The organism is Desulfovibrio sp. Fe33, assembly GCF_028532725.1.
Taxonomy (GTDB): Bacteria; Desulfobacterota; Desulfovibrionia; order Desulfovibrionales; family Desulfovibrionaceae; genus Pseudodesulfovibrio.
Genome location: NZ_JAQKGU010000007.1, coordinates 1 through 115343, shown reverse-complemented (window position 1 = coordinate 115343; position 115343 = coordinate 1). Strand labels below are relative to the sequence as shown.

The 115343-nt window shown below is 59.8% G+C and carries 105 protein-coding genes and 3 tRNA genes (1 of these 108 running past the window's edge); 34 read left to right on the top strand and 74 right to left on the bottom strand.

What is annotated here, in order from left to right; translation table 11 throughout:
* Positions 1 to 2277: the 3' portion of a TrlF family AAA-like ATPase gene (locus PSN43_RS10705; protein WP_272700715.1), read on the top strand. 351 nt of this gene lie to the left of the window's left edge; 2277 of the gene's 2628 nt are visible here — the last part of the coding sequence; its start codon lies beyond the left edge, outside the window; the stop codon is at positions 2275 to 2277.
* A 51-nt stretch (positions 2278 to 2328) separates the two neighbouring features.
* On the opposite strand, the gene PSN43_RS10700 is transcribed toward PSN43_RS10705, so the two are convergent.
* The 3 genes from PSN43_RS10700 to PSN43_RS10690 all read right to left on the bottom strand — a co-directional run bounded on the left by PSN43_RS10700 (position 2329) and on the right by PSN43_RS10690 (position 6641).
* Positions 2329 to 2697, bottom strand: coding sequence for a hypothetical protein (locus PSN43_RS10700; protein ID WP_272700714.1), 369 nt, complete (start codon positions 2695 to 2697; stop codon positions 2329 to 2331).
* Positions 2698 to 2789: 92 nt separating this feature from the next.
* On the bottom strand, positions 2790 to 4991 hold the full coding sequence (locus PSN43_RS10695) for a RelA/SpoT family protein (RefSeq protein WP_272700713.1): 2202 nt from the start codon (positions 4989 to 4991) through the stop codon (positions 2790 to 2792).
* 15 nt (positions 4992 to 5006) lie between these two features.
* Complete coding sequence (locus PSN43_RS10690; RefSeq protein ID WP_272700712.1) at positions 5007 to 6641, bottom strand: peptide-binding protein; 1635 nt, start codon at positions 6639 to 6641, stop codon at positions 5007 to 5009.
* A 198-nt stretch (positions 6642 to 6839) separates the two neighbouring features.
* Here PSN43_RS10690 and PSN43_RS10685 point away from each other — a divergent pair, with 198 nt between their 5' ends.
* The gene (locus tag PSN43_RS10685) at positions 6840 to 10049 is read left to right on the top strand and encodes a DEAD/DEAH box helicase (protein WP_272700711.1); all 3210 of its coding nucleotides are present in this window, start codon (positions 6840 to 6842) and stop codon (positions 10047 to 10049) included.
* Between the two features lie 103 nt (positions 10050 to 10152).
* On the top strand, positions 10153 to 11037 hold the full coding sequence (locus tag PSN43_RS10680) for a hypothetical protein (protein WP_272700710.1): 885 nt from the start codon (positions 10153 to 10155) through the stop codon (positions 11035 to 11037).
* Positions 11038 to 11057: 20 nt separating this feature from the next.
* Here the strand turns inward: PSN43_RS10680 and PSN43_RS10675 are convergent, their stop codons facing one another.
* From PSN43_RS10675 to PSN43_RS10625, 11 genes are all read right to left on the bottom strand, one after another.
* Positions 11058 to 11660, bottom strand: a complete 603-nt coding sequence (locus tag PSN43_RS10675) for a histidine phosphatase family protein (protein WP_272700709.1) — start codon at positions 11658 to 11660, stop codon at positions 11058 to 11060.
* Positions 11657 to 12781, bottom strand: a complete 1125-nt coding sequence (locus PSN43_RS10670; protein ID WP_272700777.1) for a DVU_1551 family NTP transferase — start codon at positions 12779 to 12781, stop codon at positions 11657 to 11659. Before PSN43_RS10670 ends, PSN43_RS10675 begins: the two co-directional genes overlap by 4 nt.
* Entirely contained in the window at positions 12781 to 13773 is a 993-nt protein-coding gene (locus PSN43_RS10665; protein ID WP_272700708.1) for an XdhC family protein, read from the bottom strand. The genes PSN43_RS10670 and PSN43_RS10665 overlap by 1 nt, the downstream gene beginning before the upstream one ends.
* Before the next feature lie 3 nt (positions 13774 to 13776).
* A complete protein-coding gene (locus tag PSN43_RS10660) occupies positions 13777 to 15066 on the bottom strand; it encodes a DVU_1553 family AMP-dependent CoA ligase (RefSeq protein WP_272700707.1) in 1290 nt (429 codons plus the stop codon).
* A complete protein-coding gene (gene trsS / locus PSN43_RS10655) occupies positions 15059 to 16432 on the bottom strand; it encodes a radical SAM (seleno)protein TrsS (protein ID WP_272700706.1) in 1374 nt (457 codons plus the stop codon). The genes PSN43_RS10660 and trsS overlap by 8 nt, the downstream gene beginning before the upstream one ends.
* Positions 16432 to 16884, bottom strand: coding sequence for a DVU_1555 family C-GCAxxG-C-C protein (locus tag PSN43_RS10650; protein WP_272700705.1), 453 nt, complete (start codon positions 16882 to 16884; stop codon positions 16432 to 16434). Before PSN43_RS10650 ends, trsS begins: the two co-directional genes overlap by 1 nt.
* A 2-nt stretch (positions 16885 to 16886) precedes the next feature.
* A complete protein-coding gene (gene trsM, locus PSN43_RS10645; RefSeq protein ID WP_272700704.1) occupies positions 16887 to 17537 on the bottom strand; it encodes a DVU_1556 family methyltransferase in 651 nt (216 codons plus the stop codon).
* Positions 17538 to 17539: 2 nt separating this feature from the next.
* Positions 17540 to 17755 carry a DVU_1557 family redox protein gene (locus PSN43_RS10640; RefSeq protein ID WP_272700703.1) on the bottom strand — a complete coding sequence of 72 codons (216 nt, stop codon included), beginning with the start codon at positions 17753 to 17755 and terminating at the stop codon, positions 17540 to 17542.
* A complete protein-coding gene (locus PSN43_RS10635; RefSeq protein ID WP_272700702.1) occupies positions 17752 to 19998 on the bottom strand; it encodes a pyridine nucleotide-disulfide oxidoreductase/dicluster-binding protein in 2247 nt (748 codons plus the stop codon). Before PSN43_RS10635 ends, PSN43_RS10640 begins: the two co-directional genes overlap by 4 nt.
* A gap of 69 nt (positions 19999 to 20067) precedes the next feature.
* Positions 20068 to 22785 carry a molybdopterin-dependent aldehyde oxidoreductase gene (locus tag PSN43_RS10630; RefSeq protein ID WP_272700701.1) on the bottom strand — a complete coding sequence of 906 codons (2718 nt, stop codon included), beginning with the start codon at positions 22783 to 22785 and terminating at the stop codon, positions 20068 to 20070.
* A gap of 67 nt (positions 22786 to 22852) precedes the next feature.
* Entirely contained in the window at positions 22853 to 23869 is a 1017-nt protein-coding gene (locus tag PSN43_RS10625) for a molybdopterin-binding protein (RefSeq protein ID WP_272700700.1), read from the bottom strand.
* Positions 23870 to 24389: 520 nt separating this feature from the next.
* Between PSN43_RS10625 and PSN43_RS10620 the strand changes: the two genes are divergently transcribed.
* A complete protein-coding gene (locus PSN43_RS10620; RefSeq protein ID WP_272700699.1) occupies positions 24390 to 24926 on the top strand; it encodes a helix-turn-helix domain-containing protein in 537 nt (178 codons plus the stop codon).
* 238 nt (positions 24927 to 25164) lie between these two features.
* Here the strand turns inward: PSN43_RS10620 and PSN43_RS10615 are convergent, their stop codons facing one another.
* The 8 genes from PSN43_RS10615 to PSN43_RS10580 all read right to left on the bottom strand — a co-directional run bounded on the left by PSN43_RS10615 (position 25165) and on the right by PSN43_RS10580 (position 32455).
* Entirely contained in the window at positions 25165 to 25701 is a 537-nt protein-coding gene (locus PSN43_RS10615; protein ID WP_272700698.1) for a single-stranded DNA-binding protein, read from the bottom strand.
* A gap of 44 nt (positions 25702 to 25745) precedes the next feature.
* Positions 25746 to 26087: a hypothetical protein gene (locus tag PSN43_RS10610; RefSeq protein WP_272700697.1), complete on the bottom strand. Its 342-nt coding sequence runs from the start codon at positions 26085 to 26087 to the stop codon at positions 25746 to 25748.
* A 27-nt stretch (positions 26088 to 26114) separates the two neighbouring features.
* A complete protein-coding gene (locus tag PSN43_RS10605; protein WP_272700696.1) occupies positions 26115 to 26765 on the bottom strand; it encodes a biotin attachment protein in 651 nt (216 codons plus the stop codon).
* Positions 26766 to 26838: 73 nt separating this feature from the next.
* Positions 26839 to 29106, bottom strand: coding sequence for an acetyl-CoA carboxylase carboxyl transferase subunit alpha/beta (locus PSN43_RS10600; protein WP_272700695.1), 2268 nt, complete (start codon positions 29104 to 29106; stop codon positions 26839 to 26841).
* A 2-nt stretch (positions 29107 to 29108) separates the two neighbouring features.
* Positions 29109 to 30536 carry an ATP-binding protein gene (locus PSN43_RS10595; RefSeq protein WP_272700694.1) on the bottom strand — a complete coding sequence of 476 codons (1428 nt, stop codon included), beginning with the start codon at positions 30534 to 30536 and terminating at the stop codon, positions 29109 to 29111.
* A gap of 2 nt (positions 30537 to 30538) precedes the next feature.
* On the bottom strand, positions 30539 to 30919 hold the full coding sequence (locus tag PSN43_RS10590) for a PilZ domain-containing protein (RefSeq protein WP_272700693.1): 381 nt from the start codon (positions 30917 to 30919) through the stop codon (positions 30539 to 30541).
* A 37-nt stretch (positions 30920 to 30956) separates the two neighbouring features.
* Positions 30957 to 31703, bottom strand: a complete 747-nt coding sequence (locus PSN43_RS10585; protein WP_272700692.1) for an OmpA/MotB family protein — start codon at positions 31701 to 31703, stop codon at positions 30957 to 30959.
* Positions 31700 to 32455 carry a motility protein A gene (locus PSN43_RS10580; protein ID WP_272700691.1) on the bottom strand — a complete coding sequence of 252 codons (756 nt, stop codon included), beginning with the start codon at positions 32453 to 32455 and terminating at the stop codon, positions 31700 to 31702. Before PSN43_RS10580 ends, PSN43_RS10585 begins: the two co-directional genes overlap by 4 nt.
* Positions 32456 to 32545: 90 nt before the next feature.
* On the opposite strand from PSN43_RS10580, the gene PSN43_RS10575 reads away from it, so the two are divergent.
* Both PSN43_RS10575 and PSN43_RS10570 read left to right on the top strand, forming a co-directional pair.
* On the top strand, positions 32546 to 33385 hold the full coding sequence (locus PSN43_RS10575) for a purine-nucleoside phosphorylase (protein WP_272700690.1): 840 nt from the start codon (positions 32546 to 32548) through the stop codon (positions 33383 to 33385).
* A gap of 62 nt (positions 33386 to 33447) precedes the next feature.
* Positions 33448 to 34119: a FlgO family outer membrane protein gene (locus PSN43_RS10570; RefSeq protein ID WP_272700689.1), complete on the top strand. Its 672-nt coding sequence runs from the start codon at positions 33448 to 33450 to the stop codon at positions 34117 to 34119.
* Between the two features lie 352 nt (positions 34120 to 34471).
* Here the strand turns inward: PSN43_RS10570 and PSN43_RS10565 are convergent, their stop codons facing one another.
* The 16 genes from PSN43_RS10565 to rfbC all read right to left on the bottom strand — a co-directional run bounded on the left by PSN43_RS10565 (position 34472) and on the right by rfbC (position 50228).
* Complete coding sequence (locus PSN43_RS10565) at positions 34472 to 35074, bottom strand: 2-oxoacid:acceptor oxidoreductase family protein (RefSeq protein ID WP_272700688.1); 603 nt, start codon at positions 35072 to 35074, stop codon at positions 34472 to 34474.
* Positions 35075 to 35929: a 2-oxoacid:ferredoxin oxidoreductase subunit beta gene (locus tag PSN43_RS10560; RefSeq protein WP_272700687.1), complete on the bottom strand. Its 855-nt coding sequence runs from the start codon at positions 35927 to 35929 to the stop codon at positions 35075 to 35077.
* 4 nt (positions 35930 to 35933) lie between these two features.
* Positions 35934 to 37079: a 2-oxoacid:acceptor oxidoreductase subunit alpha gene (locus PSN43_RS10555; protein ID WP_272700686.1), complete on the bottom strand. Its 1146-nt coding sequence runs from the start codon at positions 37077 to 37079 to the stop codon at positions 35934 to 35936.
* A gap of 5 nt (positions 37080 to 37084) precedes the next feature.
* Positions 37085 to 37372, bottom strand: coding sequence for a 4Fe-4S dicluster domain-containing protein (locus tag PSN43_RS10550; RefSeq protein WP_272700685.1), 288 nt, complete (start codon positions 37370 to 37372; stop codon positions 37085 to 37087).
* Between the two features lie 235 nt (positions 37373 to 37607).
* Positions 37608 to 38246, bottom strand: coding sequence for a precorrin-8X methylmutase (locus tag PSN43_RS10545; RefSeq protein ID WP_272700684.1), 639 nt, complete (start codon positions 38244 to 38246; stop codon positions 37608 to 37610).
* 146 nt (positions 38247 to 38392) lie between these two features.
* Positions 38393 to 39109, bottom strand: coding sequence for an amino acid ABC transporter permease (locus PSN43_RS10540; protein ID WP_272700683.1), 717 nt, complete (start codon positions 39107 to 39109; stop codon positions 38393 to 38395).
* Positions 39110 to 39119: 10 nt separating this feature from the next.
* Positions 39120 to 39887, bottom strand: coding sequence for an amino acid ABC transporter permease (locus tag PSN43_RS10535; protein WP_272700682.1), 768 nt, complete (start codon positions 39885 to 39887; stop codon positions 39120 to 39122).
* Positions 39888 to 39965: 78 nt separating this feature from the next.
* A complete protein-coding gene (locus PSN43_RS10530) occupies positions 39966 to 40772 on the bottom strand; it encodes an ABC transporter substrate-binding protein (protein WP_272700681.1) in 807 nt (268 codons plus the stop codon).
* A 41-nt stretch (positions 40773 to 40813) separates the two neighbouring features.
* A complete protein-coding gene (locus PSN43_RS10525; RefSeq protein ID WP_272700680.1) occupies positions 40814 to 41542 on the bottom strand; it encodes an amino acid ABC transporter ATP-binding protein in 729 nt (242 codons plus the stop codon).
* A gap of 296 nt (positions 41543 to 41838) precedes the next feature.
* A complete protein-coding gene (locus PSN43_RS10520; RefSeq protein WP_272700679.1) occupies positions 41839 to 42879 on the bottom strand; it encodes a TAXI family TRAP transporter solute-binding subunit in 1041 nt (346 codons plus the stop codon).
* A gap of 400 nt (positions 42880 to 43279) precedes the next feature.
* Complete coding sequence (gene qrcD, locus PSN43_RS10515; RefSeq protein ID WP_272700678.1) at positions 43280 to 44509, bottom strand: menaquinone reductase integral membrane subunit QrcD; 1230 nt, start codon at positions 44507 to 44509, stop codon at positions 43280 to 43282.
* A gap of 11 nt (positions 44510 to 44520) precedes the next feature.
* Positions 44521 to 45333: a menaquinone reductase iron-sulfur cluster-binding subunit QrcC gene (qrcC, locus tag PSN43_RS10510; RefSeq protein ID WP_272700677.1), complete on the bottom strand. Its 813-nt coding sequence runs from the start codon at positions 45331 to 45333 to the stop codon at positions 44521 to 44523.
* 11 nt (positions 45334 to 45344) lie between these two features.
* Complete coding sequence (qrcB, locus tag PSN43_RS10505) at positions 45345 to 47291, bottom strand: menaquinone reductase molybdopterin-binding-like subunit QrcB (protein WP_272700676.1); 1947 nt, start codon at positions 47289 to 47291, stop codon at positions 45345 to 45347.
* Positions 47292 to 47304: 13 nt separating this feature from the next.
* Positions 47305 to 48054, bottom strand: coding sequence for a cytochrome c3 family protein (locus tag PSN43_RS10500; protein ID WP_272700675.1), 750 nt, complete (start codon positions 48052 to 48054; stop codon positions 47305 to 47307).
* A gap of 169 nt (positions 48055 to 48223) precedes the next feature.
* Positions 48224 to 49654, bottom strand: coding sequence for a mannose-1-phosphate guanylyltransferase/mannose-6-phosphate isomerase (locus PSN43_RS10495; RefSeq protein ID WP_272700674.1), 1431 nt, complete (start codon positions 49652 to 49654; stop codon positions 48224 to 48226).
* 4 nt (positions 49655 to 49658) lie between these two features.
* Positions 49659 to 50228 (bottom strand): dTDP-4-dehydrorhamnose 3,5-epimerase, encoded by a 570-nt coding sequence (gene rfbC, locus PSN43_RS10490; RefSeq protein ID WP_272700673.1) that lies wholly within the window; start codon positions 50226 to 50228, stop codon positions 49659 to 49661.
* 190 nt (positions 50229 to 50418) lie between these two features.
* On the opposite strand from rfbC, the gene PSN43_RS10485 reads away from it, so the two are divergent.
* Both PSN43_RS10485 and mazG read left to right on the top strand, forming a co-directional pair.
* Positions 50419 to 50940 (top strand): CvpA family protein, encoded by a 522-nt coding sequence (locus tag PSN43_RS10485; RefSeq protein ID WP_272700672.1) that lies wholly within the window; start codon positions 50419 to 50421, stop codon positions 50938 to 50940.
* A 43-nt stretch (positions 50941 to 50983) separates the two neighbouring features.
* Positions 50984 to 51790 carry a nucleoside triphosphate pyrophosphohydrolase gene (gene mazG, locus PSN43_RS10480; protein WP_272700671.1) on the top strand — a complete coding sequence of 269 codons (807 nt, stop codon included), beginning with the start codon at positions 50984 to 50986 and terminating at the stop codon, positions 51788 to 51790.
* A gap of 179 nt (positions 51791 to 51969) precedes the next feature.
* Here the strand turns inward: mazG and PSN43_RS10475 are convergent, their stop codons facing one another.
* A complete protein-coding gene (locus tag PSN43_RS10475; protein WP_272700670.1) occupies positions 51970 to 52158 on the bottom strand; it encodes a hypothetical protein in 189 nt (62 codons plus the stop codon).
* 137 nt (positions 52159 to 52295) lie between these two features.
* On the opposite strand from PSN43_RS10475, the gene PSN43_RS10470 reads away from it, so the two are divergent.
* Positions 52296 to 52580, top strand: coding sequence for a hypothetical protein (locus PSN43_RS10470; RefSeq protein WP_272700669.1), 285 nt, complete (start codon positions 52296 to 52298; stop codon positions 52578 to 52580).
* Between the two features lie 148 nt (positions 52581 to 52728).
* On the opposite strand, the gene PSN43_RS10465 is transcribed toward PSN43_RS10470, so the two are convergent.
* Entirely contained in the window at positions 52729 to 53301 is a 573-nt protein-coding gene (locus tag PSN43_RS10465) for a TetR/AcrR family transcriptional regulator (protein WP_272700668.1), read from the bottom strand.
* A gap of 169 nt (positions 53302 to 53470) precedes the next feature.
* On the opposite strand from PSN43_RS10465, the gene PSN43_RS10460 reads away from it, so the two are divergent.
* From PSN43_RS10460 to PSN43_RS10450, 3 genes are all read left to right on the top strand, one after another.
* Positions 53471 to 54121, top strand: coding sequence for a peroxiredoxin-like family protein (locus PSN43_RS10460; RefSeq protein WP_272700667.1), 651 nt, complete (start codon positions 53471 to 53473; stop codon positions 54119 to 54121).
* 38 nt (positions 54122 to 54159) lie between these two features.
* Positions 54160 to 54501, top strand: coding sequence for a DsrE family protein (locus PSN43_RS10455; protein ID WP_272700666.1), 342 nt, complete (start codon positions 54160 to 54162; stop codon positions 54499 to 54501).
* 182 nt (positions 54502 to 54683) lie between these two features.
* Entirely contained in the window at positions 54684 to 55382 is a 699-nt protein-coding gene (locus PSN43_RS10450; RefSeq protein WP_272700665.1) for a molybdopterin-dependent oxidoreductase, read from the top strand.
* A gap of 114 nt (positions 55383 to 55496) precedes the next feature.
* Here PSN43_RS10450 and PSN43_RS10445 read toward each other — a convergent pair whose 3' ends face one another.
* The 3 genes from PSN43_RS10445 to PSN43_RS10435 all read right to left on the bottom strand — a co-directional run bounded on the left by PSN43_RS10445 (position 55497) and on the right by PSN43_RS10435 (position 59391).
* The gene (locus PSN43_RS10445) at positions 55497 to 56201 is read right to left on the bottom strand and encodes a tetratricopeptide repeat protein (RefSeq protein WP_272700664.1); all 705 of its coding nucleotides are present in this window, start codon (positions 56199 to 56201) and stop codon (positions 55497 to 55499) included.
* A 206-nt stretch (positions 56202 to 56407) separates the two neighbouring features.
* A complete protein-coding gene (locus tag PSN43_RS10440; RefSeq protein ID WP_272700663.1) occupies positions 56408 to 58582 on the bottom strand; it encodes a hypothetical protein in 2175 nt (724 codons plus the stop codon).
* Between the two features lie 188 nt (positions 58583 to 58770).
* Positions 58771 to 59391 (bottom strand): hypothetical protein, encoded by a 621-nt coding sequence (locus PSN43_RS10435; protein WP_272700662.1) that lies wholly within the window; start codon positions 59389 to 59391, stop codon positions 58771 to 58773.
* Between the two features lie 427 nt (positions 59392 to 59818).
* Between PSN43_RS10435 and PSN43_RS10430 the strand changes: the two genes are divergently transcribed.
* Positions 59819 to 61528, top strand: coding sequence for a SulP family inorganic anion transporter (locus PSN43_RS10430; protein ID WP_272700661.1), 1710 nt, complete (start codon positions 59819 to 59821; stop codon positions 61526 to 61528).
* A 144-nt stretch (positions 61529 to 61672) separates the two neighbouring features.
* On the opposite strand, the gene PSN43_RS10425 is transcribed toward PSN43_RS10430, so the two are convergent.
* Positions 61673 to 62731 carry an acyltransferase gene (locus PSN43_RS10425; RefSeq protein ID WP_272700660.1) on the bottom strand — a complete coding sequence of 353 codons (1059 nt, stop codon included), beginning with the start codon at positions 62729 to 62731 and terminating at the stop codon, positions 61673 to 61675.
* Positions 62732 to 63203: 472 nt separating this feature from the next.
* A tRNA-Ser gene (locus tag PSN43_RS10420) sits at positions 63204 to 63295 on the bottom strand.
* A gap of 197 nt (positions 63296 to 63492) precedes the next feature.
* Here PSN43_RS10420 and PSN43_RS10415 point away from each other — a divergent pair.
* Positions 63493 to 63924: a Fur family transcriptional regulator gene (locus tag PSN43_RS10415; RefSeq protein ID WP_272700659.1), complete on the top strand. Its 432-nt coding sequence runs from the start codon at positions 63493 to 63495 to the stop codon at positions 63922 to 63924.
* Here the strand turns inward: PSN43_RS10415 and PSN43_RS10410 are convergent, their stop codons facing one another.
* The 10 genes from PSN43_RS10410 to PSN43_RS10365 form a co-directional block, all read right to left on the bottom strand.
* Positions 63925 to 64911 (bottom strand): hypothetical protein, encoded by a 987-nt coding sequence (locus PSN43_RS10410; protein ID WP_272700658.1) that lies wholly within the window; start codon positions 64909 to 64911, stop codon positions 63925 to 63927.
* Positions 64912 to 65556: 645 nt separating this feature from the next.
* Positions 65557 to 65650, bottom strand: a tRNA-Ser gene (locus PSN43_RS10405).
* An 87-nt stretch (positions 65651 to 65737) separates the two neighbouring features.
* Positions 65738 to 67255: a ribosome biogenesis GTPase Der gene (gene der, locus PSN43_RS10400; RefSeq protein WP_272700657.1), complete on the bottom strand. Its 1518-nt coding sequence runs from the start codon at positions 67253 to 67255 to the stop codon at positions 65738 to 65740.
* Between the two features lie 119 nt (positions 67256 to 67374).
* The gene (locus PSN43_RS10395; protein ID WP_272700656.1) at positions 67375 to 69699 is read right to left on the bottom strand and encodes a methyl-accepting chemotaxis protein; all 2325 of its coding nucleotides are present in this window, start codon (positions 69697 to 69699) and stop codon (positions 67375 to 67377) included.
* A 153-nt stretch (positions 69700 to 69852) separates the two neighbouring features.
* Positions 69853 to 70893: an S-methyl-5-thioribose-1-phosphate isomerase gene (gene mtnA, locus PSN43_RS10390; RefSeq protein WP_272700655.1), complete on the bottom strand. Its 1041-nt coding sequence runs from the start codon at positions 70891 to 70893 to the stop codon at positions 69853 to 69855.
* Positions 70894 to 71187: 294 nt separating this feature from the next.
* A complete protein-coding gene (gatB, locus tag PSN43_RS10385) occupies positions 71188 to 72621 on the bottom strand; it encodes an Asp-tRNA(Asn)/Glu-tRNA(Gln) amidotransferase subunit GatB (protein WP_272700654.1) in 1434 nt (477 codons plus the stop codon).
* 9 nt (positions 72622 to 72630) lie between these two features.
* Positions 72631 to 73275 (bottom strand): DUF4254 domain-containing protein, encoded by a 645-nt coding sequence (locus PSN43_RS10380; protein ID WP_272700653.1) that lies wholly within the window; start codon positions 73273 to 73275, stop codon positions 72631 to 72633.
* Positions 73268 to 74713, bottom strand: a complete 1446-nt coding sequence (locus PSN43_RS10375) for an MltA domain-containing protein (protein ID WP_272700652.1) — start codon at positions 74711 to 74713, stop codon at positions 73268 to 73270. Before PSN43_RS10375 ends, PSN43_RS10380 begins: the two co-directional genes overlap by 8 nt.
* A 24-nt stretch (positions 74714 to 74737) precedes the next feature.
* Complete coding sequence (locus PSN43_RS10370) at positions 74738 to 76501, bottom strand: hypothetical protein (RefSeq protein ID WP_272700651.1); 1764 nt, start codon at positions 76499 to 76501, stop codon at positions 74738 to 74740.
* 2 nt (positions 76502 to 76503) lie between these two features.
* Complete coding sequence (locus PSN43_RS10365; protein WP_272700650.1) at positions 76504 to 77355, bottom strand: NAD(+)/NADH kinase; 852 nt, start codon at positions 77353 to 77355, stop codon at positions 76504 to 76506.
* 165 nt (positions 77356 to 77520) lie between these two features.
* Here PSN43_RS10365 and PSN43_RS10360 point away from each other — a divergent pair, with 165 nt between their 5' ends.
* Positions 77521 to 77931, top strand: a complete 411-nt coding sequence (locus PSN43_RS10360) for a DVU0524 family FlgM-associated protein (RefSeq protein ID WP_272700649.1) — start codon at positions 77521 to 77523, stop codon at positions 77929 to 77931.
* A 27-nt stretch (positions 77932 to 77958) separates the two neighbouring features.
* Positions 77959 to 78267, top strand: coding sequence for a flagellar biosynthesis anti-sigma factor FlgM (gene flgM / locus PSN43_RS10355; protein WP_272700648.1), 309 nt, complete (start codon positions 77959 to 77961; stop codon positions 78265 to 78267).
* Positions 78268 to 78291: 24 nt separating this feature from the next.
* Here flgM and fliW read toward each other — a convergent pair whose 3' ends face one another.
* The 11 genes from fliW to PSN43_RS10300 all read right to left on the bottom strand — a co-directional run bounded on the left by fliW (position 78292) and on the right by PSN43_RS10300 (position 88693).
* A complete protein-coding gene (fliW, locus tag PSN43_RS10350) occupies positions 78292 to 78711 on the bottom strand; it encodes a flagellar assembly protein FliW (RefSeq protein ID WP_272700647.1) in 420 nt (139 codons plus the stop codon).
* Positions 78711 to 78953 carry a carbon storage regulator CsrA gene (gene csrA / locus PSN43_RS10345; RefSeq protein ID WP_207262444.1) on the bottom strand — a complete coding sequence of 81 codons (243 nt, stop codon included), beginning with the start codon at positions 78951 to 78953 and terminating at the stop codon, positions 78711 to 78713. The genes fliW and csrA overlap by 1 nt, the downstream gene beginning before the upstream one ends.
* 100 nt (positions 78954 to 79053) lie before the next feature.
* Positions 79054 to 80715 (bottom strand): flagellar hook-associated protein FlgL, encoded by a 1662-nt coding sequence (flgL, locus tag PSN43_RS10340; RefSeq protein ID WP_272700646.1) that lies wholly within the window; start codon positions 80713 to 80715, stop codon positions 79054 to 79056.
* 14 nt (positions 80716 to 80729) lie between these two features.
* Positions 80730 to 82865, bottom strand: a complete 2136-nt coding sequence (flgK, locus tag PSN43_RS10335) for a flagellar hook-associated protein FlgK (RefSeq protein WP_272700645.1) — start codon at positions 82863 to 82865, stop codon at positions 80730 to 80732.
* The gene (flgN, locus tag PSN43_RS10330; RefSeq protein ID WP_272700644.1) at positions 82865 to 83344 is read right to left on the bottom strand and encodes a flagellar export chaperone FlgN; all 480 of its coding nucleotides are present in this window, start codon (positions 83342 to 83344) and stop codon (positions 82865 to 82867) included. The genes flgK and flgN overlap by 1 nt, the downstream gene beginning before the upstream one ends.
* Positions 83345 to 83422: 78 nt before the next feature.
* Positions 83423 to 84160, bottom strand: coding sequence for a rod-binding protein (locus tag PSN43_RS10325; protein ID WP_272700643.1), 738 nt, complete (start codon positions 84158 to 84160; stop codon positions 83423 to 83425).
* Position 84161: 1 nt separating this feature from the next.
* Positions 84162 to 85319: a flagellar basal body P-ring protein FlgI gene (locus PSN43_RS10320; protein ID WP_272700642.1), complete on the bottom strand. Its 1158-nt coding sequence runs from the start codon at positions 85317 to 85319 to the stop codon at positions 84162 to 84164.
* 46 nt (positions 85320 to 85365) lie between these two features.
* Positions 85366 to 86061, bottom strand: a complete 696-nt coding sequence (locus PSN43_RS10315; RefSeq protein WP_272700641.1) for a flagellar basal body L-ring protein FlgH — start codon at positions 86059 to 86061, stop codon at positions 85366 to 85368.
* Positions 86062 to 86076: 15 nt separating this feature from the next.
* Positions 86077 to 87075 carry a flagellar basal body P-ring formation chaperone FlgA gene (gene flgA, locus PSN43_RS10310; RefSeq protein WP_272700640.1) on the bottom strand — a complete coding sequence of 333 codons (999 nt, stop codon included), beginning with the start codon at positions 87073 to 87075 and terminating at the stop codon, positions 86077 to 86079.
* A 42-nt stretch (positions 87076 to 87117) separates the two neighbouring features.
* The gene (gene flgG, locus PSN43_RS10305; protein WP_272700639.1) at positions 87118 to 87900 is read right to left on the bottom strand and encodes a flagellar basal-body rod protein FlgG; all 783 of its coding nucleotides are present in this window, start codon (positions 87898 to 87900) and stop codon (positions 87118 to 87120) included.
* A 16-nt stretch (positions 87901 to 87916) separates the two neighbouring features.
* On the bottom strand, positions 87917 to 88693 hold the full coding sequence (locus tag PSN43_RS10300; protein ID WP_272700638.1) for a flagellar hook-basal body protein: 777 nt from the start codon (positions 88691 to 88693) through the stop codon (positions 87917 to 87919).
* A 139-nt stretch (positions 88694 to 88832) separates the two neighbouring features.
* Between PSN43_RS10300 and PSN43_RS10295 the strand changes: the two genes are divergently transcribed.
* The 12 genes from PSN43_RS10295 (at position 88833) to uxx1 (ending at position 99937) form a co-directional block, all read left to right on the top strand.
* A tRNA-Gly gene (locus PSN43_RS10295) sits at positions 88833 to 88908 on the top strand.
* Positions 88909 to 89023: 115 nt separating this feature from the next.
* Positions 89024 to 89482: a ribosome maturation factor RimP gene (rimP, locus tag PSN43_RS10290; protein WP_272700637.1), complete on the top strand. Its 459-nt coding sequence runs from the start codon at positions 89024 to 89026 to the stop codon at positions 89480 to 89482.
* A 52-nt stretch (positions 89483 to 89534) separates the two neighbouring features.
* Positions 89535 to 90908, top strand: coding sequence for a transcription termination factor NusA (gene nusA, locus PSN43_RS10285; RefSeq protein ID WP_272700636.1), 1374 nt, complete (start codon positions 89535 to 89537; stop codon positions 90906 to 90908).
* Positions 90909 to 90928: 20 nt separating this feature from the next.
* Positions 90929 to 91165, top strand: coding sequence for a YlxR family protein (locus PSN43_RS10280; RefSeq protein WP_272700635.1), 237 nt, complete (start codon positions 90929 to 90931; stop codon positions 91163 to 91165).
* Positions 91166 to 91169: 4 nt separating this feature from the next.
* Positions 91170 to 94130 carry a translation initiation factor IF-2 gene (gene infB / locus PSN43_RS10275; protein WP_272700634.1) on the top strand — a complete coding sequence of 987 codons (2961 nt, stop codon included), beginning with the start codon at positions 91170 to 91172 and terminating at the stop codon, positions 94128 to 94130.
* A gap of 74 nt (positions 94131 to 94204) precedes the next feature.
* A complete protein-coding gene (locus tag PSN43_RS10270; protein WP_272700633.1) occupies positions 94205 to 94498 on the top strand; it encodes a DUF503 domain-containing protein in 294 nt (97 codons plus the stop codon).
* 11 nt (positions 94499 to 94509) lie between these two features.
* Complete coding sequence (rbfA, locus tag PSN43_RS10265) at positions 94510 to 94851, top strand: 30S ribosome-binding factor RbfA (RefSeq protein ID WP_272700632.1); 342 nt, start codon at positions 94510 to 94512, stop codon at positions 94849 to 94851.
* Positions 94826 to 95794, top strand: coding sequence for a DHH family phosphoesterase (locus PSN43_RS10260; RefSeq protein WP_272700631.1), 969 nt, complete (start codon positions 94826 to 94828; stop codon positions 95792 to 95794). Before rbfA ends, PSN43_RS10260 begins: the two co-directional genes overlap by 26 nt.
* Positions 95795 to 96736 (top strand): tRNA pseudouridine(55) synthase TruB, encoded by a 942-nt coding sequence (gene truB, locus PSN43_RS10255; protein ID WP_272700630.1) that lies wholly within the window; start codon positions 95795 to 95797, stop codon positions 96734 to 96736. It begins immediately after the preceding gene.
* A 66-nt stretch (positions 96737 to 96802) separates the two neighbouring features.
* Positions 96803 to 97072: a 30S ribosomal protein S15 gene (gene rpsO / locus PSN43_RS10250; protein WP_272700629.1), complete on the top strand. Its 270-nt coding sequence runs from the start codon at positions 96803 to 96805 to the stop codon at positions 97070 to 97072.
* A 255-nt stretch (positions 97073 to 97327) separates the two neighbouring features.
* On the top strand, positions 97328 to 99565 hold the full coding sequence (gene pnp / locus PSN43_RS10245; RefSeq protein ID WP_272700628.1) for a polyribonucleotide nucleotidyltransferase: 2238 nt from the start codon (positions 97328 to 97330) through the stop codon (positions 99563 to 99565).
* A 168-nt stretch (positions 99566 to 99733) separates the two neighbouring features.
* The gene (uxx1, locus tag PSN43_RS10240; RefSeq protein ID WP_272700627.1) at positions 99734 to 99937 is read left to right on the top strand and encodes a UXX-star selenoprotein family 1; all 204 of its coding nucleotides are present in this window, start codon (positions 99734 to 99736) and stop codon (positions 99935 to 99937) included.
* A 181-nt stretch (positions 99938 to 100118) separates the two neighbouring features.
* Here the strand turns inward: uxx1 and amrB are convergent, their stop codons facing one another.
* The 3 genes from amrB to PSN43_RS10225 form a co-directional block, all read right to left on the bottom strand.
* Positions 100119 to 100928 (bottom strand): AmmeMemoRadiSam system protein B, encoded by an 810-nt coding sequence (amrB, locus tag PSN43_RS10235; RefSeq protein ID WP_272700626.1) that lies wholly within the window; start codon positions 100926 to 100928, stop codon positions 100119 to 100121.
* A 129-nt stretch (positions 100929 to 101057) separates the two neighbouring features.
* Complete coding sequence (locus tag PSN43_RS10230) at positions 101058 to 104036, bottom strand: tetratricopeptide repeat protein (RefSeq protein ID WP_272700625.1); 2979 nt, start codon at positions 104034 to 104036, stop codon at positions 101058 to 101060.
* A gap of 214 nt (positions 104037 to 104250) precedes the next feature.
* Positions 104251 to 105267 (bottom strand): sigma-54 interaction domain-containing protein, encoded by a 1017-nt coding sequence (locus PSN43_RS10225; protein WP_272700624.1) that lies wholly within the window; start codon positions 105265 to 105267, stop codon positions 104251 to 104253.
* Between the two features lie 95 nt (positions 105268 to 105362).
* Between PSN43_RS10225 and PSN43_RS10220 the strand changes: the two genes are divergently transcribed.
* Positions 105363 to 105689: a hypothetical protein gene (locus tag PSN43_RS10220; protein ID WP_272700623.1), complete on the top strand. Its 327-nt coding sequence runs from the start codon at positions 105363 to 105365 to the stop codon at positions 105687 to 105689.
* A gap of 85 nt (positions 105690 to 105774) precedes the next feature.
* Here PSN43_RS10220 and PSN43_RS10215 read toward each other — a convergent pair whose 3' ends face one another.
* From PSN43_RS10215 to PSN43_RS10195, 5 genes are all read right to left on the bottom strand, one after another.
* The gene (locus PSN43_RS10215; RefSeq protein WP_272700776.1) at positions 105775 to 107193 is read right to left on the bottom strand and encodes an NAD(P)/FAD-dependent oxidoreductase; all 1419 of its coding nucleotides are present in this window, start codon (positions 107191 to 107193) and stop codon (positions 105775 to 105777) included.
* A gap of 174 nt (positions 107194 to 107367) precedes the next feature.
* Positions 107368 to 107694, bottom strand: coding sequence for a flagellar basal body rod C-terminal domain-containing protein (locus PSN43_RS10210; RefSeq protein WP_272700622.1), 327 nt, complete (start codon positions 107692 to 107694; stop codon positions 107368 to 107370).
* Between the two features lie 97 nt (positions 107695 to 107791).
* Positions 107792 to 108562 carry a GTP cyclohydrolase FolE2 gene (gene folE2, locus PSN43_RS10205; protein ID WP_272700621.1) on the bottom strand — a complete coding sequence of 257 codons (771 nt, stop codon included), beginning with the start codon at positions 108560 to 108562 and terminating at the stop codon, positions 107792 to 107794.
* Positions 108563 to 108727: 165 nt separating this feature from the next.
* Entirely contained in the window at positions 108728 to 109147 is a 420-nt protein-coding gene (gene nikR, locus PSN43_RS10200) for a nickel-responsive transcriptional regulator NikR (RefSeq protein WP_269941813.1), read from the bottom strand.
* A 14-nt stretch (positions 109148 to 109161) separates the two neighbouring features.
* Entirely contained in the window at positions 109162 to 109857 is a 696-nt protein-coding gene (locus tag PSN43_RS10195) for a class I SAM-dependent methyltransferase (RefSeq protein WP_272700620.1), read from the bottom strand.
* 312 nt (positions 109858 to 110169) lie between these two features.
* Between PSN43_RS10195 and gcvH the strand changes: the two genes are divergently transcribed.
* From gcvH to PSN43_RS10170, 5 genes are all read left to right on the top strand, one after another.
* Positions 110170 to 110550 carry a glycine cleavage system protein GcvH gene (gene gcvH, locus PSN43_RS10190; RefSeq protein ID WP_272700619.1) on the top strand — a complete coding sequence of 127 codons (381 nt, stop codon included), beginning with the start codon at positions 110170 to 110172 and terminating at the stop codon, positions 110548 to 110550.
* 75 nt (positions 110551 to 110625) lie between these two features.
* On the top strand, positions 110626 to 111960 hold the full coding sequence (gene gcvPA / locus PSN43_RS10185; RefSeq protein ID WP_272700618.1) for an aminomethyl-transferring glycine dehydrogenase subunit GcvPA: 1335 nt from the start codon (positions 110626 to 110628) through the stop codon (positions 111958 to 111960).
* Positions 111957 to 113399, top strand: coding sequence for an aminomethyl-transferring glycine dehydrogenase subunit GcvPB (gene gcvPB, locus PSN43_RS10180; protein WP_272700617.1), 1443 nt, complete (start codon positions 111957 to 111959; stop codon positions 113397 to 113399). The genes gcvPA and gcvPB overlap by 4 nt, the downstream gene beginning before the upstream one ends.
* A complete protein-coding gene (locus PSN43_RS10175; RefSeq protein ID WP_272700616.1) occupies positions 113389 to 114753 on the top strand; it encodes a dihydrolipoyl dehydrogenase family protein in 1365 nt (454 codons plus the stop codon). The genes gcvPB and PSN43_RS10175 overlap by 11 nt, the downstream gene beginning before the upstream one ends.
* The gene (locus PSN43_RS10170) at positions 114750 to 115193 is read left to right on the top strand and encodes a YhcH/YjgK/YiaL family protein (protein WP_272700615.1); all 444 of its coding nucleotides are present in this window, start codon (positions 114750 to 114752) and stop codon (positions 115191 to 115193) included. Before PSN43_RS10175 ends, PSN43_RS10170 begins: the two co-directional genes overlap by 4 nt.
* Positions 115194 to 115343: the final 150 nt, after the last annotated feature.

Sequence of the window (115343 nt, the reverse complement as noted above, 5' to 3'; positions counted from 1 at the left end):
TTCTCGGGGAAGGCTAAGGAAGAATATCAACGCGAGAATGGCAGAAGCTCCCAAAGTCTCCTTCAGACCATCCAGAAACTTGAAGAATATAATCGAGATTTTTTCATAATATTCGCTCATGTAGAGCAAAAGAGTGGACTTTGGAATGAACTTGACGGTGGCCGTCTTCAGGAACTTGGAAAGCACGAAGCCTTCAGGCGAAGGGCCTTGGGGTTTCAGAAAGTCAGAACTCATAATGTCACTGACAAGAAGTGCCGTACCAAGGCACAAGACTGGCTTGGCGAAGCATATCCGGCTGAGGTTGAAGGATCTGACTGTAAAGGGTTGGATGGTGTTGGGAATGGGAAAAAGAGTTACCTTAAGGTCGGTGATTTCACATTTGAAGCGGTGAAATACGCGCTCTTGGACCATGAACATAGACTGGCCACCGAACCAGTTGGACACGAATGTTCTCACATCATTAGTGTAGGATTCGAAGGTGGGGCTCTTGACGGAAAGACTGTTTACTTCTCCCCAGAGCTGAACACCCTTATTGGAATTCGTGGCAGCGGTAAGTCGTCCATCATTGAAGCAATTCGATACACTCTTGATATCCCTCTCGGGCCTGATGCGATAGATAGGCCATACCGCGAAAAGCTTGTCGAACACATTTTGGGTAGCGGAGGGAGAGTCGTCATTACGGCCAAAGACCAACGTGGGCAGCTCTACCAAGTAGTCCGAATTCTCAAAGGGGCTCCAGATGTTTACGTTGACGGTAACGTACAGCGGGGCATCTCTATTCGAGAGACGGTTTTAAACAAGCCAATATACTTTGGACAAAAAGATCTTTCCAGTGCCGGTGAAGGCTTTGAGAAGGATCTGGTTGAGAAGCTTGTTGGCGAAAAGCTGGTTGATGTCAGGGCAAATATCAAACGACAGGAAATGGTGGTTGGGGCAGCTCTTGACAACCTACACCGCCTTTCGCAGGGAGCAGATGATAGGGAGACTATAGAGGCCAAAAAGCAAAATGCGATTTTCAAGCTGAAATTTTATAAAAAACACGGCGTTGAAGCCAAGATGAGTAAGCAGACCGAGTTTGACAAAGACTCTACCGCTTGCGCAGATCTCCAGAGGATTGCGAAACACTATCTTGATGAGTTGGAGAATTTCATTGATGTGTTCGACGACGAGCTCAAGGAAAAGTTGGGATATGAGTCTCAGGAGAACAAACAACTTTTCGAAAATATCCTAAGTAGTTATTCTAAATTGCTCACATCCTTTGCCCAAATCAAGAAGGAACTTGCTACCGGCAAGGAGGTCTTGGAGGAGCTTAAAACAAAAATCTCAGAGTTTGACCGGACAAAAGAATCCCTCAAGGAAGAGTTCGCAAAAATTGAGCGGTCTCTGGCTGAAGAATTGAAGCAGGATGGAGCGGTAGCCATCAGCCCAGATGAGTTCTTGACGCTAACCACTACCGTCACAGAAGCCGACAAAGCCCTGGCTGAGATCGGGAAGAAGGCGAAGAAAAAAGAGCAGCTTGAGGATGAGTTACATCAATCTCTAGCAGACCTGAACGAGCTTTGGCGTGAAGAATTCGTGATTATTCAAAGCGAGCTTGAAAAGGTTAACCAAAATCATACCGCCCTTCAGATTGACTCGGAATTCAAGGAAGACAAAAAGGCTTACCTGGAGGCCATGGTTGGATTTTTCAAAGGGAGTAAAATTAGGAAAACAACCCTTGAAGCCCTGGTGCAGGAATACCCTGATTTTGGGGCTATGCGGAGAAACTTGGCTGATGTTCTTGCCAAGCAAGGCACATCTGCCCAAACCTTTGAGGAATACTTCGCCCTACACTACAAGGAAATGCTCGTCTGGCAGGTGCCGAACCTCTTTAGGATAAAATATCGGGATAAGGAATTACGTCATCACTCTCTTGGACAAAGGGCGTCTGCGCTCATTCTGTTCGTGTTGAGCCAGCAAGAGAATGATGTGATAATTATTGATCAGCCAGAAGACGACCTGGATAACCAGACCATATATGAAGATGTCATCAAGCTGATAAGAAAACTGAAGCCGAGCACTCAATTCATTTTCGCGACACATAATGCGAATTTCCCGGTATTAGGCGATGCTGAGCAAATAATAGCCTGCAAATATTCAGACAACAAAATTTCCCTGTCTTCTGGTAGTATCGATTGCCCGACCCAGCAGCAGGATGTCGTGGATATTATGGAGGGTGGCGAAGAAGCATTCAATCAACGAAAACGCATCTACGAAATCTGGAGTCCAGAAAAATAGGATAGTCAACCGAGAAAGGGACGGCCCAAAAGACCGTCCCTTTCTCTTTGTCTACCAGCGCCGGTAGTGCTTGCTCAGCAGCTTGAACAAGTATTGGATGTCCTGATCCGTGAGCATACGCTTATGGGCGAAGCAAGCACGCATCTCTTCCCGAGCCTTTTCTTCCAGCTTCAGGCTGGTAGCTTTTGGCCAATCCGTGCCCCAACGGCCGCGATCCGACTCAACGTCGCCGGGTTCGTAGCAGTAGAACGGTTCCCAGAAATCGCGCATCTTGCCCCACTTCTTCTCGTGGCGCTTGAAACAACGCTCGCCATAGCCTTCGGCGAAGTGACGGTCGATGAGCAACTCGCAGATATGCATCAAGAGCAGGTCACGTTCAGCGCCTACGTAGTAAGGATCTTGGCGCAGCTCACGTTGCATGAGCACGAGCTTGTGCCGGATAACAGCGCCCTTAAATGAAAAAGGCCCGCTTTCAGGCGGGCCTTTTCTTTGCGGTCGTTGCAGCGCGGGCGTCAGGAAACGCGGATGGCTTCCTTGACGGCCTTGAGTTTCTTGACTTCGGCCAGGGCCGCATAGAGCTGGTCCAGGCTCTTGACCTCGACGGTGAAGTTGAGCATCGAGGTGCCGTCCACCTTGGATTCGAAATTGCCGGAATCGATGTTGACGTCCATATCCGCGAGCATGGTGCAGATGCGGCCAAGCATACCGGGCTTGTTCAGGCACTTGATCTTGACCTTTGCCGGATACGGCTTCTCCTCCACGCCCTCCCAACTGACCTGAAGCAGACGCTCGTCCTCGAAATTGCCGACGTTCGGACAGTCGATGCGGTGCACCGTCACGCCACGGCCCCGGGTGATGTAGCCGATGATGGGCTCGCCAGGCAGGGGGTTGCAGCAACTGGCGAAGCGCACGAGGACATTGTCCACACCGGAAATCTGCAATCCGTCGGCCTTGGGCTTCTTGCCGATTTCCACGCCGGAAGCGACGACCGGCTCTTCCTCGGGTTCCGGGGCAACCTTTTCCTTGAGCTTGCGCTCGTCCAGGGTCTCGCCATGCAGGGCCGCATATAGTCGTTTGATGACCTTGCGCGGGGTAAAACGCGAGAAGCCCACCTGGGTCAGCAACTCGTCCACGCTGCCGCAGTTGAACTCCCCGGCCAGCTTGATGAGCTCGCCGTCCTTGATGGCCTTCTGAATATTGATGCCGACCCGACGCCCTTCCTTCTCAAGCATCTCCTTGGCCAGGTTGATGGCGCGTTCCTTCTCGACGGTACGGATGTAATGCTTGATCCGGGTCCGCGCCTTGGCGGTCTTGACGAATTTCAGCCAGTCGCGGCTGGGCACGCGGTTCTTGTCGGTGATGATCTCCACCGAATCACCGTTCTGCAAACGGTACTGCAAGGGCACGATGCGGCCGTTGACCTTGGCTCCGGCACACTTGTCACCCACTTCGGAGTGAATGAAATAGGCGAAGTCGACGGGCGTGGCCCCATCGGGCAGTTCCTTGATGTCGCCGTTGGGCGTAAACACGTAGACCTCGTCCTGGAACATCTCCAGCCGCAACGAGGACATGAATTCGCGGGGATCGGAAAGCTCGCGCTGCCAATCCATGATCTGCTTGAGCCAGGTGTACCGCTCGGCGTCGCGCCGACCGGTGGTCTTGCCCTTTTTGACCCCTTTGCCCACTTCCTTATACTGCCAGTGGGCGGCCACGCCGTATTCGGCGATCTTATGCATCTCCTCGGTGCGGATCTGAATCTCGATACGCTCCCCGTCCGGCCCCATGACCGTGGAGTGGAGAGACTGGTACATGTTCGCCTTCGGGATGGAGATATAGTCCTTGAACCGTCCCGGCACGGGCCGCCAGGCCGCGTGGATCAGGCCCAGCACGGCGTAGCAGTCCTTCAAAGAGGTAACGATAACCCGGAAGGCGATAAGGTCGTAAATTTCGTCGAAGGTCAGCCCCTGCTGCTCCATCTTGATCTGGATGGAATGCAGGTGCTTGGTCCGGCCGAAGACCCGCCCCTGAATCTTGTTCTTCCGGAGCATGTCGTTGATAAGGTCGATAACCTTGTCGATATACGGCTCGCCCGCGGCCCGGTGCTCGTGCACGGCATCGGAAAGCTGGGCGTAGACGTCGGGGCGCAGATAGCGCAGACAAAGGTCCTCAAGCTCGGTCTTGACCCTGTGCAGGCCCAGCCGGTTGGCCAGCGGCGCATAGATGTCCTGGGTCTCCCGGGCGATGAGCCGCTGCTTGACCGGCTTCATGAACTCCAGGGTACGCATGTTGTGCAGCCTGTCGGCCAGCTTGACCATGAGCACGCGGATATCCTCGGCCATGGCCAGAATGAGCTTGCGGATGTTCTCGGCCTGCTGCACGGCCTTGGACTCGAATTCCATGCGGCTGATCTTGGTCACGCCGTCCACGATGTCGGCCACATCCGAGCCGAAAAGTTCCTCGATCTCATCGACCGTGGTGTCCGTGTCCTCCACTGTGTCGTGCAGGAGACCGGCGGCCACGGAAGCCTCATCGAGCTGCATGTCGGCCAGAAGATAGGCGACATTCATGGGATGGGAGATATACGGCTCGCCGGATCGCCGCACCACGCCGTCATGCGCTTGTGCGGAAAAAACGTAGGCCCGCTGGATCAAATCCAGATCGGGGTCCTTGATATATGAGGCCACCTTGTCGGTGATTTCGTTAATGCGAATCATGTATGTACGTCCGCCTTACGGCTGGTGTTGCAGACTGCGTGGTATCCACCACTTCTCGGAATTATAGGATATACCGGCCGGGGCCGCCTCGATATTCTGTATCCTGGCCTGGACTATGGGCAGGGACATGGGAACGTAGAGGAAACAATAGGGAACGTCGTCGTGCAGGATTTCCTGCACCCGGTCGTAGATGGGCTTGCGCTCCTCCTGCCGCACCAGATGCCGTCCGCGCTCGAGAAGCTCGTCCAGCTCCGGATTGATGTAGCGCGTGAAATTGAGCCCCCCGTCCACGGCCATCGAGGAATGCCACACGTTATAGATGTCGGGGTCCTGTAGAATATTCCATCCCAAAATAATAGCGTCGAAACGGCCCTTGTCAACGAACTCCTTGATGAACGCCGCCCACTCCACCGTGCGCAGGGAAACCTGGATGCCGACGTCCTTGAGCCGCTGCTGGAGAATGACCCCGGTCTTGATCCGCAGGGAATTGCCCTGGTTGGTGATGATGGAAAAGGCGAACCGCTTGCCGTCCTTGTCCAGCCAGCCGTCGCCGTCGGAATCCGTCCAACCTGCCTCGGCCAGCAGGGCCCTGGCCTTGTCCGGGTCGAAAGGACGAGGCCTGACGTTATCGTCGTACTGCCAGGTGCCGGGCTTGTACGGCCCGTTGGCCGCCTCGCCCATGCCGTAGAGCACTCCCTTGATGAGCTCCCGCCGGTCAATGGCGTAGTCGATGGCCCGCCGCACACGCACATCCTGGAAAAACGGGTGCTTGAAATTGAAGCCGAGGAACGTGTAGCCGAAGGAAAGGAAGCTGAACTTGCGGAAGCTGCCGTCCCAGCCAGGCCCCGATGTTTGATAGAGATATTGGAGAGAATCCAGCCCCATGGTGTCGAGATTGCCCGCCTTGAGTTCCAGGAACTGCGTGCCCATGTCCGGGATGACGCGATAGACGAGATAATCGATGTACGGCTTGCCTTCGAAGAAGGTCGGGTTGGCCTCAAGCACGATCTGGCTGCCCGCGGTCCACTCCTTGAGCATATACGGCCCCGCCCCGACGGGTTGGCGGCTGTACTTCGTGTCCAGCAGGTTCTCCCCTTCGAGGACATGCTTCGGCAGGATATCCGTGGCCCACGAGACCAACGCCTTGGCGAAAGGTTGCTCGTAGGTCGCCTCGAAGGAGAACTTCCCTGTCTTGCGGAACTCCTTGACCAACTTGAAATTGCCCGCATAGGCCGTAGGCGTCTTGGGATCGATGGTCAAGCGGTAGGTGAACTCCACGTCGTCGGCGGTCAGTTGGACCCCATCGGTCCAGTAAATGTCCTCGCGCAGCTTGAAGCGGAGACGCCTGCCGCCGTCAAGAACCTCATAAGACTCGGCCGCATAGGGCACCAGATTGATGTCCTTGTCGTATTTAAGCAGGCTGACATACACCTGCCCCGCGATTGTGTGCGAGGCGGAGTCCGTGGCCAGAATGGATATCAGGTTGCTCGGCTCGCCGAGCATGGGTTCCACCAACGTGCCGCCGCCCTCGGGCACGGAAGGAATCTCTGTGGGATTCACGGGAGGAACGGGCGTGGCAGGGCCTCCGTCGGAACACCCGACGGCGAATAACAAACAAAGAAGGGCGGCAATCAGTTTCGCGAGTCTCATTTTCCCTTGCAAAAGCACTTTGGTTGGCCCATACAATTATGCGAGCGTGGCTGATGTTTCCAGTATGGACCAACGTGTTCAAAAAGCCAAGAGTCCACATGGACATAGGGGGGAACAAATCCAGCTTGCCCATTAGCAGGGTTATATGTAAGAAGTCCTGTTCAAATTTATTCAGATGATGATTCCACGAGATTTTCGATGAGCAGCGGTGAAGAACAGATAGTCAAATCCATATTGCAGGATTTCATTGGCGACAGCGTACCCGATTATATTTTGGAGAGCGCCCATGGAATCGTGGCCGATAACGGCGTCGCCAAACTGGACCTCAAAAAACGGGAACAGTACTGGGACATTGATGGTCAGGTGCACGGGGACGATTTCCAGAACTATACGTCTGAAATCGGCTTGAACCTCTCCGACAGGACCATCAATTTCTATTGCAATTGTCCCGACTCCTTTTCCGGGGTCTGCCGTCACGTGGCGGCCACGGCGGTCAAATTGCTCAAATCCCTGGACACCGAATCCGGCGGAGAGATGCCCACGCCGCGCACGGACTGGCGACAGACCTTCCGTCCCTTTTTCGCCACCGAGCTCGAACCCGAAGCCGGGCGTCATTACCTTATATACCGCATCTATCCGGAACTCGGCCGCCTCCAGGTTGCCTTCTTCCGCGCCCGCCAGAACAAATCCGGCATCTCCCAGGTGCAAAACGAAGTCACTCTGGCCCAGATCGTAGAGAACTCCGACTGGTGCGACACTTCTCCCGCCCTCCCCGGCGTGGCCGAACAAATCGGCCACTACCTCGACTATTGGGGGCACAAGGTGGAAATTCCGGCGGGTCTGCACTCCTGGTTCTTCAGGGCGATCAAGAACGAGTATTATCTCTATCTGCGCGAAACCGATCAGCCGGTTACCATCGAATCCAAGACCATGCAGCTCAAGCTCTCCCCCACCCTGAGCGAGGACGGCCTGAACTTCGAGATTCTGCTCGCCCGCGAGGACAAGATGCCCTTCCCCATCACCGATGAGGAAGAAATATATTTTTACGGCCGCCTGCCGCTCTGGGTCTACTACAAGAATTCCTTCTATCCGGTGCAGACCGGGCTGGAGCCCAAGCTGGTCCAGGCCATGGTGGAGCAAAAGCCCATCGTGCCCCATGCAGACGTGTCCGAATTCCTCGACCGCGTCTGGACCCAGATTCCCGTCAGCGACCTCTACGGCCAGGAGGACTTCCTCGAACGCGTCGGCCCCATCTTCCAGGACGCCGACTACGATCCCAAGCTTTACCTGGACGAGGAAGGCTCCCTGCTCGTGCTCAAGATTCAGAACATCTACTCCAACGAGCACGGCGAATTCATCATGCCCGGCCCCAACCCGGACCTGCAAACCGGCTCCTACCACGAGGGAGGCAAGTCCTATCTCATCCGCCGTGCCCAGGACGAGGAAGCCCGTCTCTTGAGCGAGTTGCAGGACATGAATTTCCAACCCAGGAACAACCACATCTGGTTCATGGAACAGGAGGAAGCCATTAACTTCCTGCTCGACCACTATCCCCAGCTTGTGGAGGCCTACCGGGTTTACGGCGAACAGAACCTGACCCGCTACAAGGTCCGCACCACGCAACCGCAGGTCGTGGCCGAAGTGGAGAGCGACGAGGAAGACAAGTGGTTCAACCTCGAACTCGCCGTGCAGTACGATGAACAGCGCGTTCCCATCGAGGTTATTTGGGAGGCGTGGACCAAGGGCAAGCGGTACGTCCAGCTCAAGGACGGCTCCTACACCAGCCTGCCCGAGTCTTGGCTGAAGAAACTCGCCCACAAGCTCAAGGCGCTGGGCTATGACCCCGAGAAGGCCCCCAAACAGCAGTTCAACCAGTTCGAGGCCCCGGTGCTCGAAAAGATCCTGGAAGACCTGCCCCAGGCCCAGACCGACGAATTTTTCGTAAAGCTGCGTGAAAAGATCAATAATTTTGAACAAATAAGAATAATCCCGCAGCCCAAGGAATTGCAGGCCACCCTGCGTCCCTATCAGGTCCAGGGTCTCAGCTATCTGAACTTCCTGCGCGAATACGGCTTCGGCGGCATCCTGGCCGATGAAATGGGACTGGGCAAAACCATCCAGACCCTGTCCTACATCCAGTCCCTGGTGGACAACGGCGTGGATGGGCCGAACCTCATCATCGTTCCCACCTCGGTTTTGCCCAACTGGGAGCGCGAAGCGCAAAAGTTCGTGCCCGGCCTGAAACGGCTGACCATTTACGGCGCCAAGCGCGAAGGCCTCTTCCAGCACATCAAGGATTCCAACCTGGTCATCACCACCTACGCCCTGCTTAGGCGGGACCTGGACGAGTTGCTGAAATACGAATACGCCAGCGTCATTCTGGACGAAGCCCAGAACATCAAGAACCCGAACACCATCACCGCCCGTTCCGTGCGTAAGCTCGACGCGGGCCTGCGCGTCTGCCTGTCGGGCACGCCCATCGAAAACAACCTGTTCGAGCTCTGGTCCCTGTTCGAATTTCTCATGCCCGGTTTCCTCGGCTCCCAGCACTCCTTCCAGCGCGGCATCGTCAAGCCCATCAAGGACGGCGACGAGGAAACGCTGGAATACCTGCGCACCAGGGTCAAACCGTTCATCCTCCGCCGCACCAAGGCGGAGGTGGCCAAGGACCTGCCGCCCAAGATCGAGACCACCCACTATTGCGAATTGGTGGAGGAACAGCGCGAGCTCTACAACGCCCTGGCGAAAAAGCTCAAGGATCAGGTGCTCAAGGACGTGGACGAAAAGGGCATGGCCAAGAGCCAGATGTCCATTCTGGACGCCCTGCTCAAGCTCCGCCAGATATGCTGCCACCCGCGCCTGCTCAAGCTCGACATGCCCGGCGTGTCCACCAACCTGCCTTCCGGCAAGTTCGACGCCTTCAAGGACCTGGTGGTGGACATAATCGAAGGCGGCCACAAGGTGCTGGTCTTCTCCCAGTTCGTGCAGATGCTCCATGTCATCCGCAACTGGTTGCAAATCAGGGAAATTCCCTTCGCCTACCTGGACGGCTCCTCCAAGGACCGCTTCGAACAGGTGGACCGCTTCAACGAGGACCCGGACATCCCCATCTTCCTCATTTCGCTGAAGGCGGGCGGCACCGGCCTGAACCTGACCTCCGCGGACTACGTCATCCACTACGACCCGTGGTGGAACCCGGCCGTGGAAAACCAGGCCACGGACCGCACGCACCGTATCGGCCAGAAGCGTCAGGTCTTCGCCTACAAGATGATCTGCCAGAACACCGTGGAAGAGCGCATCCTCAAATTGCAGGAGCAGAAAAAGGACGTTGCGGAAGCCATTATTCCCGGCCAGTCGGCCCTGAAGAGCCTGACCCGCGATGATCTTGAGATGCTTTTTGAAATTTAAGTTAAATAGGAATGCATCCTGTTTACATCGGCTGCCGCTCCTGATAATTCAGCACCCGCGTCCCTGACGGCGCACGACTGACGGGTTCATCCGCGGAGGCGACATGCAGCATCCCATGCACAAGATATACGACTTGGCGACCTTCGCCTTCGATCCCCTGCACCATTACTGGGAGAAGGACTCCACCCAGAGGGCCGTAGCCGGATTTCTGGTGGTGGTCTTCATTCTCGCCCTGGGCGTCATAGAGATGAAGCGGCAGGGATGGATTCCCGGTCATTTCGGGGAGATCATTCCCACCAGCCACTACATGGCCATCAACCTGGCCTTCACCCTGGTCCTGATCCTGGAAGTCGTCAGCCTCATATTCACCCTGCCCTGCTCCATTTCCAAGGCCGTGGGCAAACAATTCGAAATCCTCGCGCTGATCCTGATGCGGAGCGCCTTCAAGGCGCTGGCAGACTTCCCGGAACCCATCACGGTCACCGGGCATGAACAGGAACTTTGGATCATCATCTCGGACGGCGGCGGAGCCGTGGTCATCTTCTGCCTGCTCGGAGTTTACTCGCTCCTGCGCGGCAACCTGGACGAAACCCTCAAGAAAGGGGAACCGCTGTTCAAATTCGTGGCCGCCAAGAAACTGGTGGCCCTGGTCATGCTGGGTATTTTCGTGGGTATGGGCATCCAGAACGGCCTGCGCGTGCTGAATGGCGAGCATCCCTTCCACTTCTTCAAGAATTTCTACACGGTGCTGATCTTCAGCGACATCATGCTGGTGCTCATCGCCCAACGTTTTCTGCCCGAATTCCGCGCTATCTTCCGCAACTCCGGTTTCGCGCTGGCCACCCTGCTGATCCGGCTCGCGCTGACCGCGCCCCCCTTCTACAACGTGGCCATAGGCATCGGCTCGGCGGTCTTCGCCTGCCTGTTGACCCTGGTCTATAATATCTTCTATTCCAGCACGTCGAAATTCGTCCAGAAACGGACATAGGCCACGGCCCGAAAGGCCGCTCAAAAAAAAGCACGTATAGCCCCGGCTTCCAGATCGGCCGCCGCAAGGCCAAAACCGTTTCCTTCCCGGCGCAGCACCGTGCACCGGGCGTGTCCAGGTTTGAACCGGAACAGGTCGTCCAAAGGATGATCCGTCACGCGGCAAAGCACAGTCCGGATCACGCCCGCGTGAGTCGCCACCAGCACGGGATGCTTCCCGTCGGCCAATCCCTCCAAGACGTTCATGGCCCGACGGGCCACGTCTTCGAAGCTCTCCCCGCCGGGCGCGCGAAAACTGCCGAATCGGCTACCCCGCACCGCGTATTCCTCCGGAAAACGTCTCCGGATATCATCGAAGGCCAAACCGTCCCACGCGCCCATGTCGATCTCGTCCATCTCGGGCAATATCTCCACGGGCAGCCCGAGCCTCTCCGCCAGCGGCCCGAGGGTGTCCCGCGCCCGAACAGCGGGGCTGGAATACAGCCGCGCGAACGGAACCGCGCCCAGCTCCTCGGCCAGCGCACGCGCCTGCGCCTCGCCTTCAGCGGAAAGTCGCAGAGGTGTCCTGCCGACACATACCCCATCGCCGCCCGCCGTTCGGCCGTGACGCAGGAGCACGATCACGACAGGGCCTCCAGGGCTATGCGCTCAGAGGAGTCATTCAACTCCCTGTCGAGACGGGCCATGACCGCCCGGGCGCGTTCAAGACGCCCCAATATGGCCTCTTCCGCGCCCGCTTCGTGACGGTACATTTCCACCTTCTCCAGGTACCGCTGATCTAGAGGGACCGGTCCGTGACACCGGACCAGCTTGTCGGCCAGGAAAACGACTTCCTTCTCGCTAACAGGCGCGTCCCAGGCGAGGGTCAGGTCGAAATGAGCGGCCACGATCTCGGCGGCGTCCGGAAACCCATGGGCGCGCAGCAATTCCGCGCCGGCGGCCTCATGCCGCTTGGTCCCCTTGCCGATATCATGAGTCAGAGCCGCTCCCAGGACAAGGCCCGGATCTAGCCGGGGAGTCCCCTGCCGATCGTTCAGCCGACAGCACAGAGCCACGGCCACCTTGGACACGGCCCGGCAGTGCCCGGCGATATGATCGGAGACCCCATGGAGCCGAAACAACTCGCGGCATTCGTCCTCAAGGGGATATCCGATTCCCGCCACGCCCAAGGCCAACGCGTAATCCTCGGGACGGTCCAGATCATGAACCACGCCGAAATCCGGCACATCAACATGACGGGCGTCCGCTTCGACGCCGTCGAGAACCGCCCGGAGTCCGCCGGAACCGTCATGAGCCAGAATGGCCGGAATGATATCAGCGGAAATGAGAGGAGGATGCCCCCGCTCCCCGGCAAACCGGGGATACAACACCGACGGCCGCAACCGCTCGAAGTCGTCGATGAGCCGTTTCACGGTCTCGGGCCTGACCAGGGGGATATCCGCCGGGAGCATGAAAAAGGCGCTCACGTCAGTTCCCAGAGCACGCACGCCGGTCAGAACAGAGGAATACATGCCCCGTTCATAAGACGGATTGAAAACCGCCTCGGCCCCGGCTTCCGCGGCGCAGGCCGCCACCTCGTCGGCCCGCTTGCCCGTGACCGTCACGATTCGTTCCACGCCACATTTCCTGAAAAGCGTCACGCAGCGCGAAAGAACGGTCCCGTTGGCAAGGGGAAGGAGCGGCTTGAAACGGCCCATGCGAGAGGACAGCCCCGCAGCGGGAATGATTGCAGCGAGACCGCCCATCATGCCTTTCCCGCCCGGACCTTGATGAGCTCGCCCACGATGCTGACCGCGATTTCCTCCGGCGTCTGCCCGCCGATGGGAAGCCCGATGGGACTGTGGCAACGATCGATATCCGCCTGGTCGAAACCGTCCGACAACAGGGACGCGTAAATCTTGTTACGCTTGGTGGAGCTGCCGATCATCCCCACATAGCGAGCCTGGGTCCGCAGGGCCTCGGCCAGGACATTGCGGTCATGCAGGTGTCCCCGGGTGACTATGACCACGAACGCCTCGGGGTCTTCCCTGAACACGTCGCAACATCCGGCAAAGGACCGCAATACAACCACCTCGTCGGCCTCGGGGAATCGTTCCCGGTTGGCGAAATCCTCACGATCGTCCAGCACAACGGTGCGAAAGCCCACCATGGCCGCCACGCGTGCGGTGAATCGGGAAACATGCCCCGCCCCGAAGATATAGAGCGGCGCGGGCGGAATGAACGGCTCGGCCAGGACCATGGGATCGCCGTCCCGGTTGAAGACAGGCGTCTCGCCTTCCGGCCTGCCGGAAACGATGTCATGCCCGATGACGAGCGGTGTTTCGCCGCCCTGGAAACGGGTCTCGAGCGTCGCGGCATCGCCCTTGCGCAACATATCGTCCAACTCGGCATACACGCGGGCGCACTCCCCGCCAGGCGACGCCATTTCGAGAAACATTGACAGACCGCCGCCGCAGATCATATCCGAGTCGGCGGCCAGCTCCTGGGTCATGTCCACGAACATCAGCCGCGCCCGGCCGTCTAAAACCCTTCCGGCCAGCATCTCCCTGGCCGACCGGCAAGCGCGGGCCTCGGCCAGGCCGCCGCCCACGGTGCCTATGATGGACCCGTCACGGCGCACGGCCATCTTCGCTCCGGAAGACCTCGGCGTGGACCCGGAACTCTCGACCACCGTGGCCAGGACAAAGGGCTCTCCGGCCCGCGCCAATCCGGCCACTTCTCGCACAAACGCTTTCATTGCTCAGCTCCCTATCGCTATGCGCCGCTTGTCTAGCCCTGGAACGGCGGGCGCGACGCCATTTTTGTTTTCAATATCCACCCGAAGCGTCCCGGCCGCAAGTCCATTGGCCACGGCAGGCAGGGTTCCGAGCGCCTGCGATACGGCCTCGCAGGAGGCGTTGCCGCACACCACGAGCCGCAAGGTGCCGCCATCCAACCAGGCCGCAAAATCCGCCACGCCCGGTGTGCCGTACACAACCTCATTCAGTTCCCAAAGGGACAAAATACCGGACGCGGACACCACGCCCCCGCGCCTGCGCCGGACCAGAGGGTCCAATCTGCGCAGCGGACTGCCGCAGCCGCAGTCTCCGGGCAGAATGCGCCCCACGTCGCCGGTGCGGTAACGAATGAGCGGCATCCCCATTTTCAGAGGCGTGGTCACGACCATATCGCCGAATTCGCCGTCCGGAAGCAGCCGCCCCGTATACGGGTCCACAATCTCGAGGAAGACGTCGGTTTCGCGCAGATGCATTCCCGAGCCGGGCGAGCACTCCACGGCGCCCCCCAGACCGGTCTCGATCATGCCCCAATGGCGAAAGACTCCGCAACCCAACCGCTCGGCCACGTTCAAGCAAACCGCCTCGGGAATCACATCCCAACAGAGCAGTGCGGACCGGATCACCCCGCGCGGAAGACCGCGCGCCGTCCAGGCGTGGGCGAACAGGTTCACATGGGCCGGAGATCCGACAATACAAGAGGCCTTCTCGGCAAGGCACTGGCTCACGGCCGCATCAGCGTCCGTCATTTCGCCATGGGATACGGCCCGCGAACCGTGGCGGGACAACGCCTCGTCGAGCAACCGCCCGACTCCGCCGGGCCGCGCGCCGGGCAAAAGGATAAGCGCGGCTTCTCCAGGCCCGACCATGTTGGACATGCCCCAACCGAAGAAATCCGTGGTGGCCTCAAGATCGTCGGCGGTATGAAAAATCCGCTTGGGCTCCCCCGTCGTGCCGGAACTGGACAGAGTGACGACCCTCTCTATGTCGTCGCGGGATACGCTCAACAACGCATCGGGATCGGAACGCAACTCCTTCGGGCCTATCTCGGGCAGCCGGGAAAAAGCTTCAAGGGAATCCAGGTCCGCGCCGCGAATTCCGTTCAGATGACGGGCGTAAAACGGACTGCCGATTTTGGCGTGATCCACCAAATCCCGAAGCCGCCGCAACTGCCAATCGCGCAACTCGCGTACCGACGGAATCGTGTCCCGCCCCATGCGGCCAGCCAGCCAGCGATCAAGATTGGCGCTATCCATGGCACTTCCCCCTGTAAAGCGTCTCGCCGTCCATGGACGTCAGATTGTAGGCGCAGAACGGGATAAGCCGCCCATCCGGCGACACTTCGTGAATACAGCATCCCTTGAGCCGTTCGAGGTCCAAGGTCCAACAGTCCTGGAAAGCCATGGCCGACACGGCCAGCGTATGGGTGGCCGCCCGCCGTATAAAGGCGTCCAGGGCGTCCGCAGGCTCGCCGTCCCCGGACGTTGTCCCGGCCTGCGCCCCGTCGAAAGCCATGGGGAGCCGCTTGTCCGGCGCGGCCCACTGCCGCTTGACGAACGCCTTGGCCGCATCCGCCCCTTCGGAAGCCGGACGCGGGGTGCAGCCGCACGACCCGCCCGAAGAAAGGCGAGTCAGGCCGCCCTCCTCAGTGACCACATAGTTGGCGTGGAAGGAACAGAAGGCATGTTCGCAACCGGGCGGGCTGAAGTCAGCCGCCTTGAGCATCCCGCCGGTCTGTATTTCGAGGCCGCGCATGATCTCCGGCAGTGTGATGCGCTCCGCATCGTCCGGCCGCTTGGGGTAGCGGCCGAAATAGCTGACCGGCTGGAAATGCACCCCGCGCACGGCCGGGGAACGCTCCACGGCCAGACGCAAAATGTCGCCCAAGTCGTCATCGTTGACTCCCGGCACCAACGTGGGCACCAGGATAACGCCCACCCCCGCAGCGGCCAGCGCGTCCAGGGCCTTGAGCTTGGTGTTGAACAAGGAGCGGCCCCGCAGGGTCTCGTAAATGTCATCCCGCGTGCCGTCGAATTGCAGAAAAACCGAATCCAGCCCGGCCTCGGCGAGGCGGTCGGCAAAGCCCGGTTCGTGCGCGAGCCTGAGACCGTTGGTATTCAGTTGGATGAACGGAAACCCCTTCTCCTTGCCCAACCGGATAATGTCGGTCAAGTCCTCGCGCACAGTCGGCTCGCCGCCGGAAAGCTGGATATTGCAATGCCCCGAGGCCAACTCGACCCGATCAAACAGGCGGCCAAGCTCGGCCAGGGACGGATCGGACGGGGCCTGCCTGCCGGATGAAGCGAAACAGACCGGGCAGCCCAGATCGCACCGCCAGGTGACTTCCAAAAGCGCGGTGCAGGTATGCTGACGATGAGCGTCACACAGCCCGCAGTCCAACGGACAGCCTCGCTCCACGGAGGTAAAGGGCGTCCGGGGGCTCGACGGGACCTTGGGCCGCGCCCACCCGGAAAAGGAAGGCTCGCCGCGCCAGACCACCACGCGGAACTCCCCGTGTTCGGGGCAGGACTTGACCAGGAACGTCTCGTCGCCGACGGTCTCATGCACGGCCGGGATGGGCCGCAGGCAAACCGGGCAAACGCTTCTCGGGCTTCGGCTCACTACAGCTCGCGCCCCTCGGCCGGGTCCAGCCCGTTCTCGACAAGAATCTCGCGCACTTTTGCGTTGGCCTCGGCCACCAAACCGCCGCAGCGAGTCGGATGAGGGCTGCCGCAGCCGCCCTCAAGAATCGCCCCGCAGGTGATTCCGCCGTATTCGCGCGTCCGCTCGATAAACCAGTCGCGCAGGGTTTCAAGCATCACCGGCAGCACGTCGACCGGCTCTTCCATGTCCGTCCCCTTGCCCGCATACAGGCCGAGCGCGAGAACCGCGCCGGTGAGCACGCCGCATGGCCCGGAGCAGTCCCCCAACCCGTTGCACAGCCCGCCTGCGGCCCGAACCAGGTCCGGGTCCTCTCGGTCCATCTCGTCCAAAGCCATGACGACCAGCATCTGGCTGCAACAATACCCCTTTCCCGCCAATTCCATGACCCGGAGTCCTGCGTCGTCAAGCATCGTTACACTCCTTGTTTTTTCGCGATCATAAGATAATAGCCCAAGTCCCGTCCGCAGCCGCAGGAGCCGCCTCCGTCAATCCAGGCAAGACGGGCGGCCAGGTCCCGCAGCCGGTCGGAGTGGTCCTCAAGCAACTCCACGGCGAAACCGCGGGCGCGAACAAGCCGGACGGTTTCCGCCAAAGGCTCGGCACGGTCCGCGCAGGACGCCCCGCCTTCCGATGCGGGACGGGACGAGCAGAGGTCGGACAGAACCAGGAACCCGCCAGGCTTGAGAACCCTGTGGAACTCAGCCAGACCGGCAGGCCTGTCGTCAAACAGGGAAAAGACGCACTCGCAGAACAGGGCGTCGAACCGCTCCCGCGCAAAGGGCAGCCGGTCGCCACTCGCCCGGACAAGCCCCGGCACGGCGCGGGCCTGGCCCAGTTGGGCCGACGACGGCTCCACGCCCCACGCCTTGACGCCGTATCGCGAACGCAGCCGGGACACGGTGGCCCCGAGCCCCGCCCCGACGTCCAGAACCCGCCATCCCGGGACCGCGCCGATGCGTTCCACAGCCCGATCGGTCAGTTCAAAGCCGCCGGGCCGAAGGGTCTCACCGGCCACGGCGCGCAATTCCTCGCGTTCCCAAAGCGGGCGCGGCGCAAGGGACACGGCTACTTATCCTCCAGCAATTGCTCCACCTGATGCATCTTCCCCAGCGCCAGCGCCTCCGGTATGAGCACATAGCCGCACTCGGGACATACGGGCAACTCCACGTTGAACAAGGAGTTAAGGTACGTCAGCTCAACCGGCTTCATGACCATTTCCCTGTCGCAATGGCCGCATTTCCAGCCGTCGGCCCCGGCTCCAGGCACCTTTATCACGCTCATGGCTGCGCTCCCTCGATATGCATTCGGTGACACCAGGCGTTGTGCACCAGATACCCGTCGCCATCGGATTCGTATTCAACCCAATACGTCACCACGGCCGGTCGGAACGAGGCCAGGAAGCGGCCGGTCCCGCCGTGAACCAGATGTTTGCCGGACCGCTCCGCCTGAAGCAGGACCTTCTGCACGTCGCTTTTCAGGATGCGCCTCGACTCCATGGCCGCAGCGCCCTCTTCGGTGCACGACACGCGGACCTTTTCGAAATCCTCGGCCGTAACGCCGTCCGCTTCGCTCCACAGCTCCCGAAGCAGCTTCTCGCGCAGGCGGACACGGTTTTCACGCCGCTCGGAATGCCCCAGCGTGGGCCGCGCACAAGGCTCCGCACCGCCGGGATACAGCAGGTCGTAAAGATGCATGGCCCGCTTGCCTGTCCGGGCGATCATTTCGCGGCACATGGCGCAATAGGTGACGTAATCCTCGTTCACGGCATCGGCACGCGCTTTCGCCGCGGTCGCGCCAAGGGCGGGGTCCACCGCGTTGAGCAAACCGCCGTAGCCGCAGCACTGGGTCAATTCGCCCGTGTAATACGGCTCGACCACGGAGACCCCCAGGGAGTCCAGCAGGCCGCGCACGTCACTGCGCATCGCCCCGTCCTCTCGGGCCGCGCACGGATCGTTCACGGCCAGGGTTCCTCCATCCCGACGGGCGTTCTCCGGCAGGCCGAGAGCGCTCAGAACGGACCAATGGGAAACGATCTCCGCCTCGGGCATGGCCTCGCGCAGCGTTTTGATACAGGAGGGACAGGCCGCAATGATGCGTGGGAAACCGAGCCCCTCCCAAGCCGCCTTGAGCTCGGCAAGAGATTCCCCGAACAGGGATTCGCGGCCCGACCAGCGGGCGGGAGCTCCGCAACAGCGAAGAATGAGCCCCACCCTTCCCAGCCGGTTGCGGAGATCGGCATAAGCCCGCTCCGCCCCGCCGGGATCGGTGGCGGTCAACTGACAGCCGGGGAAAAAGACATATTCGCTCGAATCCGCGCCCGGTGCATGTCGGGCCAGGGCGCATTTGCCGCCGTCGGCGAAGGCCATGTCGCGCAGGGCAAACTCATGGGCCGAAGGAGGCATGGTGCCCTTGCCGATCATGTTGCGCCGCGCCTCCAGGCAAACCTCGCCCATGGCGAAATCCTCGGGACAGACCGTTTCGCACAGCCCGCAGAGCATACAGGAGTTTATCATCCTGTTGGCCTGGCGCGTTCCCCGGACAATGGCCTCGTTGTTGTAGACCTGTCTGACGTAGACCTTGGGGTACTGCTTGTAATGCTTCAGATAGACGCACCCCTTGACGCATTCCATGCATTCGCACTTCAGGCAGCGGGCCGCCTCCTCCACGGCGCGGGACTCGTCATACCCGCCGCCGACGGGCACAGGGGCCACGGCATCCACCCCGGTCAGGTTGGTATACAGACGCGTATCGTAAGGCCCTTCCAGCTCGCGGCTCTTGACCATGGACACGCCCTGGCAGAAACGCATGATGGAATTGGCGGCGCGGCGTCCGGCCGCAGCCTGGAAGACAGGCGATTTTTCCCCGGAACGGCTGGCGAAAAGCCCCAGCCGATTGGTGCCGAGGGTCACTTCGTCCGGCTCGCCGAAATTGAGGACCGAAGCGGCCACGGCATCGCTGTCCACGAAAACCGCATCCATCTCTTCCAATTGGGCCTCCACCAATTCGGGCGAGGACTCGACGCCCCGCTCCAAAGTGACGCCCATGCGGTCCATGGCTTCAAGCTCCCCTTCGAGCGCGCCTTCCGGCAACGCCGCGCCGACATCCGGCGCAACGCAATACACGGTCACGGCGAATCCCTTGCGGGCGATCTCCCAGGCCGCGCACAACCCGGTCATGCCGCCGCCGATAACGGCCACGGACTTGCCGTTGCGAGGTAGGGGCCTGGGCGGCTTGGACGGTTTGGCCGAGGTCGCCAGAAACCGTTCCAGTGATTCCATCTCAATGGCCCCGCCTACGTCCTTGCGCAGGCAGGCCGTCTTGCACGGCCCGTCGCAAATTCGGGCCAGAACCCCCGGCAGCGGCATGGTTTTGGCCAGTACGGCCCACGCCTTGTCAATGCGGCGCGCGGCCAGCAAAGAGCAGCATTCCCGGGCGTCAACATGCAGGGGACAGGCCGCCGCGCACTGCGGAGACTCCTCCTGGATGCACCGATGTTCCCATTGTCTCAGTTCCGCTTGTTCCATAGGTCACCACTTACGGAAAAAGGCGGCCCATGCCAAGGCACGGACCGCCGTTATTACGGTTTGGTGCCGTTAGCCCTTGAGGGCGGCAAGCACTTTCTCAGGGTAGGCCGGCAGTTCGCGAATGCGCGCGCCGCAAGCGTTGTAGATGGCGTTGATGATCGCCGCGTGCGGAGCGGTCAATGGCATCTCGCCGACGCCGGAAGCGCCGAAGGGACCGTCGGGACGCGGGGTCTCAACGTAGATGATCTCCATGTTGTCCGGGATATCCTTGATGTACGGGATACCGGCGCCCGCCATGTTGGCGTGCTTCTTGATATCCTCGTAATCCTCGGACAGCGCGAGGCCGATGCCCTGGGCGACGCCGCCGTGAATCTGGCCGTCCACCAGGAGGTAGTTGTTGACCACGCCGATATCGGCCACGGTGACCATCTTCTCGACGGTGGTCTTGCCGGTGGCGACGTCCACGGAAACCAGGGACAGGAACACGCCGTACATGTAGCAGCAGAACGGATTGCCCTGGCCGTTCGCATCGCAATCACTGGCCGGAGCGGACCACTTGCCGTGGTAGCGCAGCTCCAGCCCGTCGGCAGTCATGTCCTCATAGGTGCGGAAGGAACCGTCGGGCTTCCTCATGGCTGCGACGAGCTGTTCGCAGGCGTTCTTGATGGCCTGGCCTACGACGACCTGAGAACGGCTGCCGCCCGCAGGACCCGCCGCCGGCGCCAGGCTGGTGTCAGCCATGACCAGGTGGATCTGTTCCGGGGACAGGTTCAGGGGACGAAGGGCCTCGTGAGCGGTGCCCAGGGTGCCCATGTCCGCGCCCTGGCCGTGGTCGCCCCAAGCGCTGAAGACGGTGACGGTGTTGTCCTCGTTCAGGGCGATGTCCACCTCGGCGGTGTCCGGGCCGTCCAGGCCGGAGCCGTACACGCCGACGGAGACGCCCACACCGAGCTTTTTGGCGTCGGTGGAGTTCTCGGCCGCGAACTTCTTCGCCTCTTCATACTTGGGACGGATTTTGTCGAGCATCTCAGGCAGAGAGTAAACCTCGGGGTCCTGGCCGGTAGGCGTGGTGGAACCCTTGCGGTAGACGTTCTTGTAACGCAGCTCCAACGGGTCCATGCCCAGCTTCTCGGCCAGTTCGTCCATGCACACCTCGGAGGGGAACTCCGACTCGGGAGCGCCGTAGCCGCGGAAGGCCGCGCCCCAGCAGTGGTTGGTGCACACGGTGCGGCCCTCGCCTCGGATGGCCGGGATGTCGTAGCCCGCGCCGATGTACTGCGCGCCGCGCAGGGTCAGCAGGTCGCCAAACTCGGAGTACGGGCCGTGATCCACGGTCCAATCGGTCTCCATGCCGAGCAGCTTGCCGTCCTTGGAGGCGGCCAGGCGCACGGTGGTGAACTGCGGAGAGCGCTTGCCGGTGTACTGCTGCTGCTGTTTCCAGGTGTAGTTCAGGAACACGGGACGTCCGGTCGCCAAAGCAGCCGCGCCGACCAGCGCTTCCATAGTCGGGGAGAACTTGTAGCCGAAGGTGCCTCCGGTGGGGTTCTGGACCAGGACCATGTTCTCGGGCTCCACGCCCAGACCGGGGGCGATCATCAGCAGATGCAGATGGATGCCGATGGACTTGGAGTGGATCACCAGCTTGCCCTCTTCGCCGATGTAGGCGAACCCTACGTCCGGCTCGATGGGCATATGCGGCTGGCGCTGGGTGTAGTAATCACCCTCCACGACCACGTCCGCGTTCTCGAAGATGGGTTTGGTGTCCGGGCCCTTCGCCTCTTTCTGCACGTAGTAGACGTTGGGGGTGCCGGGATGGATTTCGATGGCGTCCTCGGCCATGGCCGCAGGAGCGCTCATGTACTCGGGCAGTTGCTCGAGCTCCACCTTGACCTTGGCCGCGCCTTCCTTGGCCGCCTGCGGAGAATCGGCGCAGACGATGGCTATGGCGTCACCGAACTGGAAGATCTTTTCGTCGCACAGGATGGGACGATCCCAGCCGTCGCCGAGGTTGGTCGGGAAGGTAATCAGGCCGGTGATGCGGTTCTTGCCCTTGACGTCCTTGTGGGTCACGACCTTGAAGACGCCGGGAACGGTCTCGGCCTCGGTCACGTCGATGGACAGGATGTTGGCGTGGGACACCTCCGCCTGAACCAGTTCGCAGTAAAGGCTTCCGGGGGGCAGACGCAGGCCCATGTCCGCGCCGAAGTCCCAGGTGCCGGTGACTTTGGCCACGGCGGACGGACGCGGGTACTTGGTGCCCCAGATGCGGCCGTCTTCGGGAATCTTGAAGGTCAGGTCGTCCATGGTCTTGTCGCCGCGCATAACTTCCGCGGCTGCCATGACGGCGTCGACCAAAGGTTTGTAGCCGGTGCAGCGGCAGACGTTCTTATGCTTCTGGAACCAATCGCGGACTTCGTCGCGGGTCGGGCTCGGGTTCTCGGTCAGCAACGCGTAGGTCGACACCAGGAAACCGGGGGAACAGAAGCCGCACTGGGCGCCGCCAAAGGCGATCCAGGCCATCTGGATGGGATGGAGGTTGTCGGGCGTGCCGAGACCTTCCAGGGTCATAATTTTGGTTTCGTTTTTGACCCGCTTCATCTTGACGGTGCAAGACCGAACCAGCTTGTCATCCCGCAGGATGGTGCAGCTGCCGCACTGACCCGAGCCGCAGCCGATCTTGACGCTGGTCAGTCCCAGGTTCTGGCGCAATACATTGGCCAGGGACTCTTCAGGCTCGCACACGACGATCCTGGGGACTCCGTTTACTTGGAGCGTCCGTTTAATCATGGCAGTTTTCCTCCTAATTTGTTCTCACTGTCTCGCAGATACGTTGGGTCCCCGGGGGAACCGTGAACTATTTGCCAAAGGGGCAGATGGGATAACGACACACCTCGCAGGTAGCGCAAAAGCCGCCATGCCCCAGGGACACGATGTCCTCGCGGGCAATCTTCTCCCCGGCCAGAATGCGCGGCACGATAAGGTCGAAAACCGAAGCCCGGTAGTACATGACGCAGCCCGGCAGCCCGAGGATGGGCACGCCGTTCAGCTCCGCGACCATGAACATGACGCCGGGAAACGTCGGGGAACCATAGGTAATCACCTCGGCCCCGGTGGAGCGGATGGCCGTGGGCGTCTGGTCGTCCGGGTCCACGGACATCCCCCCCGTGACCACGACCATCTCCGCACCCCCGGCAATGAAGGACAGGATGGCGTCACGGGTCATGGCAGGGTCGTCCGAGGTCAGCGTCTGCCCCATGACCTCGGAACCAAGCCGGGAAAACTTCTTGCGGATGACCGGCCCGAACTTGTCCTGAATACGGCCGTGGTAGACTTCGCTGCCGGTTGTCACCAGCCCGACGTTGAACCGCCGGAACGGACGGATGCCGACCACGTAGTCGTACTCGGCGCAGATGGCCTCCACCTGTCGTATCTTTTCTTCCTTGATGACCAGCGGGACCACACGGGTTCCGGCAACGGGCCGGGTCTCAGTAACCTGCTGGCCGGTGTGCAAAGTGGCCAGCACCACTTCTTCGATGGAATTGATGCGGTTCAGGGCTTCAACATTGACGTCGAGCAGACCGGGCTCCGCGATGAAGTTGATGCGCCCTTCGGAAACGTCTGACAGCGCGACGTGCGGACCGACGGCGGCCGCGGCGATGCGGCGGGCGGCCTCGTCCTCGTGAATACAGTCCTTCTCCATGTCCAGCACGTAAATGTGCTCCTTGCCGATTTGCAGAAGGGTCTGAATATCCTCCTCAGCGATGATGTGTCCCTTGCGGAACACCGGCCCCTTGCATTCGCCGGGGACTATCTTGGTCATGTCGTGACACAGCACCATGCCCACGGCTTCCTGAACTGGAACGGTCTTCATTGTCTCTGCACTCCAACTCCGAACAGGGCGACCATGTTCCCCCGGACGGGAAACGCCGCCATTCGGACACGTATTATCACACTTATATGCCTAATTAGACATAACACAAGGATATAGCCATCCCTGGGCACCCTTTTGCACCCGGAATCCGGCTGTCGAACAATTATGCCGGGTTGAACTCAATATATTCCCATGAGAATTTTAGGTCAACCGCTCTTTGAAATTTAAACTATATTTTTCATTGTGTTATATGTCCATTTTTCGAACACCGACCGAACGAATCCCGACCTTATACCGGGGTAAAAACGGGATAAAAAACAATTTTGCTCCAGCTAAAACCACCATGGAAATGCGAATTCGGGAATGGGGAACCCGTACGCAGCCCGCCAAGGGGCCTCAACCACTCCGGATGGCCCAGGATTCCCTTGCCTGCGTCATATCCGCCTGCTACGAGGGGGTTTGTGCGTTATAACGTCCACTCCAACCGCCAACTGCGCAGGGCAACGCGCAAGGAGCCCAAGTGCCACCGACCGACATCCGATCCGCCATTGCCGGTATAATAAAAAAATGTCGAAATGACAAAGAGATAAGCCTCGATAAGGCCGCCCTGCTCACAGGCGTTTCCAAAGCCATGCTCGGCCAGATCGAGCGACTGGAATCCGCCCCGACCATCACTACCTTATTAAAGATCGCCGCAGGGCTGAACATTTCCTTGGCCTCGTTTTTCTCCAGCAAGACGGGCTCGGATTTTCGTCAGGTGGGCATCCCCTGCGATCCGGACATGCTCGTCCGGGAACTCTTTCCCTATGACCCGGCCACGCGCATGGAGCTGTTCGAAGTCACCCTTCGCAACGGGCACCGCCTGGTTTCCGCCGCCCACCGATTCGGCGTGGTGGAGCATGTTGTGGTCCTCCGCGGCGTGGTCGATCTGATCCACGAAGGTCGGCTCCACAGGCTGGAGCCGGGGGACGTCCACAAATTTCACGCCGATGTGGCCCATCAGTACAAGGCTGTAACGGACAGCGCGGTATTCCATAATACCATCTGCTACACCTAGCGCGGGACTTCCATAGGCGGGCTCTCCGTCCGAATGAATGATTTCCGCTCGCCCCGTGGATATACGCCGTGAAGCCACGACCACACCCGACCTCTCCCCCTGGACAGGAAGACTGGGAAGCAGAGCCTGACACCAGCCAACGATGTGGGCCGGACAGAGATGAAGGCGAAATCAAAAGGGCGCAAAAAAAGACCGGCCCATTGCGGACCGGCCTTTTCAAAACACATTTGCGCCCAGGCTAGAACGGCACGTCGTCCATGCCGCTGGCCTCGGACGGGAAAGCGGGACCCAAATCCTCGTCTTCGTCCTGCCGGGGCGGGTTCTGCTGGTAGCCGTTCTGCTGCGGGGGACGATTCTGCTGGGGACGATTCTGCTGGTAACCGCCCTGCTGCTGATAGCCGCCCTGCTGCTGGTACCCGGCCTGCTGGCCGTCGGGAGCGCGGTCGAGGCCCTGAATATTGTCGGCCACGACCTCGGTCATGTAGCGATCCTGGCCGGAGCCCTGATCCTGCCACTTGCGGGTCTGGAGTTTGCCTTCAATCAGAACCAACCGGCCTTTGGCCAGGTAATTGCCGCAGAACTCGGCCTGCTGACGCCAGGCCACGATGTTGTGCCATTCGGTCTTTTCCACCCGCTGGCCGGTCTGCCGGTCCCGATACCCCTCGTCTGTGGCGATGGAGAACCTGCAACGGGCCTGGCCGTTGGGCGTATAGGACAACTCGGGATCACGCCCGAGCCTGCCGATGAGGATCACTTTATTCAAGCTGCCAGCCATTTCAACTCCTTACCTAACAAAAGTTCATCTTTGAAAATTCAATATCAAAATTTGGCCGCACTGTCTTCAAGTGCGTCCAAGGTGTCTTCCAGTTCATAGGTGAGCTTGTCCGCATCACCGGGACGCCAATCACCCAGGGCTTTTTCTATGGACAAACGCAGTTTGTCCGCCTTTTCGGCGTTTTCCCTGAGGACGTCGGCCTTATCGCCGGGAATGAGCCCGGCGCGCACGGCATCGAAGATCGCATCGGCCAGTTCCATAACGCCCTTTTTGGGGATGGCGGAACTGTCCTCCCAAGCCAGATTCCACAAAGAGGGCCAGGTCTTGCGTACCTCGTCCTCGCTGTACGTCCATGCCGACACCCGAATCTGCAGCAATCTGCCCATGCCGAACCTCCCGGTCTTGTGTTTTGCCTACACCTCTTCTTCCCACTCGCTCTGAATGCGGGCCACCACATCCTGAATGACAGAGAGCTGGTCTTCGGGACAGACGCCGATAAGGGGCTCGCCCTCGTCCACGTTTTCGCCCCGGCCGAAATAGACGGAGTAGATGATGCCCTCCGGCCCGGAATAGGCCAGCGGGGTTTCCCGCTTCATGCGGGACACAATGAGGAATTCCATGCCGTCGTGGACCTTGACGGAACGCTTGCCCGAAACCTTGAGTTTCTGGTCCACTTCCGGAACGAAATAATATTTGGCCCGCTCGGGAGCCCGGAACAGATACAGGGCCTCCTGCAGGATGAGTTCGATAACCTCTTTGCGGGTCATGTAATGTTTGATTGTCACAAGCGGCTCGCCCGCCTCGACGAACTGCCCTTCAAACCTCGTGTGCACGGCCTCGATGACGCCCTTCTCGGGAGCGAGGATGGGCTTTTCGTTCTTCTCGCGGGTCAGTTGCGCCAGCAGGGTGCCGGGTTTCTCCATGAACTCGCCTCTGGGGCCATGGACTTTTTCACCGGGCTTTACGGACGCGAAGGAGACCACGCCGGTGTGAGGGGCCCGAACCACGATCTCGCGGTAGGGCGAAGCCTTCACCTTATCAAGTAACTCTTTAATATTAAGCACTATTTTTCCTCTATTGCGATCTGATTCGTGTCTGTTTCAAACACGGGACACGATGGGGGGTGTCTCATAAAAATCAGCGATAGTAAAGGTTGCGCCCGCCCATGGTCAGGAGCGACTGATGGAGGTTTTTCTTGACCTCGCGGCGATCCCATATGCCGTGGATGTGGCCCCGCGACAGTGCGTGGTAGGCCTGATGGTAGTTGGGAGGCACCGCAGTGCCCGTGGTTTCGCTGATGACGCCCGGTCCGGCGAAACCGATGTTCGAGGATTGCACCGCGAACTGGTACGGCGAACAGCCGAGGAAGCTGGCCACGGGGCCGGCGTAGGAGTTGGTGTCGTAGAGCACCAGGTACAGGCCGCCCGCGTCGATGTACCTCCGCACGGCGATGGTGCAGCGCGGCATCTGGATGACGCCGTTGACGCCCTCCTGAATCCGAATGCCCGCCGTGCCGTGCACATAGGCGATGAACGGCTGCCGCTTGCGGGTGGCGCGTTCCGCCGCGCGGATGAACTTTTCGCCCTCGGCCGCCCCCACGGAACCGCCTCTGAAGGGCGCGCAAAGCACGGCCACCACGGTATCCACCTCCTCAATGGAGGTCTCGAAGGTGATGCAGGCGGACTTGAGGCCGGTCCGCTCCTTGGCCTTGTCCAGCTTGGTGTCGAATTTCTCGTAACCAAGGGGATTCACGGACTCCAATTGCCGGTTGAACTCCTTGGCCTCGCTGTAGCCGAAGACGTTCTCGAGATACCAGCGGTACTCCATGGGAAAATGATGGCCGCAGGAGGGGCAGACCCCAGCGAAATCGCCGAAGAGGTCCGGAACCCACAGGTCCGGACAATGATGAGTGCGGACGTTGGGACAGGAGATGGTGCGGTCCTCCTGGCTGCGCGGGCTGGTCCACGCCCATTCGCTGCCCACCAGACATGCGCCGTCCTCGGGGCAGGAAAGCCGGGTCAGCCTGTCCACCACGGCCACCCCCACCTTGGGCTGTTCCCCGTTATTGCCGGGGAGGACGCGATCCAGAGTCTTCTTCAGCGGCATGAACACCTTGTGACGGACAAGGTGCGCCTCGGCCCCGAGGTCCTCGAACATGGCGTTGAGCCGTTTTTTCTGACGCCCGAGCAGGTCGTAACGCAGGAAGGAATGGGCGGCCCAAACCGTCCCCTTGGTGGCGGCCACGGCACGGCTGACAACCCCGGTGCCGTCCAGACGGGCGTGGCGGCTCATGGCCCGGAACTTCCGCTGGCGCAAGTCCACCAGCCTGTCGAGCGCGGACGAAGACAGTGTCCAACGCATATAGATGGATTCGGCATCGTCGGTCTTGGAGGTGCGCACAGCCATGGCGCGATAGAGCTTCATGGACTTGACCGAGCTGACCACCTCGTTGGTGGTCTGGATAAGCTCGCGCCTCAGTTCATGGAAAAAGTCGTAATGATACGGGCGCGCGCCCAGCGGCGGTTCCTGAAGCACGCGGTCCACATAACCGTTCCGCAGATTGTCCTCGGCGGTGATGCACAACTGCCGGGCGCATTTTTCGATGAGCTCGGGAGTGGTCCGGTCGCCGCTGCGCAGCCCGGCCTCAATGGCCGCCGCGCCCTCGGGCGAGATCACGGAATAATAGCCATGGGAGAGCATGATCCTGCGATCGGCCAGGCCTATGGCCTCGGCTCCGCCCGAACCGCCCTCGGAAAAGACGGAAATGACAGGCACGCGCAGCCCGGCCAATTCGTAGAGGTTGCGGGCGATCTGCTGGGCCGCTCCGGGCCAGTCCTCCACGGGGTACGCACCCGGCGTGAACACGAAGGCGTGCACCGGGATGTTCTCGGTCTCGGCCACCTTCATGTAATGCAAGGCCTTCGCGTTGCCCCAAGGCTTGACCGAACCGCCGTTGCGAAAGGCCTCGCCGTGCCCCTTTTCCTGGCCGATGACCATGACCATCTGATTGATGACCTTGTCCCCCACCCTGCGCGAAAACACGGCGCGGGCGATGAGCATACTCGGGTCGATGTTGTACTCGCCCCGGCCGCCGATCTCCGTGTAGTTGTCGTAGACGTTCTCCAGAATGTCCTTGAGGCAGATTCGCTGGGGATGACGGACGATGCGCACCCGATCCATGGGGGTCAGGGTGGTGTCGAGTTTGCGCTCGGAAAAATCGAACAGATCCTCGATGCGCACGAGCTCCTCGCGCTTGGCCCCGCCCGGAATGGTCTCGTGGCGTTCCATGAGTTCGCCGAACTTGGCGGCCAACAGCCGTATGGACTCATCGTCGCGGTTGGCGAAGATGTCCTGTATGTAATGCAGCCGATCCCTCAGGCCCTGGATTCTCCGTTCCCTGTCCATACTCAGAACTCCAGAAGCCCGCCGGTTTTGGCCTTCAGATATTCGATATTGCTATAAAATTCATCTGAGGTGCTGCCGCACTTCCCTTCCAGAGCCAACTCGTCCAGGAACTGGAGGCCGCGCGCCTTGGCCTCGGCCAGATCATTGCCCCAAACAATGGCCAGGGCCAGGTTCGGATCGTATTCCATGGGAATCTCGTACTCGCGGTCCGTGGGCACGTGGGTATGAACCTGAAGCCAGTCGCGATCGCTCCACGCCAGACGCGAAATGGTCCCGGCGCACGGGGTGAACCTATTGGCCGTGTTCTCGGCCACCAACCGATACTCGATGCCGACGCCCTCGAAGGAAATGTCCTCCTGAGAGTAGCGCAACGGTTCGCCCAGGGCCAGGCGGATCTGCTCGGTGATGATGTCCACAGGCTGTCCGTTGACCCTCGAGATAACGGCCGACACGCCGTTCTCGACCTGAATGCGCGTATTGACCTCCATCAGGAACGGCTCGCCGCGCGGGGTGATGATCCACTCCCAGGTGCCCACGTTGTCGTAGCGGGTCTCGCGGGCCATGGCCAGGGAATGCTCGGTGATCTCCGACAGCACTTTTGCGGCGTCGAAGGTATAGGGAACCACGCCCGGCGCGAACCCGGGGGCGACCTCGATGCGCTTCTGTTTGCCGGTGGACTGGACCGAACAGTTTCGCGTGCCGAAATGCACGTGGTTCCTGCCGCCCCGCTCGGAAACCACCTGCACCTCCAGGTGGTTGAAATCGAAAATGCGCTGCTCGATGAGCACGCCCTCGTCGCCGAAATTGCGCTTGGCGTAATTGCGTATGCGCCGGAACACCGAGCGGAACTCGTTGAGGTCGCCGACTTCCTCGATACCCATACCGCCGCCGCCAGCCGAGGCCTTGACCATGATGACACCGTCCACGATGCCCTGGCTCGCCTGGAACTCGAACAGGCTGGAGGCGATCTCGTCGGCCTCTATCTCGCTGTACACGGGACGGTCGGAGCCGGGCACGGTCGGCACGTTCAGGGAACGGGCGATGCGCTTGGTGTTGATTTTGTCGCCCAGATCGCGAATGACCCACCAGGAAGGCCCGATGAACTCCATGGGGCGATCCCGCCGCAATACGCGACGGGCGAACCGGAAGTCCTCGGCAAAGAAACCATAGCCGGGATGTACGGCCGTGGCGCCGCTCGCGTCGGCAACGGAAAAAATCTCGTTGGCGTCCAGATAAGAAGAAATGGAGTAAACGGCGTCGTCGCCGGCCAGCTCCCGGGCAAGCCGCACATGGCCTGACGCCCGGTCCTCGGCCGTGCACAGGCAAACGAAATCGATTCCCAGGCGGCGGCACGCGCTCATGACCCGCATGGCTATTTCGCCTCGGTTGGCTATGAGGACCTTGTGGCGGTCGATGTCCTTGCGTTGCACCGTCAACCTTGCTCGCGTTTTTTCTTTTGCAGGGCTATACGTCTTTTTTGCACCTCAAGAACCAATTTGTCGAGCTTGATCTGCTTCTGCCGATCCAGGTCAACGAAATTGAACCCCACGACGCCGCCGTCATGCAGCCTCATGCACATGGCCAGGGCTCCGCCGATGAACAGCCTGTTCCGAATCCTCAACTCCACGTCATACATTTCCTTCTCGACAAACCGGCCGCCCTCCTCGCGCACGGCAACTCCCGTGGCGCTGAGGTCCAGCACGTCGTAGACCTGATCGAGGCCGGGGAACCGGGCGGTCAGGCCGGGCACGTTGGTACGGAAGGCCTTGCGCAGCCGCTCTTCTTCTTCAGGCAACCGAATGCTGAAATCCATTAGTATCCTCTCTGAAAAAATTAATGTCAGAGGCCGTCTACTTACCGGACACGCGCTTTTCAAGCACGAATTCGACCCGACGGTTCTTGGCCCGATATTCCGGCGAAGTGTTCGGGAAAAGCGGGTTCAGATAGGCCAGCCCCGTGGCCGTCAACCGGGTGGACTCCAGCCCCATGTCAAGCAGCTCGCGCAGGACGTTGACCGCGCGCATGGCCGATATCTCCCAATTGTCCTTGAACCGGGACCGGCCGCTGGGGCGGACGTTGTCCGTATAGCCGATGATCTTGATGTTCTGGTCCTTGTGCTTGATGAAAAAATCCTTGAGGTCGTTGACCAATTCCACGCCCCGGGGCGTGAGCTCCACCTGGCCGGACTCGAACATGACGTCGCCCGGCACGCGGAGGGTAATGACTCCGTCCTCGAAATTCGCGCTGACCAGCCCTTCCACGCCCTTCTTGGTCTGAAGCGTCTTGACCTCGGCGAAGACCTTCCGCTGGGACTCGATGATCTGACGCCGCATCAGGGCCTGATCGATGAGCACACCGGCTTCCTCCCTGCTTATCCTGCTGGTCGAAACCTTGTTCATCTTGCCTTGCAGGGCCTGCGTCACCGAAGAAAATGTCTTGGAAAACTTCTCGTTGTCCAGAGTGGACATGGAATAGAGCAGCACGAAAAAGACCAGCAACAGCATGGAGAGGTCGGCGAAAGTCGTCAACCACTCGGTGTTCTCCTCTTCATCGTCGCTGAAATCGAGGAGCAGATCGTCTTCTTCGTCGCGGCTCATCGATGCATCTCACGTTCCGCCGGGGCCAGGAAGGAGGACAGCTTCTCGTAGACCAGACGGGGGTTGTTGTTCTCAAGTATGGACTTCGCCCCCTCGAAAATGACCTCGAGGTGCAATTGCTCCTGTAAGGTGCGCGCCCTGAGCTTGGCCGCCATGGGGATGAAGAAGAGCGTGGACATGGCGGAACCGTAGAAGGTGGTCAGCAGGGCCACGGCCATGGCCGGGCCGATGGACTTGGGATCGTTGAGCTGGGAGAGCATCTGAACCAGGCCGATGAGCGTGCCCATCATCCCGAAGGCGGGAGCCAGAGCCGCCAGCCTCTTGAAGACGTCCTGCGCCACCTGATGGCGGCGGCGCATGGAATTGATCTCGATGGCCAGGGTCGTGCGGATGAGCGCGGGATCGGCGTTGTCGGCGATGAGTTGGCAGGACTTCTTGAGGACCATGTTCTCGGTCTGGACGTTCTCCAGGGCGACGAGCCCCTCCCGACGGCTGATCTCGGCCACCTTGACCATGATGTTGACCACGTCCCGAACCCGGTTCTTGCGTCCGACGAACATCTTGAACGCGGCCTTGAAGGACTGTATGATCTCCTCGAACGGGAAAGCCACCAGAATGGAGGCAAGCGTTCCGCCGACAACTATCATCATGCCGGGAATGTTGATGAAAACATCGACAGCCCCGCCGATGATGATGGCCCCGATGATGAGCGACAAGCCGACGGCGAGACCCAGTAGCGTCACGATATCCATAAAGCGTGCCTATCCTTCACAGTCTGATCGGTCCGTTTTGCGAAAACCCTCTCCCCCACCCGACGGCGCGTCCAAGCCAAAGGAGCCCAAATGGAATACCGGAAAAAGATACGACATTCTGCCGCATACATACATGAAAAGCTAGGCAAAATTCAAGCAGGTACCGTCGCCTTCGTCACGGGCACGGGCCTCGGCCCCCTGACCTCGGCCATCGAAGCCCCTGAAATCATCCCCTACGGCGACATTCCCCACTTTCCTGTTTCCTCGGTAAAAAGCCATGCGGGCCGTCTCATTTCGGGGTCCATTGAGGGTGTCCCTGTGCTCGCCCTGGATGGCCGGTTCCACCTCTACGAGGGATTCACCCCGCAGGAAGCCACCCACAACATCCGCGTGCTCGGCGAGCTAGGCATACGGACGCTGATCCTGACCAATGCGGTGGGAGCCCTCAACCCGTCCTTCGAAGTGGGCTGCCCCATGCTCATCGAGGACCACATCAATCTGACCGGCCTCACCCCCCTGCGCGGCCCGAACGTCGACGCATGGGGCGACCGTTTCCCGGACATGTGCGCGGTATACGATCCGGCCCTGCGCGGGCTGGCTGTGGAAAAGGCCTTGGAACTGGGCATCCGCCTGGAACGGGGCGTATTCATGCAGATCATGGGGCCGAACATGGAGACTCCCGCCGAAACCCGCATGTACCGGATCATGGGGGCTGACGCCATCGGCATGTCCACCTGCATGGAGGCCATCGCGGCGCATCACATGGGCATCCGCATCCTCGGCATCTCCTGCCTGACCAACAAGAACCTGCCCGACTGCATGGAGGAGGCCCCCCTCGAACGGGTCATCGCCCAGGCGGAGAAATCCTCGGCGGCAATGGTCAGGCTTCTGCGCGCCATCCTAAAGGAAATCCCGAAAACAGCCGAATAGCATTCGGGGCAACCGGCCCGAAACCATACATCGCCACAACCGCGACCCGGGACGACAACGACATGAACAAGACGGCCTTGAGCATATTGGCGGCAGCGGCCCTGCTCATCACGCAGGGATGCGGCAACCGCATGTGGGAAGACACCAAAGGGAGCACCACGGACGCGTTCAACTACGTGACCGACAATCAACCCACGGCGCAAGCCTACCACGACACGGCATCCGTGCCGATCATAGAGCTCAACTCCCGGGCCGCCGACACCCTCTACGCCAACGTGTCGAGCAATGAACTTTCCCCCAACTCCGCCGTGTTCATCTCGCCCTTCGACAACCGCAACGACCCCGCCGACAAGTCCGTATTCGGCAGGACCATGGCGGACCAGATCGCGGACCGGCTCGTGCAGCGCGGGGTCCGCATCACCGAAGGCGAACCCAACGCCACGGACTTTACCTACGCCTCGGGCGTCACGCCCAAAGACTACGACCATGCAGCCGGGCTGGCCGGCTCCTCCAGGGAACTGCCTCCCAGGACCGCCAGGCTCGCGGGCTCCTACGTCGTCGCCGACCAATACATATACATGACCGCCCGCGTCATTCGCCTGGTGGACTCCACCGTGATCTCGGCCCACAACTGGACTCTGCCCGTTACCGACAGCGTCCGCCAGATGCTCCCCCAGTTGGCCGAGCAAGACAGGGGCCTGACCCCCTCGGTCAAGACCTCTTTCAACAACTAGGCGAGTCTCCGGCGGCCTTCCTTTCGAGGCATGGACTCATGCGGCAAAGGCCGTCGCCAATCCTCAACTGTGCGGTGTCCCTTTGCGGGACAGGGGCATGAGAAAAGGGGATTACCCCTTTAAATTCCTGAAAATTCAAATCAGGCGTTGAAAGCCGCTTTGCGGCGATAGTCGGATGATTTCGCCTCCGGCGGGCAAGGGCTCGCACCCTTGCATCCCCAATTGCGCCTTCGGCGCGGGGCTTTTAGGTTCCGCGGCGTTCTGCCTCGAAAGCGGGAAGTTCAGTATGCAGGTCCCCCAAAAAAGGGACCCCGCGTCAGCGAAGCCCCTTTGTTGTTCATATCTCCATCCGTCATTCTTCGGATTGGTCGTCCGCGCTCCAGATTGCGCCCGCGTCCTCGCCCCATTGCTTTTTGGCGAGGCGATGGCCGAGATTGAAGGCCTTGGTGTTGACGGCCCTGATCTTGGCGGGAAGAACGGACTCCAGGCTTTTGCGCATGGTGGCCTGGTTTACGAACGGCAAAAGGAAGGAGAGCGCGCCCAGGACAACCGTGTTCATGGCCTGAACAATGCCTACCTTGTCCTTGGCCAGAGCCGTGAACGGCAGCCCGAGATACTGGTTGGTGGGCGGCTGCTTGACCAGATCGGACTCAAGGACCAGGATGCCGCCCTTCTTAAGATACGGGAAATAGGCGTTGCACGCCTCCTGGGACAATGCCACGAGCAGGTCCAGGCTTTCCGCCTTGGGGTAGCTGATGCGCTCCGAGCTGATGACCAGATCGCACTTGCTCGACCCGCCGCGCGCCTCCGGCCCGTAGCTCTGGGTCTGCGTGACGTTGTAGCCGTGCCCGAGGGCGAGCCCCTGCCCCATGATCTTGCCGAGCGTGATGATGCCCTGCCCGCCAAGTCCGGAGAAACGGATTTCGAACCGATCGAGTTTCTGTTGCGCCTTCATCTACTTGCCCCCCTTTGCGGGCCGCGCGAGGAAGCCTTCCTGCATGGCGTAGTAACGCTCCTCGAAGCCGGGCTGTCCGCGATCGACGAACACGCCGATGGGCATACGCCCCTCCCGCTTTTCCTCGGGCAGTTCGTTGTACCGCTCCACGGTGATGGCCGTGGACTTGAGCCACTTGTACATATCCACGGGAGTCTTGTACTTGTTTTTCCGGCCGTACTGGGTGTGACAGGGAGTAATGGCCTCGACCACACTGAACCCGGGACGCTCCAGGGCCTCGATCATGATCTTTTCCAGCCTGTTGACGTGAAAGACCGTGCCACGCGCCACGTAATTGGCTCCGGCCCCCTTGGCCAGCTCCACCGTATCGAAGCTGTGGTCCAGCTGCCCGTAGGGGTTGGTCATGGTGGTGGACCCTTCGGGCGTGGCCGGTGAGGACTGCCCGCCGGTCATGCCGTAGATGCTGTTGTTGAGGATCAGGGCCGTTACGCCGATGTTCCGCCGGGCGGCGTGGATAAGGTGGTTGCCGCCGATGGACAGGGCGTCCCCGTCGCCCATGAGCGCGATGACGTGGAGCTTGGGATTGGACATCTTGATGCCCGTAGCGAAGCTTAAGGCGCGCCCGTGGGTGGTGTGAACGGTGTTGAAATCCACATACACGGCGAGCCGCCCCGAACAGCCGATTCCCGCCACCACTACCACATCGTCCTTGGGAATGCCGAGGGAGTGAATGGATCGGATCAAAGTGCCCAGCACGATACCATGGCCGCATCCCGCGCAGAGCACATGCGGGAATTTCTTGTTGTGCCTCAGGTACTGATGAATGATCTCGTTTCCGGTGATGTTGTTGCTCATTGCGCTACCCCTGCATGATGACCTTGAAGATTTCCGAGGGAGTGACGATCTGGCCGTCCACGCGGTTGATGGTCCTGACCGCGGCATGGCCCATGTTGACCCGCTTCACCTCGCGGGACATCTGCCCCATGTTCATCTCGGGCACCACCAGGGTCTTGGCGTGGGCCAGAATCTTTTCCGTATGCCTGCGGGGATAGGGGAACAAGGTCATGAGCTTGAGCAGCCCGGCCTTGACGCCATGGCTGCGCGCCTGCTTCACGGCCAGTTCCGCCGAACGTGCCACGGAACCGTAGGCGATGACGCAGACGTCGCAGTCGTCGGTCATGATTTCCTCCACCAGTTGGATGTCGTAGAAGAACTGATCGATCTTGCGGTGAATGCGGTCCATGAGTTCGACCACCTCCTCGGGCCGCTGGGTGGGGAACCCGTTGCGGTCGTGGGTCAGGCCGGTGACATGGAAGCGGTAGCCCGAACCGATGGGCGGCATGGGCGGCACGCCGCGCACGGTCTCTTCATAGGGCCGGTACCACTCGGGCGGCATTGAGGGAATCGTGCGGGAAAAGACCTCGAACTCGCCTTCATTGGGAATCTCGATCTTTTCGCGGGTGTGGGCAGTGACCTCGTCCAGCAGCAGGATGACCGGAGTCCGGTACTTTTCAGCCATGTTGAAGGCGGTAATGGTCATGTCGAGACATTCCTGAACGTCGGAGGCGGACAGGACAATGATCGGGTGATCGCCGTGCGTGCCCCATCGGGCCTGCTGCACATCGCTCTGGGCTGGGCACGTGGGCAGCCCGGTGGACGGCCCGCCGCGCATGACGTTGACCAGGACCAGCGGCGTCTCGGCCATCACGGCGTAACCCAGGTTTTCCTGCATGAGGGAAAATCCGGGGCCGGAAGTGGCGGTCATGGCCTTGCGGCCGCAGAGGGAAGCGCCGATGACCGCGCCCATACTGGCGATCTCGTCCTCCATCTGCATGAACACGCCGCCCTCGATCTTGGGCAGGCTGGCGGCCATGATTTCCATGATCTCGGAAGAGGGAGTGATGGGATACCCGCCATAGAAGGAGCATCCGGCCAGCAGCGCCCCCTGGACGACAGCCTCGTTGCCGAGGGCGAAAATTTCCGTGCGTTTCTTTCGTCTGGGCATATAGCCTAAGCCCCCTTCCCGGCCGTTTTCTTCTTCGGCGGCAGGATTTCGGCGTCCTGTTCGGACAGACCATTGTCCATGGGTTCCTTGTGACTGACCACGATGGCGAAATCCGGGCAATGCAGCTCGCAGAAGCCGCACCGGATACAGTCCGCCTCACGCTTTACCACGGCCTTCCCATCCGGGCTGAGGTCGAGGACCTTGCCCGGACAAAATTCGACGCAAATGCCGCAGCCTTTGCACCAGTCCGGGTAAACGGTTACCTTGTTTTTACCTTTGTACTTTCTGGACATGGCTCCTTCCAGGGCTGATTTGAATTCTTCAGGCCGAACCTGAATCCGCTGAAACCGCTCTGTCTCGCACCCGTTGCGTACGGTACACAGCTGATTTTCTAACAGGAAATTTCGCCGTGTCCAAGGGTTTCGGAAATTCCTTTTTTGCCTTGCAAAAAACGCAGACGAAAAAACGCGAAATGCGCCCTCGGGGAGAACCCTTCAGGCGCATTTTTAAAAAGGAAAAAACGGAAAATCAGGCGGCGAGCACGGCCAGGGCGTTGACCACCGAAGCGGCCAGAGCACTGCCTCCCTTGCGCCCTTCCACGGAAATGTAAGGTATATCCCGGCTCATGAGCAGCGCCTTGGATTCGGCGGCGTTCACGAATCCCACGGGCATCCCGACAACAAGCGCGGGACTCGCGATGCCGTTGTCCACGTGCTCAACCAACCGGATAAGCGCTGTAGGCGCGTTTCCCACTACCCATATGTCCGGCCTCAATTCGCTCACCGCCACATCCACGGCAGCCTTCGCCCGGGTGATTCCCTCACGCTTGGCCCGCTCCGCGACACGAGGATCGTTCATCAGGCAATGCACCTTGCATCCCAGGGGATCGAGCCTGCGCACGGGCATACCGCGCCGAGCCATTTCCGTGTCGGTGACGATCACAGCCCCGTTACCAAGGGCATTGAGACCGTTGTCCACGGCCCGCTCGTGAAAACGGACCAGAGAAAGCATCTCGAAATCCGCCGTTGTGTGGATCATGCGGCGGACGATTTCCCACTGCGCCCCCTCGAAAGGACGGGGCTCCGGCACCTCCGAATCGATGATCCGGAAGGATTCCGCCTCGATGTCTTCGGGTTTTTGAAAATTCTGAAAGGTTATCTGCGTCAAAACGGCACCCTCCCGGTACACATTTTCATCATTTTCTCATTCTTTTTTACGCAAAAATGAAACGATCCGGAACGCTTTTCATTCGTTTTCCGGACCGTCTCGGTTGATGGCAATTGTTTTCGCGGGCCTGCCCGCCCCCGGTCCGTCTAGCGGTTCCGGGCTTGATAGCGCGACAACTGGGCCTCCAGCCGTCTGCTGTAGGAGGTCAGTATATAGCAAATCAGGAAATAGAGACCCGCAATGGCAATCCATATCTCGAAGGAAGCGACCATTTCGCGGTTATCCACCTGAACGCCGGTCCGGGTCAACTCGATGACGCCGAGGATGGCGGCCAGGGAAGTATCCTTAGTCAGGGAAACGAACTGATTGACGAAAGACGGAATCATGTTGCGCAACGCCTGCGGCAGGATAATCAACTGCATTGCCTGCGCATGGCTCAACCCGGTGGAACGGGCGGCCTCCATCTGGCCTTTGGGCAAGGCGACGACGCCCGCCCGAACGATCTCGGCCACGTAGGCCCCGGTAAAGACCACGAAACATATCATGGTCGTGGAAAAGGCGGGCATGTTCTGCCCGGTAATCACCGGAGCCAGATAGTAGAACCAGAAAATCAGGAGCAGCAACGGCATCCCGCGAATCATCTCAATGTAGCAAACAGACGGAATCTTGACCCACCACTTGCGGGACAACCGCATGAGCCCCGCGGCCAAGCCGAGCCAGAACGCGCCGAAGATGCCGCAAATCGCCAGGATAACGCTGGCAACCAGCCCTTCGGGATTGTGAAGGAAGGGGAAATGCCAGTCGAGAGTCGTATTCCCGTACAGAAAATAATCGAAGTTGTTGTAAACGATATCCCAATGCATCAGTCCACCCCTAGTACATGACCTGAATCATGAAGTGTTTGTTGTACAAGTTGATGCACAGGGAGACGACCAGGGAGATCGCCAAATAGATCAACAAAGCGACGGTGAATGCCTCGAACGGCATGGCGTGGTAGGACTCGATCTGACTAGCCTGGTACATGAGGTCGGTGACGCCCAGAACCATAACCAGGGACGAGTTCTTGATAAGGTTGAGCGCCTGGGAAATAAGCGGCGGAATGACTATGCGCAACGCCTGCGGGAGAATCACGTAGCGATACCCCTGCAGGAAGGAGAGTCCCACCGCGCGGGACGCCTCAAGCTGGTTCTTCGGAATGGAGAAGATGCCCGCCCGGATTTCCTCGGCGATAAAGGCCGCGGTGTACACGGTCAGGGCAATGATGCCCATGATAAGCTCGACATTGAAAAGCATCCATTCACCCACGAACTCGTGCCCGAACAGGGAGAACGGGCCGGGGAACCAATAGTAGAGGTCGTTCATCCAGTCGTTGATGACCGTGGGGATGACGAAATAGGATGCGTTGTACCAGAAAAAGATTTGTACGAGCAGCGGCGTATTGCGAAAGAACTCGGTGAAGGCGAGGCTGAACCACTGAAACGGCTTGAACGGGGTCATCCGCAGAATACAGATGACGATCCCCAAAATCATGGCGCAGATAAGGGAAATTACCGAAATCTGCATCGTGGTGCAGAATCCCTCCCACATCCACTGGGCGGGTTCGCCCGAAAACATCTTGGCCCAATGAAACGTATAATCCAAAATATAATCCGCTGGTTAAAGTTGGCTCAAAAACCGGGAGCGCTTGACGCGCTCCCGGTATATCGGACTAAATGATCCTTACATGGGCCAGAGTTCCAGCTCCCAACCCGCGGGCAGGTCGTAACCCATCCACTTCTTGAAGAGCTTGTGGTAGGTGCCGTCCAGCCACATCTCGTTCAGGCTCTTGTTGACGAAATCGCGGAAGGCGGAATCGTTCTGGGGAACGCCGAGGCCGTAAGGCTCGGAAGAGAAGAAGGAACCGACGATTTCCCACATCTCGGGATTGTCGTCACCAGCCTTGAGACCGGCCAGGATGCCGGAGTCGGTGGTCACGGCCTTGACCTTGCCCTGCTTCAAAGCCATGAAGGCCTGCGGGTACTCGTCATAGGAGATGACCTGCGCATTGGGCTGCGCGGCCTTGATGTTCTTCTCGGAGGTGGAACCCTTGACGGTGCCGACCTTCTTGTTGGCCAGATCGTCGGTGGACATGATGCCGGAGTCCTTCTTCACCAGAAGCTTCTGGCCGTCCATGAAGTAGGTGATGGAAAAGTCGATCTGTTCGTCACGGGAGAACTTGTGAGTCATGGTGGCGGCGAGGATGTCCACGGAACCCTGGGCCAGCATGGGGATGCGGTTCTTGGAAGTAACGACCTTGAACTCGGTCTTCACGCCCAGCTTGTCGGCGATGTACTTGCAGATATCCACATCGAAGCCGACCAGTTCCTTGCTGTCGGGATCGACAAAACCGAACAGGTTGACGGAGTCCTTGACGCCGCAAACCAGGACGCCTTTGGCTTTCACGTCCTCGATCTTGCCCGCGAAGGCGGCGTTGGCCGCAAAGGCGAAGGACAGCACCAGAGCCAGAATAAGTACCAATCGTTTCATGAATCCTCCTCTCTCTCGTTAGATTCCAATGTTATGGCCTATTAAAGAATTTCCTTCAGGAAGTTCTTTGTGCGCTCATGCTGGGGATTGCGGAAGAATTCGTCGGGCGGAGCCTGCTCAACCACCACGCCGCCGTCCATGAACAGGACACGGTCGGCAACTTCGCGGGCGAAGCCCATTTCATGGGTGACGCAAAGCATGGTCATGCCTTCCCGCGCCAGGTCCTTCATGACGTTGAGGACCTCGTTGATCATCTCCGGATCAAGCGCCGAGGTGGGCTCGTCGAAAAGCATGACCTTGGGCTTCATGGCCAGGGAACGGGCGATGGCGACGCGCTGCTGCTGACCGCCGGAAAGCTCGGCGGGATACTTGTGCGCCTGGTCGTGGATGCCCACCCGCTCAAGCAGGTTCAGGGCGACCTCTTCGGCCTGCTCCTTGGGCATGTTTTTAACTTTTATGGGAGCGAGGGTGACGTTGCGGAGAACAGACAGGTGGGGATAAAGATTGAACTGCTGGAAAACGATACCGATTTCGGCCCGCAGATCGTTGATGTTGACATCCTTGTCCAGGATGTTCTTCCCGTCGAACAGAATCTGCCCTTTCTGATATTCCTCGAGCCGGTTGATACAGCGAATGAAGGTGGACTTTCCGGAACCCGACGGGCCGCAGATGACGAGCACCTCTCCCTTGTTCACGGACTCCGTGATACCTTGCAGAACATGAAAATCGCCATACCACTTGTGCAGCTTCTGCACTTCGATCATTGCCATTTGCAGTTGTCTCCGGACCTAGATATGTAGGATTAAAATAAAGCCCCTCCAACCCGCCGCGTGCCCAGACAGGCCGGCAGGGCTCAAGTCACAGACCTAAAATATTGTCCGAAACGGGAATAAAGTCAAGGCGTCCAGTGGAAAATACAACTTTGTCAACACCTGAATCGAAGCATTTCCAAGTCGATTCCCCAACCGGACGCCCGTACGTCCGAGCGGCGTTCTCCCTGCCAAGCCACGGAAAACGATCCCTTTCAATTCCGCCAAGATACGAATTGGCGAGGCTTGAGTTTCCGCTATTCAGGCTGAAGCAACCCGATTTCCTCGTAATACCGCATGGCGCCCGGATGGATGGGCGCGGATTGTCCCTGCAACATGCTGGTTTTTGTCAATTCCGAAAAAGCCGACTGTTGCGCCTTGAAATCATCGAAATTTTCGAACACCTCGCGGGTCAGTGCGTAGACCACGGAGTCCGGCACATCGGACGAAGTGACGAGCGTGGCCTTGACCCCAAAGCTCTCCACCCGCTTTTCCTCGTTGGCCGCGCCGGGATAGTCCGCCATGTCGATACCGGCCGGAACGTAGAACGGGCGCAGGACGTACAAATGCCCCACATCGTCGATGGGTACGATGCGCACCTTGCGGGGCCCCTGGGTTATTTCCCTTATGGCGGACGAGGGGTGCCCCACGGTATAGAAAAAGGCGTCTATTGACCCTTCCTTGAGCAATTCGATCGCCTCAATGGCCTTGGCCTCCACGATTTCGAGGTCTGAAGGTTTCAATCCGACAGCATTCAGGGCATCCAACGAATTCTGCCGTTGGCCGGACCCCGGGTTTCCGATGTTGACCCTGCGCCCCTTGAGATCACGAATACCCCTGATGCCGGAATCCGCCGCCGCGACAAGTGTGAGGGTTTCCGGGTGCAGGGAAAAAACCGCCCGCAGGTTCTTCCGCGCGCCACGGCCCTGCCACTCGGCGATGCCGCACACGGCCTGGTACTGGCGGTCAGCCTGGGCGATACCGAATTGAATGTCCCCGGCAACGACGGCGTTTATGTTGAATACGGACCCGCCCGTAGACTCCACCACCACCTGGAAGCCGTAACGGTCCCGGTTTCGGTTGACCATGTTGCCGATGGCCCTGCCCACAGGATAATACACCCCGGATATGCCCCCGGTGCCGATGGTCACAAGGGAGAGATTCCCCTCCGTCCCACACGATCCGCTCGACGCCGACTTTTGCGACTCATTGTCCTCAGACGGAGCCCCGCCGCAAGCGGCAAGCAACAATACAACAAACCCCACAAGCCAAATCCTGAACTTTCCGCAAGAACTCATGTCCCCTCCTCGGGCTGCCGAATGCATCACGCCACGACTCACAACGCAATCAAGGCATGGCCCACACAAACAAATACGCCTTTTTGCGTATTGAAGCAAACCACACATACACCATACCCGAAGTCTCGCGTTTCCATGACTGCCGCCCCGCCCGGCTGGGGCTGGAAACGTTCGCAGAATGCCCGCACTGGATGGCGGCAGTGACACAGTCTCCGACGAAGCCTTCGCCTATCTCCCCCATCCCCAGCGGAACATACCAGAATTCCACCCCATTGCCGCCCGCATAAGTATGATTTTTCCATGCGAAGACAATTGGAAAACAACCAAAACACAGGGTTGCCCAACAAAAAAAGAGACCGCTCAGAGAGCGGTCTCTTGTTGATGATGGGGAACGGTCAGCCTAGTTGTTCAGCTCGCGCTCCTGCGGGAACAGCGGCAGGTAACGGTACACCAGGGTCAGGACCAGGAAGCCGTAGGCCACGATCATGATCGAGGAGGCGTATTCCACCCAGTTGGGGTAGTACACGAACCACTTGTCGAAGGGCATGGCCGGGAAGGCGATAGTCTGGACGGTGAAGATGTACCGGTTCAGGGAAACGCCCACGCAGTCCAGGATGGCCGCAGTGTAAAGCAGCGCCGGATTGTTGCGGATGGACGGGGTAATCAGCATGATCGCCGGGACCACGCCGCACAGGACGATTTCCGTGAAGAGCAGCCACTTGCCGTAGGCTACGCCGTAGAACATCTGGTCGAAGGTCAGACCGACGGAGGGCAGGTAGCCGGTGGCCCATGCCCAGGTGTCGAGGATCTTGAAGAACATATAGACCGTCAGCATGGTGCCGGCGATCTTGCCCATGAGGGCTTTGGTCTTGAAGTCCACGAGCTTCTTGCCGGTCAGCTTCTCCATGAAGGTTGCGACCAGGACGGTGAAGACCGGGCCGGAACCGACGGCGGAGAGGACGAACAGGAAGAAGGTCCACGGCCAGATGAAGAAGCCCTCGCGGAAAGCGAAGGGACGGCCGATCAGGACGCCGTACATGCCGCCCAGGGAACCCTGGTGGAAAGTGGACAGGAACGCGCCGATACCGGCGAACAGCGCCATGTTCACATGCATGTTGTGCGCCAAGGCATGAACGAAGGGAATCTTGTTCAACTGTTTCTGCTCGAGGACCAGCGGGACGAACTCGATGATCAGAACGGTGCAGTAACAGGTGATGCAGAAGATAACTTCCGTCAGCATGGAGTGGACGTTCGGATGCCAGTAACCGAACCATGCGCGGCCGGGCTGCCCGATGTCGAGCGTCAGGACCAGCATGGCGCCGGAGTAGCAGATAAAACCGACGACCACAGTCAGGTTGATGATTTTCTCAAGCTGTTTGATCTTGAGGATGTACTTGAGCAACCCGGTGAAGAACGCGCCTGCTCCCAGGGCGATCACGGCCAGGTCGAAGGTGATCCAGGCACCGAATCCGAAGTAGTTGTCCAGACCGGTGGTGCCGATTCCGTTGTAAAGCACGAGTACTGCGGCATAGAGGCCCCAAAGGAAAAAGGCCATGATCACGGCTGTCCAAATCAGGAACTTGCCGAAAGAGCACCGCTGCACCCCTTCCGGGAAGAGTTTGCTATCCATTGTTCAGCCTCCTAGTGGTGTCCGCCGCCATCGGCGTTGTAGTTGTCGCCCTGCTTGCGGACCCATTCACGCTCGGACATGTAGTAAACCTGCGGGTGCAGGCCCAACTTCTCGAGCAGCCGGAACGCATTGGGGCTCTTGGCGAGCTCGTGCACCTTGTGTTCCGGATTATTCAGGTCGCCAAAGGTGATGGCCTTGGTCGGACAGATTTCTGCACAGGCGGTGTTGTACGCGCCGTCGGGCAGGTTCATCGGATCCTCACCGTCAATACGGGCCTTGTTCTTGGCGTCCAGGTAGCGGGAATGGCAGAAGTTGCACTTTTCAACCACGCCGCGGGGACGAACGGACACGGACGGGCTGAGGCCCTTGTCCATGCCTTCGGGCCAAAGCGGATCCCACCAGTTAAAGTACCGTGCATGGTAAGGACAGGCAGCCATGCAGTATCTACATCCGATGCAACGGGGGTAGATCTGGGAGACGATGCCGCCCTCCTCGTTCTTGTCCGTGGCCACGACCGGGCAGACGGGCACGCAGGCGGGGTTGCCGCACTGCATACAGGGTCTGGGCAGGTAAGCGGTCTCGTGTTCCGGGAACGGCTTGCCGTTGGACAGCTCGTAGACGTTCATCCAGGTCAGGGTCCGAAGCTTGTTGGACGCGTCGTCGCGCGGCTTGGTCAGCGCCTGGACATAGTTATAGGGGTCGCTTTTGGTCATGGGAGCGATATTGTTCTCCACCTGGCAGCCGACCATACAGGCGCCGCAGCCGGTGCATTTGTCAATATCGATGACCATGCCCCACTTGATTTTGAATTCTTTCATTTGCATGACGGTTCCCCCTAGATTTTGGCGACGTTCACAGTGGAACCGGCCCATGAGGAGGCGCCGGTGGCGGCCTCGGAGTTCACCGTGAGGATCTTGTAGACATTATCGCCCTTGCCCTTCGAGAACTCGTCGCCCACGGTATGGCCCAACCCCAGGGGAGCGGCCACGACGCCGGGCATGACGCCTTCGAAGATCTGCACAAGGGCTTCGCATTCACCCTTGCCGCCGGAGAGCTTCACCTTGGACCCGACGGAAACGCCGAGCTGCTTGGCGGTGGAGGAACCCATCATGACGACCATGTGGTCGCCCAACAACTGGTTGTTGCTGATGGTGCACGGCGCATTGGGCGTGGTGGCCCGATTGGCCGTTCCGACGTTGAGCAGAGTGTAGGGAACCAATCCCACGGCTCCGGTGCCCTTGACGGGCGCCGCGGCTTTGCCGAGCACATTGGCGGCCAGGCTGGAGGCTCTCGGGGTTTCACCGTCGACCACAAAGGCTTCGCCGCCGCTCAGGGAATCCATGTCCGCGCCCACGGCTTCGGCCTTGGCTGCCAGCACATCCTCGAAGGTCTCGAAGCCGAGATCGGCCAGACCGAGGACGAAGGTGGCGGCACAGGCCGCGTTGACGGCCGGCTTGCAGACCGGCGCGCCCATGGAGTAGGTGGCGTCGGCCACGCCGTAGGGGCTGGCCAGGTCGTCGAACCGCTCATAGGGATGCAGGGTCGGCAGAACCAGGTTGGCCGAGGCGGTGGTTTCATTGTGGATGGAGTCGAAGGCCACGGTAAAGCCCGCCTTGACCTTCTCAGGCAGGGCGTAGGCAGGGTTGGCCTCGTAGACGAACAGCAGGTCGGTGTTCACACCTTCCAAGATATCCGCCTTGAGCATTTCGGAGCGGCTCATGGCGCCCGAAACGGCCTTGCCGAACTCGGGCAGAGCCTTCATGGCACCGCCGAGCAGCAGGTTCAGGGCGAACGCCGCGCCGTGGGCGGCCACGGGGCCCGCGGGAACGACCACCGGATTGGAAGCGGTCAGCAGGTCCTTGGCCAGGGCCGCCATGCGGTCGGCCTTGACGCCGGTAGCCGCCTCGACCTTGGCCGGGCTGTAATCGCTCATAACCATCGCTTTGAACTGACCGAAGTCGGCCGTGTCGACGGTCTTCCCGGCCTGCAGGACATAATAGGCGATGCCGAGGGTAAAGGCGGCCATGCCTTCAGCCGGAACCGGAATCCATTTGGAGGTCACGGAAGCGGTCTTGGTCTGCATGGGCCCGGCGAAGATGAACTTGCCGGACTCGTTGGACGCGAAGGACTTGAGGTTGGCTACAGTCGGGCCCCAGGACTCCAGGGCGTCGGCTCCGGCCAGCAGGATCAGGTCGGCCCCGCCCAGATCGTAACCGATCTGGCCTTCGCCGCCCATCAGGCCGGTCCACGCCTTGTCCGCCGCCTGCATGTCGCAGGGCATGACGTAGAAGGCGTCGCTGCCCTTTTCGGCAAGCAGCGCGGAGAAGACCTCGTTGACCGTGCCGGTCTGATCGCCGGAGATGAAGGCAACCTTGGAACCGGCCGCCTCAAGCTTCTCCGTCACGACTTCCTTCGCCTTTTCCCAGGTGATTTCCTGGCCGTCCAGCATGGGGGCCTTGATCCGGTTCGGGCTGTTCTTGACCTGAACGCCGTTGGCGCACAGGGGGCAGATGCCGCCGCCGGAAAGCGGGTTGTCCTCGTTGCCCATGGTGCCGAAGGCTTCTCCGGCAACCGTGCGAACCTTCACGGCACAGCCGGACTCGCACATTTTGGAAACGGTGGGTTTGGCCTCGGTCGCCCCATATTTCAATTTGGGGATCCAGGGCCAGTTCTGTGTCCAGATGGACACGTCATCAAGGGCTTTCCAGACCGTCGGAGTAAAAAGAATACCGACGGTGGCGCCCGCACCCAACTGAATAAAAGCTCTGCGTGCTACGCTCATTCTCAGTACCCCTTTACTTGTGACAGGTGTAGCAGGCGTTGGGCTGGCCCTGCAGGGCATGACACCGTTCGCACTTCCACATCTTCATGGTCATCTTGCTGTAACCGGACAGGACGTTGCGCTCGAATGCCGGCGGCTCATCATTCAGATGAATGTCCTTCAGGTGGCAGAGATTGCAGTTCTGCTCGGGGGCCTCGCCCTCGAAGACCGAGGGATCAACCACGTCGGACAGCTCTTTCTTCAGGCTCGCCAGTTCCTCGATAGAGAGGTTCATATGCGCAGCATGAGAGAAATACACGTTGTCCGGCTGGTACTGATAATTGAGCCAGGGCACTTCCTTGCCCTGAATCAGATACTTGACCACGTACTCGCGCTCGGCCTGCATCATCTTTTCGTCCGAGGAAGCCAGATTGTCCTCGATTGCCCCGATGCCGGCCTTCATGATGGCGTCGTAGTCGTTCGGGTCGATGCCCTCCTCGGCGATGGCTTCCATGGCCTCTTCGGGATCGACCGCGTGACATTCGGCGCAGACTTCGTTGGTCGGGAAGCCGGCGTAGGAGCCGTCATCCCGGAAATAGTGGCAGCTCTCGCAATCCATTCCCTGACCTTCCACGTGCACGGCGTGGCTGAACCAAATCGGCTGTTCCTCTTCAACGAAGAACAGACCGGGGATCACGGCCCAGCCCAAGACGCAGGTAGCCAGGAAGCCGATGACAAAGGGGAAAGCCCCTCCACACCGCTTCGATGCTTTTCTTTCCTCCATAACCTCGCCCCATCACTCTAGAGTTAATGTGAAAATCACACCAATTAAACTAAGTTTCCATACGGCACCAATCGTTTTGGTGTCAAGAGAATATGAAAATTTTCACGATCTCCCCATACGGGTTAAACTTAGTTATTTCAGATGTTAACGCTTTCTTTAATCCAGCCCCCTAATTCTGCGCCCGGCCATAGACATCGTCGAACCGAACGATATCATCCTCTTCAAGATACGGTCCGCTCTGGATTTCTATGATATTCAAAGGGACCTTGCCGGGGTTGGCCAGCCGGTGCTGGGAAGCCTTGGGAATGTCCACGGACTGGTTCTCCACGAGGATCAGCGCCTGGTTGTTCACTTCCACCTCGGCCGTGCCGTCGACCACCACCCAGTGTTCGCTGCGGTGATGGTGCATCTGGGAGCTCAGGCACGCTCCGGGGCTGACCTGAATACGCTTGATCTTGTACTGCGGCCCCTCCTCCAGCACGGTATAGTTGCCCCACGGACGATACACCGTGGGGTGGCTTTCCACCAACCGGCTGCCCTGCGCCTTGAGGGCGGCCACAACGTCTCGCACGCTCTGCACGCGATCCATGGGACAAGCCAGAGTCGCATCCCTGGTCTGAACCATAATCATGTCCTCAAGGCCGGATACGGCCAACTTGCCGCCTTCGCTGATGAGCAGGCAGTTCCGGCAGTTCATGGCCAGAACGTCGCCCTGGATCACGTTGCCGTCCGCATCCTTGTCGCCGAGTCGGTACATGGCTTCCCAACTGCCCAGGTCGTCCCATTCGAACCCGGCCTTGACCACGGTGATGTTGTCGATCTTCTCGACCACCCCGTAATCCACGGAAATATCCGGTATATCGCGATATCCCTGCACCAGCGGGACCTCGTCGCGGGACATCCACCAACTCCAGAGGACCGGCTCGCAGCGGGCCACCTGGGTCAGAAAATGCTTGGCGGAGAAAAGAAACATGCCGCTGTTCCACAGATGGGTGCCCTCGCGCAGGAATCGGTCCGCGGTAAGAAAATCGGGTTTCTCCACGAAGCCGTCCACGGCGAAGGCATTGTCTCCCAACGGCTCGCCGAGGGCGATATACCCATAGCCGGTCTCGGGCTTGTCGGGCTGCACGCCGAAGGTCACGAACCGCTTCCGGGCGGCCAGTTCGGAGGCGCGCTTGAGGTCGCCGATCCACGCCTTGCCGTTGCGGATGAGATGATCGGACGGGAACACGGCGGCCAAAGCCTTGGGATTGGCCTCCACCACCTTGTCCAGGCCCAGCATGATGGCGGGCAGGGTATTGCGCCCCAGCGGCTCGGACAGAACCTGCCCTTCCAGCCCCTGGTCCAGGACCATCACCTGTTTGCGCACCTCGAAGACATGCTCCTCATTGGTCACCACCCATATGTGATCGGGCGGAAAGACTTCAAGCACGCGCCCCACGGTCTGTTGCAGCAAGGTGGAAGTCCCACCCAGCACGAGCAACTGCTTGGGCAGCAAATTCCTGGACAGCGGCCAAAGCCTGGTACCGGACCCGCCCGCTAGAATGATGGCATGGCAATCCTCGGCCAAAGGCGTCCCGACCTGTTCATTACGATTCATTCAATCAGTCCTCGAAAGTAAAGGGGGAGGAGAATCCGGCCAACTCCGGCAGCAGTCGGTCCTTTTCGGAAAGGATGGGCTCCCTGCCGTGCAGGGCGGGTTCCCAGTCCATGCCTATGTCCGGATCGTTCCAGGCCAGCCCGCCCTCGTGGGCGGGGGAATACGGCGCATCCACCTTATACTGGAACTCCGTGTCCGGCATGATGGTCGCGTAAGCGTGTCCGAATCCCTTGGGGATGAACATACGCTTGAAATTTGCAGCACTCAGAATCACGTGCTCCTTCCGTCCGTAGGTAGGCGACCCCTTGCGCAAGTCCACCACCACGTCCACGACCGCGCCGCGCGTCACCCAGACCAGCTTGGCCTGGGCCATGGGCGGCGTCTGAAAATGAAAACCACGCAGAACGCCGACGTCCCTCGAATAGGCGTGGTTGTCCTGGACGAATTCGCAATCTATCCCGAGTTCCCGGAAATGCGCGGCATTATAGCTTTCGAGGAAAAAACCCCGCTCATCCTGAAACACCCGGGGAATCAGGATAAGCAGCCCGGACAACTCCGTCTTGTAAACCTCCATTCACGTCTCCTTGCGATAATATATGCACCTGCCCGTCCATGTAGCCGAGTTCCGCGAGGGATACAACCCCGCCCCTCATTTACCCATGAGGCATATTACAAAATATACCCTGAATGCTGTTCACATTTCGGCGTCAGTTTGCTAGTTCTCTCTCAGGAAGATCACTTCAGCCGACCACGGGTGCATTCACATGAATTTTCTGGATATCATTCTCATCTGCATAATCGCACTCTTCATCCTGCGCGGTTTCTTCCGCGGTCTGGTTCAGGAAGTCCTGTCCCTGATCGCCGTGGTCCTGGCCATCTATTTGGCCTCCAGATTCGATGACGTCCTGTCGCCGCATCTCAAGCTCTACATTGAAAGCGACATCACCGTCAGCGCCCTGTCCTATTTTCTCATTTTCATTGGGACGCTGGTGGTGGTCTGGCTGCTGACCAAGCTGATCCGCAGCGTGCTGGAGATATCCCTGCTCGGCTGGATCGACCGTACCCTCGGCGGCGTTTTTGGCCTGCTCGAAGGTGCGCTTATCTGCCTGGTCGGGCTGATGTTCCTGCAAACGTTCGCCCCCGGTTCCGACATCCTCAACGAGTCTTCCATCGCACCCAGGGCGCAGCACCTCGTCAGCAAAATGAGCGAATACGTCGACCTACCCCAGGCGCTGGACTCCGCCAAGACCGCGCTGGGCATCATTGACGGCGACGCCGCCGAGTAGCCTTTCCCGCAACCCGTTTCCGGTTTTCACAAGGAGATTCGCTATGAGCGAAACGAAACACGACGTCCCCGCCAAGGCCCTGCGCGAACTGCTCGATGTCATCGACGCCCTCATAGCGCCCAACGGCTGCCCGTGGGACAAGGAGCAGACCCCGCTGACCCTGTGCGACTACCTGGCCGAAGAGACCTTCGAACTCATCGAGGGCATCAGGTCCGGCAATCCCCGGGAAGCAATGGAGGAGCTGGGCGACGTCATGTTCATTCTCCTGTTCATGGCCACCCTGTATGAACGCGCGGGAACCCATACCCTGGCCGATTCCATCAACTACAGCGCGGCCAAGATGATTCGCCGCCACCCGCACGTGTTCGGCGACAAGCACTTCGACAACATCGGCGAGCTGTGGGACAACTGGGAAAAGACCAAACGCGAGGAGAACAAGGACACCGGCCGCAAACGGGTTTTCGACTCCCTGCCTTCGGGCCTCCCGCCATTGCTCAAGGCCTACCGCATCAACTCCAAGGCCGCCCGCAACAGGTTCACCTGGGAATCGGATCGGGACGTTGAGAACCATCTCAGACAGGAATGGGACGAGTGGCAGGAGGCCATGGCGTCAGGCCATGCCGAAGACTCGGAGCGGGAATTCGGCGACTACCTCTTCACCCTGGTGGAACTGGGACGGCGCAAGGGCATCAAGGCCAATGCGGCGCTCGACTTCGCGAACCAGAAATTCCTGTCCCGGTTCGCCAAGATGGAAGAGCTGGCGGAAATGCGCTGCCTCGACCTGACCTGCATGAGCCTCGACGAGATGAACGGCTTGTGGGACGAGGTCAAGGACTGGGAAGAATCCTAGCCGAAGACATATTGCAGAAGAAAGAATACGGCGACGCCTGCGCCGATGGATGCATACATCAGCATTCACGGCAGGCAGCGCGACTTGAACTTCCAGATGATCGCCGCGGCCACGCCCACGCCTGCCGCCACGGCCGCGGCCAGCATCAACGTCCTGTCCATACTTCCTCCGAATCCGTCTCAGGGCCAGCCCGTGCGGCCGCTCCCGAACAATACGTTCAAAATGTAATATAAGGCGAACAGGGTCCCGAAAACGGTGATCCACACGTAGCGCTTCGCCAGCGGCGGCCGCTGCCAGCGGTGCAGCACCACGCCGACCAATCCGCTGATGACGGCGGCGACAATCAGCCATTCAGGTTCGATGCGCATGGGGCCCCTCCTATCATCACCATACACAAAGTTGTATTCATTGGGCAATATTTTTCCGGTCTTCCCCTAAAGATGTGCAGGGAAATACCGATGGAGCAGATAGGCGTTATTTCCGTCCAGACGGCAGGAGGATGCTTATGACCACGGCAATCGACGGCCTCGGGAGCTACTCGCCCTTCGACCGGCAGACGTTCGGCGCGGCCGTGGTGTCCGAGACCCTGGACTACATGAACGACAGCGGCCCGAGTTTCGCCCCGGTGGACAAGACCACCGCCGAGGCGTCGCTCGTATCCAAGACCCTGGACTACATCAATCCGGGCCCCTCGTCGGAGGACAAGGCTGGCCTGGCCCAAAGCTACAACTTCCAAACCGACGTCCTCGGCCCCTACGCCAAGGGCGCGGTCATCGACTTCACCATCTGAAGGAACGGGGATAACGCCTCGAAAGCACCCCGCCCTCCCCGCCGGAGGGCGGGACTTTTTTCATTCTCACCGCGCTGTTCCCGTCAATTGCGACGCCGAGGCCGCCCCCGGCGAGTACGGCTGTCCCTGAAAATGCGCGGCTGCGCCATCACGGCCTGTCGGGCCACGGGAGCCACGGCAGCCCTTCCCGCAACGCCCTGCGCATACGCTCCGCGGCGTTTCGCCGATACCCGTACACACGCATTCCGAAAATATGGAGCATGATGCTGGCGGCGCGGTCGCGGCTCAATTCCTCGTCGTATTCTCTTTCGAGATAACTCTGAAAAAGCGCCTCGATTTCCCGCAACTTTGCGGCCGCGCATTGGTGAAGGCCCTCGGCCAGCCCTGCCGTCTCCAATTGCGTTTTGACGAGAAAGCAACTGCGGTAGCCGTCTCGGGAGGCATCCTGGATGAATCGCTCCAGATGCCGACAGAGCCCTTCCCCCACGCTCGGGGCGTTGTCCAGGGTCTCCCGTATCCGGACCATGCCGTCCCGGGCGTATTTCTCCACGGCCTCCCTGAACAGCGCTTCCTTGTTGCCAAAAGAAAAATAGATGGAACCGGGTTTCAACCCGGTAGCCTCCACGACCTGCTGCATGGACGACCCGCTGAAGCCGTTGCTCCAGAAGAGGTCGACCGCTCTGTCGAGGATATCGTCCCTGTCGTATTGCGCTTTAGCCATTGAAATACGTCCTCCGTTCGCCGGGCATGTGACCATGAAATGCCCTTCCACGCAACTTGAATAGTCATTCAAAAAGATATTGACAAGCCTTTGGTCCGTCCATAACTTTAATGAACGTTCAAGTTAGAAGTAAATATCTCACCCAACCCACGACAATCAGGAGAACGCCATGTCGCTCAAGGAACAACTCGCGGAAATAAAGGCGCAAAGCGGGCAAAGGATTCCGGAAGACGCCCGAAAGGTCATGGATGCCGAGCTGGAGAGGCTCATCGAATCGGGATTGGCGAATCGCGCCCCGAAAGCCGGAGAAACACTGCCCGCCTTCACCCTTCCGAACCAGAACGGCATCCCCATCAGCCTTGAAGATATTCTTAAAAATGGCCCTGCGGTCATTGTCTTCTACCGGGGAGGCTGGTGCCCATACTGCAACCTCGAACTGCGCGCCTACCAGGAAGCGCTGGGCGAGATCAAAGGCCGGGGCGCGACACTGGCCGCCATCTCCCCCGAGATGCCCGACAGCTCCATCTCCACAGCCGAAAGAAACGGCCTGGCCTTCGAAGTCCTGTCCGATCCCGGGTCCCGCTATGCGCGTGACATAGGCATCGCCTTCAGCCTTTCCGACGAACTGCGCGCAATCTACGACAAATTCGGACTGGAACTTGAAAAGCACAACGGCCCGGGAAGGTTCACCCTGCCCCTGCCCGCCACGTTCGTGGTCGATTCAGACGGAGTCATCGTCTACGCGTTCGCCGATGCCGACTACACCGTACGCGCGGAACCCGCGGAAGTGCTGGACGCCCTGGACAAACTCGGCCGTTAGGGCGCGGCCACGAACCAATCGGAACAAGGAGAACCCCCATGGACAAGGACACATTGAATATTCTGTGGACCAATGCCGACCCGGTGACATCGGAAATGATGGTTCTGATGTACGCCAAGGCGTCCGCAATGCGCGGATGGTGGAAGCGGGTCAGGGTCATCGTCTGGGGCGCGACCGCAAAGCTGGTCGCCGAGGACGAAAACATCCGGGCTTTGGTGCGCGAAGCCCAGCAGGAAGGAGTCGAATTCAGCGCATGTGAGGCGTGCGCCGACAGGCTCGGTGTCAAAAGCAGGCTCCAGGACCTCGGCATGGAGGTGATTTTATGGGGCTATCCGTTGACCGAACTCCTCCGCAGCCGGGAAACTCTCATCACTGTCTAGGCCCCGGCTTGATGGGAATGCCGTTGCGTATGCAGCCGGGATTGGTTCATCCTTGTTCTTCCGATCGCTCTTTGATAATTTGCAAGAGTGGCGAAGTCCCGGCCGTGCGCACGGCCCGGGCGGACGGGCAGTTCTCTGTTCGCCGCCGTCCTTGAAATGATCAACTCCGCCAAGGAGACTTCATGAAAGAAGACAATATGCTCTCCAGACGCCTGTTCCTTGCCGTCGCAGCCGGAACCGTGGTCAACATCGGACTGCCCGGCCTGTTCGCCACGGTTTCGGAGGCCAGGCAAAAAAGCCTTGCAGAAGAAGTCCGAAAAGACGGAAAGCCCCGTATTCCCCCGGGCCAAACCGCCATCGAGCTCATTGAGGACATGGGCGGAAAACCCGGATCGCCCCGCATCGAGGATTTCCGTCTGCGCGTCCATGGCGAAGTAGAACACCCCTACACCGTGGATTTCGAGGAATTGATGAAGTTCGAGCAATCGGACATCACCTGCGACATCCACTGCGTGACCGGCTGGACCCTGCTCGATTCATCCTGGCGCGGCGTCCTTCTCTCCACCCTTCTGGAAAGGGCTCGCCCAAAAATCGACAAGGGGTTCATCGTCATCCAAGCCGCACACGGTTACACCACGAGCATACCGCTCGACGATGCGCGAAAGGCCGACGTCTTCTTGGCGCACACCCTTTCCGGCAAACCGCTGCCCCGGGCCAACGGCGCACCGGTAAGGGCCGTGGTTCCCGACAGATATCTCTACAAAAGCGCAAAATGGGTGGAAGGCCTGAAGGTAGTCTCTCGAGACGAACTGGGCTACTGGGAAAAACGCGGATACAGCAACTCGGCCGATCCGTGGAAAGAGGAGCGGTATTCCCGTTAACGGCCTGATTGGGGACGATTGGAACCGAACAGCCAACCCGGGAACGCAGCGGAAAGAGACTTCCAACACTCCTCCCGGATAGTCCGGCGGCCCGGCTTGCGCGCCGCCGGACTTTTACTTCAATTTTTTCAAGGCGGCGCGCGAGGTGGCAGCGAGTTCGCCATTCGGGAACTGCTTCAAATAGGCTTGAAAATGCTTCCTGGCTTCGGCCTTGTTTCCCAATTCCATATAACAGCCGCCCAGGTAGGCGTGTATATCCGGGTGCTCGTTCAAATCGAGATGATTAAACGCGGCCAGCGCCTTGGCAGGATCTTTGGTAATGGAGACATGGACAAACGCGAGGAATCTATACGCATCATCCGTGGGGTTCAATTCCGCCGACTTGATCGACAATGAAACAAGATGGTTTGTCTTTTGCCGAAAATCCGGGTCGCATTTCACGGTCCACGATATCTCATCGGCGTAAAACCAGGCAACGTTCGGAAACCGCTTCTGCCCCGAGGTGAAGGCGGACCGCATTTCCGCGCAATCCCCCTTGTCCACGGCCGCATGGAACCGGTCTTCCAATGCGGCCCGCTGTTTTTCCGTTTCCCAACCATCGGCACTGTAGTGAACATAGCTCGCGACAAGGCTGTCGGGCGACAAACTCTCGTGGACGAGCTTGACTCCTTGCCCGTCGTATAGGGTCGTCCGGATGCCGTCCCGCTCCATGTGACCGCTCGGCGTTCCCAGGCCCAGCCATTTTTCGTACTGTTCCCTGGAATAACTCGCCCCGGGCTCAAGAACGATCTCCCGCAGGATGCCGGAATCGAAAAACACGGCCCGGACTGTTTTCCCCTTGTACGGAGCGGGATCGAAATAACAAATCTTCCCCCCGGTGGCCACGCTGATCGGCTCGCCCAACTTCCGATAGACCTCGCCCCGGCAGGACCGCCCCGGCTCCAGGCCGTCGAACCCGTCGGCAAGAACCGCTGGAGCCGACAGGAGCACGGCCGCCCAAATCAGTATCGCCCGCCCGAAAACACTCATTGATTCCCCCAATCGGTACATGCGTTGATTTTATCACGATTGGCTTCCAGACAATCGGCGCAACGGGTGTCGCGCACTTCGCCCTCGTCCACCTGAGGACGGCTGTGGCCGAACCCCACGCCGAGCAATTGGTCCTGGACGCAACCGGGGCAATATTGCTCCACGCACTCGCCGTGGGACTTCTTGGCTCCCTCGTTTCCGCCTTGGGTGATGCCCGGACCGAACTGTTTGTATTTGCCTGTGGTGACGTACCCGCAATTTTTCTGATTCCTGATGTATCCGTTGCGCACGAGCAGGTATTGGGCCTTTTGTCCGGAAATGACGTAATCAACCCCGTCCTGCCGCACGATAACCGTCATTTCACTGCCCTGGACCACCCCCTCGAACCGCGCCGAGGAAGTGCCGGAGGGGCACATTCTGGACTCCAGATCCAGGGCGATGGCTTTGACCGCATAATTCCGGCCCGAATTGAACCCGCTGCCGACCGGCTGTACCGCAGGTTCTGACTTGGACGTCGGTTTCACCGCCGGTTCGGGCTCAGCCTCGGGCTCGGGTTCCTTTTTCCCCGTGGAAACGGCCACCATTGGCGACGGTTCGGCATCATCCCCCACGCCGCTTTCGGACGCCTTGGGCTTCCCGTCGTCCTTGGCCTCATCCTTCTTGAGAGAGGCGGCGATCATCGGGGGCAGGACAGCTTCGCCCTCCTTTTCCCCGTCGTCCTCAGCTCCCTTGACGGATGCGGCCACCATCAGGGGTATATCGGACGGCGTCTCGGCCAGAGGCTTGGGCGCGACAGGCTTGCCGAGCAATTGTTTGGCCGCGTCAGGGTTGTCCCGCAAGTATTTGTAGAACCTCTCGGTCGGGCTCAGATGCACCAGCGGATTATATGCCTTGATGAGGTAGTCGGTCTCGTTCATGACGAAATGCTTCATAAAGTCCCAGGTCAGCATTTCATTGGGGTCCTTGCCCGCGCGGCGCAAGGCTTCCTCGGCCTCAAGCTTGGACTGATGAAACCCGAGGGCCTCGAACAGAAATTCCTTGGCGATGCCGCCTGTGGACGGGTCCCGCCCGATCCGCCTGGCCCATTCGGCCTCGCGCTCTTCGGCCCGGTCATACATCTTGGAGACTTCATACACTTGGGCGAGCCTGCCCGCCCACACCGCCGCCTTGACGAGCATGGCTCCCAGCTTTTTCAGGGCTGGGGTGACTTTCTCCAGATTCTTCGAAAGCTTCCGGAGCATTTCCGCGCCGCGCTTGCCACTTGTGGCGTCCCCGACATCGTCCGCATTGCTGAAGACTTCGCTGACCAGGCTCTTGCGGCCGGACAGCTCCGCCACGCGCTGGACCTGCTCCCTCGTTGTATTGAGCTGCTGCCTGAGAGCCGTGGCCTCCCTGTAATTGCCAGCCTTTTTGAGGGCTTGTATCTGCTGCCGAACTGTGGCGATATCCTTGGCCGACTGTGCCGCCGCCAGTTCACGCATCTCTCCCAGTTGCTGGAAGGTCCTGCGATTGTACTGACGCGCAAAATCAATGGCTTCCTGCCCGGTCCGGTTGCCGAGCAACTCGTCCAGCTCGGCGAGATTCATGCGGTGAATGGACATCCCGGGATTGATGCCCGCGCTTTTCAACGCGCCGCTCGCCTTATAGGCCGCCTTGTTGCCGAAATTGAGGGATTCAATGACCTTCTGCCGATTGTAAGGTCCTTTAAGGAAATGGTCGGCCTCGTGCCCTTTTTTGTAGAAATCCCCGATAGCGACAATCGGCGTATTCATGATGCCCCGCTCGAGACGCACCGCCCCTTTGCCATGGGGAATGGTTGTTCCCGACCCCAGGGCGTATCCTTCGGCGGCTTCCATGTCGCTCGCCATGGCCTTCATCCGATTGGCCGCGCTGGTGGGGTTGCTGTATTTCGAATCCGGCAGATGCATCGTCACTTCATGGGATTCGATCGTGATGGAGTTGCCGTTGGTCGCAACCTTCAAGCCGTACTGCCGGGCGGCCTTCTTAAAGCGGTAGTACGCCTGGGGGTCTCGCGCCATGACATCAAGGTCCCCACCCGGCTTGAAGCTGGGGCTGCCGGGAGGAGAACCGGCGGAGAAAAGCTGGTCGTCCACCGGAATGTCGGCCTCCTTGCACACCTTGTAAAAATCGCCGATCCGATCGTTGTCCATTTTCTCCAGTGGATCGGTGATATACCGCTTAAAAGCGGCGGCCCGTTGGGAAGCGTCGGGATAATTGAGCCTGACCTTTTCCCACTCCGTGTACAATTGCTGTTTTCTGGCAAAATAATCTTGTGGAGCGGCAAAGGCCGGCAGGGATAACCCGAGAAACGCCAGCAGAAGAAACAACGGACGGAGGGTCATAACTCCTCCTTCAGCGCGGCGCGGACCGTGGCCCGAAGTCCCTCCGGAGTACCAGGTGACGAAGCCAGCTCCAACAGGATGTCGAGGGCTTCAGCCCGATCCATGTCCAGCAGAAAGGACGCCATCAGAAACTTCACCTGAGGCCAATCGGGCATCCGCTCCAATTGGGAACGATAGAACGCCACCCCCCGCCACGGGTCGGTCAGCCATTGATAGCAAGTATGCAACTGGACCAGGTTCTTCCCCTCGGCGGGATCGGTCTGGCGGCGGACCAACTCCTCGAACACGGCGGCTGCCTTCGAAGGGTCCATGTTGAGCACGGCCGTCTCGCCCAGCCACTCCAGCGCTTCCATATCGTCTGGATCAAGCTGCACGGCCTGGTCGAGGTGAAAATCCGCCATGGCCCCGAACACTTCACGGGCCGGATTTTCCCCCACTTCGCGGGCCAGAAGCAGATACGCTCCACCCGCCCGTTTCTGCGCGTCGGCACTTTCCGGGTGCCGCTCGACCTCCTCAACCAGCTCCCACACCACATCGGCCAATTCCTCGGCTCCAGAGGTCCGCCCCAGGAGCACGACCGCGCAGACTATAACAACCATCCCGATAAACTGTCTCATATGAACTCCAAAGCCGGAATCACATACCAGGCAGACTTTCCCTACCATACATATCCATTGGAGTGAAGTAGCCCCCCAAAAACCGCCGGAACTTCACCCAAACATCACGTTCCCGCCATGAAGCAAAACGATTCCCATGCGATCAAACGAAGCCTCCACGACAAGCGGCGGCTCCCTTTTCACCATGGGGGAAAAGGAGAAACAAGCCCGCGAACTGCCTATTAAATGGGAACTATTCGCGGAATACGATTCACCTTGACAGCGGAACTTACCCTGACTATTTGGGTGGGCTGCTTTTTTTCAACCTGCCTTTTATGAGCCTCCAGACATGGCCCGACCGCAGAGTCGGATTGGCCGGACCTGCCTGTGCCCATCGGCGAAACATTGCCATTGGGGACGTTTTATGTCTTTTGCAAAGTACTTTAGCGTGGATCTCATCCCCGCTCTGTGGTCTTCCCTTCGGGAAGGCTATTCCATCAACAATCTGGCCCGGGATTTGGGTTCCGGCGTAACAGTGGGCATCGTGGCCCTGCCGTTGGCCATGGCCTTCGCCATCGCTTCCGGAGCGACACCTGAACAGGGACTGTTCACCTCCATCGTCGCGGGCTTCATCATTTCCGCCTTTGGCGGCTCGCGTTTCCAGATCGGCGGCCCCACCGGCGCCTTCGTCGTCATCGTCGCGAGCGTCATCGCCCGGCACGGCTATGAAGGGCTGGTCGTGACCATGCTGCTGGCGGGCGTCCTGCTGGTGCTCATGGGCATTTTCAATTTCGGTAAATTCCTGCGGTTCATCCCCTATCCGGTCGTCACCGGCTTCACGACCGGCATTGCACTGCTCATCGTGACCACCCAGCTCAAGGACTTCTTCGGCCTCGGCCTAGCTTCCGTGCCGTCCGGATTCCTCGACAGGATCGCCGCTTGCGCCAACGCGCTTCCGACCTTCAGCGGCGCCGCCCTGGGAGTGAGTCTCGGCACCCTCGCGATCATGATTCTGGTGCGGCAGTTCGTCCCCAGACTCCCCGCCCACATCGTCGGCATCTTCTTCGCCACCCTCGCCACCTGGGTTCTGCATCTGCCCATCGAAACCATCGGCTCCCACTTCGGCGGCATCCCGGCGGAAATGCCCCATTTGCAGTATCCCGCGTTCAGCCTCGAATCCATCCGCGTACTGCTGCCGGAAGCCCTGACCATTGCGCTGCTGGCGGGCATCGAATCCCTGCTCAGCGCGGTCGTGGCGGACGGCATGACCGGAAAGCGGCACAACCCCTCGATGGAACTGGTTGCCCAGGGCTTCGCCAACATCGCCTCGGCAATGTTCGGCGGCATCCCCGCCACCGGGGCCATTGCCCGTACCGCCACCAACATCCGGGCGGGAGCCTATTCCCCGGTATCGGGCATCATACACGTCATCACTCTCGTGGTCTTCCTGATGTTCTGCTCCAAGCTGTTGTACCACATCCCGCTCGCGAGCCTGGCCGCCATCCTGACTTTCGTCGCCTGGGACATGAGCGAACTGCACCGCTTCAAGCGCCTGCTGCACGCTCCGAAGGCAGATTCACTGGTTCTGCTGATTACCTTCTCGTTGACGGTATTCGTAGACCTGACGGTCGCGGTGCAGGTGGGCGTGGTGCTCGCAGCCCTGCTGTTCATGAAGCGCATGAGCGAAGTAGGCAGCGTATGCGAAGTTCCCATGGAGAAGGAAACCGACACCCTTCCCGATTCCAACTACCATGACCAGATCGCAAGCTACGAAGTCGAAGGCCCGTTCTTCTTCGGCATGGCCCAGCGGTTCATGGACATCATGCAATTTACCCGCACGCCGCCCAAGGTGCTCATCATCAAACTGAGCCACGTCAACCACATCGACGCGACGGCCATCGAGGCGCTTGAAAACGTCATTCACAAGGCGCATCGGACCGGAACGACCGTAGTCCTCGCGGACATCAACGAAGGCGTCCGCCGCGTTCTCCGCGCCATGGGCACCAAAGCTCTCGTCGGCCCCGAAAACGTCTGTGCGGATTACCCGTCCGCGCTGTTCCGCGCCAAATGCCTCGTCGAGAAACTTGAACAAGGCGAACAACCGACGGCGACAAAACCTCGCCCCCAAACACCCAGAGTCTCCCTGCCCTGCCCCTAACCCCAACTAAACTGCCTCCGGTTCCACGAACCGGGCAAACCAATCAAACGAAAAAGGCGGCCTCAACGGCCGCCTTTTTTTATCCCCCAACCACAGAGAAGATCTGAATAAAAAAAGCGCAAACAAAACATGCGCAATGTAAAATTAAAAACCTAAGTATTTTGTACAAATATGATTTGGAATCATTTCTTTAGCAATGCAAATTACTAAAATGCTCAAAAATAAAGTGGAAGAGAATACCAAGAGTTGCAAAACAGGTTGAACATCCTCAAGTGCGGCACCAAAAACATAACGCACCAACCCACCTCTGATTATTTCATGGATTAAGTATATTCCGAAAGAATAACTACTGATTACTTTCAATATATATGGGAACCATAAATCCAGTTTGCGAATCGAAATAAAGAAAATGATGATTGAAAAAGAATAAAGGAATGAAGAGAACTTGCTAGAAGATGCAGCGCCAGAATATTGTCCCCACAAACTGACAAGAGCAAAAGCTTCGAACAAGGACAAAAAAAGCATTGCCAGCACGATCGCCATCGCCTTTTTAGGCTGGATATTCAATATGAAACGCGGCACTTTACCATATCTATACAAAATACCGAAATAGTAAAATGATATCCACGTCGTAAAAGGAAAAGCGGCATACCACCAATTGAAATTATGACCGAGCTTGATTCGATAAAAATAGACAACAACAATGTTTATTGTATTAATAAGAAGGACAAGCATCAAACCATACGATTTGTCTTTCAGCCTAACCAGCAAAGGGGACAACAAAGTAAATATAGCAAGAACAATTATATAATAGTATGCACCAACAACCTTTCCTGAAAGAAGATCATTCAAAAAAATGACAATATTTTTTTTACCTTTCACAATAAAAAAAACGATAACTGACCACACTAGATATGGAACCAGAATTCTCTCCATTCTCTTTACGATGTGCTCCGTTTCCTTTTTCCAGTCATTCCCCATTTTAGAAGAAAAGAAATACCCCGACATAAAGAAAAACGAAGGAACTGCGAAACAATAAAACTGCTTTATTATCAATGTAAAATAATAATTCCAACTACCACCCAAGTCACCATACCATTGCCACCCGGAGTATGTTGAGTGAATAGCTATAACAGCCATGATCGCTAGACTACGTAATATATCGAAATTTACTTCTCTCTCATTCTTTACGCAATTTGACATTCTCTAACCTTATAATTTTGGAGTTGATATGGCAAACAGCCCAACCATTTGATTTTCTATAAAATATAGCATTTAAAGCAGGCACGCCAATCATAAAGTTCCGCAAATACACAATTCTAAATTCACCATCACGACATACACGAACACCATTGGTACCATTTCTATCCTTGATGACGGATAATCATTAAATCAAGCAGTATATCTGCGACGACAAAACACACCGCAATGCAATATGTATTTGTACACCCTGCAAACATCTCCATTATCGTTTTTTCAGCGCACTCTTAATAACGTCATTAATGGAAATAGTTTTTTCTTTCATCATCATTTCCTGTCAGACCTTTATTTCTTAGTTGCCTTTTCTCTATCGTGTTAGATGACAACGACAAAACACTTCACAACCTATCAAAATAAAACAAAAAGCCCTCTAAACGAGGGCTCCTGACACTTTAAGAGAAGTGATTTTAAAATTTGGCGGAGAGGGAGGGATTCGAACCCCCGGACGGCTCACACCGTCTCTGGTTTTCAAGACCAGCGCATTAAACCGAACTCTGCCACCTCTCCGGGTATGGTGTCGCGCATGGCGACGCCGATTTGCAGGAAATCGTTTGTAGAAACCGTCTTCCGGAATGTCAAGAAACAAAAGGAGATCGAACAGTGAGATGGGGATTTCCCGCCAATTTGATTCCTATTTGACACCTTCATAAGCTTCCCGTATGTAAGGAATTGACTGAATTCCAAACAAAACGACGGGATATCCCATGAAAGCCCCGCAAGATGTTTTTGCCGAGTATCTGGCCAACGAGAACCTGAAGATGACGCCCCAGCGACGCATCATTCTTGATACGTTGCTCAAAAGGAACGACCACCTTTCCTCGGAGGAGCTCTATGCTCTCGTCAAAAAACGGGACGCCTCCATCGGGCAGGCAACGGTCTACAGAACCCTCAAGCTTCTCAGCGACTCCGGGCTGATCGAGCCCCTGGACTTCGCGGACGGCGTAACCCGTTACGAACCCAGCTACGGCAAGGATCACCACGATCATCTCATTTGCGAGCGATGCGGCAAAAACATCGAGATCGTGGACGAGATCATCGAACACCGCCAGGAGCAGCTCGCCGAAAAACACGGCTTCACCCTGCAACGCCACAAGATGTATCTCTACGGCGTCTGCTCGGAGTGCCGCAAAAAGTAGCTACCCACCCATTCCGTCCAGGAACTGCGCCAGAGACGGTATTTCTCCGTGCACCGTACGCCATGTGTATCGGTTGCCTTTTTTTACGCCCTCGGCCATGAACTGAATGCCGAGCCCAATAGCCCCGCCACGCCCGGAGAATCGGCTTCGAACGATACCCAGAGCCGTAAAAAATGAATACTTGCGCGTCTTGGGATTCCAGATGCTGACCCGCAGGACGAGCTGGCTGCCCGTATCCAGGGGCGGAAGGCCCCCTTTGGGATTGACTATGAACAGACGCAAACCGCCCGCCGAAATGTTATCCACCGCCAGACGCGTACGGCTGTCATAGCGGGCCGGGTTGTTGACGGTCTGCATGTCCGGCCGGAACAACCAGAATGTACGGGCTTTCCTGGCGCTCCAAGCCTTGACCCTAATGGCTCCCTCGTGGGTCACTCGCTGGCGGGAATGCCGCCGCCGCAAAATGAACCGGTAACGCACCGGCGTAAACAGGCTCAACCCCTTGAGCACCACACCCCGCTTGCTCACATGGGCCACCAAAGTGGTGAACGCGTTGATCCGCTTGCCGGAATAGGCGAAAGGCCGAACAAAGCAAATTACTGGTTGATGCTTGAGATTACTGAATGCAGGCCTGACGTTGAGCAGTTGCAGTTGCATTCGTCCCCCGGTCACGCTGGACACCCGCGCATCGCAGAGCTTGCGCCCAACTCCGCCCCCGGAAAACATGCAGACCTCGATGACCACGCCCTTGGATACCAGATAATTTTCCACGGCGCGCCGCTTGCGCCTCCTGAACAAACGGGCTACCCAACGCCCCGCCACAAGCTGGATAAGCAGCCTGTACCGCCACAGGACATAGACCGCGACCATGGGAAGGACCACGGACAGCATCCGGATCAGCAATTCCATGAAGTCGATATGTCCACTACCGCCAAAGGTGCGTTGCACCTCCCGCAGATAATCGGACTGGGCGAGGAATCGGACCATCTTCACATCATTCGAGATTCAAGAGGTTGACGATTGTTGTTTCTATGACGGACCCATTGCAATTTCAATACCTTCCAACTTATTTGAAGGCGAAGACGCCGGGAACGTCCTGAACAACCTCATCCACTGCGCCCGAACGAAGACAGATAACCAACTGTAATCATGGCAAATATTGCGAACTTCGGCGCTTATGAGTATTCGCCCATTAGGGAAGGGTATTAGCTTTTTACCCCCCGGATGAGAAAAATCAGGCATTGAAAGCCGCTTCGCGGCAATTGTCGGGAGATTTCGCCTCCGGCGGGCAAGGGCTCGCACCCTTGCATCCCCTGTTTGCGCCTTCGGCGCGGGCTTTTCGCTCTGCGACGTTCTGCCGCGAAAGCGGGGAGTTAACGATATTGATCCCATTCGGAAACGGATACCCCCCTTCAGAAAAACCATCAGAGTTCCCCAAACGGCTTCTCGGGCACGCACGCTTAACGACAACGGACAACTACATCAAATCGCTCATGCCGGACATGCGAAATTGGGACGACGTCTTGGATAGCATTTTGGATGAAAAACCGTCTGTATCAGAACAAAAGGATGCACAAAACGATTCGTTGAACAAAAAAAGGGTTACGTCTTTCAACGTAACCCTTAGATTTCTGGCGGAGAAGGAGGGATTTGAACCCTCGTATGAGCTTTACACCCATAACACGCTTAGCAGGCGTGCGCCTTCAGCCAACTCGGCCACTTCTCCATTACTCATGCGCCCATGAACCTACGGTACGCATTGAGGAAAGTCCGTCTACACTTTTCCCACAGGGATTGTCAATAACGATGGTCCCTATTTGCCTTTTTTCCCAGCCCCATCCTTCTCCCGGGCCTCTTTCTCATCGCGGCGGCGCTTGCTCTTGAGGGCCTTGTACTTGATTTCGTGGCGACGGGTCTTGGCTCCGCCTATACGTTCGCGGCCCGGACCGCGCTTGCCCAGAGCGGAGATGCCGCGGGCCTTCTCCCACTCCTTCTTGTCGTGACTGGAGCGAAAAACGATGTTCACGGGCGCGGACTTGATGCCGAGCATCTTCCGGAACTGGTTCTCCAGGTAGCGCACGTAGGACGTCCTGACGAGAGTATGATCGTTGCAGAAGAACACGAAAGTGGGAATGGCCTCGTCCGCCTGGGTGACGTAGTAGAACTTCGGCCGCTTGCGCTTGACCACGGGAGGCTGGAGCTTCTCCACCACCGCCTGCATGATGCGGTTGAGCTCGCCGGTGCCGACGCGTATCTCGCACTCCCGCCGCAAGGTCTCGGCCAAGGGCAGCAATTTGCCGATGCCCACGCCCTTCACGGCGCTGGTCATGACCACGGGCACATGCGGAATCACGCGCAGCTCTTCCCGAAACGCTTCAAGGGCGCGGCTGGTCTCGTTGCGGGGAATAAGGTCCGCCTTGTTGACCACCACGATGAACGGTGTTTTTTCCTTGGCCAGGAACTCGATGAGCCGCTTGTCCTGACGGCCCACGCCCAGCGTGATGTCGATGGTCAAGATGGTCACATCGGACCGCTTGGAATTCTTGAGCGCGCGGATGACGCTGATCTTCTCCAGATGATCCTGGATGTTCGCCCGCTTGCGCACCCCTGCCGTGTCAACGAAGGTGTACCGCTTGCCCTGCTTCTCGAAGGTCACGTCGATGGAATCGCGGGTTGTCCCGGCCACGTCGGATACGATGAGCCTGTCCTTGCCGATGATGGAGTTGATAAGCGAGGACTTGCCTGCATTGGGGCGGCCGAGCATGGTCAGGCGCAAGCCCTTCTCCATGCCGTCGTCCTCGTCCATGGGCAGGCCGAGGTCTTCGACGAAGCGGCGAACTCGGTTGCGCACGTCGGACAAATTGTAGCCGTGGGCAGCGGACACGGGCAGGAATTCGATACCAAGGGAGTGAAATTCGGCGGTCATTTCGGCTTCGAATTCGAAGCCGTCCACCTTGTTGACCAGCATAAGCACCGGCTTGCCGGATTTGCGGACGAACTCGGCGGCCTGCTGATCCAGAGGAGTCAGTCCCTCCTTGCCGTCCACCACGAAAACGATGGCATTAGCCTCGTCGATGGCGTCGCGGGCCTGCTCGAAAATCTCATCCTCGAAATCCTTGGACAGCTCGGGAGTAGCCTCGGATTCCAGGACCATGCCGCCGGTGTCGATCAGGTCGAACCGGGTTTCCCCCATTATGCACTCGCCATAGATGCGATCGCGCGTCACCCCCGGCATGTCGTGGGTGATGGATCTCGACTTCCTGAGAAGTCGGTTGAAAAGGGTGGATTTGCCCACGTTGGGGCGGCCCACCAGGGCGACGATCGGCAACATTCTCGGCTCCGGGCGGTTGAAGACTCTATAAAAATATAAACCCCGCGCATCCCATGAGCGGGAAGCGCGGGGTTACCTTATCCTCAATCGAATGTCGAGTCCATTGTTGCCGGGTCGGGTTAATCCGTGACGGCCATATCCTCGATAACAGTGTTGAGCCGGACGGCCATGGCGGCCACTTCCTGGATGGCCTGATTGGCCTCCTGCATGACCTGATACGTGTCCATGGAGATATTGTTGATCTCGTCCGTGGCCCGGTTGATCTCATCGCTGGTGGCGGATTGCTCCTCCGCGGCCGTGGCGATGATCCGCACCTGGTCCGAGGCGGTCGCCACGCGGCCGACAATCTCAAGCAGCACATTACCCGACTCGCGGGCCAGCTCGGTGCTGCGCTCGACGGCCTGAGCCGCCTGCTGGGTAGCTCCGATGTTGCGCCCGGTCATGTCCTGAATGCGGCGGATCGCCTCACCCACCTCGCTGGTGGCGGCCATGGTCTTCTCGGCCAGCTTGCGGACCTCGTCCGCGACCACGGCGAAGCCCCGTCCGGCGTCCCCGGCCCGGGCCGCCTCAATGGCCGCATTGAGCGCCAAAAGGTTGGTCTGGTCCGCAATGTCCGTGATGACGCCGAGCACGTTGCCTATATCTTCGGCCTCGGACCCGAGTCCCTCCATGGAGAGCCTGAGTTCCTCGGTCCGCGTCTGCACCTCGCCCACGGCCTCGATAACCTGGTCGACCATCTTCTGACCGTGCTGCGCATCGGTCTTGGCCTGTTCCGCGTCCTCGGACGCCTGGCTCGCATTGCGGGCCACATCAAGCACCGAGGCGTTCATTTCCTCCATGGCCGAAGCTGTCTCGCCCGCCCGAGCGCGCTGGTTTTCAGACCCACGCTTGCCCTCTTCCATCTGGGCCGAAAGCTCTTCGGCCGCACTGGACAGGGACAGGGAAATCTCCCGGGCCTGCCCGGCCGCCACGGAGATGCGCTCATTCTGCGCCTCAATGACCTTCTGCTGGCCCCGAATCTCGGTCACATCGAACCAGATGGTCAGCGAGCCGAGCAATTGGCCGTCCATATCGTAAAACGGCGTGGAGATTATCCGAACGTTGAGGGTCGCGCCGTCGACACGCTCGTACTCCACTTCGTCATCCAACTGTTTCTGCTGCTCCACAGCCCGGTCGGACAAGGTCACCTTGTCGGAATCCCCGAAAAAGAACGCACCTGGCTTCACCCCGGCGTAACTCTCGGGCGGATCGTTGCGTTTGAGCAGGTCGCACATCTGTCGGTTGACCCACAGCACGGTATGGTCCCCGCCCACCAGGGCGCACGGCAAAGCTATTCCCGCCAACACTCCCTCGGAAAAGCCGAGCTTGGTCTTGAGTTCGTGGACCATGGCTTCGATCTGTTCCGCCAAGGATCGGAACTCGAACTTGTATCGCCCTTCAAGCTGCGCCTGCAGGTCACCGCCGGCCACCTTGGACGCGAAATCGAGAATATTCTTTACCGGGGAAATGATGATCCTGCGCACGGCGAAGATCAACATGCCCACCAGCAGCACGCCCAGGACCACACCGGCCACCGCCAGCTTGTTGCGCTGGTTGTGCGCCGCGGCGGCCAGATCGTCCTCGTAGGCGCTCATGACCACGGTCCAGCCGGTCCTTTCCAGGGTGTCGAAAACCATGTACTTCCGGCGGCCTTCCCAAAGGTAGTTTGTCTCGCCTTTTTTCACCGCCAACGCGGTCTGCGCGAAATCCTGCTTTGAAAGATCCTCCAGATGCAGGTCCTTGTTCGTCGCATGGGCGATTATCCGCCCCTTATGGTCGAGGATGAACGCATACCCGCTGCCCGCCACGCGGAAGGGGTCGATGAACTTGGAGGTGAAGTTCCCCCACTTGGGGAACAGCCCCACTCCGCCCACGATCCGGCCCTCTTGGTCCCGGACCGCGCCGGCCGCGGCAAAGATGAGAATCCCGCCGCCGCTCTTGGAGATGAGGATGTCATTGGACAAATAGCGGTCGGCCTTGCCCGAAAGAACGGCCTTGGCATACTCCCGGGAACTTCGATCCGCGCCGACAAGGTCCTGCATCTTGGCATTGTACCCTGCGACCACTTGCCCATTCCTGTCGAAGACGAAGGCGGCCCAATAATTGTCGGATGAGGACAGGAGATCCTTGAACAGCAGGGAGGCGGGCAAGGCGTCCCGCCCCTCCAGGGCGTCGACAACAACCTGCTGCGAAGCGAGCATGTGGGCCATCTCGTCAGTCTGGGCGATGTAGTTGTCCAATGCGGCCATGGTCTGCGCGACCATGTTGCCCATGGATTCCTTACCTTCATTGAAAACGGTTCGCCTGGTGTCGTGGTTGACCCAAAGCACAGCCTCCAGTATCGCAACCGCCATGCTGGAGGAGATCAACAGAGCGATGGCAGTATTCACACTTTTCATCTTCATGGAAAATCCATCCTTGAATCTGTATGTTGGTCTATGACCAATATAGATACCTCAATTGAATTGTGTCAATCAGAACAAGAAAATCCTTTAACAAAACCCAAAAAGCGGAGCCGCAACACGACTCCGCTTCAATATTACATTCACCAACACGAATTATTTCCCAAACAGCTTCCGGATAGCCTCGTCGTACGGCGGATAAAGAACACCTTTTTCTGTAACGATGCCCGTTATCAGATCATTAGGTGTGGGATCAAAGGCCAGATTGTAGACCTCAACCCCTTCCGGCGGGATGCGATGATCGCCGATATGCGTCACTTCACGCGGATCGCGGTCCTCGATGGGGACATCGTCCCCGGTGGGAGTCTCGATATCGATGGTGTACACCGGTGCGGCGACATAAAACGGAATGTTGAACCTTTTCGCAATGATGGCCACTCCAAAGGTTCCAATCTTGTTCACCGCGTCGCCGTTGGCCGTGATCCGGTCCGCGCCGACCACGACCTTGTCCACCAGACCGCGCTTCATGAGGAGCGCGCAGGCGTTGTCGCAGGCCACCTTCACCGGGATGCCGTCCTTGTGTAGTTCATACGCGGTCAGCCGCGCGCCTTGCAAAAACGGCCTGGTCTCATTGGCGATGACCGAGACCTTTTTGCCCTGGTCGATGGCTCCCCGAATCACGCCCAGCGCCGTGCCGTACCCGGCCGTGGCCAGAGCGCCCGCATTGCAATGAGTCATGACGGTGTCGCCGTCGTCGATGAGTTCGCCGCCGAACTTGCCGATCAGCTCGCACATTTCGATGTCGCCGGCGTGAATCTCCTTGGCGCGCGCAAGCCAGACGCCGAGCAGATCTTCAAGGGAAATATCGCCCGCCTCGTCCCAAAGACGGCGCATCTCGCGCACGGCCCAACGCAGGTTTACCGCCGTGGGCCTGGCGTTGTGGATTTGGTCCAGCTTGGCCGAAAGGTTCGCCTTCCAGTCGCCGTCCATTCCCTGCACCTCGCGTCCTGCCAGATAGCAGCCATAGGCCGCCGTCACGCCGATGGCGGGCGCGCCGCGTACCACCATGACCACCAGAGCATAGCAGATGTCGTCCGTGGTCTTGCACTCGAACCAGTCCTCCCGATTGGGCAGGTATCGCTGGTCAAGCAGGATCAAGGCGTCTTTTTCGGGAGAATACTGAATGTGTTCGGTCATTTTTGTTTGCCTCCGGCGGCCAGAGGGGAAACTTTTGGAAAAGTTTCCCCTCTGGACTCCCCTTCAAAACTTTTTATTGCGGCGCAGGCGGTATCGGGGTCAACGCGACTCCTCGTATGCGCCGGACGGTGCGGAGAACGCACTTTTGTCCTCAAGGTAAGAGCACGGAGAACGCACCCCCACGTCGCCAGTAAATAAAACCGCTCCCCTCCGTACTTCCCGGCGACGTGACGCCGAACAGTTTAGGAAGAGGGCTGAGGGAACCCCTTCTCAAAAGGATTCCCCCAGTCTTCCTTACGAAAGTTTCTTATTGAACAACTGCGTGACCACGCCGGGGTTGGCCTGGCCCTTGGAGAGCCGCATGACCTGGCCCATGAAGAAGCCCATGAGTTTCGTCTTGCCGCCCTTGAAGGCCTCGACCTCTTCGGGATGCTCGCTGATGACCTTGTCCACCATGGCTTCGAGCTCCGAGGTGTCGGACATCTGGACCAGCCCCTTGGACTTGACGTATTCGGCCGGGTCGTCGCCTGACATGCACAGATCGCGGAAAATATCCTTGCCGATCTTGACCGAAATGGTCCCGTCATCCACGAGACCCAGCAGCTCGGCCAGCTTTTCCGGGGTGAGCTTCACCTCGCAGGCCTCGACCGTATTCTCATGGCAGAACGGCAGCAGATCACCCACGACCCAGTTGGCGGCTTTCTTGACGTCGCCCGGGTAGGCCTTGGCCGCAGCCTCGAAGTAATCGGCCACGGCGAGGTCGTTGGTAATCAGGGCCGCATCGTAATCGGCCAGATCGTACTCGGCCATGAACCGCTCGCGCTTGGCGGAAGGCAACTCGGGCAATTCGGAACGCCACGCGTCGATCCAGGCCTGATCCAGCACCAGAGGCACCAAATCCGGGTCCGGGAAATACCGGTAGTCGTGAGCCTCCTCCTTGCCGCGCATGGAATGGGTGGTGCCCTTGTCCACGTTATACAGCCGGGTCTCCTGGACCACCTCTTCGCCGTCCTCGACGAGATCGGTCTGGCGTTCCACTTCGTACTCGATGGCCTTCTGAATGTGCTTGAAGGAGTTGAGGTTTTTCAACTCCGCACGGGTGCCGAACTCTTCCTGGCCGTAGGGGCGAATGGAAACGTTGGCGTCGCAGCGAAAGCTGCCCTCCTCCATGTTGCCGTCGCAGATGCCGAGATAAAGGAGCACGGAGCGCAGTTCCTTGAGATAGGCCACGGCCTCCTCTGCGGAGCGCATGTCCGGCTCGGAGACGATCTCTATGAGCGGCACGCCGGTTCGGTTGAGATCAACGAAACTGGCGTTGTCGGCGGCGGAGTGAATGTTCTTGCCCGCGTCCTCTTCCATGTGAATCCGGGTCAGGCCCACACGCTTCTTCTTGCCGTCCACCTCGATATCCACATGGCCGTGCTCGCAGATGGGCAGCTCGAACTGGGAAATCTGGTATCCCTTGGGCAGGTCGGGGTAGAAATAATTCTTGCGCGCGAACACGGACTTGAGATTGATCTCGCAGTTGGTGGCCAGACCGGCCTTGACCGCGTACTCGACAACCTTCTCGTTGAGCACGGGCAATACGCCGGGCATACCGGAGCAGACCGCGCAGACGTTCTCGTTGGGATCGTTTCCGAACTTGGTGGAGCAGGAACAGAAAATCTTGCTCTTGGTTTTCAACTGGGCATGGACTTCCAGGCCGATGACGGTTTCATACCGGGACATGGGGCTCCCCTATTTCTTGTTTCCGTAGAGTTCCGGGTTCAGCTTCGGGTCGTTGTACATCTTGAACTGAAAATAGACCTTGGGCTTTTTGGTCCCGGCGAAATATTCGTCGATCAACTCAAGAACGGCCCGCTCCAGATCGGCGTGCTGGCGTTTCAGCACGCCCACCTTGCTGTCGCACTGGCGGATATGTTCGGCCTCAACGTCCTTGCGCGAACACTGTTCCTTCATGTGGTATATCTTGAGCGACTGGATGGACAGCCTGTCCATGGCCGCTCCGACGGTCTCGGTATTGTAGCGCTCGGGCGCGTCTTCGGGCAGCAGCGGCGTAATCATGGAGACAAGACACCCATCCACCCGCTCGATCAGGTCGTTGCGCTTCTGGTTCAGCTTGTCGATGGCGTATTTGCAGTCCGCAATGACGCCGGCGTCCACATCCTTACGGCGGGCGCGGTCCTCGACATGCCAGAGTTGGAAATTGCACCAGTGCTGGCGTGCGACCAGCTCGCGCAGGCCCGGCAGGCCGCCCAGATCGTCGGCGGGATCGCCCTCGTACACGGGCTCGCCGAAATGCCAATCCACAACGGACCGAAGCTGGTGAGCCACGGCGTCCCGAATGGTGTTCTTGATGGAATCTTGTGTGATGTCAGCCATTGATAAGTGCTTCTTTGCTTATAAGGAGATAAACGGTGGCCTCGGTCTTGATATTGCTGGCGATGGGCGCCACCGCGTTGCCCTCGCCTATGTAGTAATCCACGCGGGACCCCTGGATGGCCGTGCCGGTATCCTGGGCCAGCCCGATCCCCGCGACCTTGCGCTTGCCCGTTGGGCGGCCGTCCCGGGCCTCGGGAATCTCGGCCTCGAAGGCCAGAAGGCTGCCGAGCGGCAGGAGCTTTCGGTCTGTAGCCAGTGAAACCATCGGCGTCAACGGCTTTCCAATGGTGCCTTCGGGCGGCGAATCCTCCAAACGGAAGAAAACGTAGCTCCGATTCTCGGCCATCAGCTCAAACATCTGTTCGGGATGCTTGGCGAAATATTTTTTCACATCTTCCTTGGCCAACCGCCCGTCGGGCAGAAGACCACGGGAATGGAGGATACGGCCCAGGCTCCGAAAGCCGTGGCCGTTCTTGGCGCCATACAGCACGTTGCGGGTGGTCCCGTCCGGGAGCCGAAGGCGTCCGCACCCCTCCACCTGCATGTAAAAGACGTCCACGGGGTCCTTGGCCCAGGCGATCTCCAGTCCGCGCCCGTCCAGGACCTTGCGCACATCCATGTCGCCCCGACGGTAATAAGGCAGGACCTGCCCCCTCTCCACCCGATAGAACTGGCTGCGCCCGCGCACCGGGCCGAAGCGCAGGTCGCCGGGCACGCCGTAGATGGGGAACTCGTAGCCCGGCCGCCGGGTGAGGCTGGCCTCGATCTCAGGGGTATAGTAGCCGGTCATGAGCGGCTTCTGACGCATACCGTACCAGACGAACCGCTCGGCCAACAGGTCGGGATCGGCGTCCAGAAGCGGCAACAGGTCGAGGAATTCCTCCAGCGACCGCACGACCTGCCCCCAAGTGAGCGACATGCCGGGACGCGCCAAGGCGGGCTTGTCCGCAGGCATGTTCAGGGCATATTCAAGGCTGCGCTGAACCGGGTCCTCCAAGGCTTTCCATGAGTCCAGTCCCTGGCTGCGGATGTCCAGACGGGCCATGTTCTGCGCGCCCTCGACGTTGGACAGCGGAAAGAACATGTCGCAGGCGGGAATGGCCAGAGGCTCGCGCACGGGCCGCAGAGTCAGCCGACCGACAGACCGTGAGCGGCTCAGTCCGGGCGTCCCCGCGAAATCAGATGCTTCGGCGCTGTCCCCGGCCCTGGAATCGGCGTCGCCGACAGCAACGGGCGCACCCGCGTCCTCGGAGGCGTCCGCCGACGCTCCCGGATCGGGGGCCTCGGCCTTCCTTTCCATTGAGGAAACGTCCGGGCGGGGGCCGAAGATCGGACCGGACCGCACGCAGGACAGGAGCGCGGCCAGGCAGGCCGCAGCCAACAGGAGACGCGCCGCCTTCCAAAGGGGCTTTCGGGTATCGGTGAAAAATTGCAGCATGAGGCTCCGGGCCGTTTCGCGTTCCTATCCGCACGAGTCGATGGCCACGTCGCAGAACTTGCCCACCCCGTACTCCCTCCGCCGGAAGAATTTCTCGGGGTTGGGTCCGATAATCTGCAACTCAGGGTGGGACCTCTGCACATCCAGGGCTATGTGCATCTCCTTGGTGCAGCCCGTGGAGTATGTGGAGTCCTTCCCGGTCCAGACCGGAGGCACCTTGCGGCCCATCAGCTCGAAGCTCTTTTCAATATCGAAATACGTCTGGAAACGCCAGACATTGATGTACCCGCTACGCTGGACCTTCTCCCACATGAACATCAGGTCGTCGGCGTCCATGCCCTCCTCGAAGTGCTCTCCGGGATTGATGATGTACGCGTCGTCAAGCTGGTTGCGCAGGTGGTTGACGAAGGTGGTGATGACCTCGATGGCCGCCTGCGTCTGGCCCGGCACGGAGCCGATGATCCCGGAGTAGAACATGACCGTCTTGCCCTGCGCCCTGGCCAGACGCATTTCACGGATGATCTCATCGGCCTTGCCTGCTATATACTGCTCGGAAAAGGTCCGCACCCGGTCGGGCTTGGCCCGGAAGTGGACGTGGAATTCGCCCTCCTCATCCCTGTAGAAATTGACGATGTCGCGGGTGAATTCGTGGGAATTGAGGATAAGCCGGTCATACAAATCCTCGCCTTTGGCCAGAATGAGATCGCATTCCTTCCAGGCGCGGGCGAAAGTCACCGACATCCGATAGGGATTGAACTTCTCGCGGGTGCCATCGGATATGACGATAAAGGGATGGCGGGCCATGATGTTCAGAAGCTCGTTTTTGGACAGCTTGTCCTCGCTGACGAAATGCGCGCCTTCGAAGGCTTTGGCCAGCTCCAGGTCCGTATCGCGGTCCCAGAAGGTGGGATGGTCGAAATAGAACCCTTCCTTCAGCGCCATGACCACGCGATGCCCAAGCCTGAGAAGGGCCTTGACCACCTTGAGATCGAACAGGATGCCGCCCGCCCTGTTGGGCAGGTAGAGGATGCGGTGCCGCTGCTCTCCGTCCTTGCCCAGGTACTCGAACATGGGATCAAGGAGATGGGACCCCTCACGCACTTCCTCGGCCAGCCCCGAAGCGCGCAGCCCGTCCAGGGAAAACATCTCAGGGTTCCAGTGGTCCGTGAAGGTGGCGATACGCATAAGCCGCTCGATCTCCAGCCTGTCCAGCAGAGAACGGAGGTCGTCGGTCCTGCCCTTCAGATCGCCCGCAGGCGGGCTCGCGTGGACCATTTCATCGAATTCCCCGCTTCCGACCATCTCGGCGGCCCGCCGGTTCAACCCCCTGCGGATGTGCAGATAGGGATCGTCGATCCCGGACTGGGTCATGAAAATGGTGATGAACCATTTCATCAACCGCGAGGGCATGAGGATGGGCGAAGCCAAGACCATGCGAAACTTGTGTCTGGCGAGCTGGATGAACCGTCTGGCCAGCTTCCTGTCCGTGCAGAAATCCCGGGAAAGATGAATGAACCGCTTCCACTGCTCGATGTACCGCTGCAACAGCCTATCCGGCAGCCGCTGATTCAGGAGCATGAAGAACATCCAGTCCGAACACGGGGCGTAAAACTCCCCCTCCCTCAGGGCGATCATGAAGCGAAGCTGCTCGCCCGACGCGTTCTTGAGCGGGTCGATGGTATATTCCAGATGATTTTCCGACATGAAATGGAGCAGCAGCGCGTCCAGTGCGGGGTCCTGTCCGTATTTGATATCAAGGACCGAATCGTACTTCTTGGCCAAACCCATGTTCACCTCTCGGTCAGGAAACCATGTTTCTTCAGTTTCTCGAAATACGCGACCGGGCCCAGGTCCACCACCAGGAGATCGGCGTCGGATTTCTTCACCGTCACCACGTCGCCCGGCCCGAGCCTGACCACGGACTGGCCGTCCTCGGTCAGGCTGACCTCGCCGACCGGATCCTCCACGCACACGGAAATTTTCCCCTCAGCGGGGAAAACCATGGGCTTGAAGCTGTTCAGGAAAGGACAGACGGGGGTCACGCAGAAGGCCGACAGCCCGGCATGAACCAAGGGACCGCCCGCCGACGCGCCGTATGCGGAGGAACCGGAGGGCGTGGACACGATGAGCCCGTCAGCCCGCAGGGCGGAAATATCTATGCCGTCGTAGGCCACGCCGAGACGGATGAGCCGAGCCAGGTCCCCCCGGCTGACGACCAGGTCGTTGACCGCCAGCCCGGAATGAACCACTTCGCCGCCACGCGACACCGTATAGTCCAGAACCAGCCGCCGCGTGGCCCTGAAGCCTTCTTGCAGAACCCGCGTCAACCAGGGACGCCAATGGTCCCGTTCGAGTTGGGTCAAAAAGCCCACTCGGCCGAGGTTCACGCCCATGAGCGGAGCATTGAGGCGCAAGAGCCTGCGGGCAGCGCCGATGAAGGTGCCGTCGCCCCCCAGGATAACTGCCAGGTCGAAGGGACCGGTCACGTCCGTTTCGTCGCCGCACGAATCCGGGCTGTGCTCGCAGGTCTCGAACGCCACCCCCCTTTCGGCAAGGAACCCGGCCATGGCGGCACGAACGGCTTCGGCTGCTGCGTCCCCCGGCTTGGTCACTATGAGCATTTTTCTTATGGAACGGTTCATGGTGGTTATTTTTTAGTTAAATTTGGAAAAACATTCAACCTTTTTCCATTTAATCAACGCTCCGCCCTCTCCGGCTTGACCGGCTTGTCTGGATTTTTTTTCGCTTTCCCCCTAAAGTTTTTTTTCACGGAGACGATCGTATCATTCAAGGAAAGGGAAAATACCGTGAATGCATCGTCCGCCAATGTTCGAAATATGCTGCGCACCTATGGGAAGCAGCTCACGAACGCCAAACGCCTAGCGCGTTTCAGGCAGGCGATGGGCGGTATGGAGCCCCCGGACGATATAGCCAGGCAGGCCAAACGCCGGGAACTGGTGCAGCGAATCGCTCATGAGGTCATTGAAAACCTGATCGTCAACTCCGATCGTTCCCCGGTGGTCCGGGCCGTTCTGGAACAGCTTGAACATGAATTCGGCTGCCGGTACGTCTTCGAATACCCCCTCGACGGAGGCGACGTTCAGATAATCAGGGAGACGCCCCAGGGGCCGCAGGAAGTCGATGGTTCCGAAAGGAACAGGGTTCTGCGGAGCCTGTGGGAAATAGCATTGTCAAAGGTGGATGGCACCATGCTTTGATAGTCCCGTCCCCACGGGAGGTACAACATGGTTATTAGAAATATTGTAGGGGACCAGAACCCTTACGCAAACAAGAAGATCGACAGGCCGGAAGCCAAGGAAGTCCGCAGCGCCCGGCAGGACGCGAAGACGTCCGAGGAAACCGCCGACCGCGTGGTTCTCTCTTCCGAGGCCCGGTTGCGGGGCGCCGCCCTGCAAACCGCGAAGGAAGCGCCGGATGTCCGCCGCGAAAAGGTGGACCAGCTCAAGCGCCAGGTCCAGGACGGGACCTATATGCCCGACCTGAAAAAGGCCGCCGCGAATCTCATTCGCGACGACCTCGATCTTCTGGTTTAGCAACAGAGGGGTTCGCCCCGGGGTTCAGGACCCGATCGGGCGGAAGTGCGTGGGATAGCCCGCTTCCGTCTGAGGAATCTGAAGACCTATCCTCGTCTCCGTGTTGATGACAATCGGCCCCTGGAGATTGAGGGTGGTGTCTTCCGGTTTGTCCTGCGGAATGGTCACCGTCACCAGGATGGCCAATTGGCGGATGTTCTCCACCTTCAGGGCCTTGCGCTCCGGGTTCTCTATCTTCACGTCATAGTCGTCGAGAAAGCTGTAGGGGTCGGCCACCAGCAATCCGAGTCCCGGGTCGGAGATGCACTGCAACAGCAGAAACGGCGAATCCCCTTCCCTCACGGGAAGCAGCGTGAACTCGCGCTTGTCCTCAAGTCCGACCAGACCGCGGGGAAAGTAGAGGATCGAGTCGGTGCTTATCACCCGCTCGCCCAGCCGAGTCATTATTTTTTGCGTTCTTTCTTTTGCCATAGCGCCGCCGCCGCGAGCAGGTCCTGCTGGTTGATTTCCAGCGCCTGCCGGTTCTGTTCCTTGATCTTCAAGTAGACCTCCTCCCGATAGACGGTCATGTCTTCGGGCACGTCCAGGCCGATCTTTATCTGCTTCCCCTGAACACTCAGGATCTTCAGCTTGATATTGTCGCCCAGATAGAGGCTTTCTCCCGGTCTCCGGGTTAAAATCAACATGTCGTTACCAAGTGTTTCCTTCGGCTTGTCCGACGTTCTCGGAGTACGTCCTGCCGACTACATGAGGTCCATCCGCAAGTAAAGGGCATCGCTTCATCAATTAGATAAATTTAGAAAGATTGAGCTGCATTATCATCGAGGTGGAACGCAACACGGCCTCGTAGACGAGCTTCTGCTGGGCCAGGTCGGTCATCAGCTCGGTCACGTCCGCGTCCTCGATGGAACTGAGAAGCGTCTGCTCGTTGAGCTTGAGACCGTCCACGATGGTCGAACTGATGGACAGGCGGTTTTCCCTTCCTCCCACCTCGGCCACGGCGTTCATTATGTGTTCCTGCGCTTCCACCAGATTGGCCAGGGACTGCTGCACGCCGGTCTGGTTGTTGGTCTCGGTGAAGGCGACGAGATTGCCCATGACCTCGAACAGGTTCTTGGAATACTCGTCATCGCCCTGAATGGTCAGGGCCATGTTCGCGCCCCCCGAGTGGAACACGCGATCGGAGTTCAGGGAACCCAAAGTGAGGATGGAGCCGTTGGACGCCAGCACGGCATCCGGGTCCATGTAGATGCCGCCGAAAATGTCCTTGCCGACGTTGTTGACCTGGACCTGCTCACTCGACGAGACGTCCAGATTAATGGCGGCGGTACGCGGGCGGATGATGAACTGCTGTCCCGGACGCAATATGTTGGAGCCGTCGGAGGTCAGCGTCAGGATACCGCCGTTGGCCACGCTGAGCACGGTCTCTCCGGCCGAGGAATCGGCCTGGGCCACATTGCCGGTCACCCAGTTGATGCCGCCGTCCAGACTGTATGAATACTGGATGTCCTCGTTCATCGCCACGTCCGACTGGTTGTCGATGCGAACGGTCACGTTGGAATCCAGGAATGAACCCGACGCCTCGGCCCTGATCTGGTTCGTTCCCGGCCCAAGGGCATCCACCAGGGGCGGGGCGTCCTCGTCGTCGCCGACATATTGCGCCGAAGGCCGAATCCACATCCAGGTACCGTCGGAAGTCGACTCGTCCTCAGGATCGTTGACCTTGACGGTGGCGTCTCCGTGAAAAGTCACGCTGGTGCCGCTCTCGGGCAAAGCCAATGTTCCCTCTCCGCCGTTGAACGTCATGGAGCCGTCCAGCCAGGTGCGTCCGCCATCCGTGGAATAGCGCACGCCCAGATTGGGGTCCGAAAGGTTCATGTCGCCACCCACGGGCGTGGCTCCCGTGGTATCGTAATACTGTACCAACACCGTGGAGTTCGAGGAGCCGTTGACGGTGAACTCCGCGTTGCGGCCGAAGTTGTCGTCGTTGGTGGTCAGCCACATGATTTGCTTGAAGGCGGGGCCGTCGGTCTTGTGCCCGCCGAAAATGGAATTGCCTTCAAAGTCGGAGTTGGCCAGGCCGACCAACTGCTCGAACAGGGAGCGCATCTCGTAGCTGATCTGCTCGCGGTTGTTATCGTCCACGGTGCCGGTGGCCGCCTGAGTGGCCAATTCCTTGGCCCTGGTCAGGATGGTCGAGACCTGCATGAGCGCTTCGTCCGCGCTGCCCAGCCACCCCTTGGCCGTGGAAATATTCTCCGAATACTGGTCAAGCGAGCGCAACGTGTCGCGATGATCGAGAATGCGGGTCATGCCGGTAGGATCGTCGCTCGGCTTGTTGATAGCCTTCTGCGTCTGAGCCTTGACGTTGAGGTCCACAAGCGAGGTCAGGGACGAGTTCAGGTTGTACACGTACCTGTTGAAGAGCATTTGTTGTGATACACGCATGGCCTATTCCCCGCCTACGGTTTGAGCGACAGGATTGTTTGAAGCATTTCGTCCGCCGTGGTGATGAGCTTGGCCGCCGCCGTGTAGGAAGCCTGGTACTTGATGAGATCGCTCATCTCTTCGTCCAGGTTGACGCCTGAAATCTGCTGTTGCCGCTCATCCAGGTCGTTGGCCAAAGCCTGATAGAAACTCTGGTTGAACTGGGCGCGGTTGGTATCCGTACCCACGTTGCCCACGATGCCGTTGTAATAATCGAGAATGGTCTGCGACGTAGTCCCCTCCATGGCCGTGGACATGGTCACGTTGACCTCGCGCAACCCGTACATGGCCAAGGCAGTGGTGTTGTCGCCGGGATTCATCTCACCCGCGCCGTTCACATGCCCCGTCGCCAGATAGTCCAGGTCTCCGGAAATCTTTTCGTTGACGGCCATGGAACTGGCGTCGCTCCCCTTGAAGAACGTGTTCAACCCCAACGCCGCGTACAGCCCCGCCGAGTCAGTGCCGAAGGAGAAGGTGTAGCCCTCCTCGGCTTCCAACTGGAGCTTGTTGTTGACGATGGTCGCATTGAGCGTTCCCGCGTAGGTCCTGTTGAAGGCGTCGCGCACGTCCTCCAGGGTATGCACGGCCGGATTGAAGGTCGCCCCGCTGCCGTCGAAATCCAGGGCTGCGGCGGAAACCTGCAACCCGGTGGACTCGTTGTAGATATGCATGAAGGAGCTGCCCGACTGAAGCCGGTCGCCAAAGGCCAGCCCGGTGGAATCGCTGGCCAGAGCCTTGTTCACGTAATCCACCTGATACGTGCCGTCGGCCGAGGTGAACGCCTGTAGGCCCGCGCCCTGGCTGTGCCTGCGGTTGGTCTCCCAGACAACGGATTCGGACAATTCGTCGAGCTTGGACCGATACTTGCCCACGTAGTTGTCCCGGAAGGACAAAAGCGCGGCGATGCTGCCGCCCGTGAGCCGCTGGGAATTCGACTCGCCGTTGAAATGGAGCTGCGGGGTTATCTCCTCGGCGTGGGAGGTGTTCTGCACCCAATACAACCCCTGGTGCGGGCTGATGACGAAACGGTCGCCGTCCACAAAGGAACCCGAAGGCGAACCCTGGGCGTCATCCGCGGAGCCGAACCAAATTTGAAGCCCTTCGATGTTGACGCGGTCGTCGTACTCGCGGGCATTGAAATACCGCACCTTGCCCGCTTCGTCCTTGAGCCATGTCACGCCGCCATCCAGGGAAACCTTGAACTTGGCCGCGTTCGCGCCGGACCCGACCTGCCCCACCGGATCGCCCGCATTGGAAGCCACGAACTCGATGGTGTATTCGTAGTCGTCGTTGCCGTCGAAATACACGTTGCCCTCGAACCCGGAATCGGGCCGCAGGTCTTCGGTCTTGGCCGGAGCCCGGAACTCCAGCGAAAAGGAGCTTTCCCCATCCACCAAAGTCTGTCCGGAACCGGTCAGGACGGTAAAATTGCCACCGCCGTTGTCGATGGTACTGATGTCCACCAACTCGGCCAGGGCGCGAACTTTCCGCGCCCGCTCGTCGAACAGGGCGTTGGCGTTGTTTTGGCCTTCGATATGGTGGACCTGGATTTCCCGGTTCAGGTCGGCGATATCGCTCATCAGCGAATTAGCCTCGGACACCTGCGAAGCCACCTCGCCGTTGATCCGCTCCTGCATCAAGGAAAGATTGGTGTCCACCGCCTTGAGGGTGGTGATGAGCGTCGCCGCGTCGTTGACCACGGTCTGGCGCGCGCCGTAGTTGTCCGGCCGCTGGGCCACTTCGTTCCACGAATTGAAATATTGGGACAAGGCGTCGCTCACCCCGGTGCCGCTCGACTCGTTGAGCAGATTCTCCACGCCCTTGAGCTGCTCCCAGAGGTTGCCCCACATGTTGCTCAGGGAAGACTGCCCCAGGTACATGGACTCGACCATCTCGTCGAAATGCCGGACAACCTCCTGAGCGACCACGCCCGTGCCGAGCTGGCCCGGGGAATAGTCGATGTAATTTCCCTCACGAAGGAGCACCGAACGACGCGAATACCCTTCGGTATTCACGTTCGAAATGTTCTCGCCCGTGACCTGCAACTGGACCTGCGAGGCGAACAGGGCCCACCGGCCCATATCGAGAATGGAATTGGCGCCGAAGGACATTACAGCCTCCCGCTCAACAGACGCGCGTCATTGATGCCCTTGGCGAACCGGCCGGACCGGCCGTATGCCGTGGTGGACTTGGGCTTGATCTGATTGTGCATGAAATTGAGCAGGCCTTTGCTCTGATCGAACAGGGCCATGGCCATCTGCTGATTCTTGGCCGCCTGCACGCCGCACTTCTGCTCCGCCGCGTCGAGACGTCCCAGCAATTCGCGAAGGGAATCGGCCTGCTCGCGCTCCAGGCCGGGGAAGAGATCCCTGACCCGCTTGGCCGACGGCTCAAGCGCGATCACCATGCGGCGAAGAGAGCTGCGTTCGGCCACGATCTGGCGCATGAGTTCCTGAATGGACAACTCCACCTGGGAAACGGACTGGGGCTTGAGCTGGGTGAGGCGGGAAAATTCTTCCTCCAACAGAAGGAGCATGAGCAGCATGGCCTTGTTCTGCCGGACCAAATTTTCCTCTATCAGACGGATCATACTGCTACCTCGACACTCTTAATCTTCTGTATTTTCTAAACAAATCTTAACCTAGTCCCAATTGGCACTCCCAGAACCTCACCCTATTTCTGCAAGTTTCCGGCCAATTCCCGCTTCCCCGTCGGCAGCCTCGGTTTCATAACCGATCCGCCGTCCGCTCACCCTTCCGCCCACAACGTCCGCGTCGGTGCGCCGGGCCTCAAGCCTACGGGCCAACTCCTCCAGACGGGCCTTGACCTCCACATCGCTCAGGACTCGCCCGGCGGGTGCGGACTCTTCCGCTTTTCCCGTGGCGGCGGCTGAAACCGTTCCCTTGGAGTTTACGACCTCCGCGCTGCCGCCCCAATCCTCCAGGGTCATGCCTTTGGCGCGATTCAGGGCGATGGCGCTCCCGGACCGCTCGAGAGGAATGGGCCCGGCCTTGACCGGAGCGACATCCACCCCGCCGGACAAGGTGTCATGGCTGGCCTCCTTGAGCTTGCGGCTGAGCTGATCGAAAATCATGTCCGCCAGCCCGATGCCGCCCGCCTCGGCCATCTTCTCCGAGAAATCCCGGTTGAACATGGACATGTAGGAGTCCTCCTGCTTGGAATGCAGGTATCCTTCCTTGGGCACGGACTGCTTCATCTGCTCCCAGAGCTTGCCGATGAAAACCGCTTCAAAATTCTGGCACGCCTTCTTGAGCTTGGCCGCCTTGTCCGGCTCGCCGCCGGACAAATTCTTCCGAAGCCCCTCCATTTCGGATTTGAACCGGTCCAAGTCCTTGGCGTCGGCCACGCTCGCGGCCAGCCTGGGGTCCATGGTGCTGTCTATCATGCTAGATCACCTCCACTTCGGCATGCAGGGAGCCTGCCGCCTTGAGAGTGCGAATGATTGAAATGAGGTCGCGCGGAGTGGCACCGATGGAATTCAGGCCGTCCACCAGCTCCTGAAGAGTTGCGCCCTCCATGAGCATGAGCTGGTTGTTCTGCTCCAGAACCTGGATGTCGGTCTGCGGAGTGACCACGGTCTCGCCATCGGAAAAAGGACCGGGCTGGCTGACCTGCTCCGTCTCGGAAACCACGATCTGAAGGTTGCCGTGCGCGACGGCCACGCGGCTCAAGCGTACATCCTGCCCCAGGACCACGGTGCCGGTTTTCTCATCCACCACGACCTTGGCCTTGCCGTCGGGAGAAATATCCAGGTTCTCCAGGGAAGCCATAAGCGGGACCATGTTGCCCCGGAACCTGTCCGGCAATTCCAGATCAATGGTCGAAATATCCTTGGCCCGCGCGAACTGGCCGCCCATGCTGGCGTTGATCTTGTTGACCACCTGCATGGTGGTCCCGAAATCGCGCACATCCAGGTTCACGGTCATGTGGTCCTGGTTATTGAACTGGAACGGCACTCCGCGCTCCACCACGGCTCCGTTGGGAATGCGACCCACGGTGGGTATATTCTTCTGCGCGTCAGCCGCCTCGCCGCCCACGGTGAAACCGCCGATGGTCAGAGACCCCTGCCCCACGGCATAGACCCGCCCGTCCAGCCCCTTGAGAGGGGTAACGAGCAGGACCCCGCCGAGCAGGGACTTGGCGTCGCCCAGGGAGGACACCGTGACGTCGAGATTCGAGCCGGGCTTGGCCGAAACGGGCATCTTGGCCGTAACCATGACCGCGGCCACGTTCTTGGGCTTGAGGTCGTCGGGATTGGTCTCCACGCCCATTTTTTCCAGCATGTTGGACATGGATCGCATGGTGAACGTGCTGGAAGTGCCGTCGCCGGTTCCGGCGAGACCGACCACCAGGCCGTAGCCCACCAACTCGTTGGTCCGGACCCCGCTGAAGGATGCTATATCCTTGAGCCGGGCCGCCCGGGCCTCGACCGGGGCGAGCACGGCCGCCAGGTACAGGACGAGCAGGACGAACAAAGCCGCCAGGACAAGCGTCCTGGTCGCTTCGCGGCAGTCCACGGGGTTGGTGCGTTCATTCAGGGTCATGACGTTCACTCCTCAAACCTCTTCAATGCGTTATCCAGCCGTCGGGCTAGAAGGGAAAAATGTTGTCCAGAATACGCGACAGCCAACCGGGACGCTGCTTATCCGCCAGTACGCCCTGCCCGTATATCTCGATCTGGGCCTCGGCCAGGCTGGTGGACGGGACCGTATTTCCCGAAGAGATGTCGCGCTGACGGATCAGGCCGCGCACCACCAGGAACTGGGTCTCGTTGTTGACCCGGATGCGGCGGGCGCCCTCGACCTGTAGGATATTGCCGGGCAGTCTGCGCACGATGCGCGTAGCCACGGTGGCCTCGAACTCGGATTCCTGCTTGGTCTCGCCGTTGCCTTCGAATTCGGAGGACTGGTTGGCCTTGATTCCGACTCCCGCCCTGGCCCCCAGGGTATCGGCCAGGGGGATGCCCCCGATGAGGCCGGTGGAAGGCATGGCCGTGACCGACGTGTTGATGTCGTTGGACTTATCAGCCTTGGTTTCGGACTTGATCTTGGTGGAAGCCGATTCCTCGACCTGAACCAGGACAATGTCGCCCACGCGGCTGGCGCGGTTGTCGTCATACAGGAATTCCGATCTGTTGGAGTCGTACAGCGACCCCGGATTGGAGGCCGGATTCTGCTCCTCGTAGGCGGGCGGCGTGAGCACGGGCATGGGCTCGTCCTGATATTTGGGCGCGCAGCCCGCGGCCAGCAGGATGGAGGCCATTACCATAATGAAATAGCGTCTCATGACGTTGCTCCTTGTCTACCTGACGACCACGGTTTCACTATCGACCACCGTAGCCAGAATGATCTTGTTGCTCTGCGTATTGCGGACCTCAACCTGCTGGCCCGCGCCCGCCTCGCCCATGGCCTCGGCCTTGATGGACAAACGTATGCCCCGGCCGTTGTAGACCAGATTGACCATCTCGCCCCGCTCGATGAGCGGAACCGGCTCCAGGTGGGACCGGGTGAAGACCTGTCCGCGCCCCAGGGTCCGGGCCATGCGCCACGGTCCGCCGGTGCCGTCCCAGACGTCGCGGTTGTAGGCCAGGTTCATGCGGCGGAAGGAAACGTTGTTGGAGGTCACCCGCTCGTTCCGGTTCAAGGGCCGGGCGGCGACGGGAACGGCCTTCCACACGTCGGCGAAGATCACGGCCGACCGGCGGGAAACCACCTTGCCGTCCGGAGTCACTCCGCACAGCATGATGTCGTTGCGGCCGGGTTTGAGATCATCCTTCATGTCGATGACGAGCCGGTCGTAGTCATTCGGGAAAAAAATGTGGTTCGGCATCTGAAGATTGCTGAACTGCACCTCGCCGCCAAGCCCCTTGGCCTTGGGCGTCAAAAAGGCGACGATCCGGGACGACAGTTCCGCGGAATCCACAGCACGGCCGCCGGTCTGCACGGTCAGTTGGCTCGGCAGGGCCAGGTTGCCCGCCTTTTCCCCCATGTAATATTCGAGAATCTGCCTGAGCTTGTCCCTGGGCACGGTGACGACATGGCCGAGTCGGTCCGAGGCCTTCCAGAGTTTGACGGTCGACAGGGTCGGCCACTGGCGTTGCGCCTCGCTGTCCACCGGGTCCGCTATCTCGCCCAAAAGGACATCCGGTCCCTTGACGCAGGCCACGCTTCTGACCAGCCCCTTCCACCGGTCGCCTTCGGCCGATCCGGCCGGAACCGACGCGGCCAGCAGTACGACGGCCAGGCACGCCGCCAGGACATACCGAACTCCCCCGGCGCTACGACTCCGCTTCTTCCACATAAATACGAACCTGCCTTGCGGCGCGATCTCCCCGATCGGCCGCTATCGCTTAATGTTGATGGCCGTCTGCAACATGCCGTCAGAGGTGGTGATGGCCTTGGAGTTGATTTCAAAGGCGCGCTGTCCCACGATCAGGCCGACCATCTCGTCCACCATCTCCACGTTGGACCCTTCCAAAAAGCCTTGGGCGATGGTCCCAAAGTTTTCGTCGCCCGGAGTCCCGGCCACAGCCGCGCCCGAGGCTTCACTCTCGCGGTAGAAATTCCGTCCAGTGGCGATGAGTCCGGCCGGGTTCTGGAAGCGGTAGACGTCGATATCCGCCTGGGCCAGCACGCTGCCGTCCTTGTCCAGGGCCGATATGGTGCCGGTCTCGGAAATGGACACGCTGGCGGTTTCGGGCGGCACGGTGAATTCCGGTTGCAGGGCATGGCCTCCCGCTGTGACAAGGCGGCCTTCATCGTCCAGCTCGAAGGAGCCGTCGCGGGTGTAGACTTCCTCGCCGTTCATCATGACCTGGAAAAAACCCTCGCCTTCGATGGCCATGTCCAGGGGGTTGCCGGTGTTCTGGAAATCGCCCTGGGTGAAGAATTTGTGCACGGACACGGGGCGCACGCCCATGCCGATCTGCATCCCCACCGGAGTCCGCGTGCCGTCGGCATTCTGGCTGCCCGCGATCTGCAACGTCTGGTACATGAGGTCTTCGAACTCCGCACGGCTCTTCTTGAAGCCCGTGGTGGAGACGTTGGCCAGGTTGTTCGAAAGAGTGTCGATCTGCGTCTGCATGGCGATCATGCCTGTCGCAGAGGTCCACAGGGAACGCATCATGGTGCAATCCTCCTAGCTAGACGGTGGGACGGCCCACCTGGGTGATCAGTTTGGTGTCCAGCTCGCTGTCGGCCTGGATCATCTTCGTGTACATGGTGAAAGCCCGCTGCGTTTCGATCATGGAGACCATCTCGGTAACGACCTCAACATTGGACTTCTCTATGAATCCCTGAGCCATGGCGAGCTCCTCGGGCGGAATCTGCCCCGCGCCGCCGGGATCCGTGAAATAGTTGGACCCCGCCCGCTCAAGTGCTGTAGGGTCTTCGAAATCGACGAGATCGAAAGAGCCGGCGGGCTGGCCGTTGACGAGCACGTTGCCGTTGCCGTCCGCCTCGATGCGTCCCCCCTGGGGAATAATCAACGGACCGCCGCCGACCAGGACGGGATCGCCGTCCACAGTGCGAAGCATCCCGTTGGAATCGGTCACGAAATTTCCGGCTCTGGTGTAGAGCATCCCTTCGTCGCCCTGAACGGAAAAGAACCCCGGACCGGACAGCGCGAAGTCAAGCTGGTTGCCGGTGCGCTCAAGGCTGCCCTGCTGAAAATCGGGCTGCTGGGCCGACAGGCGGGCCTTGGCCATGATGTGTCCTTCGGGGAACATGTCCTTCCCCCGGATGGAGGTCTTCGAATCCACGAGATAGTCATGGGCGAAACGGACAAAGGTGTCATGGAAGGCCAACTTGTCCTTCTTGAAAGCAGAGGTGTTCACGTTCGCCAAATTATTGGCGATGGACGACATCCTCAATTCATTGGATAAAGCCCCGAAAATGGCGCTTTGGGTACTGTCCCGCATGGGCGTTCCTCCTGTTCGGCGGAAGTTTTGCACTATGTATGCCAATGCCGGAGGGGGACGTTTTTTTCCGGCCCGGCGAGATTCTGCATCAAGATTGTTGACAACCCCTGTGCATATGTATAAATAGCTTCGTTTCCGAGCGGGTGTAGCTCAGTTGGTAGAGTACAAGCTTCCCAAGCTTGGTGTCGCGGGTTCGACCCCCGTCACCCGCTCCAAAGCCTTTCGCAGAGTTCAATAAAAGGACCCTGCGGGGTTCGCGTAGGTGAGCTCGGGCTCACCTTTTTTTTATTTGCCGGACTGGAACGCCGGTTCGGCGGGAGAATTGAAACGATGCGCCAGACTTTTGAGGAAATGTTGTCGGAGATGATCCGGCCCGAGGTTGAGAACCTCGGCTACGTCTTCTGGGGCCTGACCTCCCCTTCTTCAGGCAAGAAGCGCGTCGTCCGCATATACATCGACGCTCCGGGCGGCGTGAACATCGACCAGTGCGCCGAAGTCAGCCGTCAGGTGGGACTCATGCTTGAGGTCGAAGACGTCATCCCCGGCGCCTTCGTTCTTGAAGTCTCCTCCCCCGGGCTGGAGCGTCCCTTCTTCAATCCGGATCAGCTGACCGGCTACGAAGGCCGCAATGTCGACATTCTGCTCCATGAGCCGATGGACGGCCGCCGCAAGTACAAGGGCGAGCTGACCGGGGTCGAAGGCGAAACCGTCACCGTCAAGGTCGACGACGAAACCGTCGGCTTCGATTGGACCGCCATCAAAAAAATCACCTTGGTCCACGAATTTTAGTTGATATCACTGCCGGGGGGAGAGGCCCAACCGGCACAAGCGGAGGTTTATCATGTCGGAGCTGAAAAGAGCCATCGACCAGATCAGCAAGGACAGGGGCATCGACCGCGACCTGTTGATCGACACCCTTGAGGAGGCAGTCCGATCCGCCGTGGCCCGCAAATACGGCGAGACCATGGACATCGAAGTGGCCTTCAACGAAGAAATCGGCGAGATCGAGGTCTTCGAATTCAAGGTTGTCGTGGACGAGGTGCATGACCCCGTCAGCGAAATTTCTCTCGAAGACGCCGTGGCCCACGATCCCAACGCCCAGTTGGACGACGAAATGGGCTTCCCGCTCAAGATCGAGGAACTCGGCCGCATTGCCGCCCAGAGCGCCAAGCAGGTCATCATCCAGCGGATGCGCGACGCCGAGCAGGAAATCATTTACGAAGAATACAAGGACCGCGTGTCCGAAATCGCGAGCGGCATCATTCAGCGCCGCGACCGCACCGGCTGGATCATCAACCTCGGCAGGACCGAGGCCCTGCTGCCCAAGGACGAGCAGATCCCCAGGGAGCGCTACAAGCGCGGCGACCGGGTGCAGGCATATATCGTTGATGTATTGAAGGAGTCGCGCGGCCCGCAGGTCGTCGTCTCCCGCTCGCATCCCGACTACATGGTCGAGCTCTTCAAGCGTGAAGTGCCCGAAGTGGCCGACGGCACGGTCAAGATCATGGGCGTCGCCCGCGACGCGGGCCTGCGCGCCAAGGTCGCCGTCATGTCCCGCGATCGTGATGTGGACCCGGTCGGCGCCTGCGTCGGCATCCGCGGCTCCCGCATCCAGAACGTGGTGCAGGAACTCAAGGGTGAACGCATCGACATCGTGGTCTGGTCTCCGGACATCGCCATGTACGCCCAGCACGCCCTCTCCCCCGCCGTGATCTCCCGGATTACCGTGGACGAGGAGGAGGAAGCATTGGAAGTGGTCTGCCCCGACGATCAGCTCACCCTGGCCATCGGCCGCAAGGGACAGAACGTCAAGCTGGCCGCCAAGCTCCTTGGCTGGAAAATAGACATTTTCACCGAATCCCGGTACGGCGAGCTCAATGCCGCACGCAAGGGCATGGACCAGATCGCCAGCGTGGCCGAAGTTCCCATGGAGAACTTCTTCGCCGCGGGCTTCGAATCCATCGACTCCATCGTGCGGGCCAACGACGAAGAACTCCTGGCCATCAAGGGCATGACCGAAGGCAAGATTGCGGATATCCGCCTGGCCATCAACATGCTTGCGCCGGATTTGGAGATCGAGCAGAACGCCCCCCGGAGCGACGAGGCCCCTGCCGCGGAGATGTCCGAGGCTGAAGAGACCGTCGAAGCGGAAGAGGACGGCGATGACGCCGAAGAGGAAACCGGGACTCCCGCCGACGGCGAGGAGAACAAGTAAACTCCGGACGGAAGCGACGCATGAGCGAACAAGGGCGTGAACCTGAACGCATGTGCGTCGTTTGCCGCGAACGGTTCCCAAAACGGGAGCTTTTGCGGTTCGTGCGCCCTGGAGAAACGGACGGACCTGACGCGGGTCCGGTTCCGGACCCGGCCATGATCTGGCCGGGGCGTGGATATTACGTATGCGGCCAGGCCCGATGCAGGGAACGATTCCCGAAGATCATGGCGGGCCTGATGAAGAAACGTGCGAGGTGATTAGATGACGGCAAAGGTTCGGGTAGAAGACTTGGCTGCTGAGCTCAATCTCAGCAACAAGGAGATCATTCAGCAGCTTCGTGAGATCGGCGTCCAGGCGAAAAGCCAGAAGACTGTCGTGGAAGACGAAGATGTGGACCGCCTCAAGGCGGAATTGAAGAAAGGCGGCACCGGTAGAAAAGAGGTGCGCCGAGTGGGCGAATCCGGCGTCATCATCCGACGCAGGCGCAAGAAATCCAAATCCGCCAGGGAAGAAGCCGCGCACGTGGCCGAGGAGTCGGTCGACGAAAGCGAAGACTCCGCCCAGGAGACCGGCGCGCCCGAATCCGTTGAGGCCGCGCCCGTCAAGAAGGAAACCGTGAAGGCTCCCGAGAAGGAAGCCGAAAAGACCGTCGAGGAGTCTGCTCCCAAGGCGGCCCCGCGTAAATCGGTTCCCCAGGTCAAAATCATCAAGCCTGCCGTCGAAGAGCCGAAACAGGCCCCCGAGAAGGAAGCAGCCGAGGTCGTGCAGGCCCCGGCCGCTAAAGCCGTGGCAGCAGAGGCCGCTCCCGAACCCGCCCCTGCCGAAGCCAAGCCCGAACCTGAAGTCAAGCCTGAAACCGCACCCGTACTCGAAGCCGTTTCCGAATCCGCGCCCGAGGCGAAAATCGTTTCCGAACCCGCTGTTCCCGAGGAAAAGACCGAGGTAAAGGCGGAAGCCGCACCTGCCGCCGCTCCCGAACGGGAAGAGAAGGCGGAAAAGACCGAGCCCAGGAAGAAGAAAAAGAAGAGGAAGGAGCCCGAGGCCCCCAAGGTCCGGATTATTTCCATGCCCACCGAGGCCGAAGTTCAGGCCCGCGAGGCAGCCAAAGAGGCCCAGTCCGAACGGCGTCCCGCCGATCGCGGCTCCGATCGCGGTTCCGAACGCGGCGCAGGCCGTCCCGCCGGCCGTCCCGGTGCGAGGCCCGCTCGTCCCGGTGCGCGTCCCGCGCAGAATGGCACCGATCCCGTTCCGGATCCCAGCATGGCCGACGGACGCAGCAAGAAGAAAAAAGGCAAGAAGGACCGCCGTGTGGTGGAATTCGCCAACGACGGCGGACAGGATCACACCAACAAGCTTTACAGCGACAATTTCCCCCAGGGACGCAAGGGTCGCAGAAAGAAGGGCCGCCGCGGACAGCAGCCCCTCATGCATCACGATCAGTCCCAGGCGCAACCGATGAAGGCAGCCAAACGCAAGATCAAGTTCGACGAGGCCATCCGTCTTGCCGACATGGCCCACCAGATGGGCATCAAGGCCCAGGACCTGATAAAGGCCCTCTTCGGTCTCGGCGTCATGGCCACCATCAACCAGTCTCTGGATTTGGACACCGCTTCCCTGCTGGCCGGCGAGTTCGGCTATGAAGTGGAGAACGTGTCCTTTGACGAGCAGGAATTCCTCATCCCCACCGAGGGCGACAAGGACGAGGATCTCAAGCCGCGTCCGCCGGTCGTGACCATCATGGGCCACGTCGACCACGGCAAGACCTCCCTGCTCGACGCCATCCGCATGTCCAACGTCACCGACGGCGAAGCGGGCGGCATCACCCAGCACATCGGTGCGTACCACGTCCAGACTAACCGCGGCGAGATCGTCTTCCTCGACACCCCCGGTCACGAGGCGTTTACCACCATGCGTATGCGCGGCGCCCAGGTGACCGACATCGTCATCCTGGTTGTCGCCGCCGACGACGGCGTCATGGACCAGACCCGCGAGGCCATTTCCCACTCCAGAGCGGCCGGCGTACCCATCGTGGTGGCCGTGAACAAGATGGACAAGGAAGGAGCCAACCCGGACAACGTCAAACGCGAATTGGCCGAACTTGGCCTTTCTCCCGAGGAATGGGGCGGCGACACCATCTTCGCCCATGTTTCCGCCAAGAAAAAGGAAGGCATCGACGAACTGCTCGAAATGGTCCTGCTCCAGGCCGAGGTCATGGAGCTTAAGGCCAACCCGGACAAGCACGCCCGCGGACACATCGTCGAGGCGCGCCTGGACAAGGGCCGCGGTCCTGTGGGCACCATGCTCATCAGCGAAGGCACCATCAACCAGGGCGACAGCTTCGTGTCCGGTATCCATTTCGGCAAAGTCCGGGCCATGTTCAATGACCAGGGCAAGAAGATCAAATCCGCAGGACCGGCAATGCCCGTGGAAATCCAAGGCTTTGACGGTCTGCCCGAGGCCGGTGACGAGCTGTTCGTGGTGGACGACGAAAAGGTCGCCCGCCGCATCGCTCAGAGCCGCGCCATGAAACAGCGCGAGAAGATTCTGTCCGCCAAGACCAAGGTCACTCTGGAATCCTTCCTGGCGTCCAAGCCCAACGACGAGGCCCAGACCCTGAACCTGGTGCTCAAGGCCGACGTGCAGGGCTCTCTGGAGGCCGTGACCGAGGCCCTGAACAAACTGTCCACGGACGAGGTCAAGATCAGCGTCGTCCATGGCGGCGCAGGCGCCATCACCGAGTCCGACATTCTGCTTGCGGGTGCGTCCGAAGCCATCATCATCGGCTTCAACGTCCGCCCGAACCTCAAGGTCAAGCAGATCGCCGAGCAGGAAGGCGTGGAAATCCGCTTCTACGACATCATCTACAAGCTGGTGCAGGAAGTGAAGGACGCCATGAGCGGAATGCTCGCCCCGGACATCGAAGAGGTGTACCTGGGACAGGCCGAAGTGCGGGCCACCTTCAGCGTGCCCAAGGTCGGCATGATCGCGGGCTGCATGGTCGCCGACGGCAAGATCACTCGCGGCTGCAAGGCCCGACTGTTGCGCGACGGCGTGGTCATCTACACCGGCCAGGTTGCATCCCTGCGCCGTGAAAAGGACGATGTGCGCGAAGTGGCTAAGGGCTACGAATGCGGCATCGGTCTGGAAAAGTTCAACGACGTGAAGGTCGGCGACACCATTGAAGCCTTCGATACGAAGGAAGTCGCCCGTACCATCGACTAGCATAGAGAACCCAATGACGCGGGCGGCTCATTGGCAAATGGGCCGCCCGCATTCTTTTTTCAACAGGAACCGGCATGATTATCGGCGTCCTCTCTCTCGAATTCAGGCTGCACGGCAACCGATCCCTCAAGGACAAACGCAAGGTTTCCCTGAGCCTGAAACAAAAGCTGCGGAACAAGTTCAACGTTTCCGTTGCCGAGATCGACGCACTCGACGTACATGACAAGCTGGTTCTGGGCGTGGTCACCACAGCCAACGCCACGGAGCGGGTGGAAAGCACCCTGTCCAAGGCCCTGGCCATGGTGGAGGCGATCTCCCCCGTGGAACTGACACGCTGCAACACGGAAATCTTTTCGGATACCGAATAGAGGACATGGCAATGAAAGCATCCGGTTCGAGACGAGCCGTGCGCATGGGCGATCAAATCATGCGCGAAATCGGCACCCTTCTCGTGGAGGAGGCGGCGGACCCGCGCCTGCAGTTCGTCACCCTGTCCGGCGTACGCATGAACTCCAACCTGCGCATCGCCGAAATATTCTACACCGTTTCGGGCGACGACGAGCACCGCCGGGAAGTCCAGGCAGGTCTGGAAAAGGCCACCGGCTTTCTCCGTTCCAGGCTCGGACGCATCCTTAAACTGCAATACACCCCGGAACTTCGCTTCCAGTTCGATGAATTCCTTGAGGACGTGGTCTATGGAAAGTCCCATCCGAAGGATTAGCGAGATAATCAAAGGCCACGACGAGTTTCTGGTCGCCTCGCACTATAGCCCCGATGGCGACGCCATCGGCTCGATCTGCGCCCTGGGGCACCTCCTCGCCTCCCTGGGCAAGCGGGTCGGACTCTACAATCCGTCCGGCCTGCCTTCGCGCTACGCCTTTGTAGACGCCCCGACGCCCATCGAACGCGAACTGCCCGACACCCTGCCCGCCTGGACCTTCGTCCTGGACTGCGGCAGCCGTGAGCGCATGGGGGAAGCCCTGACCGCCCGTTCGGACGAAACCGATTTTATCAACATCGACCACCACCTGGGCAACGACGAGTTCGGCGCAGCCAACTGGGTGGACGCCACCCAGCCTTCCGTGGGCAACATGATCGCCCTGCTCGCGGAGGCTCTTGATGTGCCGCTCACCGGCCCTCTGGCCGAATGCGTGTACCTAGCGGTGGCCACGGACACCGGTTTCTTCACCTACGGCAACACCACCCCCGAATCGCTGGAACTGGCCGCGCAAATGCTCCGCTCCGGGCTCGACATCGCCCTGATGAACGAGCGCATCACCAAGCAATGGTCCGAGAACCGCATGAAACTGTGGACCGAGGCCATGAGCGCAATGGAACTCTTCCGGGACAAGCAGATCTGCGCGACCGTCATCACGAAGAATATGTTCGAGCGCACGGGGACCACCAACGCGGACACCGAGAATCTGATCAACTTCCTGCGCCGTCTCAAGACCGTGCGCGTGGCCGCCATCCTGCGCGAGGAAGGGCCGGACCTTTACAAGTTCAGCCTTCGCTCCTACGGTGACGACAACGTCCAGCAGGTGGCCGCCCGGTTCGGCGGCGGCGGACACAAGAACGCGGCGGGCGGCTCCATCCAGGCCCCCCTGGCCGAAGCCCGGGAACGGCTCGTCCAGGCCGTGGCCGAACAACTGGAGCTTGCATAGATGGGACGCCGATCCAAGAAACGCAGCCCGTTCCAGCTTGACGGCCTGCTCATCCTGAACAAGCCGTCCGGCCCCACTTCGGCCGACTGCCTGAACGACATCAAACACCGCCTGAAACAGTTCAAGATAGGCCACGGCGGCACCCTTGACCCCCTGGCCGAGGGAGTGCTCCTGGTCCTCCTCGGGCAGGCGACCAAACTTGCTCCGTACCTGTCCGGCGGGACCAAAACCTATTCCGGAACGTTTCGACTCGGAATAACTACTGATACGCTTGATATCCAAGGCGAAATACTCAAAGAAAGCCCAGTCGAAGCCGCTCCGGCAGATGTCGAACGTGAAATTTTGTATTGGAAAGAGTTGACAGAGCAGGAGGTTCCTGCCTATTCGGCTGCCAAACACGAGGGGAAGCCGTTGTACGCCCTGGCCCGCGAAGGCCTGGAAACACCGGTCAAGACGAAGCCCATCGTGATTTCTCATGTGGAAGCGCTGGACGTGAATCCGCCCGAAGCGGCATTCAGGGTCAGCTGTTCCGCGGGCACCTACATACGATCCCTGGTCCACAGCTTGGGGACACGAATGGGGTGCGGCGCGGCGCTGACCAGCCTGGTCAGGGAAGCCAGCGAGCCTTTCAGGCTCGATCAGGCCTTTGACCTGGAGGACGTCCTGGAACATCCGGAACTTTTTCCGGAACGGGTGATTCCGCTGGCGGACACCCTGCCCCACTGGCCGAGGTATCGGTTGACCGAACCGCTGGCCGGACTCGTCATGAACGGGTCCTGGCTGCCGGTGGCCGACCAACCCGGCGCCATGTTGGCGGGCGTACTCGGCGATCAAGCCATGCTGCTTGGTCCCGACGGATCCCCCCTGGCATTGGTGGAGGCAAAACTCCAGGACGACAAGCCCAGATGGGCCATTCTCCGGGGACTCTGGACCCAGGACTGATTCGCAACGGGACCTCTGCGTCCGGCACAACGTTAAAAGCAACATCCAACTTAGGAGGATATCGCTGTGGTGATGACTGCTGAAGAAAAACAGAAGATTATTGACGAGTACAAGACCTGCGAAGGCGACACCGGGTCCCCGGAAGTCCAGGTCGCGCTGCTGACCGCGCGCATCAGCTACCTGGCCGACCACTTCAAGACCCACACCAAGGATCACCACTCCCGCACCGGCCTGCTGAAGCTCGTCGGACAGCGCAGGAAGCTGCTCAAGTACTTGCAGAACAAGGACATTCAGCGCTACCGCGACCTCATCGGCCGCCTCGGTCTGCGCAAGTAGTTCTTTGAAGAATTGATGTTCGGGGGAGGGTAACACCTCCCCCGCTCGTACGTCACTTTCTGCGTCGGAGCCGTCTTTCCACGGCACCGCAAGAATCCCCACACACAGATTAGTTGGCTGCGGAAGGCGTTTTTGGGAACCCGAGGTTCCCATGGCCCAAAAGCTCCTCCCCAAGCCGGCTAACCCCACACGAGGGATTATCGCAGAAAGTGATCCACCTTTATTGCCTTAGATTCATAAGGCAGGAGAATCTCCATGACGATGATTCCTTTCGACTCGACCAGCGTTACCGCAACGGTCGGCGATCTCGACATCACCATTGAAACCGGGAAATATGCTCGCCAGGCCTCCGGCGCGGTGACCATTTCTTCCGGTAACACCACTGTTCTGGTCACTGCCGTGACCCAGCCCCTGGCCGAAGACCGGGGCTTCTTCCCCCTGACCTGCAACTATCAGGAAATGGCCTACGCCGCAGGCCGCGTGCCGGGCAACTACTTCCGCCGCGAAGGCCGTCCCTCCGAGCATGAGACCCTGGTCTCCCGGCTCATCGACCGCCCCATCCGTCCCCTGTTCGCCAAGGGCTTCTCGGACGAAGTGCAGATTATCGCCACCGTCCTGTCCGCCGACAAGCACGTCAATCCGGACGTCCTGGCCCTGACCGGCGCTTCCGCCGCCTGCCATATTTCCAAGATGCCTTTCAACGGCCCGATCGTCGGCGCCCGCGTCGGCTACGTGGACGGCGAATTCGTCCTCTACCCGACCTACAAGGGTATTGAGGAGCGTTCCTCCCTGAACCTGATCTTCGCCGCAACCCGCGAGGCCATGGTCATGGTTGAAGGCGGCGGCAATTTCGTCTCCGAAGACATGGTGGCCGACGCCCTGGCTTGGGGTCACGAGCAGGTCCGCCCGCTCTTCGACATCCAGGACGAGCTCCGCGACAAGGTCGGCGTGCCCAAGATCGAAGTGACCGCCCCCGAACGCGACGAGGAAGTGGCCGAGTTCCTCGGCGAGATCATCACCGATGACCTCAAGAAGGCCCTGACCACCCCCGAAAAGATGGTCCGCTACGCCGCCAAGGACGCCGCCAAGAAGAAGGCCAAGGAGGCCGTTGCCGAAAAGTTCCCCGAGGAGCCCGCCAAGCTGGCCGAAGTGGAGAACATCGTCGGTGACATGACCAAGAAGATCGTCCGCGAACGCATCGTCAAGGAAGGCCTGCGCATCGACGGCCGCGACACCACCACTGTCCGTCCGCTGTCCATCGAAGTGGGCGTCCTCCAGCAGACCCACGGCTCGGTCCTGTTCCGCCGCGGCGAGACCTGCTCCCTGGCCGTCGCCACCCTGGGTTCCACCCGTGACGAGCAGCGCTACGACTCCCTGCTCGGCGATGCCACCAAACGGTTCATGCTGCATTACAATTTCCCGCCCTACTGCGTCGGTGAAGCCCGCATGTTGCGCGGCACCTCCCGCCGCGAAGTGGGCCACGGAGCCCTGGCCGAACGCGCGCTGACTCCGGTGCTGCCCAGCACCGAGGAATTCCCGTTCACCATCCGCGTGGTCTCCGAGATCATGGAGTCCAACGGCTCCTCCTCCATGGCTTCCGTGTGCGGCGCAACCCTGTCCCTCATGGATGCGGGCGTGCCCATTTCCGATCCCGTGGCCGGTATCGCCATGGGCTTGTGCAAGGAAGGCGACCAGTACTTCGTCCTGACCGACATCCTCGGCGACGAGGACGCCCTGGGCGACATGGACTTCAAGGTCGCAGGCACCCGTGACGGCATCACCGCCATCCAGATGGACATCAAGATCGGCGGCATCCCGCAGGAAGTCCTTAAGAAGGCCCTGTACCAGGCCAAGGAAGCCCGCACCCACATCCTCGACCACATGGCCGAGGTTCTGGAAAAGCCGCGCACCGAGCTGTCCGCCCTGGCCCCGCAGATGGACGTGGTCTACATCGATCCTGAAAAGATCCGTTCCGTCATCGGACCCGGCGGCAAGAACATCAAGGCCATCACCGCCGAGACCGAAGCCGACATCGACATCGAGGATTCCGGCAAGATCTCCATCTTCGCCCCGACCATGGCTTCCATGGAAAAGGCCAAGGAAATGGTGCTCTACTACGACCAGAAGCCCGAACCCGGCAAGAACTACAAGGGCGTCGTGCGCAAGATCCTCGAGGTCGGCGCGCTCGTCGAGATTCTGCCCGGCCAGGAAGGAATGCTGCACATCTCCCAGCTCGACTTCGACCGTGTGGAACGTGTGGAAGACATTGTTCAGCTCGGCCAGGAAGTCATGGTCAAGTGCATCGCCCTGGAGCCCGGCGGACGCATTCGCCTGTCCCGCAAGGCATGGCTCATGGAAGAGGCCGGACAGGAAGTCAACCTGGACGACTTCAAGCGCCCCGCCCCGCGCGCCGGCGACAAGGGCGGCCGCAGCGACCGTGGTGACCGCAGAGATCGCGGAGATCGCGGTGACCGCGGCGGACGCCGCCGTTAGGCTCGGCCGTCAACAATGATAGAACGCCCTGTCCGGATTCGTCCGGACAGGGCTTTTCTTTTCCGATTGCGGAAAACCGCAAGACGCTTTCCAGGCTTCCCACCGCGCTACAGAGGGTTGAGACTGTCTGGTCCTGGTGGTATTCTTGAAAAAAAGCAAGGAAGAACAATGAGCGAGATAATCATATACGGCAAGTCCACCTGCCCGCACACCAAGCGGGCGCTCGCCGCGCACCCCCAGGCGCGATTCGTGGATATTCTTGCATCCGAAGCCAACCTGGAAGAAATGCTCAAACTCTCAGGCGGTCTGCGCCGCATTCCCGTCATCGTCCGCGACGGGGAAGCCTCCGTCGGCTTCAAACGGGGTTCCTGACACGTCTGATCCCCGGCAGGTCGCCGGGCTCTACCCCGCCCCATTTAACACAAAAACTGCGCCCGAACCGGGAGATTGCTCTCCCGTTCCGCACGCAGCCTACCCCATACGACACTCCCTCCGGCAGATATCCGGGTTCACCGCATGAACCCCGGACGGGCGGCCATCATGCGGCTTGCGGTCAACTGACCAGCACCCCCGCATAGCCCACGACCTGCTCGAAGTCGCCGGACACCTCGCCCGAGGTGGCGTACGCCTCCAGATCGGCATGGGTCGCGCCCAGTTCGAGCGCAGCATACAAGCCCACGGTCATGGGCAGCACTCCGCACATGGAAATATGCCGTGAGCGCACGGTATCGTAGAGCACGGCGGGATCAAGGGTCATCACCGGTTCCAGCGCCATGCCGTCCATCTTGTGGGCATTCTCGTGGGAAATGTAATGACTCATATCGGAACTGACCACGATGGACACGGGGGTCGGGAAGGCGGCAAGGGCCCGGCCGATGGCGCGCCCCACCCGCTCCAGAGAATCCAGGGCGGGCGCGGAGATGCAGATGGGCACGATGGCCGCGTCCGGATTGAGGCGGTAGAGGAACGGCAGAATCACTTCCAGGGAATGCTCCCCGATGTGCGCCGAGGTGTCCGGCCGGATGTCCTTGTCGGCATCGACCAACGCCCCGGCAAGGGCCGTATCCACGGGAAGAAATCCGCCGGGGAACGCCCAACCGCCGTCAGGCCACAGGGCGAAACGCTCACCCCGCCCCGTATGATTCGGACCAAGCAACAGAACTGTGGGCGCGAGATTGGCCGAGCCCAGTGTCTTGCCGCAGACCGCGCCCGAATAGACATATCCGGCATGAGGCACCATGGCGAGCAAGGTGCGCTCCTGCCGTTTGCCCTCGGCCAATCCGAGATACTCGTCAACCGTGGCGTACAGCTCTTCAGGCCGCGCTTCGTAAAACCGTCCGGCAACAATGGGATGTCTGTCCATGCTCCACCTCAACAAACAGTTGTTTCACCACTCACGCGTGTTGCATAGCACAGATCAGGCTCCAACCATACCCGAACGGCAAAAAAACCGACCGAAACAAGAAAAAAGGAAGAAGAACGGCGTCGCGGGCTACCCCGGATTGGGAGCGTACTGGCTGGCCTGCCGTTCGAGATTGTGGGTGTCGAGAGCGGCCTTGGCGAGTTGGGCCTGAAGAGAATCGGGCTTCTTCTCTATGATATCCTGAAGCAACTGCTTCCATTCGTCGATAGCACCGGCCTTGCGGTAGATGCGGGCCAACTTGAACCGGGTGGAGGCCCACTCGGGATTGTCCACAGAGATGTACTTGTCATACTCCCTGGCCCACTTGAGGGCCTCTTCGTACCGTCCGGACCGCTCGGTGGCGTAAATGGACATGAGCACCGCATCCTTGACCTTCTCGGGGTCGCCATCGCTCTGCAACAGCAGAGCCAGGGCCTCCTGGGAATAGACGAAGACCCTGCGCAAATCCTGCCGCTCCATGGCGTCCTTGGCCATGTAGTACATGGCGTAGGCGCGGAAGGCCGGGTCCACGGCGGCGTCCTTGGCCAGCTCGGCCCACAGGGTCACGGCGCGCTTGCCGTCACCGAGATTCTGGAGGGACATGGCCCGCGCGTATTCAAGCTGGCGCTGCTGTTCGGGCTTGAGCTTCCAGTGCTTGGAAGCCATGGACACGAGGTCCGAAATATCCTGCCAGGCGAGCTGATCGAGGTAAATGTTCACGGCCAGACCGAGAGCCTGATCGGAAACGCCCTCAAGCTGCTTCTCCACGAGATACGGCTTGAGCAGCTCAAGCGCCTTCTCAGGCTGGCCGACCTTCCAATAACTGGTGGCGATGGCGAGCTTGGTGTTTTCGTCGACCTTGGAATCCTTCTTGCCGATGAAATCGTAAGTTTCCCAGTAGCGAACGATACGGCCGTAACGTTCCTCGGCGAGCATTCCGGGCACTGCGAGGACGAAGACCGAGTCGCCCAGAATCCTGGCCTTGTCCACCAGCGGACTGTCTGGATACTTCTCGACGAGATCCTGGGCCGCCGACAGAGCTTCCGGATAGTTCTTGTTGAAGGCATACCACATGGCCAGCTTGAGCTGAGCTATGGGCGCAAGCGGACTTGCCGGGTGTTGGCTGACGATCTCGGAGTAGACCCGCTTCGGATTGAGATTGTAGGGCCGGTTGAAGACATCCACCATCTCATGCATGGCCGGATCGTCATAAATGCCCTCCTCGGCAAGCCGCATCTTGGAAATGAGGCCGCCCTCCTTGTCCGGGTAATCCTTGACCGCTTTTTCGTACACCTGCTTGGCCGCGTCCTTGTCGTTCATGCGCAGGTAAATGTCTCCGATGCGGGCCAGGACAACGTCAGCGCCGTCGGCGTCGGGATTGAGGTTGTAGAAGGTGAAATAGTGATTCTTGGCCTGCTCCCACTTCTTGAGCTGCGTCTCCACGCCGCCCGCCAGCCGCAGGAAGTCCATGTTCTCCATGTAATAGTCGGGCCAACGCTTGTCGATGTAGTCCACGATCTGGAAAGCCTGGTCCAGGTAGCCCGTCCGGCTCAGGGAATCGGCCAGATAATAGGCGGCCTGCTTGGCGAGCTGGTGCTCGGGATAGGTCTGGATGAGATGCTGGAACTGATCGGCGGCCTTTTGGTAATCGCCCTTTCGGTACCAGTACTCGCCCCAGTAGTAGCTGATGGACGGAATGTTGTCGTTGTCCGGATATTTGTCCTCAAGAATCTTGAAATAGGCGCGGGCCTCGGGGAAGTTGCCCACCTGCAAATTGAGCAGGCCGAGGTTCAGCAGAGCGCGCGGCACACGGTCGGAACGCAGGTTCGCGTTCATGGCCTCAATGTAGGCCTGGGCCACCTCGTCGAACTTGTTCGCCAGATCGCCCGAGTTGATCTGTTTCTTGATGTCGGCGACGGCGTAAAGGCTTTCGTCGCGCACGTCTTCGGGCAGCTTGGCCTGTTTGAGGATGTCCTCGTAAAGCGGCAGGGCCTCACTCAGCCCACCGTTGAACATCAGGGACTGGGCCTCATAGAGCTGATCGCGAATGGCCTGGATGCGGGCCTTTTCCTGCTCCTCGGGCGACGGTTCATTCTGCGGCTCTCCCTCGGCTCCAACGGGCTTCACGCCTTCGGCCGAGGCATCCGTTCCAGGACCGCCGGGCTCCGCCGGTTGGACAGGCTCCACGGCAACCGGAGCCGCTTCGGGGACCGGAGTCGTCCGCGTCTCGGACGTTTTCTCCGCCACGGGAGCAGTCGGAGGCGGAGCGACCGCGCCCCGTGTTCCGTCCTGATCGGCCTCTGCGGCGGGGGGCTGGCTCACGCTGCCGACCACCTCGTTGGCGGCCGGGGCATCCTGCGCGGAAGGAACCGGCGCGGACGGGGCTTCAACCGCCGATTCGGCAGGGGCGGAAACCGGAAAACGCTTTTCAGCGTCACCGGCCAACTCCGCGAATTTCACTTCCTCCGCGGACTTGTTCACGGCCTTGAAGCGCAACTCGCTGGCCGCCGGATAATCGCCCGTCACGGTCTCCCCCGTTGCGGCGGAAGCCGGGGCCTCCGGGGCCTGGACCTCATTCCGCACGGAATAGGGAACGGCGAAGAACGGTTTGCGCTCGGGGGCGGAATCCTCGGGAGGCAGGTCGGCCTCGGCTTTGTCAGGGACAGGCTGATCGGGCCGAACCGCCGACAGGGTCTCGGCCACCTCGGCCGCCGAAGGAGCCTTGGGCTCGACCGGCGCCGCAGGTGTGGGCTGCGCAGCCTGAGCGGGCCGGACGGGCTGCCGGGCCGGGGCCGGAGGCGTATCGGGCGATCGCCAACGCGCACCGATCGGATCGGAATAAAGCTGAAGAACGAACTCGGACGTTCCTTGACCGGGAACGCGAATATACCCGAAGGCGTCGGTGGTAAGGGCAATTTCCACCCCATTGTCAGAGGTGGCGACGGATTTGACCAGCCCGCCCGCAATATCACCGACATCAGGCCGGTTCTCACGGCCCCAAATACCTTCCGGCAACAGCACTTGCAATGCCGTCTTGCCGGTCCTCGCCACGGACAATTTCGGCAACACATCGGAATCAAAAGAAAAAGTCAGCTTATCCGTATTGCCCTGAGAAGAAAAGACCACCCTCAAGGCTTGGGCGGGATCGGCCAAGATCAACCCCAAGACAAGGGCGGCCGTCAGGGGCCAGGCTATTCTTTTGACACTTTCGACTGTCACGGCAAGCAGTTATGCAATTGTCGTGCTACCCGCAAAACGGGCAACTCTTGCACTACTCCGCAGGTTACAGCAAATCCCTCTTTTTCAGCTTCTCGATGAGGGTGGTTCTCTTTATGCCGACCAGTTCCGCAGCCTTGTTCTTGACCCCGTCGGCCTGCTCCAGAGCCTCCGCCAGAAGACGGCCCTCGATGGCCTCCAGAAAATCCTTGAGCTTGAGGTCCTTGTCCCGCATGTCCTTGAGGGAGGGCCAGGCGAATCCGACAGGGCGAAGAGGCTCGATAATCTCCTCCTCCCTGAGCGGGCTTTCCCCGATGTCCGCAAAGATTTTTTCCGGCAAATCCTGTGGCTTAACCTCGCAGCCGTCGCACAGGATGGTCAGCCGCTCCATGAAGTTTTCCAGCTCGCGCACATTGCCGGGCCAGGAATACGTCAGGAGCATCTGCCTCGCCTTATCGGTCAAGGTAAGCGCCTTGCGCGCCTTGCTTCCGCAGTGGCGGCCCAGAAAATGCTCGGCCAGCAGCAGGATATCCATGCCGCGTTCACGCAGGGGCGGCAGTTTCAGGGGAATGACGTTGAGGCGGTAGAACAGGTCCTCGCGGAACCTGCCCGAGGCTACCTCACCTTCCAAGTCCCGGTTGGTGGCCGCCACCACGCGGACGTCGACCTTCTTGATGGAGGTGCCGCCCACCCGCTCGATTTCCTTCTCTTGCAGTGCGCGAAGAATCTTGACCTGCAACGAGAGGTCCATGTCGCCGATCTCGTCGAGGAAGATCGTTCCGCCGTCGGCCAGCTCAAACCGGCCGGGCCGTGAACGAATGGCGTGGGTAAAGGCTCCCTTTTCATGGCCGAAGAGCTCGGATTCGAGCAGTTCCCTCGGAATCGCCCCGCAGTTGATAGGGACGAACGGCATGTCGCGGCGCACGCTGTTGCGGTGCAATGCCCTGACCAGAAGTTCCTTGCCGGTCCCGGACTCGCCCGTGACCAGCACAGTGCTGTCAGTAGGCGCGACCTTTTTCAGGACCTTGAAGACCTTCGCCAGGGCCGGACTGTTCCCAATGATGCCGTCCAGATTGAGCGACATTTCTCCTCCGGATTCACATGGATGCACGGCCCGCGGGACCCCCGCCCCGCAGCCATATCATTAATATACATCTTCTCTGTCAATTTACTGACAGCATGTCAACGACTATAACCATTTCATACAAAGATATTCCGAAAATTCGCCGCCCTGCCACACAACCTTTTTACAGCCCCCGCAAGCGGTTGTTTAGCCTCGCTGAAGACCCGCAAACGCTCAAACCGGGGCCTCCCCTACTTTCCGGAGAGGACGCCAACGGATTGAGGCGAAGACCAACTCGCAAAATTCTTGAAGAGAAAAATCTGGAGTTGAAAGCCGCTTCGCGGCATTTGTCGGGTGATTTCGCCTCCGGCGGGCAAGGGCTCGCACCCTTGCATCCCTTGCAAGCGCCTTCGGCGCGGGCGTTTCGCTCCGCGGCGTTCTGAGTGAAAGCGGGGATGAATATATCGGCCAAAAAAAGCCCGACATCAGCCGGGCTTTTTTGCTTGTTTGGACGCACCCTCTTCGCGCTCACGAGCGGCGGATGATTTCCTTGGCGGGGATGAGGGCGGTGGCGGCCGCGCCGACAATATTGCCGGCCACGCCGGGACCGTCTCCGGCCACGAACAGACCGTCCACGCTGGTCTCGAGGTGCTCGCGGGTCTCGACCTGGGTGGCGAAGAACTTTATTTCCGGGGCGTAGAGCAGGGTTTCGTCATTGGACACGCCAGGCACCACGTTGTTGAGCTGCTCCAGACCATCCATAAGGTTGGTCAGGATACGCTCGGGCAGGGCCATGGCGATGTCGCCGGGGACCACATTCCTGAGTGTCGGCTCGATGTAGCCGTTGCCGATACGGTCCCAGGTGGACCGGCGGCCGCGCCTGAGGTCGCCGAACCGCTGAAGGATGGGCTTGCCGCCTCCGATAAGGGTGGCCAGACGGCCGATGGACTCGCCATACGCCTGGTTGTCCTCCACCGGATCGTTGAGAACTACCTTGGAAAGGAAGGCGAAGTTGGTGTTGTCGGACTTCTTGTTCATGAGCGCATGGCCGTTGACGCAAACGAAGTCCTGATAGTTTTCAAGCGCGACGTACCCGCCGTAATTGGTGCAGAAAGTGCGGGTCTGATCGTCGTACTTGTTGGTACGGACGAAGAATGTCGGGTCGTAGATAACCGAGCAGATGTCCTGCATGATCTCATTATGGACCTCGACGCGAACGCCTACCTCGATGCCGCGCTGGGACACCTGGATGCCGTGCTTGCGAACCTCATGGGCAACCCATTCGGCTCCGACCCGTCCGGACGCGAGGATAACGTTCCGGGCGGCGTATTCCCCCCGGCTGGTAACGACGCCCGTCACCCGCCCCTCGCTCACGAGCACATCGGTGACGGTCTCGGAGGTGCGAAAGACCACACCCTTGTCGCAGATATGATCGGCCATGCCCGCGATATGGCCGGGCAGGTTGTCGCTGCCCAGATGCTTCTGCTTGATAACGAGCAGGTCGATGCCGTCCTTGCGCGCCTGTTTGCGAATCTGCTTCGCCGCCTCCATGTCGGTAGGGAAGACTTTTCCGTCCATGCCGAACTTGTTGAAGATGGCTTCGGTCTCATCGATAAGCTGAATCGCCTCGGTGATGCCGACGAACTGGGTCAGGTCGGTCTTGCCGAGCTTGTGAATGTAGTTGAGCTTGCCGTCGGAAAACAACCCGGCCCCGCCGACGCCGCACAGGATGTTGCAGGGGCGGCACTTGATGCACTCCTGATCGCCGGAGATGGGACAGTTGCGCTTCAGGGAGCGCTTGCCCTTGTCGATCAGCAGAACGTCCAGGTTGGAATGCTCGCTGAGGTGGTAGGCGGCGAACAACCCGGCCGGGCCGGCCCCCACGATAATGACGTCGAAATCTGTCTTCACGGTATTGGTCATGGTCTCCTCGTCTGTCGCAAGTATGGCCCGCTCTGTGTCTTCCCGAAAAATTCGGAAAGGCGCGCAGACGGGCCATGATAGACCATATGACAGGATGGAAGGAGATGTCAAGCGCCCGCCGCCGGAGAGCGGACGCGACGCGGGGAAAAGGCGGTTGCCACGGCTGATCGCCCGCCCGGAAAGCGGACGCCAACGGCGTCAGGCGATCATGTTCAGGAGATGGCCGGTCATCTCCTCCTGGGCGCGGATGAAAGCGGTATTCGCGGAAAAGGCGTGTCCGGTGACCATCATGTCCGTCATCTCACGGCCGAGGTCGGTATTGGAGGTCTCCACGCCGTCAACGACAACGCCGGGCACGGAGGATTCGGTGATGGACGCCACCTCGACGCCCCGCCCTTCCGGCCCGGACTCCAGGGAAACCGCCGAAGCCCTGAAGCCGTCGGTGTTCACATTGGCGATGTTGTTGGCCGAGACCTCCTGCACGGTGGACAGAGCGGACAGGGCCGAGATGTTGGCGTCGGACATGAAGAATTACTCCCTTCGAATCGGGAAGCAGCCAAATACCTGTATACGCGACCGGGGCGTGGGACGCAAACCGGGACGGGAGTTCCCTCCGCCCGCGCTAATCCCCGCTCTCGATCACTGCGAAGGCCGAGTGGTTGTGGATGGACTCGAAGCTCTCCACCTCGACCTTGTACCAGTGGACGCGGGGATGTTCGTCGAGTCCCTTGGCCGCCTCGCGGACCACGTCCTCAACAAAGGTCGGGTTGGCGAAGGCGGTCTCGGTGACGTACTTCTCATCCTCGCGCTTGAGCAGGGAAAACACCTGGCAGGAGCCCGCCCGCTCGCCGATCTCGATGAGGTCCTCCAGCCAGAGGAAGCCGTCGAAACGGGTGCGGATACGCACCTCGGCCCGCTGGGAGTGCGCGCCTTCGTCGGAGATTGCCTTGGAACAGGGACAGACGGTCATGACCGGCACGTCCGCGCCCAGGGTGAAGGTCAGCTTGCCTTCCTTGAGATTGCCGTCCACCCGGCAGGTGTAGTCCATGAGCCCCCCCGCCTTGGAGACAGGCGACCGGCGACGCAAAAAATAGGGAAAAACGAAGCGCAAGTGGGCGCTGCGAGCCTGGAGACGATCCACGATGTCGTCGAGGAGCGTCCGGAAGGAATTGTAGTCGAGGGTCCCTTCCCAATATTCCAGAGCTTCCACGAAACGGCTCATGTGCGTGCCCTTGAACTCGGCGGGCAGGTCAACCGACATGGAAACCTGGGCCACGGTATGCTGAATCCCGGACTCGCGGTCCCGGACTATGATCGGCAGCCGCAACCCCTTGACGCCCACCCTGTCGATGGGCATGGCGATAGTCGCCTTACTCTTCTGTACATCTTCCATCAATCTATTCCTTCCTTCGCGATCCTTGCACTGAAAAAGACGTGCTCCCCCGCTCTCCCAGAACTGCGGAACAAGGCCGCAGCGTTCGCCGAGGCGGAGAGGCGAAGGCGGGAATGAGCCCTGCTGCTTTCAGGAGGCCCATCCCTTTCCCGCGCCGAAGGGTCCTTAAATCAAATCTTTGCCCGTGGTTGTCAAGGCGAGGTTGCCGTGCTTGACGCCCTTGGTGGATATGAGCTTCTGCCCGAGATCCTTGATGACCTCGGCGTCGCCCTTGAGGATGATGACCTCAAGGCAATTGTAATGGTCGAGGTGGACGTGCAGCGAGGACTGGATGACGTGATGCGCCTCGTGCTGAATCTCGGTCAGCCGTTGCGACAGCCCGGATTTGTGGTGGTCGTAGACCAGGGTCAGGGTTCCGGCCAGATCGCCCTCGGCCTGCTCCCATTCACGCTGCACCAGAGTGTTGCGGATAAGGTCGCGGATAGCCTCGGAACGGGTCTGATAGCTGCGTTCCGCGCAATGCTGATCGAACTTTTCAAGCAAATCGGAATCCAGAGACACGCCGAATCGAATGGTCTTGCCCATAGTGTCCTCCAATATCAGGGAATGGTGATTTCCCACAGGTTTACCGTGGCGTTCTGGCCGCACAGGGCGACCTTTTCCACGGTCAATTTCTCGGCCGCGAACCCTTCGGCGCGCAACCGGTCCCATACGGGCCTGGAAACGGTGCGAACCGGCTCGCCGATCCAGATGCGTCCGCCGGGCGCAAGAGCGTGGCGGAACAAACGGATCAGGGGATCAAAAAAACGTTTTTCATACAGCACGTCCCCGCCCCAGATAAAATCGAAGACGCGGGGCTTGAACGCAGGCTGCCGCCAATCCATGAGCAGCCACAGGGGCTGGGGAACGTTGTTGAGTTCGCCGTTGTGCCGGGCGAAACGCACGGCGGGCCATTCGTAATCGAAGGCCGCCACCCGCGCGCCCGCCGACGCCGCTATCATGCCCGTCAGGCCGAGCCCGCAGCCGAGGTCGAGACAGGAACGGCCGCGCAGCCTCTCCGCATTGCGCAGAATATGCCGCCCGAGCAGCACGCTGGCGGGCCAGACCTCGGCCCAGTACGGAAGCCGTTCGTCCTCGTCCAGATCGCCGTCGTCCATGGCGTTCCACAACGCCTCCATGTCGGCGGCGCGGTCGAGCAGCCAGACGCGGCCGCCCACTTCCACCTCCACGCGGGAACCCGGATCGGGAGCGGCGTAGGACTCAGCCGAAAAGTTGATTGAAGATGTATCGCTCATACGCGAAAGCCAGACTACTCCCGATTCGTGCCATGGTCAACATTGATCGTAATACTTTTTACACCTAGACTGAAAAACATGTATGATTTAATCGAGTACAACCCTCTCGACAATCCTTTGAAAATATGGAGCTATTCTCTCTGGCCCCAAGGCCTGTTCGTCAGCTTTTTGGCGCTATGGCGGACTCATCGTAAAAATACGCTAACGACTTTGAAAGTGTCATTATTTTTACTATTTCCAACACCTTCATCCCATGCTAAAGACTACCGATCATAGAATCGATAAACCCCTTTTCGAAGCAAGGAGAAAAATATGATCCCTGAAGATTTGTTGTACGCGAAAACCCACGAATGGGTCATGATCGAAGATGACGTCGCCACCGTCGGCATCACCCAGTTCGCTCAGGAGCAACTGGGCGACCTGACCTTCGTGGAACTGCCCGAGGTGGGCGACACCTTCGAGGCGGGCGCGGAAATGGGCTCCGTCGAGTCCGTCAAGGCCGCGAGCGAGATATACGCCCCGGTGAGCGGCGAGGTCATCGAGGTCAACACCGAGCTTGAGGACGCGCCGGAAAAGGTCAACGAAGAGCCCTACGGCGCGGGCTGGATGCTCAAGTTCCGGATCAAGGGCGCTCCCGAGGGGCTGCTGAACGCCGAAGGCTACGCCGCCGTGGTCGAATCCGAGGCGCACTAGTTTCGAGCTGCCGGGCCGGGGCGCGCGTCTCGGCCCTTTTCTTTTTTTCTCATCATAAAAACAGCAGGTTTCATCATGCCGTTTGTACCGCATACCGAAGACGAAGTGCGCGAGATGCTCGCCACCATCGGCGTGAACTCCGTGGATGATCTCTTTGCCGAGATTTCCGCCGACATGCGTCCGAAGAGTTTCGACATCCCCGAAGGGCTGAGCGAAATGGAGGTCCTCTCCAAGCTCGAAGCCCTGGCCGCGAAAAACGCCACCGACAGCGTCAGCTTCCTTGGCGCGGGCTTTTACGATCACTACATTCCGGCCGCCGTCGACGCGCTGACCATGCGCGGCGAATTCTACACGGCCTACACGCCCTACCAGCCCGAGGCGTCCCAGGGCACCCTGCAGGCGATCTTCGAATACCAGACCGCCGTGACCAGGCTCCTGGGCATGGAATGCGCCAACGCCTCGGTCTACGACGGCGGCACCGCCCTGTATGAAGCCACAATGATGGCCGTGCGCAAGACCAGGCGTCGCAAGATCGTGGTCTCCGAAGGGCTCAATCCCATCTACCGCGTCATGCTCGGTTCCTACACCACCAACCTGGATGTGGATCTCGTCACCGTCCCGCACAAGGACGGACAGACTGACCTCGCGGGCCTCAAAAACGCCCTCGACGACTCCACCGCCGCCGTGCTGGTGCAGAACCCGAACTTCTTCGGCTCCATCAACGACCTCACCGAGCTGTTCGCGGCGGCCAAGGCGGTCAAGGCCGTTTCCATCATGTCCGTATACCCGGTGCTCCAAACCCTGCTCAAGACGCCGGGCGAAATGGGCGCAGACATCGCCGTGGCCGAAGGCCAGTCCCTGGGTATGCCTCTCTCCTTCGGCGGCCCCTACCTGGGCATCATGACCTGCACCAAGGAAATGGTCCGCCAACTGCCCGGCCGCATCGTCGGCCGGACCACCGACACCGAAGGCCGCACCGGCTACGTGCTCACCCTCCAGGCCCGCGAGCAGCACATCCGCCGCCAGAGGGCCACATCCAACATCTGCTCCAACCAGTCCCTGTGCGCCCTGCGCGCACTGGTCCACATGTGCGCCCTGGGCGAGATGGGCCTCAAGCGGGCGGCCAGGGTTTCCATGGAGCGCGCCCACATCTGCGCGGAGCGCCTGACCGCCATCCCCGGCGTTGAGATGCTCACCAAGGGAACCTTCGGCAATGAATTCGCCGTGACCCTGCCCGTCAACGCTTTCGAAGCCATCGACAAGCTGGCCGAGCGCGGCTACATCCCGGGCTTCCCGCTGGGCCGGTACTTCGAGGGACTGGAAAACGGCCTGCTGGTGGCCTGCACGGAAAAGACCAGCGAAGAACAGATCGGCATTTTCGCCGAGATGCTGCGAGGTGCGCTGAAATGAAGACCATCTTTGAACAATCCGTAGCCGGACGCGAAGGCTGCTGGCCCTGCGAAGGCATGGCGGAAGAAGCCTACATTCCCAAGGACCTGCTGCGCGACGGCGACATCGGCCTACCCTCCGTTTCCGAGCTCGACGTCGTCCGCCACTTCACCAAGCTGTCCCAGCTCAACTACAGCGTGGACAGCAACTTCTATCCCCTGGGGTCGTGCACCATGAAGTACAACCCCAAATTCACCGAAGTCGCCGCAGCCCTTCCCGGCTTCACCCGGCTGCATCCGGTCATGCCCCAGTTGCGCGGCGCGGGCGGACTGTGCCAGGGCGCGCTTGAGGTGATGTACGAAATCGAACGGCTGCTGTGCGAAATCACCGGCATGGCCGCTTACACCATGCACCCCATGGCTGGAGCCCACGGCGAGTTGACCGGCGTCATGCTCATGGCCGCCTACCACCGCGACAAGGGCAACAAGAAGACCAAGGTCATCGTGCCCGACTCGGCCCACGGCACCAACCCGGCATCCGCCGCCATCGCGGGCTTCGAGATCGTCTCCGTGGAATCCAAGGACGGCATCGTTGATCCCGCCGCCCTGGAAAAGGTCCTGGACGACGAAGTGGCGGGCATGATGATGACCTGCCCGAACACGCTGGGCCTGTTCGAAAAGAACCTGCCCGAAGTCGTGCGCATGTTGCGCAAGGTCGACGCCCTGCTCTACTACGACGGCGCGAACCTCAACGCCATCATGGGCAAGATGCGCGTCGGCGACGTCGGCTTCGACATCGTCCACTGGAACGTCCACAAGACCCTGGCCACCCCCCATGGCGGCGGCGGCCCCGGTTCCGGTCCCGTCGGCGTGTCCGAACGGCTGGTGGACTACCTGCCCATCTCCAGGGTCCGCAAACGCGAGGACGGCCAGTTCTTCCTGGACTACGACTTCCCCAAGTCCATCGGCTACGTGGCCCCCTTCTACGGCAACTTCGGCGTGTACCTGAAGGCCTACGCCTATGTGCTGCGCCTTGGCGGCGCGGGCCTGACCCGGGCCAGCGAAAACGCGGTCCTGGCCGCCAACTACATGCGCAAACGGCTTTCGAGCCACTTCGAGGTCCCCTACAACCGCACTTGCATGCACGAGTTCGTGATCTCCGCATCCCCCCAGGCGCACAAGGGAGTCCATGCCCTGGACTTCGCCAAAGGCCTGCTGGACAAGGGCTACCACGCGCCCACCATCTACTTCCCGCTCATCGTCCCCGAGGCGATCATGATCGAGCCGACCGAGACCGAGAACAAGGAAACGCTCGACAAGTTCTGCGATGATCTCATCGAGCTGGCGGAAATGGTGGATTCCAACCCCGAGGCACTGACTTCGGCCCCGGTGAACCTGCCCGTGACCAGACTGGACGAGACCAAGGCCGCCCGGTCCATGGAACTGACTGATGACTTATGATCTCATAGTAATAGGGGCCGGTCCCGGCGGATTCGACGCAGCCGTTGAAGCCGCCGGCCTCGGCCTGTCCGTGGCCCTGATCGAAAAGGACTTCCTCGGCGGCACCTGCCTCAATCGCGGGTGCATTCCGACCAAGCTCTGGCTCGGGGCCACCTCCGCCGTCGAGGAGCTGCACAACCAAGCTCGCATGAAGGTCGCCTCGGGCGAGGTGACCGTCAACTTCGCGGCCCTGCAAAGCCGGGTGCAGAAGCATCTGGCAGGCACGCGCAAGGCCATGGGAATGCAGCTCAAGAAACTCGGCGTGGAGTTGGTCGAAGGCACCGGCCGCCTGGCGGGAGACCACCAGGTGGCCGTGGCCTCCGCCGACGGCGAGAAGACCCTCGCCTACAAAAAATTGGTGGTCGCCACCGGGTCCAGGCCCATCTTCTTCCCCGGCCTGGAACCAGACGGCGACTGCGTCCTCGACTCCGACATGTTCCTTTCCCTGGAATCCATGCCCGAATCGCTTATTGTGGTCGGCGCGGGATTCATCGGCCTGGAAATGGCCCAGGTGGCCCACCGCTTCGGCTGCAAAGTCACCGTCGTGGACGCCATGGACCGCGTGGCCCCACTGGAGGACCCCGAAGTTTCCCAGGCCCTGGCCGGCGTATTCAAACGCTGGAAATGGGACATCAGGCTGAACGAACGCGTGGCCGGAGTCGTCACCCGCGACGGCCGGGCCCTGCTCACCCTGAACTCGGGCGAACATATCGTTGCCGACAAGGCCCTGGTGGCCGTCGGGCGCGGCCCCGTGACCAAGGGAATCGGCCTGGAGGAAGCGGGCGTCGAGCTGCTCTTCAACCAGATTCAGGTGGACGAGCATCTCCTGGCCGCGCCGGACATCTATGCCATCGGCGACGCCAACGGCCACATCCAGTTGGCCCATGCGGCATCGCATCAGGCCCACTATGTGGCCCTCCATGCGGCGGGCAAAATCGAAGCCCCCTACGTGGTCGGCCCGGTGCCAAGCGTGCTGTACGGCTCGCCCGAAGCCATGCGCGTGGGACTCATGGAAAATGAGGCATTCCTGGCGGATTTCGAGACCACCGAAGTCTCCGTGGCCCAGCTCGCGGCCAATCCCATGGCCCAGGCCCACGCGGCCACCCAGGGGTTCGTCAAAATAATCTGGTCCGGCGGAAAAGTCGTCGGCGTCACCGCCGTAGGCCACGACGTGTCCCGGCTCGTCACTCCGGCGGCCATGATCGTACACCAGGGCTGGACCCTGGACGACATCCATTCGGTCATCTTCCCGCATCCGTCCCTGGACGAAGCCCTGCTCATGGCCCTCAAGGCCGAAAGGAAACAAGTGCAATGATCCTGGACGATCTCAATGCTGCCGACCTCTACGCGGCCCTGAATCCCCGCTTTCCCGCCGCCTTCGCCTTTCTGCGCAGGCCGGACCTCGCCGACCTGCCCACGGGCCGGATCGACCTTGAGGACGGCCTGTATGCGGTGGTGGCCAAAGGGCCGGGACGCAAGGCCGAGGACGCGCTCATCGAGACCCACGACCATTACATCGACCTCGCCTACGTCATCAGCGGCACGGACAACATCGGCTGGAAGGCGAGACGCGATCTCGGCCCTTCGGTAGAGGCGTCAGATCCTCGCAGCGATGTGGCCTTCTACTCGGACGCGCCCACCCACTGGGCTGAAGTTCTGCCCGGCATGATCGCCGTCTACTTCCCCGAAGACGCCCACATGCCCATGATCTCCGATGGCGAGATACACAAGATCATCATGAAAGTCCGCGTCTGACGCGGTGCCTCCGGCGGCCGGGGGAAGGGGAAGGAAACCCTTTGAAAAGGGTTTGTGCAACCAGGAACATGGGTAACACTTCTGCCCGGGAACATAGGTAACACTTTTACCGTTTCTGTTTCGGCTCCGGGGGCCTGATCAGGCCCCCGG

What these genes read in the sequence shown, in the direction of transcription:
- PSN43_RS10700 (WP_272700714.1), bottom strand. Translation starts at nt 2,697, where the DNA reads ATGCAACGTGAGCTGCGCCAAGATCCTTACTACGTAGGCGCTGAACGT.
- PSN43_RS10695 (WP_272700713.1), bottom strand. Translation starts at nt 4,991, where the DNA reads ATGATTCGCATTAACGAAATCACCGACAAGGTGGCCTCATATATCAAG.
- PSN43_RS10690 (WP_272700712.1), bottom strand. Translation starts at nt 6,641, where the DNA reads ATGAGACTCGCGAAACTGATTGCCGCCCTTCTTTGTTTGTTATTCGCC.
- PSN43_RS10685 (WP_272700711.1), top strand. Translation starts at nt 6,840, where the DNA reads ATGAGCAGCGGTGAAGAACAGATAGTCAAATCCATATTGCAGGATTTC.
- PSN43_RS10680 (WP_272700710.1), top strand. Translation starts at nt 10,153, where the DNA reads ATGCAGCATCCCATGCACAAGATATACGACTTGGCGACCTTCGCCTTC.
- PSN43_RS10670 (WP_272700777.1), bottom strand. Translation starts at nt 12,781, where the DNA reads ATGGGCGGTCTCGCTGCAATCATTCCCGCTGCGGGGCTGTCCTCTCGC.
- PSN43_RS10665 (WP_272700708.1), bottom strand. Translation starts at nt 13,773, where the DNA reads ATGAAAGCGTTTGTGCGAGAAGTGGCCGGATTGGCGCGGGCCGGAGAG.
- PSN43_RS10660 (WP_272700707.1), bottom strand. Translation starts at nt 15,066, where the DNA reads ATGGATAGCGCCAATCTTGATCGCTGGCTGGCTGGCCGCATGGGGCGG.
- PSN43_RS10650 (WP_272700705.1), bottom strand. Translation starts at nt 16,884, where the DNA reads ATGCTTGACGACGCAGGACTCCGGGTCATGGAATTGGCGGGAAAGGGG.
- PSN43_RS10640 (WP_272700703.1), bottom strand. Translation starts at nt 17,755, where the DNA reads ATGAGCGTGATAAAGGTGCCTGGAGCCGGGGCCGACGGCTGGAAATGC.
- PSN43_RS10635 (WP_272700702.1), bottom strand. Translation starts at nt 19,998, where the DNA reads ATGGAACAAGCGGAACTGAGACAATGGGAACATCGGTGCATCCAGGAG.
- PSN43_RS10630 (WP_272700701.1), bottom strand. Translation starts at nt 22,785, where the DNA reads ATGATTAAACGGACGCTCCAAGTAAACGGAGTCCCCAGGATCGTCGTG.
- PSN43_RS10625 (WP_272700700.1), bottom strand. Translation starts at nt 23,869, where the DNA reads ATGAAGACCGTTCCAGTTCAGGAAGCCGTGGGCATGGTGCTGTGTCAC.
- PSN43_RS10615 (WP_272700698.1), bottom strand. Translation starts at nt 25,701, where the DNA reads ATGGCTGGCAGCTTGAATAAAGTGATCCTCATCGGCAGGCTCGGGCGT.
- PSN43_RS10610 (WP_272700697.1), bottom strand. Translation starts at nt 26,087, where the DNA reads ATGGGCAGATTGCTGCAGATTCGGGTGTCGGCATGGACGTACAGCGAG.
- PSN43_RS10600 (WP_272700695.1), bottom strand. Translation starts at nt 29,106, where the DNA reads ATGGACAGGGAACGGAGAATCCAGGGCCTGAGGGATCGGCTGCATTAC.
- PSN43_RS10590 (WP_272700693.1), bottom strand. Translation starts at nt 30,919, where the DNA reads ATGGATTTCAGCATTCGGTTGCCTGAAGAAGAAGAGCGGCTGCGCAAG.
- PSN43_RS10585 (WP_272700692.1), bottom strand. Translation starts at nt 31,703, where the DNA reads ATGAGCCGCGACGAAGAAGACGATCTGCTCCTCGATTTCAGCGACGAT.
- PSN43_RS10580 (WP_272700691.1), bottom strand. Translation starts at nt 32,455, where the DNA reads ATGGATATCGTGACGCTACTGGGTCTCGCCGTCGGCTTGTCGCTCATC.
- PSN43_RS10575 (WP_272700690.1), top strand. Translation starts at nt 32,546, where the DNA reads ATGGAATACCGGAAAAAGATACGACATTCTGCCGCATACATACATGAA.
- PSN43_RS10570 (WP_272700689.1), top strand. Translation starts at nt 33,448, where the DNA reads ATGAACAAGACGGCCTTGAGCATATTGGCGGCAGCGGCCCTGCTCATC.
- PSN43_RS10565 (WP_272700688.1), bottom strand. Translation starts at nt 35,074, where the DNA reads ATGAAGGCGCAACAGAAACTCGATCGGTTCGAAATCCGTTTCTCCGGA.
- PSN43_RS10560 (WP_272700687.1), bottom strand. Translation starts at nt 35,929, where the DNA reads ATGAGCAACAACATCACCGGAAACGAGATCATTCATCAGTACCTGAGG.
- PSN43_RS10555 (WP_272700686.1), bottom strand. Translation starts at nt 37,079, where the DNA reads ATGCCCAGACGAAAGAAACGCACGGAAATTTTCGCCCTCGGCAACGAG.
- PSN43_RS10550 (WP_272700685.1), bottom strand. Translation starts at nt 37,372, where the DNA reads ATGTCCAGAAAGTACAAAGGTAAAAACAAGGTAACCGTTTACCCGGAC.
- PSN43_RS10540 (WP_272700683.1), bottom strand. Translation starts at nt 39,109, where the DNA reads ATGCATTGGGATATCGTTTACAACAACTTCGATTATTTTCTGTACGGG.
- PSN43_RS10530 (WP_272700681.1), bottom strand. Translation starts at nt 40,772, where the DNA reads ATGAAACGATTGGTACTTATTCTGGCTCTGGTGCTGTCCTTCGCCTTT.
- PSN43_RS10525 (WP_272700680.1), bottom strand. Translation starts at nt 41,542, where the DNA reads ATGGCAATGATCGAAGTGCAGAAGCTGCACAAGTGGTATGGCGATTTT.
- PSN43_RS10520 (WP_272700679.1), bottom strand. Translation starts at nt 42,879, where the DNA reads ATGAGTTCTTGCGGAAAGTTCAGGATTTGGCTTGTGGGGTTTGTTGTA.
- qrcD (WP_272700678.1), bottom strand. Translation starts at nt 44,509, where the DNA reads ATGGATAGCAAACTCTTCCCGGAAGGGGTGCAGCGGTGCTCTTTCGGC.
- qrcC (WP_272700677.1), bottom strand. Translation starts at nt 45,333, where the DNA reads ATGCAAATGAAAGAATTCAAAATCAAGTGGGGCATGGTCATCGATATT.
- qrcB (WP_272700676.1), bottom strand. Translation starts at nt 47,291, where the DNA reads ATGAGCGTAGCACGCAGAGCTTTTATTCAGTTGGGTGCGGGCGCCACC.
- PSN43_RS10500 (WP_272700675.1), bottom strand. Translation starts at nt 48,054, where the DNA reads ATGGAGGAAAGAAAAGCATCGAAGCGGTGTGGAGGGGCTTTCCCCTTT.
- PSN43_RS10495 (WP_272700674.1), bottom strand. Translation starts at nt 49,654, where the DNA reads ATGAATCGTAATGAACAGGTCGGGACGCCTTTGGCCGAGGATTGCCAT.
- rfbC (WP_272700673.1), bottom strand. Translation starts at nt 50,228, where the DNA reads ATGGAGGTTTACAAGACGGAGTTGTCCGGGCTGCTTATCCTGATTCCC.
- PSN43_RS10485 (WP_272700672.1), top strand. Translation starts at nt 50,419, where the DNA reads ATGAATTTTCTGGATATCATTCTCATCTGCATAATCGCACTCTTCATC.
- mazG (WP_272700671.1), top strand. Translation starts at nt 50,984, where the DNA reads ATGAGCGAAACGAAACACGACGTCCCCGCCAAGGCCCTGCGCGAACTG.
- PSN43_RS10475 (WP_272700670.1), bottom strand. Translation starts at nt 52,158, where the DNA reads ATGCGCATCGAACCTGAATGGCTGATTGTCGCCGCCGTCATCAGCGGA.
- PSN43_RS10470 (WP_272700669.1), top strand. Translation starts at nt 52,296, where the DNA reads ATGACCACGGCAATCGACGGCCTCGGGAGCTACTCGCCCTTCGACCGG.
- PSN43_RS10465 (WP_272700668.1), bottom strand. Translation starts at nt 53,301, where the DNA reads ATGGCTAAAGCGCAATACGACAGGGACGATATCCTCGACAGAGCGGTC.
- PSN43_RS10460 (WP_272700667.1), top strand. Translation starts at nt 53,471, where the DNA reads ATGTCGCTCAAGGAACAACTCGCGGAAATAAAGGCGCAAAGCGGGCAA.
- PSN43_RS10455 (WP_272700666.1), top strand. Translation starts at nt 54,160, where the DNA reads ATGGACAAGGACACATTGAATATTCTGTGGACCAATGCCGACCCGGTG.
- PSN43_RS10450 (WP_272700665.1), top strand. Translation starts at nt 54,684, where the DNA reads ATGAAAGAAGACAATATGCTCTCCAGACGCCTGTTCCTTGCCGTCGCA.
- PSN43_RS10440 (WP_272700663.1), bottom strand. Translation starts at nt 58,582, where the DNA reads ATGGACAACGATCGGATCGGCGATTTTTACAAGGTGTGCAAGGAGGCC.
- PSN43_RS10435 (WP_272700662.1), bottom strand. Translation starts at nt 59,391, where the DNA reads ATGAGACAGTTTATCGGGATGGTTGTTATAGTCTGCGCGGTCGTGCTC.
- PSN43_RS10425 (WP_272700660.1), bottom strand. Translation starts at nt 62,731, where the DNA reads ATGTCAAATTGCGTAAAGAATGAGAGAGAAGTAAATTTCGATATATTA.
- PSN43_RS10415 (WP_272700659.1), top strand. Translation starts at nt 63,493, where the DNA reads ATGAAAGCCCCGCAAGATGTTTTTGCCGAGTATCTGGCCAACGAGAAC.
- PSN43_RS10410 (WP_272700658.1), bottom strand. Translation starts at nt 64,911, where the DNA reads ATGGTCCGATTCCTCGCCCAGTCCGATTATCTGCGGGAGGTGCAACGC.
- der (WP_272700657.1), bottom strand. Translation starts at nt 67,255, where the DNA reads ATGTTGCCGATCGTCGCCCTGGTGGGCCGCCCCAACGTGGGCAAATCC.
- PSN43_RS10395 (WP_272700656.1), bottom strand. Translation starts at nt 69,699, where the DNA reads ATGAAGATGAAAAGTGTGAATACTGCCATCGCTCTGTTGATCTCCTCC.
- mtnA (WP_272700655.1), bottom strand. Translation starts at nt 70,893, where the DNA reads ATGACCGAACACATTCAGTATTCTCCCGAAAAAGACGCCTTGATCCTG.
- gatB (WP_272700654.1), bottom strand. Translation starts at nt 72,621, where the DNA reads ATGTCCCGGTATGAAACCGTCATCGGCCTGGAAGTCCATGCCCAGTTG.
- PSN43_RS10380 (WP_272700653.1), bottom strand. Translation starts at nt 73,275, where the DNA reads ATGGCTGACATCACACAAGATTCCATCAAGAACACCATTCGGGACGCC.
- PSN43_RS10375 (WP_272700652.1), bottom strand. Translation starts at nt 74,713, where the DNA reads ATGCTGCAATTTTTCACCGATACCCGAAAGCCCCTTTGGAAGGCGGCG.
- PSN43_RS10370 (WP_272700651.1), bottom strand. Translation starts at nt 76,501, where the DNA reads ATGGGTTTGGCCAAGAAGTACGATTCGGTCCTTGATATCAAATACGGA.
- PSN43_RS10365 (WP_272700650.1), bottom strand. Translation starts at nt 77,355, where the DNA reads ATGAACCGTTCCATAAGAAAAATGCTCATAGTGACCAAGCCGGGGGAC.
- flgM (WP_272700648.1), top strand. Translation starts at nt 77,959, where the DNA reads ATGGTTATTAGAAATATTGTAGGGGACCAGAACCCTTACGCAAACAAG.
- fliW (WP_272700647.1), bottom strand. Translation starts at nt 78,711, where the DNA reads ATGACTCGGCTGGGCGAGCGGGTGATAAGCACCGACTCGATCCTCTAC.
- csrA (WP_207262444.1), bottom strand. Translation starts at nt 78,953, where the DNA reads ATGTTGATTTTAACCCGGAGACCGGGAGAAAGCCTCTATCTGGGCGAC.
- flgL (WP_272700646.1), bottom strand. Translation starts at nt 80,715, where the DNA reads ATGCGTGTATCACAACAAATGCTCTTCAACAGGTACGTGTACAACCTG.
- flgK (WP_272700645.1), bottom strand. Translation starts at nt 82,865, where the DNA reads ATGTCCTTCGGCGCCAATTCCATTCTCGATATGGGCCGGTGGGCCCTG.
- flgN (WP_272700644.1), bottom strand. Translation starts at nt 83,344, where the DNA reads ATGATCCGTCTGATAGAGGAAAATTTGGTCCGGCAGAACAAGGCCATG.
- PSN43_RS10325 (WP_272700643.1), bottom strand. Translation starts at nt 84,160, where the DNA reads ATGATAGACAGCACCATGGACCCCAGGCTGGCCGCGAGCGTGGCCGAC.
- PSN43_RS10320 (WP_272700642.1), bottom strand. Translation starts at nt 85,319, where the DNA reads ATGACCCTGAATGAACGCACCAACCCCGTGGACTGCCGCGAAGCGACC.
- PSN43_RS10315 (WP_272700641.1), bottom strand. Translation starts at nt 86,061, where the DNA reads ATGAGACGCTATTTCATTATGGTAATGGCCTCCATCCTGCTGGCCGCG.
- flgA (WP_272700640.1), bottom strand. Translation starts at nt 87,075, where the DNA reads ATGTGGAAGAAGCGGAGTCGTAGCGCCGGGGGAGTTCGGTATGTCCTG.
- flgG (WP_272700639.1), bottom strand. Translation starts at nt 87,900, where the DNA reads ATGATGCGTTCCCTGTGGACCTCTGCGACAGGCATGATCGCCATGCAG.
- PSN43_RS10300 (WP_272700638.1), bottom strand. Translation starts at nt 88,693, where the DNA reads ATGCGGGACAGTACCCAAAGCGCCATTTTCGGGGCTTTATCCAATGAA.
- rimP (WP_272700637.1), top strand. Translation starts at nt 89,024, where the DNA reads ATGCGCCAGACTTTTGAGGAAATGTTGTCGGAGATGATCCGGCCCGAG.
- nusA (WP_272700636.1), top strand. Translation starts at nt 89,535, where the DNA reads ATGTCGGAGCTGAAAAGAGCCATCGACCAGATCAGCAAGGACAGGGGC.
- PSN43_RS10280 (WP_272700635.1), top strand. Translation starts at nt 90,929, where the DNA reads ATGAGCGAACAAGGGCGTGAACCTGAACGCATGTGCGTCGTTTGCCGC.
- infB (WP_272700634.1), top strand. Translation starts at nt 91,170, where the DNA reads ATGACGGCAAAGGTTCGGGTAGAAGACTTGGCTGCTGAGCTCAATCTC.
- PSN43_RS10270 (WP_272700633.1), top strand. Translation starts at nt 94,205, where the DNA reads ATGATTATCGGCGTCCTCTCTCTCGAATTCAGGCTGCACGGCAACCGA.
- rbfA (WP_272700632.1), top strand. Translation starts at nt 94,510, where the DNA reads ATGAAAGCATCCGGTTCGAGACGAGCCGTGCGCATGGGCGATCAAATC.
- PSN43_RS10260 (WP_272700631.1), top strand. Translation starts at nt 94,826, where the DNA reads ATGGAAAGTCCCATCCGAAGGATTAGCGAGATAATCAAAGGCCACGAC.
- truB (WP_272700630.1), top strand. Translation starts at nt 95,795, where the DNA reads ATGGGACGCCGATCCAAGAAACGCAGCCCGTTCCAGCTTGACGGCCTG.
- pnp (WP_272700628.1), top strand. Translation starts at nt 97,328, where the DNA reads ATGACGATGATTCCTTTCGACTCGACCAGCGTTACCGCAACGGTCGGC.
- uxx1 (WP_272700627.1), top strand. Translation starts at nt 99,734, where the DNA reads ATGAGCGAGATAATCATATACGGCAAGTCCACCTGCCCGCACACCAAG.
- amrB (WP_272700626.1), bottom strand. Translation starts at nt 100,928, where the DNA reads ATGGACAGACATCCCATTGTTGCCGGACGGTTTTACGAAGCGCGGCCT.
- PSN43_RS10225 (WP_272700624.1), bottom strand. Translation starts at nt 105,267, where the DNA reads ATGTCGCTCAATCTGGACGGCATCATTGGGAACAGTCCGGCCCTGGCG.
- PSN43_RS10220 (WP_272700623.1), top strand. Translation starts at nt 105,363, where the DNA reads ATGTCAACGACTATAACCATTTCATACAAAGATATTCCGAAAATTCGC.
- PSN43_RS10210 (WP_272700622.1), bottom strand. Translation starts at nt 107,694, where the DNA reads ATGTCCGACGCCAACATCTCGGCCCTGTCCGCTCTGTCCACCGTGCAG.
- folE2 (WP_272700621.1), bottom strand. Translation starts at nt 108,562, where the DNA reads ATGGAAGATGTACAGAAGAGTAAGGCGACTATCGCCATGCCCATCGAC.
- nikR (WP_269941813.1), bottom strand. Translation starts at nt 109,147, where the DNA reads ATGGGCAAGACCATTCGATTCGGCGTGTCTCTGGATTCCGATTTGCTT.
- PSN43_RS10195 (WP_272700620.1), bottom strand. Translation starts at nt 109,857, where the DNA reads ATGAGCGATACATCTTCAATCAACTTTTCGGCTGAGTCCTACGCCGCT.
- gcvH (WP_272700619.1), top strand. Translation starts at nt 110,170, where the DNA reads ATGATCCCTGAAGATTTGTTGTACGCGAAAACCCACGAATGGGTCATG.
- gcvPA (WP_272700618.1), top strand. Translation starts at nt 110,626, where the DNA reads ATGCCGTTTGTACCGCATACCGAAGACGAAGTGCGCGAGATGCTCGCC.
- gcvPB (WP_272700617.1), top strand. Translation starts at nt 111,957, where the DNA reads ATGAAGACCATCTTTGAACAATCCGTAGCCGGACGCGAAGGCTGCTGG.
- PSN43_RS10175 (WP_272700616.1), top strand. Translation starts at nt 113,389, where the DNA reads ATGACTTATGATCTCATAGTAATAGGGGCCGGTCCCGGCGGATTCGAC.
- PSN43_RS10170 (WP_272700615.1), top strand. Translation starts at nt 114,750, where the DNA reads ATGATCCTGGACGATCTCAATGCTGCCGACCTCTACGCGGCCCTGAAT.